Raw genomic sequence first — 115,343 nt, forward strand, 5'->3', positions numbered from 1 at the left:
ACAATTAAACAACAAACCAATATTTCAATAGAGATTATTGATGGTGAAGATGAAGCTAGTATTATTGCTGCAACTGACTTACACGCACTCATTGAAGAAGATAAAAATTATTTGTATGTTGATGTTGGTGGCGGAAGTACAGAGTTTACTTTATATATACAAGGGAAAACAAAAGCTTCAAAATCTTTTAAAATTGGTACAGTAAGGCTTTTAAATAATGGTGTTTCAGATGAGCTTTGGCAAGAAGCTGAACAATGGGTTAAATATAACACTAAAGGAATTAGTCGCTTGCAAATGATTGGTTCTGGCGGTAATATTAATAACATTTTTAAATCTAGTGGCAAAAAACCTGGTAAAACCTTGTCTTATTTTTATTTAAGTTCGTACTATCAATTACTAAAATCCTTAACTTACGAAGAGCGAATTTCACAACTCAATTTAAACCAAGATCGTGCAGACGTCATTATTCCAGCTGCCGAAATTTATTTGTCAGCTATGAATTGGAGTAGAGCTAGAGCAGTGCACGTTCCTAAAATTGGCTTATCAGACGGTATTATAAAATCAATTTATAATAAAATTAAAGACTAAACTAGTTCTTTACTTGATGTTGGCTGATAAACTTTTTTAATGTGTTGAGCTATAAACTCAGCATCTGTTTTAACGCCACCCAAAGTTGCTGAGGCACGTGTATATAACCAAGGAAGTCCCATAAAATAAAGTCCTTTTATATGGCTGACTCCACGTTCATGAACTGGATAGCCATCATTGTCAAGTTCTAAACCTTCAATCCAATCAAACTTAGGTCTATAACCAGTCGCCCAAACAATATTTTTAACATCAGTTAATGTTTGCTGTTTTGTTTCAATGGTATTTCCTTCAGCGTTTAATGTGTGACCAACAGGAATAACGTTTTTCCGGTTTAAAATACCTTTTACATCAGTTCCTATGACTGGTTGTTTAGATTCGCTTATTTTTTTTCCTAACCACGAATCTTTAGAGATGCTGAGGTAGCCTGTTTTTGTAAACCACCACCATAATGTTTTTCCTAAAATTTCTTGTGGTAAACTTTTAACGCTAGTATCACCTGAAAAATAAACAGTATCGTTTCTTGAGTTGGAAATTTCGTTTAAAATTTGGTAACCTGAATCTCCAGCGCCTACAACTAAAACCTTACCAGGGTTAAGTTGTGAAGGATTTTTATAGTAATTACTGTGTATTTGAAATATTGAGGCATCAATATATTTATGAAATCTTGGCGTATGCGGAATGTGAAATGGTCCAGTAGCAACAACTACGTTTTTAGCTCTTGTAATTCCGCTATTATGTGCAACTTCAAAGTGTGTAGATTTTTTACTAATTCCTTCAACTAATGTGTTGAGTTGTACGGGGAAATTGAAGTGTTTTACATAAGTTTTAAAATAGTTGGCAACTTCGTATTTGTTAGGATATTGGCCATTTTCAGCAGGAAAATCAAGACCTTTAAGATGGTTAAATTCAGTCGGTGTAAATAGTTTTAGTGAATCCCAACGGTTAAGCCAAGAAGCGCCAATTTGTTCTTCTTTGTCTAGAATTACAAAGTTGTATTGAAGCTTTTGGAGTTCATAAGCCATTGCTAATCCAGCTTGAGCAGCACCAATAATTAAAAAATCTAACATCATAAAATTTATGGTTAGCCTGCAATATACTAAATTTTAATGCAACCGTTTTTGATAGCTTTTGTATATGAGTAAAATAAGCACACCAAAACTGACCGCCACCACAATTAAAATAGCATTTAAGATACCACTGGCTGAAAATGATAGTTTAATCAATATTGTAGAAATTATAAATCCAGAATTTCTAATAACGCGACTAAATTCATCTGTTTGTAGAAATGAAAATAATAGCAATAGCACATCTACAATAATCAAAATCGTAAAAAACTCATCAAAAAAGACGTTATTAACCGATTTTATACTTTGTGAAATTTTATCGGGCTGTAAGTTGAGAGTGCTAAACCAATTAGTAAATGAGTAAATGGCAATTATAGCGATAATTGGTACAAGTACACTTGCTAGTATTTTTTTGACTTTTATATAAGTTTTTGTTTTATGGTTAATTTCTTTTTCTGAAGTTTTAAGTTGTTTATTGATGTTGTAAAACCCTAAAATCAATGCAAACAATACTAAAGTTGCAATAATATCTATGGTAAATTCTAAGTCACCAGAAATTGAAAACCAATTTGATGAAAATTCAAGTTTCGACAAATCGTAAAAAAGCTTACGAATTAAAATTAACGTAATAATTTCATATTGCTTACCAATGTAGTTGGTAATTGACTTAGGAATGTAAAATACTAGTAAATAGACTTCATAAATTAATATGATTGAAAATGGCGTGTAGATTGCTGATAATGGACTGATGAAAAGTTCTTTAAATGCGCCAGAGTCAATTAAGCCAAAATCAACAAGTCCTATGAAAATTAGATGAACCAAAAATGATGCTATGGCAACATAAACAACAATTTTTTCTAAGTTAGACTTAAAACTATTATTTAAAAAGAAATGATTAGGTAAATTTAAATTCATGTTCCAAATTACAAACTATAAATTAAAGCAGATTTAGATTAACTAATTTTTAGTTTAATTTTTAATATGTTCCATAATCATTGCAGCATGAACCCGTGAATTTTCAATAAACCACTTGTGAGTTTCCATACCGCCACAAATAACTCCAGCCAAGTAAATGTTATCAACATTGGTTTTCATGGTTTGTGGGTCATAAATAGGAATATAATTATTTTCAGCTTCAACTTTTACGCCTAATTTTTCTAAAAATTTAAAATTAGGCTTGTAGCCTGTTAAAGCTAAAACAAAGTCGTTTGTAATGCTAGTTTCTTTTCCTTTATTATTTCTGAAAACAACCTCACTTTGGGTAATTTCTGTTATTTCAGAATTAAAGTAGGCTTTTATGCTGCCTTCTTCAATACGGTTAATAATATCTGGCCTTACCCAATATTTTACACGTTGTCCTATTTCACTACCTCGAATAATCATGCTTACATGAGCACCTTTCCGGTAGGTTTCAAGAGCTGCGTCAACAGCCGAATTACTAGCACCAACAACAACTACATTTTGCATGGCATAATAATGTGGGTCTTTGTAATAATGCTTTACTTTATCAAGGTCTTCACCTTTAACACCTAATTTGTTAGGGATGTCGTAAAACCCAGTGGCAACTACGATATTATGAGTTGCATAACTCGTTTTATTGGTGTTAACTTCAATAAATTGGTCATGATGTTTTACACTTTCAACTTCTTCAAACAACCGAATGTTAATTTGGTTTGATGTGGCCACACGCCTGTAATATTCTAAAGCTTCTTGTTTGGTTGGTTTTGGGTTTTTGCTTATAAATGGGATATGGTCAAGCTCGAGTTTTTCAGAAGTTGAAAAAAACGTCATGGTTTCAGGATAATGATATAGTGAGTTGACTAAAGCTCCTTTTTCGATGATGATGTAAGACAAATTCTTTTTTTTCGCCTCTAATGCGCAAGCAATTCCTATTGGTCCGCCGCCGATAATCAATACATCGTATGTCATAAAATTTTAATTTATCAGTGTTTTTAAATCTGCAATCGTTTCTGTTGGATTTTCAGATTTAAATACAAAGCTACCAGCTACAAGCACATCAGCACCACACATTATTAATTCTTTAGCATTTTTACTGGTAACGCCACCGTCAATTTCAATTTTAGTATCGGCCTTTTTTTCGCTGATTAAAGCTTTAAGTTGTTTAACTTTATCATAAGTATTTTCAATAAAACTTTGACCGCCAAAACCTGGATTTACACTCATTACACAAACCATATCTATATCCTGAATGGTATCGCGTAAAAGCTCAACATTAGTATGTGGATTAACGGCAACGCCGGCTTGCATGCCTTGCGCTTTAATAGCTTGTAAACTTCTATGTAAATGCGTGCAAGCTTCATAATGAACGGTTAGCATATTGGCACCAAGTTCAGCAAAGGTAGTGATGTAGCGGTCAGGATCAACAATCATCAGATGCACATCAATAAACTTATCAGCATGCTGTTGAATCGCTTTTAAAACAGGCATTCCAAACGATATATTTGGCACAAAAACGCCATCCATAATATCAATATGAAACCAATCAGCTTGACTTTGATTCACAAGCTCAACATCGCGTTGTAAATTACCAAAATCTGCTGCTAAAATTGAAGGTGCAATTAACTTTGTATCCATAAATTTGTGATTTAAATTGCAAAAATACACAATGCATACATGGTAAACCATATTAATTAGAAAACTTCTATAATGCTTCAACCCATAATTCATTACAGTTTGCATTTTGTATTCATTGCTTGGTTTGCTCATCAATTTAAACGTCAAGAATTTGGTTGGTTTAAAGTTTACTTAATACTATTGAGTAGCATGCTTATTGATATTGATCACTTATGGGCAACACCAATATTTGATCCTAACCGATGTAGTGTCGGTTTTCACACATTTCATTCTGAAATTTCAATAGCTTTATATATCTTAGTTTTTTTATTTTCAAAGGAATATTGGTTGAAATTACTCACGTTTGGATTAATATTTCATATCATTACCGATGAAATAGATTGTTTAATGAGCACTTATTTTTAGTTCTAGTTGAAGTTATTGCACCAAATAGTACTGTTAGTTTTCAGTTTAGTTTTTAACTTAGTTGAAGCTCAAGATAACACCCGAAATTTAAAACTCATTAATAAATCAACGGTTAATTACGATCGCTTTTTAGGTTTTGATCAATTTGGATATCTTTATTATATCAACAACAATGTTCTTTTTAAGGAACATAAAGACAAAAAAACCTTATTTCAATATCAAGAATTTGCTTTAGGAAACATTACAGCAGTTGATTTAACCAACCCATTAAAAATTGTTCTCTATTATAACCAATCTAACCTTAGCATAATACTGGATAATAGGTTAAACGAGTTATTTCGTATTGACTTCAATCAAGTCGAAAATACATTAATTACAGCCATGGTTTCAACTTCTCGGCAAGACCAATTGTGGGTTTTCGACCTTAATGCACAAGTTTTACATCAATACAATTACAGAAATTCTCGCGTCGTTAATTCTTCCTTACCTTTAAAAGCGCCTTTTAATCACTTTGCTAGTGGCTACAATTATTTTTTCTATTCAAACGATAGCTTTTTGTATGGATTTAATGTTTACAGCAACTTAGTATTAAATAAAAAGCAAGATATACCTATAAGTAAGTTACAGTTTACTTATCCTTATTTATTAATGATACAAGGAAAAAACTTAACCGTTTATAATGTAGAGACTCAGCAAAGCAAAGTTTTTGATTTAACAAATATTCCTTATCAAGATGTGTTTTTGAACGATGAAAACTTATATATTTACGACGGAAAAACATTAAAAACATATCAGGTTTCTGATTAAAAATACGATTTATGCATGTAGCAATTGCTGGAAACATTGGCGCAGGAAAAACCACACTAACACAGTTATTAGCAAATCATTTTGGCTGGGAACCTGAGTTTGAAGACGTACTAGAAAACCCTTTTTTAGAGGATTTTTATAACGACATGAAACGCTGGTCATTTAATCTTCAAATTTATTTTTTAAATTCAAGATTTAGGCAAATCCTTGATATTAGAGAAAGCGGAAAAGATGTAATTCAAGACCGAACTATTTATGAAGACGCATTTATATTCGCACCAAACTTGCATGCCATGGGATTAATGTCTAACCGAGATTACGATAATTACAGCTCTTTATTTGATCTTATGGAATCGGTTACAAAATCACCAGATTTACTTATTTATTTACGTAGTAGTGTCCCTAATTTAGTAAAACAAATACAAAAACGCGGTCGCGATTACGAAAACTCCATTTCGATAGACTACCTTAATAGACTCAATGAGCGATATGAAGCTTGGATTGAAGGTTATAATAAAGGCAAATTACTCATTATTGATGTTGACGATCTTGACTTTGTTGGAAATCCAGAAGACTTAGGAGATATCATTAACCGCATTGATGGTGAAATTAATGGTTTATTTTAGGCCAGCTATTTAATCTTGTTCATTAAAAAATTGCTTTAAATTGGGTTTAAAATAATTAGAACCTTTCAAGACTTTACCATCTTCTCGGTAAATTGGTTTTCCATTTTCATCAAGCTTACTCATGTTAGAACGCTGAATTTCATCAAAAACAGCTTCAATTTTGTCTTGCATTCCGTGTGAAATCATGGTGCCACATAAGATATAAAGCATGTCTCCAAGTGCATCAGCGACTTCTACTAAATCATTGTTTTGAGCAGCTTCAAGGTATTCCTCATTTTCTTCACGCATTAACTTGTAGCGAAGTAAATTAATATCATTACCTAAACTAGCTTTTGGTGTTTCATTAATGGTTAAACCAAAAGATTTATGAAATTTTTTTACGGCATTAAGCGGTTTTTTAATCATAATTAGCTGTATTTTTGTGTAAAAATACGCTTTTATGTTTACGACAGGTCAACTAATTTTTGCTACCTTATTTTTTATTGCCTTTGTTATTGCTATTTATTTTAGTTACCAAAAAGATAAAAATTTAAGACGTAAACACTACAAAGGTTCTTATGCAGTGATTATTGCCTTTTTCATTTTCTTGATTGTTTTATTTTTAATGAAGTTTGTTTTACACTAATAAAAAATTAATCAAATCCAGCTGAACTTTTAGTTGTTGATGATTTGTAATAAATTCAACAAAATCTTTAAATTGTTATTGGTGTACTTTAATTATTTATCTATATTTGCAACCGATAAATTTTTAGTAAGAATAAATTATTTAGAGATATGAAAAGGACTTTCCAACCTTCAAAAAGAAAACGTAAAAATAAACATGGTTTTAGAGAGCGAATGGCGTCTAAGAATGGTAGAAAAGTTCTTGCTAGAAGACGATCTAAAGGAAGAAAAAAATTATCAGTTTCTTCTGAAATTAGCATGAGAAAACGATAATCAATGTATTATCATTTTTAATATAAAGGCGTTGTTTTTTTAACAACGCCTTTTTTTATACCCGATACTCAATAGTTAACTTAAAAATTATGCCTAAAAACCAAGATTTAAAAACAATACTTATTATAGGTTCAGGACCAATTGTAATTGGTCAAGCTTGCGAATTTGATTATTCTGGCTCCCAAGCTTTACGTTCTTTAAGAGAAGATGGAATAAAAACGGTTTTAATTAATAGCAACCCAGCAACAATCATGACTGATCCTTCCATGGCAGATCATGTATATTTAAAACCACTTACTACAAAGTCTATTATTGATATTTTAAAGAAACATCCTGAAATTGATGCGGTTTTACCAACAATGGGTGGTCAAACAGCTTTAAACCTTTGTATCGAGGCCGATGAAAAAGGCATTTGGAAAGATTTTGAGGTCAAACTAATAGGTGTCGATATTGATGCGATTAATATTACTGAAGATCGAGAGAAATTTAGGATGCTTATGCAAAAAATCGGCATTCCTGTTGCGCCTTCAAAAACTGTGACCTCTTACTTACAAGGTAAAGAAGTCGCCCAAGAATTTGGATTTCCTTTAGTTATTCGTGCCTCATTTACCTTAGGTGGTACTGGCGCTTCTTTTGTACATTCTGAAGATGAGTTTGATGAGTTACTTGAGCGTGGTTTAGAAGCCTCACCAATACATGAAGTTCTGATAGATAAAGCATTATTAGGTTGGAAAGAATATGAGCTTGAATTACTTCGAGATGCTAATGATAACGTCACCATAATTTGTAGTATTGAAAATATGGATCCGATGGGGATTCATACTGGCGATTCAATAACAGTAGCACCAGCAATGACTTTAAGTGATCGCACTTATCAAAAAATGCGAGACATGGCCATTAAAATGATGCGAAGCATAGGTGACTTTGCAGGTGGTTGTAACGTTCAATTTGCAGTAAGTCCAGACGAAAAGGAAGATATTATCGCTATAGAAATTAATCCGCGTGTTTCACGTTCATCTGCTTTAGCTTCAAAAGCAACCGGTTACCCAATCGCTAAAATTGCAGCAAAACTAGCCATTGGTTATCATTTAGACGAACTTGAAAACCAAATAACCAAAACAACTTCAGCTTTTTTTGAACCTACTTTAGATTATGTTATTGTAAAAATTCCGAGATGGAATTTTGATAAATTTGAAGGCTCAGACCGTACCTTAGGCCTACAAATGAAGGCTGTAGGTGAAGTCATGGGAATTGGTCGTTCGTTTCAAGAAGCACTTCATAAAGCAACTCAATCACTTGAAATAAAACGAAATGGGCTAGGAGCCGATGGTAAAAGTTATACTGATTATAACCAAATTTTAGAAAAACTAGAGTTTGCCAGTTGGGATCGCGTTTTTGTGATTTATGATGCCATCCAAATGGGCATCCCACTTAGTAGAATTCACGAGATTACTAAAATTGATATGTGGTTTTTAAAACAATATGAAGAGCTTTTTATGCTTGAGAAACATATTTCAACCAATCATACCATTGATAATCTTGACGTTGATATTTTATTAGAAGCCAAACAAAAAGGTTTTGCAGATCGTCAAATTGCTCATATGTTAGGTTGTTTAGAAAGTGAAGTTTACAACAAACGAAAGGCGCTTAATGTTAATCGAGTATACAAATTAGTAGACACTTGTGCTGCTGAATTTGAAGCCCAGACGCCATACTATTACTCAACTTTTGAAGCCAATGTGCAAACGCCTTCAGGCGATATCTTTACTGAGAATGAAAGTTCAGTGTCAGATAAAAAGAAAATTATAGTCTTAGGTTCAGGTCCCAACCGAATTGGTCAAGGGATAGAATTTGACTACTGCTGTGTACATGGTGTTTTAGCTGCAGCTGAGTGTGGCTACGAAACTATTATGATTAATTGTAATCCTGAGACTGTTTCAACCGATTTTGATACAGCTGATAAACTTTATTTTGAACCTGTGTTCTGGGAACATATTTATGATATTATTCAGCATGAAAAACCAGAAGGCGTCATTGTTCAACTTGGTGGTCAAACCGCTTTGAAACTTGCTGAAAAACTTAACCGCTATGGAATAAAAATTTTAGGAACAAGTTACGAATCACTTGATTTAGCTGAAGATCGTGGAAGTTTTTCAAACTTGTTAAGAGACAATGATATTCCATTTCCAGAATTTGGTGTCGCTGAAACTGCTGACGAAGCGCTTGCACTTGCTGATGAGTTAGATTTCCCTATTTTAGTGAGACCTTCGTATGTTCTAGGTGGTCAAGGCATGAAAATTGTCATTAATAAAAAAGACCTAGAAGCACATGTTGTTGATTTGCTCAGAAAAATTCCTAATAATAAACTACTCTTAGATCATTATTTAGATGGCGCTATTGAAGCTGAGGCAGATGCTATTTGTGATGGCGAGAATGTATATATCATAGGTATTATGGAACATATTGAGCCTTGTGGTATACATTCAGGCGACTCTAATGCAACACTTCCACCATTTAATTTAGGAGACTTGGTTCTTGAACAAATTAAAGACCATACTAGAAAGATTGCTTTAGCCTTAAATACTGTAGGTTTAATTAACATTCAATTTGCCATAAAAGATGATAAAGTCTTCATTATTGAAGCTAATCCAAGAGCGTCTAGAACTGTTCCATTTATAGCAAAGGCTTACGGTGAGCCTTATGTTAACTATGCCACTAAAATTATGTTAGGCCACAATAAAGTTACAGATTTTGATTTTAATCCAAAACTCGAAGGCTATGCGATTAAACAACCTGTATTTTCATTTGATAAGTTTCACAATGTTAACAAGCAATTGGGACCTGAAATGAAAAGTACCGGCGAAAGTATTTTATTCATTGATAGTTTAAGAGATGATGAATTTTATGATTTATACGCAAAGCGAAAAATGTACCTCAGTAAATAAAGGCATTATATTTAAAAACAAAAACGCCACTAAATTTTAGTGGCGTTTTTGTTTAAATTTTTTAAACTTTTATTTGGCATACATTTTATGACGTTGCTCTTTAATTTTAGGGTCTGACATGTACTCATCAAAGGTGCTATATTTATCGATGACACCATTCGGTGTTAACTCTATTATTCTGTTACCAACTGTTTGCGCAAATTGATGGTCATGTGTTGTTAATAAAATATTACCTTTAAAGTTAACAAGAGAGTTGTTAAATGCAGTTATTGACTCTAAATCTAAGTGATTTGTTGGTTCGTCAAGAATTAAAACATTAGCTCTCATCATCATCATCCTACTTAACATACATCTTACTTTTTCACCACCGGAAAGTACGTCTGCACCTTTTAAGGCTTCGTCACCACTAAATAACATTTTTCCTAAAAAACCTCTAATATGAACTTCTTCTCGTTCTTCATCAGTTTTAGCCCATTGCCTTAACCAATCAACAAGACTCATATTAGTTTCAAAAAACTCACTATTATCATTAGGAAGGTAAGATTGTGAAGTTGTTACGCCCCATTCAATTTTTCCTGAATCAGGTTGTTGTTTACCGTTAATAATTTCATAGAAAGCTGTTGTGGCTCTTGAATCTCTAGAGTAAAATATTACTTTATCATTTTTAGACAAATTAATATGAATATTTGAAAATAGAACTTCACCATCTAAACTTGCTGAAAGATTATCTATGTTTAAGATTTGATCTCCAACTTCTCGGTCTTTTTCAAAAATGATAGCAGGATAACGTCTACTTGATGGTTTAATGTCTTCAAAATTTAGTTTTTCAATCATTTTTTTACGTGAAGTTGCTTGTTTAGATTTTGCAACATTCGCACTAAAACGTTCTATAAATTGTTGAAGTTCTTTCTTTTTGTCTTCTGCTTTTTTATTCTGTTGAGCTCTTTGTTTTGCGGCTAATTGAGATGACTCATACCAAAAGGTGTAATTACCGCTATAGTGTGTAATCTTACCAAAGTCGATGTCTGAAATATGTGTACAAACCGCGTCAAGAAAGTGTCTATCGTGAGAAACTACAATAACAGTATTATCAAAATTGGCTAAGAAATTTTCAAGCCAAGATATGGTTTCATAATCAAGGTCGTTTGTTGGCTCATCCATAATAAGAACATCTGGATTCCCAAAAATGGCTTTAGCTAATAAAACACGCACTTTTTGTTTACCGTCTAAATCTTTAACGTTGGTGTAATGAAAATCTGTAGAAATCCCTAAGTTAGATAGGAGTGAAGCAGCATTGCTGTCTGCGTTCCAGCCATCCATTTCTTCAAATTCAACTTGTAAAACTCCAACGCGTTCACCATCTGCATCACTAAAGTCTTCTTTAGCATAAATTTCATCCATCTCTTTTTTGATATCATAGAGTGGCTTGTTTCCCATAATGACAGTTTCTAAAACAGTATAATCGTCGTAAATGCTGTGATCTTGTTCTAAGACTGACATCCGTTTTCCAGGCTCTAAATGAACATGTCCAGAGGTTGGTTCAATTTGATTTGAAATTATTTTTAAAAAAGTTGATTTACCTGCACCATTTGCACCAATAATACCGTAGCAGTTACCTTCAGTAAATGTAGTGTTAACCTCGTCAAATAATACGCGTTTGCCAAATTGAACTGACAAGTTTGAAACTGTTAGCATGAGAATTATCTTATAATTTTTTGCAAAAGTAAGGATATAAATCTAATTTGTAAAGTTTCTATTTAAGGCTTTTAACGGTCGATTAACAGCTGACTTTGATTGCTAATGATATATTTGTTTTCCTTTAATAAGTTTACTATGAGATTTTTAGTGATTTTACTAGCAATAGGTTTATTTTCATGTAAAAAAAATACGAGAGAGGATACTTATTTAGGTGGTGAAATTATAAACCCGCTTGACTCAATTATTACTGTTAACCATAATAACGCTTTTATTGATTCTATAAGAATTAATAAAGATGGCAGATTTCAAAAACGCTTAAATATTACTAACGAAGGGATTTATACTTTTAGTCATTTACCAGAATGGCAATTACTTTATTTAAACCCTAATGATAGTCTTGCCTTCAGGGTGAACACAAGAGAATTTGATGAATCACTTACCTTTTCTGGAACATCATCAGTCGAAAATAATTTTTTGATTAACATGTATTTAATGAATGAAAAGAATGATGATTTAATTTTGTCTTATTATAAAATTCATCCGAAGTCTTTTGCTCATAAAACAGACTCTCTAAAAAACCACAGAATTAATCAGCTAAACGATTTAAATGAAAAGCATGATTTTTCTGAATATTTTTTAAATGTTGCCCAAAAAAGTATTTTGTTTGAGTATTATGACATGAGAGAACGCTATGCTTTTTTAATAAGAAAATATTTTCCAAAGCGTAGCGACGATATAACAGATCAATTTTTTTCTTATCGCAACGAGGTAAATTTTAATGATGAAACTATGTTGTTTCACATTGGTTATATGCGTTTTCTGGATAATTACTTAAAAAACAAATCAATTGAACATTGTCAACTTAAAAATAAATCTTGTTTTACACTCAATAGCTTTTCAAATATTAAATATCGTTTAGCTTTAGCTGATTCAATTTTCACAAATACTTTAATTAAAAATAAATTTCATAAGCGATTATTAGAGGAAGAAATTTTGCACATCAAGAATAAAAATCAATTGGCACAAGTTGAAAAAATCATAAAGGATTGTCAATTATCTGATGTAGACAAAAAAGATTTAAAATCTTCAGCAAATCTACAATCCTATTTTTTAGAAGGTAGGTTTGTAGGTGATGAAACCTTGATTACTTCAAATCTGGATAAAATAAAAATGACTGATTTAATTGAAAATAGACCTTTAGTTATAACTACATGGTCTAATTTCTCTTCGGCATATTTAAATTTGCGTGAATCGATTTTAAGTGACTTAAAACAGAAATATCCTGAAATAAAATTTGTGGGAGTTAATATTGATTATTTAAATGAAAATCAATGGCTTGCATCTTTAAAAAAATTAGAATTGAACCCTAAGTTTGAGTTTAATTTAGAATTCTCTGAATCAGAATTACCTAATAAAAAATATTTAAAGAATCATATTAATCGTTTATTTATGATTACAAAAAAAGGATACCTTAAATTTAGTAATGTATCCTTTTCTGATAAAAATTTAGAATCAAAGTTATTACAGCTTCTTAATTAGTGTTGCCATAAATTTTTTCGTAAAGATCCATATATTTAGCTTTTATTACACGACGTTTAAGCTTCATTGTTGGTGTTAAATGTTCATCTTCAACGCTCCAGACATCTGCGGTTAATTCAAATCGTTTAATTTTTTCCCATTTACCGAAACGAGCATTGAGTGTATCAATTTCTTCCTGAATACGATCAATGAGTTTTGGGTTACGTACGATTTCTTGATTATTATTGCCTAAATTATAGTTTTTACGTTCAGACCATTCTTCAATAAATTCAAAATTAGGCTGTATTAAAGCTGCGGGCATTTTTTCACCTTCACCAATAACCATAATTTGTTCAATGAATCTAGATTGCTTCATGGTATTTTCAATAAGTTGTGGTGCAACATATTTGCCACCAGAAGTTTTAAACATTTCTTTTTTACGGTCTGTGATTTTTAAGAAACCTTCATCATCAATCTCACCAATATCACCTGTATGGAAGTATCCATTTTTGAGAACTTCATTTGTTTTTTCTTCGTCTTTATAGTAGCCCATCATGACTTGAGGTCCTTTAACCAAAATCTCTCCATCTTTAGCAATTTTGACATCGGTTTCAGGTAGAGCTTTTCCAACAGTTCCTATTTTAAAGCCACTGTCTCGCATATCATTTACAGATATAACTGGAGAAGTCTCTGTTAAACCATAACCTTCCATAACACCCATTCCTGCAGCGTTAAACACTTTTGCTAATCTAGGCTGTAATGCGGCACTTCCAGAGGCGATAACTTTTAAATTGCCACCTAAAGCCTCTTGCCATTTACTAAAAATAAGTTTTTTAGCTAAACCAAGTTTTTTCTCATACCACCAACCGTTTTGTTGGTAAGGCTGGTAATCTAAGCCAACATCAACCGCCCAGAAAAATAAGGCTTTTTTAATACCAGTTAAATCTGCACCTTTAGCAATAATTTTGTCGTAAACTTTTTCAAGTAAACGTGGCACAGCTGACATAACCTCTGGTTTTACCTCTTTTAAATTATCACTAATTGTTTCAATAGATTCAGCAAAATAAATACTTACACCATTATATTGATATAGGTATTGCAGCATTCTCTCATAGATGTGGCAAACCGGTAAGAAACTAAGTGCTTTAGCTTGACCTGGTTCTAAAGGAAGTCTTGTAGAACTATTTAAAGCATTACTTACAATGTTTTTATGTGATAGCATTACGCCTTTAGGTTTCCCCGTTGTTCCTGAGGTATAAATTAAAGTTGCCAGGTCGTTTTCAGTAACTTTACTCATTAGTTCTTCAACTTGGTTTTGATTTGATTGATCTTCTCCAAGTTTTAAAACTTCTTCCCAACTTTTAGCGCCTTCTATTTTATTGAATGTATAAACTTCTTTTAAACTAGGGACTTCATTTTTTATAGCCATAACTTTATCATAGACTTCTTGGTCTGAAACAAAGCAAATTTTTGATTCACTATGGTTAAGTACATAAGCATAGTCTTCTTCAGAAATAGTTGGATAAATAGGAACATCTTGAGCACCAAGTTGCATGATTCCAATATCCATAATATTCCACTCAGTACGGTTATTAGTTGAAATAATAGCTACTTTATCGTTTGAGGAAATACCTAATTTTAATAGACCACGACTAATTTTGTTAGCTTTTTCAATATATTCTTTAGATGAAGTTGATATCCATTTACCATTATATTTTGTAACTAAAGCGTCATCTAAGTTATATTTTTCAGCTTGATAATAGGGGAAATCAAATAAGCGTTTTATTGTTGACATGAGATTATGGATTTTAATAGGGAAAAATAAAGAATATTTCTATTAAATTCTACTAAAAAGCCTATTTAAGCTTTTAAAATTTATAGGAAAAATAATTTAAAATTATAAATAACTGAAAATCAATAATATAATTTATGCTAATTATTTATTAAAACTAATCTTTAACAATAAACAAAGGTATTTTTAGATCTCTATTAAATAAATCTTCTGTAATACTACCTAAAGTTAAATTTGAAATTGTGTTTGCCCCTTTGTCTGCAACAATTAACAAGTCAACATTATTTTTATAAGCTTCTTTTTTAAGTTTACTTGCGATATTAGCTTCACGACCTAAGATTTTTATTTGATTAATTTCACCACTAAATTTTATTTTTTTTAGAAAATTATCAAACTTTTTATCAACATAATCTTTCATCTTAGGTTCAATCTTAGAGTTGTTGACATATGGTGAAAAATGGATTGGCAGATTATATACATGAACTGCTTCAAAAACAAAATTATGTTTAGAATTGAGAAAGTCAGCATATGCAAAGCATTTCTTTGAAGTGTTTGAGAAATCTGTACCAACCCATACTTTATCCATACTATTATTTGTATTTTTTGGTATCCATAAGAATTGGCATCTAGTGGTTCTAAGAAGCTTAAAAGCTAAAAGGCCAGATCCATCTTCATTATTTTTATTTCCCATCATTAATAAATCAATGCTATATTTATTTACGATGTAGCTAATAAGTGATTCTGTGTAAGGATCGTCAGAAATAAGGACTTCCCATTCAACATCAGATTTAAAATTATCTTCAACATTTTCATTAATTTCTTCTGTAATTAATTCTTCCAAGTCGATATCTTGAAGTTCTTTTTCAAGCATTTCAGATATTTCGTAGCGTTTTATATTATGAACAAAATACACTTTCTCGACATCAAATAATTTTGTAATAAAAGATGTATAGGAAATGAGTTGTTTGTCCATTTCAGATAAGTCTAGGCCGACTAATATTTTTTTAATTGGCTTCATAACGGCTATTTTTTATTTCGTTTTTTGATAATGTTGCTAATTACATTTTCATAATTCTTTTCTTCTTCAATTTTTTTGTTGCGGTTGTCTTTTCTTACTTCTTCTTTTAAGCCTCTGTATAAAGAATAGCACATGATGAGTAAAATTAAAGCAAAGGGAAGCCCTGAAGTGATAGAAGCGGTCTGAAGCGCTTTCAGTCCACCGCCGATCAATAATACGGCTGCAACCAAGCCTTCAGTTATGGCCCAAAATATTCTTTGTCCAACAGGTGCTTCAATTTTTCCTCCAGATGTTAAACTGTCTATAACTAAAGAGCCAGAATCTGACGATGTAACAAAAAAACCTATAATGAGAACGACTCCAACAATACTAAGAACAGACGAAAATGGAAAACTTTCGAAAAAAACAAATAGGGCAGTTGCAATATCGTCACCAACTGCTTGAACTAAGATAGAATTTCCACCTATAACTTCTTCAAGAGCTGTACTACCAAAAGCAGTCATCCAAAAGAAAGTTAATAAAGTTGGTACTATTAATACACCAAGTACAAATTCTTTGATTGTTCTTCCTTTTGAGACTCTTGCTATAAACATGCCTACAAATGGGGACCAAGCAATCCACCAGCCCCAATAAGCAACCGTCCAGTCATTTTGCCAAGTTGTACCTGTGTAGCTTTCATTCCATAAAGATATTTCAAATAAATTACCTATGTAGCTACCAGTATTTTCTAAAAAGCTTTCAAAAATAAAAAGCGTTGAGCCTAAAGTTACAACCAGAATTAGAAGTATAACGGCTACTCTCATATTCCATTCACTTAATACTCTAACACCTTTATCAACGCCTAAAACAACTGAAAGGGTTGCTACACCTGTAATTCCAGCAATGAGTAAAACTTGTGTCGTAATTCCGCTACTAACGCCAAAAACATGGGCTAATCCTGCCGCAACCTGTTGAACCCCAAAACCTAAAGAGGTTGCTAAGCCGAATAGAGTTGCTAAAACAGCAAAAATATCGATAAGGTCACCAATTATGCCATAAATTTTATCACCTAAAAAAGGATAAAAAACACTTCTAATGGTTAGTGGTAAGCCTCTTGAGTAGGTGAAAAAGGCTAAAGACAATCCTACTAATGCATAAATTGCCCAAGCGTGAAGTCCCCAATGTAAAAAAGTGAAATTCATAGCTTCTTTGGCAGCTTCTATAGTTTGGCTATCAGCAGTTGGAGGCGAATTAAAGTGTGTAACAGGTTCTGCAACACTAAAAAATAATAAACCAATTCCCATACCGGCACTAAAAAGCATAGCAAACCAAGATAAGGTTTTAAATTCTGGTTCAGCATTTTCTCCTCCCAACCTGAGTTTACCAAATTTGCTAAATGCTACATACACCATAAATATTAAAAAAATATTTACGCATAATATGTAAAACCAACCGCCAAATTCTGATACTGAATCTTGTATTTTGGCAAAATAGTCTTCGGCAGTATCTTTAAATATCAATGTTAACGTAATTCCAATGATTATTAAGATAGAAGATGTGAAAAAAACAGGTCCATTAACTTCTAACCCAAAGATGGACTTTTTTTCATCACTTCTTACAATTTTATTTGGCATATAATTATTTTTTTAAGTAATGCTAATGTTATTTGTTATTATATTCAACTAAATTAAATATTTAATCAACTTATCAATCTTATGTATTTGTAAATTATAAAATAATTTTATTGAAAATTTAAATGTTAGGTGAAATATGAAGATAAAAATAAAAATCCCCTTTTATTTCAAAGGGGATTTTAAGGTTTTACAACTCTAGTGCCGTTATTCCATTAAATACATTTTGGCATTTTGACTGTTGCTTCCTCCGATTCTAGATATAGCCTCGTCATAATTTTCAGAATTTAAACTCTGTTCATTACCAGGATATAAAAAGCGAATCGGCATTTTATCATCATTAAGATTTTCGCATGGTATTTCTAAAAATGGTACTTCACTAGGTAAAAAGTCACTACCATCATTATTGGCTTCGTAAACCATTCTTCTCACGTCTATAAGTGGTTCCATGCCGTGGAAGAAGGTCGCAATCCATTTTTGTTCCCAAATTTTAGTTAATGTGTTATCGAAAGCAACACCAGAATTATTATAGAAGTCTGAATAACTACTCCAGCCGAAAACTTCTAAATTAACATTGTAATAATCCATTGATGCTATAATACCATCAAGGTAATGTGCTTCTGAATCTCCTGAAATAATACCTTTAAATGTTGCTTCTGCAAGAATAAGTTCTTGTTCTGCGTAAGTTGATATGATTCCATTTGCTTGTGTATCACCTTGTGGGTGGCTTGGATAATCATAATAACGAGCACCTAAACGAGAGCCGCCTTTGTCGCATCCACCAACTTCACTACCATTATCTGCACCAGAATAAACTGCTGAGCTATTATTAAATTCCTCTAAAGTTAAAATGTTGTCTGGTCTTGCAAATACGCCAAGTCGAGGATCAGAATAATTCTGCAATAAGTTTACAGAAGGTTTTGCCATAACAACAGCGTCAAAATCACCTTGTTTAAGTGGGAAAATAGGGAAGTTATTAGGAAACGAACCTAAGTAATTTAGTATTGCATTATCTTCATTGCTTTGAAAAATGTCGCCATCATTAACTATAGCTTGCATATCAGAAGAAACATCACGTTTGTTGCTCAAGTGTAATAAAACTCTTAACTGAATAACATTAGCTAGTTTTCTCCATTTTGCTGGGTCTCCACCATAAATGATGTCACCTTCTACAGTTTGATTATTAGAAATTGCTGCTCCTAATAATTCTTCAGCTTCCTTTAGTCTATCTAAGACACCACCATCTCCATCTAAAATAGCCTGTTGTTCATCATAAGCAGGAGTAAAATTATCATTAGATGTACCTTTAATAGCTTCGGTATATGGTATATCACCGTAAGTCATTGTTAAAGTAGAGAAAACCCAAGATTGCATAATTATTGAAGCTGCCTGAGTGGCATTATCTCCTTCTTCTGCAGCAATATTTTCTGCATCAACAAAGTCAGCCAAGGCTTCATATTGGTTTAACCAAAGCGTTGTAAAAGCATTCCACTCATATCGGTCTACTTCGCTTCTTAATGTTTTTGCTGTTAATTGTGCCGCATTATTAGCTAGAAGAAATGACTCTTCAACCATAGAGTTCACAGAGCTTCTCGTGGCGCCTGTAAACAACACACCAGGAGAAACTATTTCAGGTTCGTTAGGGTTAGAGTTTGTAGATTCAAAATTTGAATCACAACTTGTAATTAAAAGAGCTACAAGAATAAAACTCCAAGTTATATTTATATATTTCATTGGTATTAAATTTTAAAGTTTAATGTTTAAAGCTAGTCCAAAGCTACTTGTTGATGGTAGCGGGTTACTTCCAAAACCATTTACAAAAACACCATTTCTAATAGAGTAAGTTTCTGGATCTATTGTTGGAACATCTGTAATTAAAAGTAAGTTTCTACCTACAGCAGAAAGTCTTACAGAGTCTATGCCATAATTTTCATATAAGCTTTTAGGTACATCATATGAAATTCTTACTTCTCTAAGCTTAAACCATGTAGCATCGTAGGTTGCGGCTTCTATATTATCTCTATTAAAACCGTTTCCATAATATGCGTAGAAATAGTCACGTGTTGGTATTGCTGTTTCATTAGGTGTTCCATCAGGATTTACGCCAGGACCTACGACACCTATTCCAGTTCCTGCAACTGGTGCATAAACTGGTTCTCCAGCACCGTTATATGAGATATTGTATTCTTGTCTACCTTGTAACGTTGAAACATTTAAGTTTGGATCATCATTATTTGTAATCGTACCACCTGTAGCAAATAGGGCATGACCACGAGAATAAATATTACCACCTAATTGACCATCAAATAAAAAACCAAAAGTCCAATTTTTGTATTCAAAGGTGTTTTGCCAACCAATTCTTGCATCTGGTTGATAAGATCCAATTGTTACTTTTTCCTCTGTTAATTGAGGAACACCGTCAACATGTATAATATTACCATTTTCATCTCTTTGGAAACCAAGACCTCTTAATTGTCCTAGTTTTTCACCTTCTATGGCTACAAGTTCTAAATCTTGACCACCTTCATCTCCTGGGAAAACATCAGCAACAATTGGGTAGCTGCCTTCAACACCATCAGGTAGTGATTCTACAATAGCCTCATTAATCCCGATATTAAAGTTTGAATTCCATGTAAAATCATCAGTTTCAATTGGTCTTACGTTCAATTGAATTTCAAATCCTGTACTTTTTATCTCACCAGCATTAACTAGTTGAGATTCTTTACCACTTGATGTCGGTACTGGTAAAAATATGATTTGATCTTTGCTTAAATTTTCATAATAAGTAAAATCAAGCCCAAGTCTGTTATTAAAAAATCTTACATCAGTACCAAACTCATATGAAATTGTTCGTTCTGGCTTTAAATTAGGGTTAGTTGCAAACGAATTATTGGTAAATGCTGGATTATTTCCAAATAGTGCTTGTGGCTGATATGTATTTGTAAGCAAGTAAGGATCTGTATCTGAACCTACCTCAGCGTATGCTGCTCTTACCTTTAAGAAACTTAAAGGAGAATCATTGGGGATGTCTAGTTTGTCTGATAATACAGCACTTGTAGAAAATGATGGATAAAAATATGAATTGTTACTGCTTGGTAGTGTACTTGACCAGTCATTTCTACCTGTAATGTCTAAAAACAACCATCTATCCCAGCTTAAGCTTGCAAATCCGAAAATTGAATTAATACGCTTTTCAGCTCTAGGATTTTCAACTTGAACTTCAGATCTATTATTTGTTAATGTATATTGAGATGGATTTAGTAACTGAGTATTGTTAGCGATTAAGATATTACTCTTTTGGCGCATCATATTACCACCTAGTTTAAACTCGTAGTTGAATTTGTCATCAATATTATTTTTTGAATATGAAATGACTGCCTCAGCATTGATTTCTTGAAAAGAAAGTTCATCTTCTCTGTAGCTACCAAATTGACCTGGTAGTGCTTTTGTTGAAGTTGCTCTTCTAAATTGTCTCTGTTCATCTTTAAAATCAACTCCATAACGACCTCTTACACTCAATCTATCGGTTAAACTATAATTAAGTGTTGCATTACCAATGATTCTATTTTCTTGAAAACTATTGGTGTTTTCTTCAGTTAATAGCCAAGGGTTATTTACCCATAATTCTTCAACATAGCGCTGTTGTTCACCTACTTGGCCATTTCTCCAGTAAGGTCTTAATTCATCAATACCAACTTGTCTAGGATACCATAACCAACCGTACATAATAGAGTTGCTTTCATCATAGCCACCATTAGGAATATTGTCTGAGGTAGATCTAATATTGAATAGATTTACTCTCACGTCTAACTTGTCATCAAAAAGTTTTTTACCTGCACTAGCATATATTGTATTTCTACTTAGATTAGCGCCTGGCACTATATTTTGATCATCTAAGTAGGTGTATGAAATTCTATAGTCACCATCTTCAGTATTTTGACTTAAAGCAACATTGTGCATGTTCAAAGTTCCTGTTCTAAAAAAGTCCTTAAAATTATCTTCAGCTGGTGTAAAAGGAACAGCTTCGCCATTAGAGTTAAACTGTTTGATAAGCTGACCGTTCATCCTTGGTCCCCAATTTTCTCCAAAAGCATCGTAATAATCAATTCCTCCTTGCGAAGTATAAATATCACCGCTTTTGTAACTATACTTACCATAACCACCAAAGCCGTATGTATTTTGAAAGTCTGGTTGTCTTAATATTGATCTTCCGACAGTTTGAAGATTGAGTTCAACATTTACATCTTCATCAACATCCGCACCATTTTTAGTTGTAATTAAAATTACACCATTGGCCGCTCTAGAACCATACAACGCAGCTGCGGCTGGCCCTTTTAATACAGATATGTTTTGAATATCGTCTGGATTCACTACTTGTGAAGAGTTACCGAAATCTATTGTAGTGGAACCATTTAGTCCATCCCCAGGCGAAAACAAACCATTAGTTATTGGTATACCATTAACAACAAAAAGGGCTTGGCTACTTCCTGTTAAAGATGTTTGACCACGAATGGTTACATTAGATGATGCTGTTGGTCCATTACCAGAAGAATTTACAAATACACCAGCCACTTTACCTTGTAATTTGTTAGATACATTACCAACTTTTACATCAGAAATTTCTTCAGCTCCAACACTTTGAACAGCATAACCTAAAGATTTTTCTTCACGTTTAATGTTCAATGCGGTAATGACAACTTCATCGAGTTGATTACTGGATTTAAGCGTAATTTCAAACTGATCTTTATTAAGTATTGACACAGTTTTGGTTTTGAAACCTAAATAACTAACCTTTATGGCTTTGTCTTTGGCCTTAACATCCAATGTAAACTTACCATCAAAGTCTGTGGTTGTACCACGCTTAGGATTTGAGTTTTTAACAATAACATTTGCACCTAGTAGCGGCACACCTTGGTCATCTACGATTAAACCCGTAATTGTTCTGTCACTTTGTGCAATTGCTCCTACTGTAAATAAGAGCAAAAAGCCCATAATTTTAATGTAGTTTTTTGACATATGAATTATTTTAAATTGTTATTTGAGTGCGCTAATGTAGTTAACTTAATATTAATATAGTAACCAACTTTACTGTACTGCATTTTTTTGTTAATAAAAAGTTAACAAATCTAGCTATTTTAATTCGTTATAAATTATATTTAACTGATAATGAATATATTAGATTATTATATTAACAAACAATTAACTATTTACTATAATTTAATTATATACTGATATAAGATAATTCTATTCTATAAAACTGAAAATTTACTCTTTGTTAAGGTTTTTTTAAGATTAATTGAAGTATTTCTATTTAAAATTGTAACGAATTTGATTTAACTATAAGTTATCGCTAAATGATATGGGATATTTTTTTAATGTCGTTTGCCTTTCCAAGTTCCACCATATCGATAACCTAAATTGGTTGCTTTTTGTTTTTCAACGCAAGACTTACAAGCAAATATCCATGATTTCCCTTTTTTAATTTGAATTCTATAAAGGACTTCAAATTCTTCTTGACAAATGGCGCAAGTTTTTGTTTTCAATTATAAACTTATCGAGTTAACCTTGATATTAAAGCTTGATGTTTTGGGAATTTTTGCTGGAGTTCTTTTCTTTTGGCTAATTCAAAGTCTTCAAAATCAAAACCTGGCGCAACAGTACATCCTACAAGAGCAAAACTTTCAGGTTGAATAACTTCGGCTGCAAACCAATATTGAGCAGGAACAACAAATTGTGGTATTTCACCATTTGAAAAGTCTGTTCCAATTTTAATTTTAGAATATTCGCCATCAGGAGAAATCATATGAAGTAAAATACGACTACCTAAGTAAAAATGCCAAATTTCATCTTGGTTTACTTTGTGAAATGCAGAAAACTCATCTGAAGTGAGCATAAAATATATGCAAGTACTTACACTTCTAACAGAACCAAACTCAGATGGTAAACTTTCTTTTTTAAGAGTTACCTTACTTCGGTATGTTTCTTTATAGTAACCACCTTCTGGGTGTTTTTCTAAATGGAGTTGTTCAATTAAATCTTGTTTTGTGAGCATTATTGAGTCTTTTCTAGCCAATTTTTAGCATTTATAAAAGCTTCTAACCAAGGTGTAACTTCATCTGTTCTTTCATTAGGATAATAAGGCCAATTCCACTGAAATGTTGAACGTTCAAGATGAGGCATCATCACTAAATGTCGACCTGTTTCATCACATAACATAGCTGAATTATACTGAGATCCATTTGGGTTGGCAGGATAGGTTTTTGCATGATATTTAGCAGGAATTTGATAGTGTTGTTCTTCATGCGGAAACTGAAACTTGCCTTCGCCGTGTGCCGCCCAAATTCCTAAAGTGCTACCTTCTAAGCTTTTAAGCATAATTGAAGCTGACTCTTGAATTGTTACGGCCGTAAATTGGCATTCAAATTTATGGGAATCATTGTGTAATAATTGTGGTTTCTCTTGGTCACCTTGGTTTAACAAACCTAACTCTACAAACAACTGGCATCCATTGCAAACACCAAGTGACATGGTATCTTCACGATTAAAAAAGTTGCGTAGAGCTAGGTTTGCATGTTCATTATACTTAAATGCGCCAGCCCAACCTTTAGCACTCCCTAAAACATCTGAATTAGAAAATCCGCCAACCGCTGCAATGAATTGAACATCTTCTAAATTTTCAGCACCAGACATGAGGTCTGTCATATGAATATCTTTTACTTCAAACCCAGCTAAATACATGGCACGAGCCATTTCTCGCTCTGAGTTTGAACCTTTTTCACGTAAAATTGCAGCCTTGATTTTTTGTTGAGGTAGATTTGGTTTTCTGCCTGTAAAATGTGATGGAAACTTAAATTTTAGTGGTGCTTTTTCAAGATTTTCAAAGCGTTCTTGAGCTTTGATTTTTCCACTTTGCTCACAATCAAACTCGAATGAACGTTGAAACCAAATATTCCTGTAATCTGAAATATTAAATTGAAGTTTTTCTAGCTGGTGTTTTATTGAAAGTATTCCAGTTGAATTAGCTTTACCAATCGGAATAGCGTTTAAATTTAGTTCTTTAATTTCAGCTGAAATATCTTGCTTAGACTGAAAAACCAGTCCGCTGTTTTCAGCAAATAACAATTTCAATAAATTATCTTCCTTAATTTCAGATAAGTCTAATTCAGCACCTAAGTCAAGATTTCCGAAGCAAAGTTCAAGCAAACATGTAATTAATCCACCTGATGAAATATCATGACCAGCTGTAATTTTCTTAGCTTTAATTAATTGTTGTATGGCGTTAAATTGAAATTTAAAATAGGCATCATCTTTAATACTTGGTGCATCGTGGCCAACTTTGTTCAGACTTTGCGCTAATGCTGAGCCACCTAATTTATAGCTGTCTCTTGATAAATCTAAATAATAAATCTGTCCTGCATTTGGGTTTAATAAAGGTTCAATTATATTAGTAATTTCGTGACAGTTGGCTGCAGCTGATATAATTACGGTTCCTGGTGAAAGTACTTCTTTGTCGTTGTACTTTTGTTTCATTGACAACGAGTCTTTACCAGTAGGAATATTGATCCCTAAGTTAATGGCAAAATTTGAAACAGCTTCAACCGCATCATAAAGTCGAGCATCTTCACCAGGATTGTTACATGGCCACATCCAGTTTGCTGATAAAGAAACTGAGCTTAAATTATGTTCTAAAGGTGCCCAAATAATATTGGTTAATGCTTCTGCAATTGAGTTTTTAGCTCCAGCGATAGGATTGATTAATCCTGAAATAGGAGAGTGGCCAATGGAAGTTGCAATGCCATGTTTACCATTATAGTCTAAAGCCATTACACCAACATTATTTAGCGGAATTTGTAATTCACCTAGTGTTTGTTGTTTAGCAACTCGACCAGTTACACAGCGGTCAACTTTATTGGTTAACCAATCTTTACAGGCCACAGATTCTAACTGAAGTATATTTTTAGTGAAAGAATAAATTAATTCTGGTTGTAATTTTTCAAGTTCGCTAAATTTCTGAGCCTGATGCTGATCTTTCATGATTGTTTTTGGTGAACTTCCAAACATATCACTAAGCATTAAATCCATTGGTGTTTCACCACTCATAGAATTACTAAAGGTAAAGCGGTGGTCTTTAGTGACTTTACCTACAAAGTACATTGGTGAACGTTCTCTATTAGCCACTTTTTTTAAGAATTTTGCTTCTTCAGGTGGCATTACTAATCCCATACGTTCTTGAGATTCATTGCCAATAATCTCTTTAGCTGATAAGGTTTTATCGCCTACAGGCAGTTTGCTAATATCAATTTTACCGCCAGTGTCTTCAACTAATTCACTAAGACAGTTAAGGTGGCCGCCAGCACCGTGATCATGAATTGAATTAATAGGATTTTTGTCAAGCTCTACCATTGCACGAATTGCGTTGGCTGCACGCTTTTGCATTTCTGGGTTCGATCTTTGAATAGCATTAAGTTCAAGACCGCTTTCAAATTCACCTGTATCTGCTGAAGAAACTGCTGCGCCGCCCATACCAATTCTATAATTATCACCGCCTAAAATTATGATATCATCATTTTGTTGAGGTGTATCTTTTAAGGCTTGGCTTGCTTTTCCGTAACCAATACCACCAGCTAACATAATCACTTTGTCATAGGCCAAAACATGCTCATGTTCTTCATGTTCAAAAGTAAACAGCGACCCAGAAATAAGAGGTTGCCCAAATTTATTACCAAAGTCTGATGCGCCATTAGAGGCTTTTATTAGAATATCTAAGGGCGTTTGGTATAACCATTCACGTTCTTTAATCTTATTTTCCCAAGAACGATTTTTCCCTGTCCTTGAATAAGGCGTCATGTAAACCGCTGTTCCAGCTAATGGAATTGATCCCTTGCCACCAGCAAGTCGATCTCTAATTTCGCCACCACTACCAGTTGCTGCGCCATTAAAAGGCTCTACAGTTGTTGGGAAGTTATGCGTTTCTGCCTTTAAGGAAATGACCGAATCAAAATCTTTTGTTTCGTAAATTGAGGCTTGATCTGGGCGTTGTGGTGCAAATTGCTCAATTTTTGGACCACTCAAAAAAGCGACATTGTCTTTATAGGCTGAAACGATGCCGTTAGGATTTTTCTCAGAGGTTTGCTTAATTAGCTTAAATAATGAGTGCTTTTTTTCTTCTCCATCAATAATAAAAGTGCCATTAAAAATTTTATGGCGACAATGTTCTGAGTTGACTTGTGAAAAGCCAAAAACTTCTGCATCAGTTAATGGTCTTTCAATTCTTTTACTGACTGAATTTAAATAAGCAACTTCTTCTGGACTAAGTGCTAAACCTTCAGATTTATTGTAGGCTTCAATATCTGTAATCGATTTTACAGCTTCAGGTTTAGTGTTAATTTCAAAAATACTTTGGGTTAAATTATGGTATTTTTGAAATAACATGGCATCGTACTCAGTTGAATTATCTTCAAATTCATGAAATTCTTCAATACGAGAAATACCATCGATTCCCATATTTTGGGTAATTTCAACAGCATTGGTGCTCCACGGTGTAATCATGACCTGTCGCGGACCAATAAACTTTCCTTCAACTTCTTTTTTATCGACAAACAAAGCATCGCCAAACAGCCATTTTAGCTTTTTGATGGTTTCGTAGTCTGGGCGTTTGTTAATTTTTACGGCGAAAAAATGCGTCTTTTGAGTTTTGAAAAAAACTACCATAGTGGTGAATTTAATGTTGTGTTATGACGCCCTCAAAAATACAATAAAAATATGAAGAATAACCTAAAATGTGTAAGTTTGAAAAATTAGATAGAAATTAATTTTGAATCGTTATAACTTATCGAAATCAACAAAAACGGCTTTATTTTTTTTAAGCCTTTTGCCACTTCAATGGGGTTTGATGTGGTGGTTTAATTTGCATCCTGATGATTTAGAGCTTTATTATAGTCCTTTTTTTGAAGCTATATCAACCTTACAACTGTATAGTTTAGCTTGGTTACCTTTTTCAATTGGAGATGTGTTTTACCTATTTTTGGTTATTTGGTTAGCGGTATTGATTTATCGATTTATTAAATTTAAGAGAAATCGGTTAAATCGCTTTATTAGCTTTTTAGGCTTTTGTGCATTGTTTTATACCTTATTTAATGTTTTCTGGGGTTTTAATTATTACAGGCGACCTTTAAACCAGCAGCTTCAATTATCATCAGATTATTCAACTGAAGCGCTTGTTGAATTTACATGTGAACTTATTGAAGTGGCAAACGCAAGTCACTTAAGTATTGTTGAGAATGATACATCGGCTGTTAACTTCAACTTTTCTAAGTCTGAAATGCAAAATTTAGTATTTGAAGCTTATCAAGAACCGTCTAATTTTCCGAATAAACTTAACTATCCAACCGAAAATATCAAGTCATCATTATTGTCTTTACCTTTGAGTTATGCTGGTTTTAGTGGCTATCTAAATCCATTTACTAAAGAAGCACAGTTTAATAGTTTAATGCCGCAGTACAAGTGGCCAACAACAATGGCTCATGAGGTGAGTCACCAATTGGGTTTTGCAAAAGAAAATGAAGCTAATTTTATCGCTGCTTTAGTTTGTATTAATTCAAAACATAAATATTTAAGATACGCAGGTTTAACCTTTGCTTTAAAATATAGTCTAAACGACATCTATAAACGCGACCCTGAATTATTTAAAGTAATGTTAGCTGATGTTAATGAAGGGATTATTAAAAATTACAAAACTTCTCGACAATTTTGGGAGAAGTATCGAGGTCCTAGTGAAGTGATTATGAAGCAGATTTATGGCAACTTTTTAAAGGCAAACAACCAGCCTAAAGGCATTGAAACTTATAGTTATGTAACCGCACTTTTAGTTAATTATCATAACACCTATCAATTATTTTAATTTAAATTTTAATTTATGAAACATTACTTATTTATGTTGGTTTGTTGTTTAGGGCTTAGCAGCTTTGCACAGGATTATTTTCCTGATAGTAAAGGCGTGAAAGCAAAAACATCAAATTATGTGGCAATTACAAATGCTATCATACACGTGAGCCCATCTAAAACTCTTGAAAACTCAAGTTTATTGTTTAAAGATGGTAAAGTAGTTAGTCTTGGCGATAGCAAGTTTCCTGAAAATACGGTCATTATTTCTGCTAAAGGAAAGCATATTTATCCTTCATTTATAGAGCTATATTCAGGTTTTGGTATTAAAGATCTTCCTAAAGCGCCTAGAACATCTCAACCGCAATATAATCCTAATAGGAGCGGTTATTATTGGAATGACCATGTACGTCCAGACCAAAGCGCAACAGCACACTTTAAATTCGACAAGAAAAAAGCTGAAGCCATGCGAAAAGCTGGCTTTGGTACTGTAAATACACACGTTACAGATGCTTTTGTTCGAGGTACAAGTGCTTTATATACGCTAAAAAATGGAGAAAATGTTAATGAAAACTTGCTGAAATCAAATTCAGCCCAATATTTCGCTTTCGATAAAAGCCAGCAATCTCGCCAAGCTTATCCAAGTTCAATTATGGGGTTCACGGCTTTATTACGCCAATTTTACCATGATACCGAAGCTTATAAAAATGGCTTGATTTCAGAAAAAGATCTGGCCATTGAAGCTTTTATAAAAAATGAAAACTTACCACAGATTTTTGAAGTTTCTGATTATTTAAACGCCTTAAGAGCCGATAAAATTGGCGATCAATTTGGCGTTCAATATACTATTATTGGTAGTGGCGATGAATATAAACGCGTTCAAACTATAAAAGAAACTAAGGCTAGATTTGTATTACCAGTTGATTACCCAAATGCTTATGATGTTGAAGATTCTTATCTGCGTGATTATTTGAGTTTAAGCGATATGAAGCATTGGCAACAAGCACCACATAACGCTATGATGCTAGCTGATAATGGTGTTGAAATTGCTTTTACCACTAAAGACTTAAAATCGCCAAGCACACTACACAAAAACTTAGCAAAATCAGTTAAATTAGGTCTAGATAAAGCCACGGCTTTAGCAGCTCTAACCACAGTGCCTGCGCAAATTCTTCAAGTTTCTAATCAGCTTGGTACGCTTGACGAAGGTAAAATAGCTAACTTCATTATTACATCAAATGAATTGTTTGCCAAAGACACCAGAATCTTAGAAAATTGGGTACAAGGCCATAGATTTTCATATGGCGACATCAGCCAAATTGATATTTCAGGTGATTATCTGTTAACTTTTGATAATACAGAGTATGACTTGTCTATTTCACCAAAAGGAACCTCATTTAAGGCTTCACTGAAAAATTCGACTAATACATTCAAAACCAAACTAAGTTTTGAAAATAATTGGCTTAACTTAATTATACCAGTTGAAGCTCAAGATGAAGCTCAATTTCATGTGCTTTCAGCTAAAATAGACAAACAAACAAATCAAATAAACGGTAAAGCAGTTTTGGCAAACGGTACTGAATCCAGATTTACGGCTACTAAAAAAACATCAGCCGAGTCAGATTCTTCAAAAGATAAGAATGATTCTAAAAAAGATAACCAAGAAAACAGCCATGATATTTTACCGGTGACTTACCCTAATATGGCTTATGGTTTATCTACTCCAAACCCAGAGTCAAAACGAATTTTATTTAAAAATGCAACTATTATTACTGGTAGTCAACAAGGAAAACTAGAAGGTTATGACTTGCTTGTTCAAGACGGTAAAATTGAAAAAATCGGAAAAGATTTAAAAAGTCGTCGTGCTGAAGTGATTGATGCGACAGGAAAATTTTTAACCGCAGGAATTATCGATGAGCATTCTCATATTGCTGCAAGTTCAGTTAACGAAGGCGGCCATAATTCCTCAGCTGAAGTAAAAATGGAAGATGCTGTAAATCCAGATGATATTAGCATTTATAGATCATTAGCTGGTGGCGTTACTACAATTCAGTTATTACACGGTTCAGCTAACCCAATTGGTGGTCGTTCAGCTATACTGAAATTAAAATGGGGTAAACCAGCCGAAGAAATGATTTACGATAACTCTCCAAAATTCATCAAGTTTGCTTTAGGTGAAAATGTAAAACAATCAAATTGGGGTGGCAATTCTAGATTTCCACAAAGTAGAATGGGCGTAGAGCAAGTTTTTATTGATTATTTTACTAGAGCCAAAGAATACGGCGAATTAAAAGCTTCAGGTGATACTTATCGTGTTGATGAAGAGTTAGAAACGCTACTTGAAATTATCAATAGTGAGCGTTTTATCAGTTGTCATTCTTATGTGCAAAGCGAAATCAATATGCTGATGAAGGTTGCAGATCAATTTGATTTTAATGTGAATACATTTACTCATATTTTAGAAGGTTATAAAGTTGCCGATAAAATGAAGGCTCACGGCGCAGGTGGTTCAACTTTTAGCGATTGGTGGGCTTATAAATATGAAGTTAATGACGCCATTCCTTTTAATGCCGCTATTATGCATGAACAAGGCGTAACTGTAGCCATTAATTCAGACGATGGAGAAATGATAAGAAGGCTCAACCAAGAAGCTGCAAAAAGCATGAAGTATGGCGATGTTTCAGCAGAAGATGCTTGGAAGTTTGTTACTGCCAACCCTGCAAAATTACTTCATATTGAAGATCGCGTTGGAACGGTTGAAGAAGGTAAAGATGCCGACTTGGTTTTATGGAATGCTCATCCACTAAGTATTTATGCAAAACCTGAAAAAACAATGATTGAAGGTGTGGTTTATTTCGACTTAGAAAAAGATTTAGCCATGCGAAAGCAAATTAAAAAAGAGCGAAATATCTTGATTAATCAAATGATGCAAGCCAAAAACAAAGGCTTGAAAACTCAGCCTATTAAAAAGAAAGAAAAAGAATTTTTACACTGTGATAGTTTAGATCACTTAAACCATAAACACAACTAGTATGAAAATAATCTATAAATTATTAATGCTGCTGGTTTTTAGCTGTACCTCACTAACGTTTTCACAGCAAACGCCTGCAACAGAACAAACTGAAAGTATAAGTATTATTAATGCAACTGCGCATATAGGTAATGGTGAGCTTGTTAACAATGCAGTTATTGTTTTTGAAGACGGTATCATTACTTATGTAGGTACCGATCAATCAAAAGCAAGTGGAACAACAATCGAGGCAACAGGAAAACACGTTTATCCGGGTTTTATTGCGCCTAACTCAACTTTAGGTTTAGTTGAAATCGATGCGGTAGCAGCTACAGGTGATGAAGACGAACTTGGTAAAATGCTACCACACGTGCGGAGTATCATCGCTTATAACACTGAAAGCAAAGTAGTTGAAAGCATGCGCCCAAATGGTGTTTTGATGGGGCAAATTACTCCTCAAGGTGGTCGTATTTCAGGTACATCATCTATTGTTCAGTTTGATGCTTGGAACTGGGAAGATGCTATTATAAAAGAAGATGATGCTTTACACCTTAATTGGCCATATGGTTTTAGACGAAGTGGCAATTGGTATGATCCAAATCGTCGATACGAACAAAATAAAAATTATCAACCTGAAGTTGAGGATATATATACCTATTTTAAATCAGCTAAAGTTTATACAGAAGAAAATAACCGCGATCTAGAAAAAGAAGCCATGCAAGGCGTTTTTAATGGGACAAAGCGTTTGTTTGTTCATGTTAATGGCGAGAAAGAAATTCGTGATGTTATTAGTTTTAAAGAAAAAATGAATCTTCCGAATTTAACTATAGTTGGTGCTTATCATGCTTATAAAGTTGCTGAAGAACTAAAAGCTGCCGATATTTCAGTTTTAGTTCAGCGTGTGCACCAAGTGCCAAATTTTGAAGATGACGATTATGATTTGCCTTATAAATTACCAAAGTTACTGCATGATGCAGGTTTATTAGTTGCCTTAGAAGGTAGCGGGCAAATGGAACGCATGAACTCTAGAAATCTACCATTTTATGCTGGTACAGCTGCAGCATTTGGTCTAGATAAAGAATTGGCTCTACAAATGATTACTTTAAATACGGCTAAAATACTTGGTGTTGACGATCAAATTGGTTCTTTAGAAGTTGGTAAAGATGCCACTCTTTTTATTAGTGAAGGTGATGCGCTTGACATGAAAGGCAATAAATTAACTCGCGCATTTATTCAAGGTCGTGACATTAGTTTAGAATCTCATCAAACCGAATTATATAAACGTTATTCTAATAAATATAAAGATTAATTATTGTACTTAATCTTCTTTTAAATAAAAAAACCTCGAATTAATTTCGAGGTTTTTTATTACAAAATCTTTAATCTTAATTGTTTTATTAAAATAAATTAATCGTCTGTGAAGCTCTTTATGGCAAGTTCATAACTTTTTAAACCAAAGCCAAGAATACAGCCTAAAGCCACAGGTGTAATAAAAGAATGTTTTCTGAAATCTTCTCGTTGGTGCGTATTTGAAATATGTACTTCAATCACTGGTGTTGAAATTGTTTTAATAGCATCAGCAATGCCAATTGAATTATGTGTATACGCAGCTGCATTTAAAATAACACCATCTACATCATCACATTCTTGAAGTTCAGAAATGAGTTCTCCTTCAATGTTTGATTGAAAATAGGATAATTCAATATTTTTATATTTAAATTGAAGTTCTGTAAAATAATCTTTAAAATTGGTATAACCATAAATCTCTGGCTCTCGTTTACCAAGAACGTTTAAATTTGGTCCATTAATTATATGTATCTTCATGTGATTAAATTATTAAGCTAAGTTACAAAAATATATCATGCCTCATGAATTGGTCTGCTGCAATTAAAGACTTTGCTAACTACTTGAAAATCGAACGCGGTTTACAACACAATACTGTGGTTAATTATCAATTAGATGTTGAGAAACTTCAACAGTATCTGGATGATTTCAAAATAGAGGTAAGCCCTCTGAAAATTTCAGTCGAAGCTATTAGAGAATTCATTTATGATTTTTCAAAATCCGCTAATGCAAGAAGTCAAGCCCGATTAATTTCAGGCTTAAAAAGTTTTTTTGATTACTTGGTTTTTGAAGATTTACGTGAAGATAATCCGATGGTTTTAATTGAAGCACCAAAAATTGGCCGAAAGTTGCCAGATACTTTAAGTTTAAAAGAAATTGACCAACTTTTAGATGCTATTGATTTATCTTCTGGGCAGGGTCAGCGAAATAAAGCAATTATTGAGTTGTTATATGGTTGTGGTTTACGGGTTAGCGAGTTAGTAAACCTACGTATTTCAGATTTATATTTTGAAGAATCTTTTATAAATGTTGTGGGCAAAGGCGATAAACAGCGTTTTGTACCGATTAGTGATTATACTATTAAATATATTGAATTATACCAGAAACATATCAGAAACCATCAGCAAATAGCAGCTGGTCATGAAGATATTTTATTTTTAAATAGACGAGGCAAACAGTTATCTAGGGCTATGATTTTCACTGTGATTAGAACTTTAGCAAATAAAGCGAATATCAAGAAAAAAATAAGTCCGCACACTTTTAGACATTCATTTGCGACACATTTGTTGGAAAATGGTGCAGATTTACGTGCTATACAACAAATGCTAGGTCATGAAAGTATTACCACGACTGAAGTCTACATGCATTTAAATCAGTCTCATTTGCGTGAAACTATAGAGAAATTTCATCCTAGAACATAAATTTTAAAAGTTTATAGTAATCATAACTTGTTTGTTTGATTACTGCTTATTTTTGCAACATGGAAATACCATTATTAAAAGAGATTGTTGTTGTTTTAGGCATTTCAATAGTTATTATTTTAGCATTTCAAAAGCTGAAATTACCATCTATCTTAGGTTTTTTGTCAGCTGGAATTATTGTTGGTCCGAATGCCTTTAATTTATTAAGCTCACAACACGAAGTAGAATTACTCTCAGAAATTGGTATTATATTTTTATTATTTGTGATTGGTATTGAGCTTTCGTTTAGTGGACTCATGAAAATCAAACGAACGGTTTTTTTAGGTGGAGGCGCTCAAGTAACGCTAACCATTGCAACTGTGGCTTTAATTGCTTCTATTTATGGTTTAAGCGTGAATACTTCAATTTTTGTTGGGTTTTTAATTGCTTTAAGTAGTACCGCAATAGTTTTAAAACTTTTACAAGAACGTGGAGAAATACAATCTCCACAAGGACGCTTGTCGCTTGGTGTTTTAATTTTTCAAGATATCATTGTTGTACCAATGATGTTGGTTACACCAATTTTAGCAGGTAAGACGCCAGATGTTTGGAATACAGTTTTAATGCTCATACTTAAAATTATTGGTCTTGCAGTTGTTGTTTTTATTTTACAAAAATATATTGTACCGAAGGTGTTTAGAGCTGTTGTGAAAACTAAAAGCAAAGAGTTATTTATCTTAACTACCGTAGTTTTTTGTTTTGCCATAGCTTGGCTAACAAGTGCTGTTGGTTTATCATTAGCATTAGGTGCTTTTTTTGCTGGTTTAATTATTTCTGAGTCAGAATATAGTCATCAAGCCACAGCAAATGTTCTACCATTTCGTGAAATATTTATCAGTTTCTTTTTTATTTCAGTGGGTTCTTTGCTTGATATTCAGTTTTTTGGTCGTCATTTTCATTACATAATACTTATAGTTTTAGTGGTATTAATTGTTAAAGTGTTGGTTGTATTGTTAACGTCACGACTTTTAAAATTAACCCCAAAAGTAGCTTTTATCGGTGCATTCTCATTGCTACAAGTTGGTGAATTTTCACTTTTATTATCAACTGTTGGCTTACAGAATGAGTTGCTTACAGCAGACTTATACCAATATTTTTTAGCCGTTTCTATTGTTACAATGGCATTAACACCTATGTTTATTAATAAGGCCGAAAAGTTTAGCCGCTTCTTACTAACAGTTCCTATTCCTAAACGGGTGAAAAAGCGTCTAAATGCACAGAAAATAGACATGAGTTCTCATGAAGATGATCATTTTCATGATTGGGAAGACCATGTTATAATTGTTGGTTATGGTATTAACGGTAAAAATATTTCGCGTGTCACACAACAAATAGGTATTCCTTATGTGATTGTTGAAATGGATTTTGAAGAGTTTGAAGCAGCTAAGGCTAACAATCAACCCATCGTTTTCGGTGATGCAGGACAAACTGAAATACTTCAGCATGTTAACGTGCAAAAGGCTAGAGTTGTGGTGATTGCCATTTCAGATCCAGTAGCTACAAAACAAATTATCTCTTCAATTCGTTTATTTTCACAAACAGTTTATATTATTGTTAGAACACGCTTTGTTAAAGAAATTGAAGAAAACATGAAAATTGGTGCCGATGAAGTTATTCCAGAAGAGTTTGAAACTTCTATCGAAATATTTACTAGAGTTTTAAAACAGTACATGGTAACTCAAGACGAAATTTCTAATATTGTGACTGAAATTAGATCGGCAGATTATGAGGTGTTAACTAGCTTAAAACCAGTTTCTAAAAAAGCCGTTTTTAAGCAATTAAACATTCCGAATAAAGAAGTGGCTACATTGCATGTTCAACATCGCGATAACCCGATAGTAGGCCGAACAATTGAAGCTTCTGGCATTGGTAAAAACTATAATTTAACCGTTTTAGCGATTAAACGCGGCCGTAAATATATTGATGAAATAAAACCAGACACAAAAATTTGTGTTGATGATATCATCTATATTTTTGGAACACCTACAAAGATTAATGAATTGAATAAAATTGTAAAACTTTAGTGTAACAATTTTTAATAATCTTGACGTATAAAGCGCTTATTATACTTAATTAAAAAATATAAATTCAAATTTTAAATCAACTACATGAAAAAAATTAGTCTCTTAGTTTTATCAAGCTTAATTTTAGTGGCTTGTAATATTAAACCCAAACAAGAAAAATCTGGTGTTAGCATTAGTTTAGATTTAGTAAACATAGATAATGACCAGGTTAAAGTGGTTCACGATCCAAGTGTTATTTCAACTGAAACAACCACTTTTTATATTCCAAAAACAATTCCAGGAACCTATGCCATCAATAATTACGGTCAGTTTGTTGAAGACTTTTCAGCTATCTCTTATGATGGTGAATCATTGCCAGTAAAGCAACTTAACCAGAATTCTTGGGAAATTAGTAATGCTAAGGAATTAGATAAAGTTCAATACTTAGTTAATGATACTTATGATATTGAAGGTGAAGGCGATGTGTTTTCTCCTGCTGGAACAAACATTGTAGCTGATGAACATTTCATGCTTAATTTGCATGGTTTTGTTGGCTATTTTGAAGGTATGCAAGAAGAAGTGCATCAATTAGAAGTCAAGCGTCCTAATGATTTGGTAGCTTCAACATCGCTTCCAGTTGCCAGTCAATTGAATGAAGTTAATTATACTACTGATGAATTCGTGACAAATCGTTACTTCGGTATTATTGACAACCCAATTATGTATGCAAAGCCTGATACAACAAGTTTTGATATTCAAGGCATGCAAGTTGAATTAAGTATTTATTCGCCTAATAAAACTTATTCTACAAATGACTTAAAACCTGCTTTAGAAGAAATGATTCAGGCTCAAAAAGCCTTCTTGGGCGATATTGATAATACGCCAGTTTACTCTATCTTACTGTATTTGTCTGATATGGAAGCCACCGATGCTCGTGGTTTTGGTGCTTTAGAACACCATACGTCAACGACTGTGGTTTTACCTGAAACCATGCCTTTAGAGCAACTTAAGCAAACGATGACTGATGTTGTTTCTCATGAATTCTTTCATATTATTACTCCTTTAAATATACATTCTAATGAAGTGCATTATTTTGGATACAACGACCCTAAAATGTCTAAACATTTATGGATGTATGAAGGCGTAACGGAGTATTTTGCTAACTTGTTTCAAGTTAATCAAGGCTTAATTTCTGAGCAAGAGTTTTATAACCGAATCAATGATAAAATTAGTACAGCTGCTTCATTTGATCGCACAATGCCATTTACAGAAATGAGTGAAAATATTCTTGAAAAAGAGTATAAAGACAGTTACTATAATGTTTACCAAAAAGGCGCCTTAATTGGTATGACTTTAGACATTAAACTTAGAGAATTAAGTAATGGAGAAATGGGTATTTTAGACCTTATGAAGAAATTGATTTCTAAATACGGTAAAGAACAACCATTTAATGATGATGAGTTATTTGATGATATTGTTGCTATGACTTATCCAGAAATTGAAGATTACTTTGACACTTACATCTCAGGAACAACGCCGCTAGATTTTGAATTATTTTTTGATAAAGTTGGTCTAGAGCAAACAACTGATATGGCTAATACTGGCTATTTTTTAAATGGACAAACGCCTTTTATTAACGTTAATCAAAGTACAAAAGAGGTGTTTTTTAGAACATCTTATCCTATGAATACTTTTTTTAATGACCTTGGTGTTGAACCTGGCGATATTATTAAAAGTATCAACGGTACGACATATAACTTAGATAACATTAGAAATTTAATCATGAATTCTATGGGTTGGAAGGAAGGAGATGACTTTAAAATGACAGTAATCCGTGATGGAGAAGAACTGACTTTTGAATCAAAATTAGAACAACCTAAAATTGAAAAATCAACCTTAAAGGCAAAAGACTTAGAGTTATCGAGTAATGCTTACCAATTAAGACAGTCTTGGTTGAAGTCTTAGGCTACTTTTACAATATTTAAAAAGTCCAAATTTATTTTTGGACTTTTTTTGATGCATTAATTATGCTTAGCTTTGTTTTAGGACGAATATTATGAAAAAACCGATCAGGCAGTTTTTTATTTCTCGAAAAATTAAGTCTAATTTTTCAAAAATTAGAACGCAGACTTTCAGTGATAATCGTGCTTTAATTTTGTTTCATACAGATTGCACGGACTTCAAGCAGCTAAAACAGTCATTTGAAAATTACTTTGTAGAATCTAAAAATTATGAATTACAGTTAATTGGTTTTGGAAGTGAAAAAAGTCTAGCTAACTTGAGAGATCAATCAACTGAAAACTTAAAGTTGATTTCGCCTAAAGACTTCAACCTGATGGCAAATATAAAAACCGAGTCACTTCAAAAATGTTTAGATCAATCTTATCATTTTTGTTTTAACTTTTATGCTTCAAATAGGTCTTATCTTCAACTCATCAATTCAATGATTTCAGCTCTTTTTAATATAGGAATTACAGATGAGTTTCCGAATAAATTTTCAGTTTCAGTATCAGAATCACAACCAGAACAGTTTTTTAAAGAAGTTTCAAATTATATAAGTAAAATTACATATGCATAATTCAAAGTTTACAGGTACAGGTGTTGCATTAATCACGCCGTTTAAATCAGATTTATCAGTTGATTATAAAGCTTTAGAGCGATTGGTTAACTTTCAAATAGACAATGACATCGATTATATAGTTGTGTTAGGAACTACCGCCGAAAGTGCAACTTTAAGTGATGAAGAAAAAGAACGCGTCAAACAAACAATTGTTGAGGTTAATCAAAATCGGGTTCCTTTAGTGCTAGGTTTAGGGTCTAATAATACCCAACAACTATTAGCCGATATAAAATCAACAAAGTTTGATGGTTTTGATGCAATACTTTCTGTTTCACCTTTTTACAATAAACCAACACAAGAAGGCATATATCAGCATTTTGCAAGTTTGGCAAAAGTATGTGACTTACCAATTATTCTGTATAATGTTCCAGGTCGTACAGGCTCTAACATACAACCTGCAACAGTTGTGCGTTTAGCAAATGAGTTTAACCAAATTATTGGAATTAAAGAAGCTGCAGGCGATTTAGAGCAAGCAATGACTTTAATTCGGGATACACCTGAAGATTTTCTAGTGATTTCTGGTGATGATATGATTACATTACCAATGGTTTTAGCTGGTGGTGCTGGTGTAATTTCAGTGATGGCTGAAGCTTTTCCAAAAGAATTTTCAGCTATGGTTAATTACGGCTTAAATAGAGATGTTAATAAAGCATTCGAATTGCATTATCAATTTATGCATGGCATTCAATTAATATTTAAAGAAGGAAATCCCGCTGGTATTAAAGCAGCTTTTAAGCATTTAGACCTTGCTGAAGCTACTGTAAGGTTACCATTAGTAGAAGCTTCAAAACAGTTAAAAGCTGAAATAAAAACCTTTATGGCTGGTTTGTAAAATAAGCCTTGAAATATTGCGTTTTCATAATTAGATTATAATCAGTAATTTTGCAAAATATTTAATTTAGATGAAGTATATAGTTAGCTTACTTTTAGCAACTCTGTTTTTAACGAGTTGTAGCGAGTATCAAAAGGTTTTAAAGAATGAAGAACCTGCGCCAAAATTTGATTTAGCAAAAACCCTTTACGAAAAAGGCGTTGAAACAGGTCGATCAAAATACTTCACAAGATCTATACGATTGTTTGAGCAAATTTTGCCTCAATATAGAGGTAAGCCTCAAGGTCAAATTTTATCTTACATGAATGCTAATGCTTATTATTTGAATGGTGATTATTATACATCTGCTTATTTGTTTGAACGTTTTGCGCAATCTTACCCTACAAGTGAAAAAACTGAAGAAGCTATCTTTAAATCAGCTAAAAGCTACTATAAAGTTTCACCTGTTTATAGTAAAGACCAATCGCAAACTCAAAAGGCTTTAGATAAGTTACAAACCTATATTAATGTTTACCCAGAAGGTACATATTTTGTTGAAGCCAATGATATTGTTTTAGAATTAAGAACCAAGCTAGACAAAAAATATTACGAAATTGCTAAACAATATCATCATACTGAACGCTATAAAGCTGCAATTGAAGCTTTAGATAATTATATTTTAGATTATCCAGGCACACCTTTTAAAGAAAAGGCCTACTTTTATAAATTTGAATCAGCCTATATTTTAGCCATTAACAGCTTACGTTCTTTAACAGAAGAACGTTTAGAAGCTGCTAAAATTTATGCAGAAGATTATCTACGCTACTATTCAGATGGTGAATTTTCTGAATTAGCAACTAACTATTTAAACGATATTAACGAGAGATTAAACAAAAAAGCTTATGAAAACTAATATTAAAGATTCTAACGCACCTATTTCAACAACAACAATTAATAAAAATGCTGTTGATGCACCTACCAATAATATTTACGAAGCAATTTCAATTGTGTCTAAGCGGTCAAGCCAAATTAATACAGAGATGAAACGTGAATTGTTGGAAAAACTAGACGAGTTTGCAACTTATAATGATAGTTTAGAAGAAATTTTTGAAAATAAAGAACAAATTGAAGTTTCTAAGTTTTACGAGCGTTTACCTAAACCACATGCACTAGCTTTAGAAGAATGGTTAGAAGAAAAAATTTACTACCGTCATACTAAAGAAAGCGAAGAGATTTAATGCATTTGTTAAGCGGCAAAAAAATATTACTTGGTATTACAGGTGGGATTGCCGCTTATAAATCTATTTTTTTACTTAGACTACTTAAAAAATCTGGTGCTCAAGTTAAGGTAATTACAACGCCAAAAGCACTTGATTTTGTTACTCCACTAACTTTAGCTACGCTTTCAGATTTCCCAGTTGAACATCAACTACAAGACGAAGATGGTAATTGGACCAACCATGTTGACCTTGGTTTGTGGGCAGATATGATGATTATAGCGCCAGTAACAGCTAACACCTTGTCCAAAATGGCTCATGGTAATGCTGACAATCTATTGCTTACAACTTATCTCTCGGCTAAATGCCCAGTGTATTTTGCCCCAGCGATGGATTTAGACATGTATAAGCACCCAAGTACACGAGCCAGCCTAGAAAAACTCTCTAGTTTTGGAAATGTTTTTATAAAACCAGGCGTTGGCGAATTGGCGAGTGGCTTATCTGGCGAAGGCCGAATGGCTGAACCTGAAGATATTGTAAAATTTATAACAAACCACCTTCAAAGTCAGTTAAGTTTTTACGGAAAAAAAATATTAATTACAGCGGGACCAACTTACGAAGCCATTGACCCTGTTAGATTTATAGGTAATCGGTCTAGCGGTAAAATGGGCTATGCACTTGCTGAAGCAGCCTTAAACTTAGGTGCTGAAGTCTGTTTAATTTCAGGGCCAACTGCCTTACAATTGTCACATCCTAACTTACAAATTATTCAAGTTGAATCAACTCAAAACATGTTTGATGCCGTAAAAGCTAATTTTGATAAACAAGATTTGGCTATTGCAGCCGCAGCTGTTTCAGATTATACACCAGTTGAAGTTAACACGCATAAAATTAAAAAGTCTGACCAATTGCTGAATATTAGTTTTAAAAAAACACCTGACATTTTAAGTTATATGGGTGAAACTAAAAATCATCAAGTACTAATTGGTTTTGCGCTCGAAACACAAAATGCTTTAGACTATGCTCGAGATAAAATGAAACGTAAAAAAGCAGATGCTATATTAGTTAATACTTTAAGTGAAAATAATCTTGTTTTTGGTTCAGATCAAAATACCTTGCAATTTTTATCAAACAAAGAGCAAATAGATTTAGGTCAACATTCTAAACAAAAACTAGCGCTTAAAGTACTTCAATTAATTTCAGAAAAGTTTTTTTCTTAAATTAAGTTGTAAAACCAAATCATTTATAACCAATTTAATATTAATTTATGCTTAATACAGTTAAATTTAGTTTTATTCTTATAGCCTTGATTTGCTTTTCAACAGTCAATGCTCAAGAGTTTAATGCTGAGGTTGTTGTCGATGCCCAACAGACGGGTAAAAATCAACTTACGGTTTTTAAAACTTTAGAGCAGCAATTAACCGAATTTATTAATAGAAATTCTTGGTCATCTTACCAATTAGAAAATCATCAAAAAATAAATTGCAGCTTTTTTATTATTGTAAAGTCCTTTAATAATAACCAATTTCAAGCCTCTTTACAAGTTCAAGCATCACGACCAATTTATGGCAGTGACAAGTTCTCACCAATACTTAATTTTAAAGATAACGAGCTTAGTTTTACCTATAAAGAATTTCAAGTTTTCAATTATTCGCCAAATTCATTCGAAAATAATTTAATTTCAGTTATTTCATTTTATTTAAAAACAATTTTAGGTTTAGATGCTGATAGTTTTGAAGAGCTTAGTGGAAATTCATTTTTTGAAGAAGCTAACCAAATCGTAAATTATTCACAACAACGCGGTTCGGGATGGTTAATTTCAGGAAATGCTAACAGTAGAGCAGCGCTTAATCGTGATTTATTATCTAATAATTTTCAAGAGTTTAGGCAAGCTTTTTATGAGTACCACCGTTTAGGCTTAGATCAATTTTACTCTGATCCAGACCTGGCAAAAGCCAAAATTGTTTCGGCCTTAAATAAAGTTCAAGCAGTTAATAATCGTCGGCCAAATTCTATTTTAGTTCGTACATTTTTTGATGCCAAGGCCAACGAAATTCTTGAAATATTTAGTGGTGGAAATCCAGAAAATCATGAAGCTGTTAAAAATATGCTACAAAAAGTTGCTCCGATTCATAGTCGGTCTTGGCGGCAAATCAAATCTTAAGCTTTTAAGTGTAAAATTGGTGCTTGTTTTGTAAATTTACACTCAAAATTTAAAAGCTTGTTACAAAAGTTAAGCATAAAAAATTACGCCTTAATTGAAGACGTTCAATTGAATCTAAACACGGGTTTTACCACAATAACCGGCGAAACCGGTGCTGGAAAATCAATTTTACTAGGTGCTATTGGTTTGTTGTTAGGTAAACGAGCCGACTTATCTGCGGTTAAAAATGAGTCCAATAAATGCATTATTGAAGGTGAGTTTTTTATTGAGACTTATAATTTAAATACTTTATTTAATCAACTTCAGCTTGACTATGATGCCCATACAATTATTAGACGTGAAATTTTACCATCTGGCAAGTCAAGACTATTTATTAATGACACGCCAGCAAAATTATCTCAAGCCCAAGAATTAGGTCAGCATCTCATAGATATTCACTCACAACATGATACCTTAAGCATTACTCAGCAAGATTATCAATACGAAGTCTTAGACGCCATTGCTAGAAGTAAAGAAGAACGCCAAGATTATCAAAGTGCCTACCAAAATTTAAAACAACTCAAACAAAAGTTAGAAGACTTAAAGGCTAGCCAATTAGAGGCGCAGAAAAACTACGACTATAATTTGTTTTTACTTGAAGAGCTCGACGCCTTAAAGTTAGAAACGATTAATCAAACCGAACTCGAGCAGCAAAAACATAAATTAGACAATGTAGAAGTTTTGCAAGAAAAACTATCTGCTGCTTACCAACTAATGTCTAATGAAGATATTGGTCTTACCAACCAGTTACGGCAACTTCAATTAGACCTCAAGTCCGCCTCCCAAATAGATATGAGTTTATCGGCTATTTTTGAACGTGTTAATAGTAGTTTAATCGAACTTGAAGATATTCAGCAAGAAGTAGAAAACCATCTTGAAACAGTTGAAAATGATCCAGAATTAAAAACGACTTTAGAGTCAACCTTGAATAACTTATACAGATTACAATCCAAGCATCAGGTTGAAGATGTAACAGAATTAATCAAGATTAGAAACCACTTGCAAGAACAAGTTGAAGCTTCTCAAAACGCCAATCTCGACTTAGATGAAGTTAATGAAGAGATTGCAGCAGCTCAACTCCAATTAAAACAAGCGGCAAAAAAATTATTTGAAAAAAGAAAATCAGTTACAAAATTAGTTTCAACTTCAATTCAAAACACTTTGTCTATATTAGGAATGCCTGAAGCTAGGTTTTCAATTTCAGCAAAATTTACAGGACAATTTAGTTCACAAGGTGCAGATCAGTTTGATTGGTTATTTACAGCCAATACAGGTCATGATATGCAAGCGGTTTCAAAAGTTGCTTCGGGTGGAGAACTCTCTAGAATTACATTAGCTTTAAAAGCTTTGTTATCACAAAAGCAGCATCTACCAAGTTTGATTTTTGATGAAATTGATACAGGCGTTTCTGGCGAAATAGCAACAAAAATGGCTGATGTTATGCTGGAAATGGGACAACGCATGCAAGTTATTGCAATTACGCATTTACCACAAATTGCCTCAAAAGGTAATGAACATTTTAAAGTGTTTAAATCTCAAATTAATCAAGTTACAAACTCACAAATCAGAAATCTTACAAGTGATGAACGCATTGAAGAGTTGGCCGAAATGCTTGGAGGTAAAACTTCAACTTCAGCAGTTTCGCACGCAAAATCTTTATTGCGTCAATAAAAATTTTACTTTTACAAATTAAAATTTCAATTTTTAACTATGGCTTATAATTTATTAAAGGGTAAACGCGGAATTATTTTTGGTGCACTAGATGAAAACTCTATTGCATGGAAAACCGCCGAACGCGTTCACGAAGAAGGCGGAACATTTGTGCTCACTAATGCACCAATTGCCATGAGAATGGGCTCTATTAAGCAACTTGCCGAAAAAACAAATGCGCAAATAATTCCAGCTGATGCCACTAATCTTGAAGATTTAGAAAAATTAGTTGAAGAATCAATGGAAATACTAGGTGGTAAAATAGATTTTGTGTTGCATTCTATCGGCATGTCTATTAACGTAAGAAAAGGTAGAGCATATACAGACCAAAATTATGATTGGACGCATAAAGGTTTAGATGTTTCTGCCATGTCGTTTCACCGCGTTATGCAAACTTTACATAAAAAGGATGCGATGAATGAATGGGGAAGTATCGTAGCTTTAACTTATATGGCAGCGCAACGTGTTTTTCCTGATTATAATGATATGGCCGATAATAAAGCTTATTTAGAGTCAGTTGCAAGAAGTTTTGGTTATTTCTTTGGCAAAGACCGTAAGGTTCGTGTTAACACGATATCTCAGTCGCCAACACCTACAACTGCTGGTAAAGGTGTTAAGGGTTTTGATGCGTTTATTAATTATGCAGAGAAAATGTCGCCATTAGGCAATGCCACTGCATTAGAATGTGCTGATTATACGGTGACTCTATTTTCAGACTTAACCAAGAAAGTGACTCTACAAAATTTATTTCACGATGGTGGATTTTCGAATGTTGGTGTTAGCCAAGAAGTCATTGAAAAATTTGAATAGGTATTAACGTGATAGATTTTATGTTAAAAAACTCCTTTTGTGGAGTTTTTTTTTGTTTTAAAGTTTAACGAATAGTTAATTTTTATATATTCGTTAACTAATAAATATTTAAAATTTAACAATTATGAAAAGAATTACATTTTTGTTTGCTTTTTTGCTTGCTATTTCATGGCAAGGACAAGGGCAAATTCTAGTTTCTGAAAACTTCGATTCAGGAACGCCAACTGATTGGTCTGGTTCTTATGGAAATACAGTTACTGCTTCTTGTGCTGGGAACTCCGAACGCGATAATATTTATAGTTTTAGCGACACTGGAAATCTAACATCACCTAATTACGTTGGCGGTTCTAATGGGACAGATTTAGTGATTAGTTTTGACTACAAAATTGTTGAATACGATTTCTCAAATCCAACCACACCTCAAGGAGCTGGCTGGGGTACTGCAGAATTACAGTATTCAACTGATGATGGCACCAATTGGGTGACCATCTTAACAATTGATGATAGTAATCATACAGTCTCTGCAGATTGTGCTAATGTTACTGCAACTATTGATGCAGCTGATTTGCCAGCAGGAACAGATGTAAAATTACAAATAGCTAACACTTGGGCTGCTGGTGATTACTACTTTTATGTAGATAATTTTGCAGCAAACCAACAAGTTAACTGTGTATTGCCTGAAGCAACAGCTACTGTTGTTGAAGATTGTGCTAACGGTGAATTTTCAATTGATGTTGATGTAACTGATTTAGGTGATTCAGCAACTTTAAGTCTTACTAATGATGCAGGTGTTGCGAGTACTGATGTTACCGCAACAGGCGTAGTCACGGTTGGACCATTTCCAGCTGGTACACCAGTTAATTTAACTTTAGAGCATGAGTCTGACACCGATTGTAATGTTGATTTGGGATCGTTTGCAGACGCTTGTCCAGCAGTAAACGATGCTTGTACAGGAGCCATTGCTTTAACAATTACAACTGATGATACTCAGTTAACAAGTTTTATATCTGCTAATGCCACAGAAGAACCAATTGAGTTGGTCGATTGTGATGCTTTTGGTAATTATGGTGTATGGTATTCTTTTGTAGCGCCATCGTCAACATTAAAGTTTATCTCAGGTGCAAATGATCCTGGAATAACTATTTTTGAGGGACCTGATTGTGCTAACTTAACTGAATTGACTACAAATTGTTTAAACAATTTCGATGGTGATATTACAGGTTTAACAACAGGAAATACTTATTATGCCATGGTTTGGGATGATTCTCAAGAATCTACGCCTACAGATTTTGCTTTATATTATGAAACTTGTCCTGCGCCAACAGCTTTAGATGCAATTAATATTACAGATGAAGCAGCAGACTTAACTTGGACAGCTGGTAATGCTGAAACAGAATGGGAAGTTGTTTGGGGACCTGCAGGTTTTGATCCAGCAACTGAAGGAACGACAGTTTCAGATAACGATGGCACACTAGGTGTGAGTTTATCAGGTTTAGATGATGAAACATCATATGAATTTTACGTAACCGCTGTTTGTGGTGCTAATGATGAGAGTACGCAAACTGGTCCGTTTGAATTCACAACTGCATGTTCTGCTCTTACAGCGCCTTATGATACAGGTTTTGAAAGCTTCACGGTTTCTAGTTCTGCTTTTTCTAATGAAAATTGCTGGACAGCAACAAGTACAGCATATCTTTGGGAAGTTGCTGATGATACAGACACATCATCAGGTGGAACCGGACCAGCAGCTGGAGTGAGTGATGGTAATTATTTTTTTACTGAGGCTACATCTGGTAATGAAGGTGATGTGATTGATTTGGTTTCGCCATCAATTGATTTATCAACACTTAATACACCAGCACTTTATTTTGATTATCACATGTTTGGTGGTGATATGGGAACTTTAGAAGTGGTTGTAGATAACGGTACATCAACTTCAACAATATTTACATTGACCGGTCAGCAGCAAACTACTGAAGATGACCCATTTATTTCTCAAACAGTTGCTCTTGACGCTTATGCAGGAGAGACGGTTCAAATCATCTTTAGAGCCACTAGAGGTTCAGGTTTTGAAAGTGACATGGCTATCGATAATGTTGATGTAAACGAGGCACCTTCTTGTTTTCCAGCAACTGATTTAGCAATCAATACCATCACTGGAGATAGTGCAGAGCTTACTTTTACTGGAAATAATGGTGGTACTTCAGCGCATATTTGGGCGGTTTATGCTCAAGGTGCAGATGCCCAAAGTGAAGCGCCTTTATTTAATGGTCAAGCCTTAGCTGGAGAAACTTCAGCATCCATTACAGGTTTAGACCCTACCACAGCTTATGATGTTTATGTTTTAGCGAATTGTGGTGCAAGTCAAAGTTCTTTAGCCGGTCCAGTAACTTTTACAACAACTGCTGCTTGTGCTGCGCCAACTGAACTTACTATAAGCCAAGTTACGGCTTCTACAGCCGAGATTTCTTGGACAGCTTCAAATACAGAAGATTCTGGTTACGAGTGGGTTGTTATGGCTGATGGAGAAGATCCATTAGATGCCGCAAACACGCCAGCTGCTTCAGGAACTACCGCTGCTGGTGAAACTATGGCTTCTGTTACTGGTCTTTCAGATAATATGGCTTATGATGTTTATGTCCGTTCAGTTTGTAGTCCTGAACCAGACCCAAGTGAATATTTAGGTCCTGAGTCTTTTGTGACTGATTGTGTTGCATTTACACCAGATTACACAGAATCTTTCGACACATTTACACCAGATTGCTGGGAAGAAGCAGGAAGTGGTGACCCAACAACTGGTCCATCTGACTTAGGTTCTGGTTTATGGTCTGCTGACGGCTTTTTAAATAATGGTACTACAGGCGCTGCTCGTATTAATCTATGGACAGATAACAGAGAAGATTGGTTAATTTCACCAAGCTTTGATTTATCGGCTGGTGGTTATGAACTTGCTTACAGTGTAGGATTAACAGATTATAATAACTCAAATGCTCCAGAAGGCGCTGGTATGGGTTCTGATGATGAAGTTCAAGTTTTAATTACTGAAGATAATGGTGCTACTTGGACTGCACTTAGAACTTATAATCAGTCTGATTACCCTAGTGAAACAGGAGAGATTGAAATTTTTGATCTTTCAGCTTACACAGGAACGGTTAAGTTCGCGTTTTGGGCAACTGATGGTAGCGTAAATGATACTGAAGATTATGACTTCTTTATCGATGAGTTTAAAGTAAGAACACCATTAACATGTTCTGAAGTTACAGGTTTATCAGTTTCTAACATTACAAGTAATTCTGCTGAAATTAACTGGGATGACAATACAGATGCCACTGCTGGTTACAACTGGTATGTTTACGAATCTGGTGCTGATGTAACTACAGCTACAGAAATTGATTCAGGGTCAACAGCTGCTGGTGTAGCAACAGCTACGACAAGTTTATTAGAGCCTCTTACAAATTATGATGTTTATGTTGAAGGAAATTGTGATGCTAATGGCTTAAGTCCACTTGCTGGACCTGTAAGTATATTTACTCAAGGTCCTGGAAATTGTTCTTCAGTTGGCTCATATTCTTATGATAACAATGAATCTTCAGCTGATGCCTTAGGCTTTATTGCTGACACACCAGGTGACTATATTAGCTTAACATTTACGGCTGGTTCTACTGAATCTTGTTGTGATGACTGGTTTATTACTGATGCCGCTGATGGTACAGGTAATATAATTGCTACTGGAGCTGGTTCTATTGTAGGTACTTATGAGTCTCCTACTGGAGAGATTTCTTTCTATGTTGTATCGGATGGTTCAGTTACTGGAACAACTTTTGAATATGAAGTTGATTGTTATCCTGCACCTACGTGTGTTGCTCCAACTGATGTAGCGGTTGCAAATGTAACAACTACAACAGCTGATTTTTCATGGACAGATAATGTAGATGCAACTAATGGTTATATCTGGTATATTTTTGATGAAGGTGCAGATCCTGATACAGCAACACCGGTAGATACGGATGTATTGGCCGCTGGTACAGAATCTTTACCTTTAACTGGTTTAGATCCTAATATGCCATATGATTTCTATATCCAGTCTGACTGTGATACTGACGGACAAAGCGCATTAGAAGGACCTTTAAACTTTACAACTTTAGCGGTTCCTCCAGCTAATGATAATGTTTGCGATGCAATCGCTTTAACAGTTGGTGATGAAGGTGTTGCCGATGAATACACGAATGTTGGTGCAACAGTTGAAACTGACGAACCAGCTGGTGGTTGTTATGTTGGTGGTGCACAAAAAACCGTTTGGTTTACATTTGAAGCGCCAACTTCAGGTGATGTTACCATCTCCACAGATATTGGCGGTACTTTAACTGATACTGAAATAGCATTATATGCTGCACCAACAGATTGTGCTGACGCATCGACATTTGGTGCTCCAATAGATTGTGATCAAGATGGTGGTGATATTGTTGGTAATGGTTGGACATCAGTCATTTCTAACGACCAACTTACAGATGGAGAAACCTATTATGTTCAGGTAAGTGGTTATTCTAATGCTGATGGTACATTTGGCATTGAAGTGACTGATAATGCCACAACATCTAATACAGATTTCTTTAGCAGTGCTAACTTTAGCTACTATCCAAACCCAGTAGAAAACAACTTTACTATTGAGTCTAGAACTCAAGTTGATGAAGTTGTGGTTTATAACATGTTAGGTCAAGAAGTGAAGTCGCTTTCACCAAAATCTAATACGGTTGATATGAACTTCAATAATGTTCAAGCTGGTGTTTACTTAGTTAAAGCAACTATTGAAGGTCAAACACAAACATTTAGAATTATTAAGAAATAAAATTTTTATAAGTGTTTTTTATATAACCCGAGCCAATAGGCTCGGGTTTTTTTATGCTTAAAAGTGTAGTACCTTTGTAGCATGAGTAGAACTTATACGTTTGTAATACCTGTTTATAATCGGCCACAAGAGATTAGAGAACTATTAATGAGTTTTTTAGAACTTGAAGGCGTGTTTGATTTTGAAATTTTAATCATTGAAGATGGTTCAACCTTAACTTCAAAGTCGGTTGTTGAAGCGTTTATTACTCGGTTAAAAATTAGTTATCATTTTAAACCTAATTCTGGTCCAGGTGATTCTAGAAATTACGGTATGTCTATTTCAAAAGCTGACTACTTTATTATTCTTGATAGCGATGTAATTTTGCCTCCACACTATTTATTAGCTGTTGATGATGCTCTAAACACTCATCATTTTGATTGTTATGGAGGCCCAGATCAATCCCATAAGGACTTTTCAACGACACAAAAAGCAATTGATTTTTCAATGACTTCATTTTTAACAACAGGCGGCATTAGAGGTAACAAGCATAGCCAAACCTCATCTTATGAACCACGAAGTTTTAACATGGGAATATCTCGTAAGGCTTTTATAGCTTCAGGCGGTTTTGGTAAAATTCATCCTGGAGAAGATCCTGATTTATCAATTCGATTAAAAAATCTAGGCTTTAATTTAGGCTTTATTCCTGAGGCCTATGTTTATCATAAACGCCGTATTGATTTGAATAAGTTTTACAGCCAAGTTTCTAAATTTGGTCGGGTTAGGCCTATTTTAATGAAATGGCATCCCGAATGTTACAAAATTACTTTTCTTTTTCCTAGTTTATTCTGTTTAGGCTTATTGATTAGTTTTATGCTCATACCACTAAGTTTAAGTTTATTAGTCTTATATGGTATTTACTTTTTGCTTGTTTTTTTATCATCTTTGTTTAAATACCGCTCTTTTAATGTTGCCCTGTTGACTATATTTGCTGTTTTAGTTCAGTTTTTTGGTTATGGAATTGCCTTTGCAAAAAGTTATTTTAAAATTTTAATTCTAAAGCAAAACCCACAAAAGGTTTATCCAAATTTGTTTTTTAAATGAAACCGCCGATACTTAAACGTTTAACTCCCAAATTAGATCATAATAAAGCCTTTGTGTTTATATTGATTTCTACTGCAGCTATTTGGTTTGTTCTACAACTTTCAAAGACTTATACAACTCAACTTCAATTAAATTACAGCATAATTAATTTACCAAAAGAATATAAAATCGAGAAGGAACAAAAACTTTCAATTTACATTACTTCAAATGGACTAAATTTATTGTATTTAAATCTTTTCAATCCTGAAATTAATATTGACTATAGTGAGTTTACTAAATCTTATGATTTTATAAGTATAGATGAATCAGGTCTCAATAATTTAATTTCAACCCAACTAGAGCTTGATAAAAATCAAATAGAAGCGCATAACCTTCTTAAACTTGATTATTATAAATTGTTTTCAAAGCAAATAGAAGTTTTCCCAAATTTAGACTTAACATTTCAGCCCGGATTTGATACTATTCAAGATATACAGTACTCGCCGTCTCAAATTACAATTTACGGCAGAGAAGATGCTTTAAGTTCCATAGATTCAGTTTTCACTAATCCGATTACCCATAGAAATATAAAAGACAGTATTTCTTCGCAAATTGATCTCAATTTAGTTGAATTAGACTATGATGAAGTCAACACCAATGTTATTAATTATACTATTTTAGTTGATCGGTTTACTGAAAAAACAATTACATTACCAGTTGAAGTTATCAATCTACCTAGTGACACTAACATTAGTATTTATCCAAAACAACTTGAAGTTAGTTTTGAACTCCCATTATCTAAATATAATCAGGTTTCGGCTAAAAACTTTAAATTGATATGCGATTATAGTAGAGCAAAAATTAGTGATAATTATTTAATTCCTAAATTAGTGAAGTCGCCTAAGTTTATTAAATATGAGCGTTTACGAACCAAGCAAATTAGTTATTTGATAAAAGAATGAAAATAGTAGGATTAACTGGTGGAATTGGTAGTGGAAAAACCACTGTTGCTCATTTATTTAGTGAATTAGAAGTTCCTGTTTTTATAGCAGATAAAGTTGCTAAATCACTTTATAATCAAAAAGAAGTCATTAACCTTATCAAGCAGACTTTTGGAGAACATCTTTTTAAAGAAAACAAACTTGATAGACAGGCTTTGGCATCAATTGTTTTTAACGATTCGGTAAAACTTAAACAACTTAATGAAATTATTCATCCTCGTGTACATCATGAGTTTGAAAGTTGGCTTAAGCTGCAATCTTCAAGTTACGTTATTTACGAAGCTGCTATCATTTTTGAACATAATAGGCAAGATTTTTTCGATAAGACTATTTTAGTTACCGCACCAAAACAAATTAAAATTAACAGAGTGATGGCTCGCGATGGTGTAACCGAATCACAAGTCTTACAGCGTATGAGTAAACAATGGCCTGATGATAAAAAATCTCATTTAGCCGATTTTATCATAACTAACATAGATTTAGAAAAAACAATTTCACGTGTTCAAGAAATTGATAAAATTTTAAAAGATTTATAAATTTAGCCGTTAAATTAGCTTGTTAACATTTGGTTAAACGCAAAGATGCACAAATGTTAAAATCCTAATTTTGTTGCATGAATACACGGCTTTTTAAGTTTCTAATTGTTTTAATGAGCTTATCCCTTATCGGGATTATTTTTGTTCAAGGCTATTGGATTAAAAACACAGTTCAAAGTAATGAAGAACAATTTTCAATTGCAGCAAAGCAAATGCTTATTAATGTTGTAAAAGATTTAGAGTCTAATGAAATTGACAAGTATTATTTTGAATTAGCGAGTGTAGCCGATTCTACAAAACCTTTTAGAAAACAACTCAGTGAATTATTTCAAGTTAAAAAAGAAGACTACTCAAGTGAATATTTTGTTTATTCAAATAGCTTAGTTGAAGAAGAATATAAAATATCTTCTCAATTCTTATCAGACCAAAACGATTCCATTTTTTTTAAAAAAATAACTTCAAAAAAGCTTGCCACAAAAATTTCACGAGAAGATAATTTAGATCCGAATAGCTTAGGTCTTTCAGCTGAAGAGCGTTACCAACGTATTAACAGAATTGTTGATGCTGAAAAATATTTATTAATTGATGTAGTTAAAGAAATGGCCGCCGAATTGCCAATCCATAAACGTGTTGATACGACAGAAATTAGAACATTAATTGATGAGAATATTTCTAAATGGGACATTAAATCTGATTATGAATTTGGGATTTTTAGCAACGGTTTAAATACAAAAGTACGCTCAGCTGATTTCAAACTTAATTCTCCTTCAACCTACGGTATACCAGTGTTTGGTTATAAAGATAAAGCTTCTGATTATCAATTATTTGTAAATTTTGAAGATAAAAACCAGCAGATTCTATCTTCAATCGCCTTAATGGGAATACTTTCTATTCTATTTACTTTAGTGATTGTTTTAGCATTCTCTACAGCTATAAGTCAATTATTTAAGCAACGTCAGATTTCTCAAATTAAATCTGATTTCATCAATAATATGACGCACGAATTTAAAACGCCAATTGCAACCATCAATTTAGCTTTAGATTCGGTCAAAAACCCAAAAATTGCAGAGAATCCAGATGCTATTTCAAGGTATATGAATATGATTCGTGAAGAGAATAAGCGCATGCATGCCCAGGTTGAAAATGTATTGCGTATTTCTAAACTTGAAAAAAATGAGTTAGACATTAAAAAAGAAAAGCAATCTCTACACGAATTAATTCATAAAGCAATCAACCATGTCGATTTAATTGTTGAAAATAGAGAAGGTTATATTAAATCACATTTAGAAGCTAGTCAATATACAATCTTAGCAAACGAAACACACCTAACTAATGTTATTGTAAACATGTTAGATAATGCTATAAAATACTCACCAAAATCACCAAAAATTGATATTTATACCGAAGTGGTTAAACATTTTGTTGTTTTAAGTATCAAAGATCAGGGTTCAGGTATGAGTAAATCAACCCAGAAAAAAATCTTCCAAAAGTTCTATCGCGAACATACAGGAGATATTCACAATGTAAAAGGTCACGGACTTGGTTTAGCTTATGTTAAACAAATTGTTGAAGACCATCAAGGTGAAATATCTGTATACAGCGAAAAGGGGCAAGGAAGCACATTTACAATTAAATTACCTTTAATATCTTAAAATTATGGAAACTGAAAACAAAAAAATTCTATTAGTAGAAGATGATCCAAACTTTGGAATTGTCTTAAAAGATTATTTAACCATGAACGAATACGAAGTCACTCATGCTAAAAACGGTATGGAAGGCTTTGAAAAATTCAAAAAAGGAAACTTTGATTTATGCATTTTAGATGTTATGATGCCTTACAAAGATGGCTTTACTTTAGCTAAAGAAATCAGAAGTAAAAATGAAGATGTACCTATTATTTTCTTAACGGCCAAAGCCATGAAAGATGATGTTTTAAAAGGTTACAAAGTTGGTGCTGATGATTATTTAAATAAACCATTTGATAGCGAGGTTCTATTGATGAAAATTAAGGCAATCATGCAACGTAAAGCAACAGATAGTATTGCTGATAGTAAACAATTTGAATTTAAAATAGGAAACTTTCACTTAAATTCAAAGCTTAGGTTTTTAACTTATAAAGAAGAAGAGCCTATTAAACTGTCACCTAAAGAAAACGAACTTTTACGTTTGTTAGCTTTACATGAAAATGATTTAATGCCGAGAGAATTAGCATTGACCAAAATTTGGAGAGATGACAATTACTTCACGTCTAGAAGTATGGATGTTTACATTGCCAAATTAAGAAAATATATGAAAAAAGATGACACGGTAGAAATTTTAAATATTCACGGTGAAGGCTTTAGATTAGTGGTTAAAGGTGAAGATGGTAAGAACGCTTAATTAACTAATTTTCAGTTTCTGGGTTCTAAAATTCAAGGTGATTTTTATTCACCTTGAATTTTATCTTCAATAAAACTCAAAACTGTAGCTTTATTACATTGATAATCAAACCATTTAACGCGATTATCTTTTCTATACCATGTTAACTGGCGTTTTGCAAATCGTCTTGTGTTTCGTTTAATTAATCTAATGGCTTCATCTAAGTCAATCTTTTCTTCAAAATATTCAAACAATTCTTTGTAAGCAACTGTATTCAGGCTATTAAAATTTTTGTATTGATAAACAGACTTTGCCTCGGTTAGCAATCCATTTTCAATCATTTGGTCAACGCGTAAATTTATCCGGTTATAAATAATTTCTCGGCTTGCCGTCAAGCCAATTAAAATTGAATTAAATTCACGTTTATTTGTATTTTTGGCTAAATAATTAGAAAAAGCTTGACCAGAAGAACGAATCACACTCAAAGCCCTGACAACACGCTGCGTATTTTGAATATCTACTTGAGTATAATAATCAGGGTCTTTAGTCTTCAGTTCTAGTTGAAGTCTCTCAAGCCCATATTCATTCAGTTCATGTTCTAGATTTGATTTTATATTTGCTTCAACTTCAGGAAATTTATCTAAACCTTCATTTACAACTTTTTCGAATAGTCCGCTGCCACCAACCATAACAACCACATCATTTGTTTTAAATAACTCATTTAAAACTTCAATAGCATCTTTTTCAAAATCACCAACGCTATAAGCTGTTTTAACTGATATATGTTGAATAAAATGATGCTTAACTTCTTCTAATTCTTCTGCTGAAGGAACAGCAGTCCCAATCTTTAATTCTTTATAAAATTGGCGTGAATCTGAAGAAATGATCTCAGTTTTATAGGCCTTTGCAATTTCAATAGCCAGTTTAGTTTTGCCTATTCCTGTTGGGCCAACAATAGAAATAAGATATTTCGACTTTGACATTAATCCGTTGGTGTTTTGTTTAACGAATATCCGCAAGTTTGACAGAATTTTGCAGAGTCTTTATGTTCTTTTTCTCCACAGTTATAACAAGACTGTGTATTTTTTGATTGTTGCTTACTCTGAGTAGCATATTCAGAACTAACAATTCCTGTAGGAACTGCAATGACGCCATAACCTAAAATCATAATTAAAGTTGCAATAAATTGCCCAAGTGGTGTTACAGGATGTATATCACCAAAACCAACGGTGGTTAAGGTTACAATTGTCCAGTAAATACTTACAGGAATAGAAGTAAAGCCATGTTCAGGACCTTCAATTAAATACATTAATGTTCCTGTAATAAACGATATAATAATAACAGCATAGATAAAAATCATAATTTTAGGAAGACTCCTTTTAAGTGCAGTTGCCAAGTTATTGCTAGCACCTATGTATCTTGTTATCTTCAGAATTCTAAAAATTCTCAATAGCCGTAGAGCTCTTAATGTCATTAAAGCATAACTCGTCGAAAAAAAGAAAGTTAAGTATAAAGGTAATGTGGATAGTAAATCAACAATACCATAAAAACTAAAAATATATCTAAAAGGTTTTTTGATGCTAATAATCCTTAAAATATATTCTATTGAAAATATAATGGTAATTACCCATTCAGCGATGTAGAAGAAGTAATGATATTCATCGTAAATAGCCTGAACACTGTCTAACATTACAAATAAAATACTCAGACTTATTACAATGAGTAAGATTACGTCAAAAGCCTTACCTTTTGGCGTGTCTGCTTCATAAATTATTTCGTGTAACTTCTCTCTCCAATGCATTTCTTTACTATTCTAAAGGTTCTATTTTTACATGCTTACTTTTTTTTCGTAAATAAACTTGTAAAATATGCTTGGCATCTCGATCGCTTTTTAAAGGTGTAAGTAGTTCTTTTAGTATTTTAAATGATTTTTGGTAGTTAAGTTGAGTGAATGCATAACCCATTAATTCCCCTTTTTTAATAACAATTATTGATTTTTCATTGGGATTTTTACCACGATCAATGATGATAAAATTTTCTTTGCCTAAACTAAATTTCTTAATAAAATCTATAGCATTTCTGTTATAATCTTTAGGTGAAATCTTTTCGATGCAAGCACCTTCGCATGTTTTAATACCATAATTAAAACATGCACCATTTGTTTGTTCAAGTCCAGATAATTTAGGGCATAATTGAAACTTTTCAATTTGGCTAGCCATAAAATTCTTAGCTTGTCTAAGGTTTACAAAAGTGGTGATTAAGTCTTTTTGTTTAGTTGACTTATGTATACTAAAATTAATGTAGGCTTTGTGATCGATAAATTGATAAAGCCCGTAATTGAAAATATCTTTTTTTAGTGCTTTATTGTATTTTGGTTTAAGACTTTTTATGTTGTGATTTTCTTTAAGTAACGCAACGAGTTCATTACCTGTTAAGTCAAATGAGATTGAAGTGACTTCCTGCTGAATTTTACGAGATTTAGGACTTTGGTTTGTAAAGTGTTGTTGAACTCTTTTTTTTATGTTTTTACTTTTACCAATATAAATAATTTCTCCTTCATCATTATAAAAATAATAAACACCTGTTTTGTTGGGTAAGTTTTCGCTAAGCTTAATTAGTTTTTTAGATTTTTGTGTTTTTTTATGCGTATTTATTAAAGATGAAACTATTGTTTTGTTTTGGTCTTTTTCTAGTAAGAGTTCAAAAAGTTTTACAGTAGCCAAAGCATCACCACTTGCACGATGTCTATTAGTAATTGGTATGCCTAAGGTTTTGACTAATTTTCCTAAACTATAAGATTTTAAATTGGGCAAAAGTAACTCAGCAAGTTGTATAGTGCACAAAGTTTTACGATCAAATTGATAGCCTAGCCGATCAAACTCTAGCTGAAGCATTCTAAAATCAAATTTAGCATTATGCGCTACGATAACGCAATCTTCAGTTATTTCAATAATACGTTTGGCAATCTCGTAGAATTTAGGCGCATTTCGTAACATTTCATTATTAATGCCAGTGAGGCCAACCACAAAGGATTGAATTTTACGTTCAGGATTAACAAGGCTTATAAATTGATCGACAATTTCATGTCCATCATGTTTGTAGATAGCAATTTCAGTAATACCTTCTTCGTTGTATTTACCACCAGTAGATTCTATGTCTAAAATTGCGTACAAATTCTAATTATAATTACGTTCACCAAAAATTGAACTTCCGACTCTCACCATATTTGTACCGTGTTTAAGCGCAATTTGATAGTCGCCACTCATTCCCATTGATAAAATGTCAAAACTGTGAACAGGCTTTAGCTCATCATAAAGGGCTTTTAAAAATTTAAATTCACGATTAATTTGAGCTTCGTCATCAGTAAATGTAGCCATTCCCATGAGCCCTTTTACATTTACATTAGCCATATTTTTATAAGTGTCACTTTCAAGCAATTCAATGGCTTGATCTTTAGACATGCCGTACTTTGTATCTTCTTCGGCTATTTTAATTTGTAATAAACAGTCAATAACACGATCGTGTTCTTTAGCACGTTTATTCAATTCTTTTAATAGTTTGAGTTTATGAACCGCATGAACTAAGTCTACATAGCTTGCCATGTATTTTACCTTATTAGTTTGTACATGACCTATCATGTGCCATTTAATATCTTTTGGAAGCGACTCTTGTTTTTGGGTCATTTCCTGAATTTTATTTTCGCCAAATACACGTTGTCCAGCATTGTATGCTTCTAATAAATCACTTTCTGGTTTCGTTTTAGAAACGGCAACAAGGCAAACTTCTGTGCCAAGTTCATCTTGAAAGGATTTGATGTTTTGTTGAATTGAAGCCATAACTTATTTTTTTAAAATTCGTAAATACAAATACCACTTCTTAATTTTGGATCGATATAAGTTGTTTTTGGTGGCATAACCAAACCTTCATCTGCAATGGTTTTAATTTCGCTAACTGAAGTTGGGTACATACCAAACCCAACTGCATAGTCGCCTTGGTCAACTGCGCCCTTAACATAAGCCATATCTTTTTGGCCTTGTACGTAAGCAATACGCTTATCATTTCTTAAGTCTTTTATACCTAAAATTGGACTCAATATTGTTTTATATAAAACCTGTGCATCCAATTCGGAAAGCGCATCTGTAAATTCATACGCCTTTTTTCTAAGAATTAAAGAATAGAATTCACCTTCAAGATACATGCTAAATTCATGTTTAGTTGAAGGTTTAAAATAATCTTGCCCGCGATTTTCAATTTTATAATATTCATCTAAAGCAATTAAAAAACTTTCGGGGTCAAGATTATTTAGTGATGAAACTAAACGGTTAAATTCAAATATTTTAAGTTGATCTTCAGGAATTAAATAGCTCATAAAGTAATTATAAGCTTCGTTTCCTGTATGTTTTGAGTTGGCCTTTTCAAGATCTTGCTTTAACGCAATTGAAGAACTGCTTCTGTGGTGCCCATCGGCAATATAAAAGCAATCGGTTTGTTGACAAGCTTTCTGAATTGAATTGATATCATCCTCATTTGAAATTAACCATAAATAATGCGTTTCTCTTGAAGTTGTTGTAAATTCATATTCCGCTCGTTGTTCCATTAATTTCTGTGAAATTTGCTCAATGACCTCATTTTTTTGATAAGTCAGTAAAACAGGGTCAGCATTGAAGCGTACAGTTTTAAGGTAATCTTTAAAAACATTTACCTTTTCTGAAATAGTATCTTCGTGTTTTTTAATAACGCCTTGTTCATAATCTTCAACTGAAGCTGCGCCAACAATACCAATAAATTCGGTTTGATGCCTATAAACAATTTTATGTAAGTAAAAAAGCGGTTTTTTATCTTTTATAAAATTTCCGTCTTCTTTAAATTCTTCATATCTATTTTTTACCAAATTAAAGCGTTGTGGCCCTGAAATCTCTTTGTGATATTTATAGCCAGGGTTTACGATGTGTAAGAACGAGAAAGGATTATGGTCTAATCTTGCCTCACGTTCGGCTTTAGAATAGGTTTCATACGTACGTGAGGCAATTAAACCAACTTTATCTCGCGTTGGTCTTGAAGCTTTAAAAGGTTTAAAAACAGGCATTTAATTAAATTGACTAGATACAACTTCAGCTTTTTTAGATGTGCTATAATCATAAAAGCCTTCGCCAGATTTTACGCCTAGTTTTCCAGCTCTCACCATGTTAATGAGTAATGGGCAAGGTGCGTATTTTGGATTTTTAAAGCCATCATACATGACCTCTAATATTGAAAGACAAACATCAAGTCCAATAAAATCAGCTAATTGAAGTGGTCCCATTGGGTGTGCCATACCGAGTTTCATTACGGTGTCAATTTCTTTTACACCTGCAACATTGTTATATAAAGTTTCAACGGCTTCATTTAGCATTGGCATTAAAATGCGGTTGGCAACAAAACCTGGATAATCGTTAACTTCAGTTGGAACTTTTTTAAGTTTTTTTGCTATTTCAACTATGGTTTGATTAGTTTCATCACTGGTATTATAACCACGAATAATTTCAACTAATTTCATAATTGGTACTGGATTCATAAAATGCATTCCAATGACTTGTTTTGGTCTTTTTGTAACTGCAGCAATTTTTGTAATCGGAATTGAACTTGTATTGGTAGCTAAAATGGTATCATCTGGGCAAATTTCATCTAGTTGCTTAAATAAATCAAGTTTGATTGATTCGTTTTCAGTGGCAGCTTCAACTACTAATCCGGCATATTCTGCACCTTTGGCAAGATCTGTATAAAGCGTAATGTTGGCTAATGTTTCATTTTTATCACTTTCGCTGATTTTCTCTTTTGAAAGCATTCGGTCTAAATTTTTTGTAATGGTTGCAAGACCTTTATCTAGATTTTCTTGAGAAACATCTATTAAACTAACTTTATATCCAAATTGTGCAAATGTGTGTGCAATGCCGTTTCCCATAGAACCGGCGCCAATAACAGCTATGTTTTTCATATGTATTGTGTTTTAAGATTAATTATCAAATGCGTTTATAATTTGTTTAGCTACTCTTAGCGCTTCAGTGCCTTGTTCAAGACTAACAATAGGTGTTGTATTGTTATTAATAGCATCTGCAAAGGTTTCAAGTTCATCTAGAATAGCATTATTTTCATCGATTTCTGGGTTTTCAAAATAGATTTGTTTTTTTACACCTTCGGCATTTTGCAAAATCATATCGAAATCTCCAGGTTGCTTTGGTGCATCTTTCATGCGAACAACTTCTGTCTTTTTCTCTAAAAAATCTACCGAGACATAAGCATCCTTTTGAAAGAAGCGTGATTTGCGCATATTTTTAAGTGAAATGCGACTGGCTGTTAAGTTTGCAACGCAGCCGTTTTCAAATTGAATTCTGGCGTTTGCAATGTCTGGTGTATCAGAAATTACCGAAACTCCGCTGGCATTAATATGCTTAACAGGTGATTTAACAACGCTTAAAATGGCATCAATATCGTGTATCATTAAATCTAAAACAACAGGTACATCAGTTCCTCTTGGATTAAACTCAGCTAAACGGTGTGTTTCAATGAACATAGGATTATTAAAGCTTGGTAGAGCAGCTCTAAAAGCCGGATTAAAGCGTTCTACATGGCCAACTTGACCTTTAACTTGATGTTTTTTCGCTAAATCGATGAGTTGTTCAGCTTCAGCTACTGTATTTGTGATTGGTTTCTCGATAAAAATATGTTTACCAGCTTCAATACATTGTTTAGCCACATCAAAATGAGCTAAAGTTGGTGTCACAATATCAATTACATCAACTTCATGAATTAAGTTATTAAATGATTTAAAATTTTTATATCCAAATTCTTTAGATACGTTTTCAGCAGTTTCTTTATCAGGATCAAAAAAACCAACCAATTTATATTTTTTTGAAGCCTTTAATAATCGTAAATGAATTTTTCCTAAATGCCCAGAACCGAGCACACCAACCTTTAACATAAACTAAGTTTTATGACAAAAATAGCATTTCTTTTGAGATTTCTTGTTCTTATGAACACCGAATAGCGCATTTTAAGAAGGCTTTAATTAAAATCATGTTAGACCTTCATTAATCATCTTTATAAATCATTTTTGTAAATGTTTTTAAACCTTAGGAATGCCTTAAATTAATTTTATGATTGCAGATTCTTTTCTATTTTTACCAAACACTTAATACAATCTAGTGAAAGATAATTTTAGGCAACAAGGAAAGCGAAAACAGCTCGTAAAGCTATTAGAAGAAAAAGGAATAACCAATAAAAATGTACTTGAAGCCATAAATGTGATCCCACGACATTTGTTTATGGATAGTAGTTTTGAAGACCATGCTTATCAAGACAAAGCTTTCCCAATTGCTGCTGGACAAACCATTTCGCAGCCCTATACTGTTGCGTTTCAGTCAGAATTATTAAATATTAAACCAAATCAAAAAGTTTTAGAAATTGGCACAGGAAGTGGTTATCAAACAGCTGTTTTGTGCGAATTGGGTGCTAAAGTTTATACCATCGAGCGTCAACAAGAGTTATACAAAAAAACAAGTAAATTTTTAGCACAGTTAGGTTACCGACCTAAGTATATTAGTTTTGGCGATGGTTATAAGGGTTTACCAAATTATGCACCCTTTGATCAAATAATTGTAACAGCTGGTGCGCCTTTTATTCCAAAACCTTTACTAGCCCAGCTAAAAGTAGGCGGTAGGCTTGTGATTCCTGTTGGTGAAGATCCTCAAATTATGAACCGATTAACCAGAACTTCAGCAACGGCATTTGAAAAAGAAACTTTTGGTGAATTTAGATTTGTACCTTTACTAGAAAATAAAAGCTAATGCGTTTTCTTGTTTTAACATTATTATTAGTAATTAGTTTAGGCTGTTTTTCTCAAAGTTATGAGTCTTATCGTACTGGAAATCCTGAAAGTTTAGATGTAACACCAACTTTTGGCGTTTGCCTAATGGGTGGTGGTGCTGAAAATGATAATGCCATGCAATGGTTTCTAAACTTGGCTAATGGAGGTGATGTTTTAGTTTTACGCACAAGTGGTAGTGATGCTTATAATCCTTATTTTTATAATCAGTTAGGTGTCACTTTAAATTCAGTTGAGACTTTGGTAATTACAAGCAGTCAAGCCTCGCAAGAAGATTATGTTATTAATAGAATTAACCAAGCTGAAGCCATTTGGTTTGCTGGTGGCGATCAGTCTGATTACATTAATTTTTTTAAATCTAATGCCATCAACGTAGCACTTAATCATCATATAAATATTAAACAAGCTGCTATAGGTGGTACAAGTGCAGGAATGGCAATTTTAAGTGATTATTATTTCTCTGCAACTAATGGTACAGTTACATCTTTTGAGGCATTATTTAACCCATTTCATCCTAACATTAGCTTAGGTGAAAGTGATTTTTTAAATGTACCCCTATTAGAGGAAACAATTACAGATACGCATTTTGATAATCCTGACCGTAAAGGTCGCTTATCGGTCTTTATAGCTCGCTTATTAATGACTAATCCTAATACATCAGTTAAAGGAATTGCCGCTGAAGAGTTTACGGCCATTTGTATAGATCAAAATGCTATGGCTAAGGTTTACGGTGATTATCCTGAATTTGAAGATTACGCTTATTTTGTACAAACCAATTGTGAACTATCGCCAGCTGAAACTATTGAACAAAATGAGCCTATCACTTGGAGTATTAATCAGTCTGCGATAGATGTTATTAAAATTCCAGCAACACCTACAGGAACTTATCAATTTGACCTAAATGATTGGCAAACCTCTAATTGGTCAACTTGGGAGCATTGGTACATTAATAATGGAAACTTCAACTCTTCTGCATCATTGCCAAGAGATTGTACTCAACTTTTGGTTGATACTTCTACGGTAAATCAAGTTAAAGCTTATCCTAATCCTTTTTCAGAATTTGTACACGTTAATTTGCCAGTAAGACACAAAATTAAATCTGTTTATAATGCTTATGGACAAGCTGTTGATTTCATTTTTAAAAGTAAACAATTACGCCTGAAATCACAATCAAAAGGAGTTTACTACGTTTGTGTTGAATCTAACTCTGGTGAAATTAGCTATCTTAGTCTTATAAAACACTAACTTTTGAAGAAGCTTCAGTCGTTTTTTAATCGTTCAGAATTACTTAAAGTTGGTTCAGCTAACTCGGCTTCACTAATATTAAAGTTAATTTCAGCCTTTATCACCTCTAAATTAACCGCTATTGTTTTTGGTTCAACAGGGATTAGCTTATTAGGAAATTGGCGAAATGCAACCGAGCTAATTCAAAAAATAAGCACAGGTAGTATTCATAATGGCGTTATTAAGTACGCTGCCGATTCACAAAATTCATCAGAAGAAACAAGCGCATTTCAGTCAACTTTATTTTATGTAAGTTGTATAATTTGCTTACTCATAATGCTAGTATGCTTTGTTTTTGCTAGTAATATTAACAATCTAATATTTATCCAACAAGACCATAGCGACTTAATTAGAATTTTAGCTTTTGTTTTGCCACTTTACGTGCTTAATATTCACTTACAATCTATTCTAAAAGCTTATCAAAAATTCAATAAAGTTGTTCAAATCAACATTTTCGGGCATGTGTTTAATTTGCTGTTTTTTGTCATTTGTATTTATTTATATGGTCTCAAAGGTGCTTTATTGAGTGTTGCAATTGTTCCTTGTTTACTTGGAGTTTACAGTTTTTATGTGGTTTACAAATCAAATCTCGTTTTTCATAAATTTCAATTTTCAAAGATTAAAAAGCTTTATGTATTAGGATTTAGAGATTATGCCTTGATGACCATAATTTCAACCTTAATTTTCCCATTAACCTATCTAAGTATTAGAAATCTACTTAGTGAAGAGTTAAGTTTAAAATCTTCTGGTTATTGGGAAGCCATGTTCAGAATTTCTACACTTTACATCACATTTGCCATTTCACTTATTAATTTAATAATTTTACCAAAACTGGCTAATTCTAAAACAGCTAGTGATTTTAGACAAATTGTATTTCAGTTTTATAAACAATTTATGCCATTTTTTATTGGTGGATTAATTCTTGTTTTCTTTTTAAAAAATTATATTGTGAAAATTGTTCTTACCAATGAATTTTTGCCGACAACTCAACTGTTTTTATGGCAAGAAGTAGGTGATTTATTTCGGGTTTTGGCTTTGGTATTAGTCGCTCAGTTTCATGCTAAAAAAATGATATGGCATTACATCATCACCGATATTTTACTGGCATTTGGTTTATATTTTTCAACTTACATCTTAATAAATCGTTTTGGTTTAAAATCGGCTGTTATTGGTCACGCCATCACTTACGCGGTTTATTTTTTAATAATTCTAGCTATATTTAAAAATGCTTTAATCGCTAACAAGTCGACATGAATTTAATTAAACCACTTATTTTTTGGACGCTTCCAGCACTATTAATTAATTCAATAGAGTTGGTTTATTATGAATTTGATGCGTACTTGATTCAAAATCTAGTAGAAAATTTCAGCATTGGTGTTTTGTTGTTTTTAATCGTTGAGGTATTTAAGAACAGGTTGAAGTCATTCTGGTTAATAGCAATTTATGTTTTACATTTAAGCTTTATAGTTTTAGAAAGCCTTTTTTATGCCGGTTTTCATACCTTTTTTAGTGCTTCTGCAATTTATATTTTCTTAGAAACCAACCAAGCTGAAGCGCAAGAGTTTATCAACACCTATGTAAGCTATAACTTATTAATTGTTGTTGTTTTAATTGCAGCCTTAAGTTTTTTATATAAAAAATTCGGTATTTTAAAAAAAGCTTCATTCTTTTCAAATCATAAATGGCTTAGTTTATTGTTTTCTCTAGTGATTCTATTAATACTGAAGTTTACTGGATACATCGTGCCAAATTTCACCTACATCACAACCAGAAGTGTTGCTAAATATTATGTTGAAAGTCAAAAATTTCAGGATTTACAAATTAGTCAATCTAAATCGCCAGATTACCAAGTTAGCTCAAGAATAGATAATAAGGCACAAACTTATGTTTTAGTTATTGGTGAATCAACTACACGATCGGCCTTAGGTATTTATGGTAACAGTAGAAATACGACACCAAAATTAAGTCAAATTTCAGCTGAATTAAATATCTATGACAATGTTATTAGTTCACAAACTCATACTATTGAAGCTTTAAGAGAAAGCTTAACCTTAAATCATTTAAAAGCATCACAAGATATTTCTATATTACAGCTTATGAATCAAGCTGGTTTTAAAACCTTTTGGTTATCTAACCAGCGTCCAGTTGGTTTACACGAAACTTTACTGACAAAAATTTCTTTAGCAGCTGATGAAGTTGTTTACACCAATACCGCAAAATGGGGAAGTAAAACACCGCTAGATGAAGTTTTATTACCTTATTTTGAAAAAGCCTTAAACGACGCTGCTGAAAAAAAATTTATTGTTATAAACTTGTTAGCCACACATAACGAATATAAAAAGCGTTACCCACCAAATTTTGAAATTTTCACCAATCAGCCTGAAACTAAATTTCCATCAACCGAAGCTTTTCAGAAAATAAATGCCTATCATAACTCGGTGGTTTATGTCGATTATTTATTGAATGAGATTATAACAAAAGTTAAAGCTAAAGATGCTATGAGTTATGTATTATATTTTTCAGACCATGGCGACGAAGTTTACAAAGACGAAAATTTTATAGGTCATAATGATGGCTATAAAGCCACGGCTTCAATGTTTGAAATTCCTTTCTTTTTATGGCAATCTAGCCAATATAAGCAATTAAGTAAACTAGATTTAATGCCTCACCGACCTTATGTCACGCGCGACTTTATTCATTCTTTTGTTGATTTATCACATTTAAAATTTGATGCTTATAATGCTAAAAAGAGTTTGTTTTCTAAATCATTTCAACCAGATGATGGGCGTGTTGTTGGCAAATCAATTCATTATGACAAAGCATTTAAAAATTGAATTATACGGCAAATGACATATCGTTTTTAATTTCAACCATGAACAGGTCTAAATTAGATTTTTTAGACTCAATGTTTCCTCACCATGACTGGCGAGACTTAAACTTGGTGATTATTAATCAAAGTAAAACTCAAGAGTTAAAGTCGCCTTGCTCTAAACATTGTATTATAAATTCAACTGAATTTGGTTTAAGTAAAAGCAGAAACCTCGCTTTAGAAAATTGTAAGACAAACTTTGCTGTTATTGCTGATGATGATGTGATTTATGAACCAGATTGTTTAATAAATTATGTTGAAACGATTAACACTTACCAAAATGTCGCTTTATTTTCGTTTCAAATGCTAAATTTTGAAAATCAACTTGCTAAAAAATATCCTAAGACTTCGTGTTTGTTTCGTAGAGCACCAAAAAAAATTAAAGCCTCATCAGTTGAAATGCTATTAAATACCAATCTAATTAAGTCAAACCAATTAAAATTTGATCAGCAATTTGGCTTGGGTGCTGTTTTTGAAAGTGGAGAAGATGAAGTTTTTTTAAATGAAATTTTATCAGAAAAACTGCGTTGGTATTTTATTAATAAAATAATCTTGAAACATCCAGAACAAAGTACCGGACAAAAACAACATGAATTAAATTACATCACCACTAAAACCGTTTTAAAGTATAGAATATATGGTAATTTTGTATTTCTATGGCTTTTTAAGTTTTTGCTTTATTTGGTAAGGAATGAGTATATTCAACCTCTTGAGATTCCACAAACATTCAAGGCTTGTTATAGAGCTGTTACACTTTATAAATCTTTAGAACGTAAAGAAATGTAATGCTGTAATTTCATTAAATCTAAAGCTATTAGCTTAGGCTTTGAAGATTTTAAATTTCGCTCTAAAATGGGTTTGATAATATCAATTATTGTATTAAAAAACTTAGCTAACTTATAATCGGTTAAAGTTTTATAGGCTTTTTGTAGCCTAGTATGTGTCATTGAAATTTCTGCTTTACGCTCAAATTCAACTAAATTGGTCACCGCTTGAAGACTTTTATCTAAAAATGCTTGATTATGATTTAAGCCTAAATGCAATACTGGATTATCAATCTGTAATACTTTGATCTTTTGCTGCTTTAATTTAAAACTAAATACTAAGTCGTACCCATATTTGTTAGTTTGGTTAGTGTTTAAACTAAAGAAAACTGATTTTTTAATAATAAAGTTTTGCGATGTGAAATTCAAGTAAGGATTTTTTAAGCGTTCTTCAAGTTTTCTCACTTCTCGATGCTTTCCAAATTTATAATGAAGTCTTTTAGAATTATCAATTAATTTATATTGATAAGAATTTCCGCCGTAAATCAATCCAAAATCTTCGCTAAGCTTGTCTAGATATTTCTGAAGGAATTGAGGTTGAACAGGTAAAACATCAGCATCTAAAAAAAGTAAATTATCAAATTGAGCTGCTTCTGCTAAAGTTTGTCGTGACTTAGTTCGTCCTAGATTGGTTTTGTTTTGTAAGTAGGTGAGTTGTTCATCATCACTCAGTTTTTTATTTACTGTGTTGTAAGAGTGCTTTCCATCATCCAGAACAATAATTTCAACTTGATCATTAAGTGTTTCTAGTTGCTTTAAAAGTTCTTCAACTAAAGCTGTAACATCATAATTATAACAAGGAATTAAAATACTTAACATATCAAAAAAATAAGCTGATGTTTTAACATCAGCTTGGCTTCAATTTTTAATTAGAATCTGGCATAGGGAAACCACGATCACGCATCAGTGCATCAATCTTTGCATCACGACCTCTAAATTTCTTAAAGGCTTCAACTGGGTCTATGGCATTGCGTGGTTCAAATAAATATTTGACTAGTTTTTCTGAAAGCGCAGTATCATAAAATCCGCCATCGGCTTCAGCAAAAGCTTCAGCAGCATCTGAGGTTAAGACATCTGCCCACAAGTAGCCATAATAACCTGTGGCATAGCCTTCACCTGAAAATACATGCCCAAAATGTGGCGTTCGATGGCGCATGACAATTTCATCGGGCATGCCAATAGCTTTAAGTGTTTCTTTTTCAAATTCGCGTGGGTTGATGCTTTTAGGATCGGTAGTATGGTATTTCATATCCATAATTGCAGACGCTAAAAACTCTGTTGAGGCAAAACCTTGGTTAAAGGTTGAGGCTTTTTTAATTTTAGCAACTAAGTCTTTCGGCATTGGTTTGCCAGTTTTGTAGTGTTTTAAAAATTGATTAATCACTTCATCTGTAGATAACCAACGTTCAAGAAGTTGAGATTGGAATTCTGTGTAATCACGAACACCACCATTTAAGGTTGGGTATTTGACGTTTGAACTTAAAAAGTGTAAGGCATGACCAAATTCATGGAAAAAAGTTTCAGCATCATCCCAAGACACTAAAATCGGCTCACCTTCTTTGGCTTCAACAAAATTTGAATTATTTGAAGCTAATACATTAGTTTGGCCATCAAATGAGGTGTAGGAGCGATAAGTTGTTGCCCATGCACCTGAGCGTTTACCCTTTCTAGCATAAGGATCTAGATAAAATAAACCAACATGACTACCATCTGATGATTTGGTAACTTCATAAACTGTAACATCTTCATGAAATATTGGTACGCTGCCATCTGTAATTTCTTCAAATTTAAAATCGAATAAACGACCGGCTACATAAAATATAGCATCTGTAAGGTTTTCGAGTACTAAATACTGCTTAACTTCATCAGAATCTAAATTATATTTTTTTTGACGTACTTTTTCAGCGTAAAATCGGTAATCCCAAGGCTTTATGTTAATGTTTTTACTTTCACTTTCAGCAACTTCTTGCATATCAGCAACTTCTTCTTCAACTCGGGCAATAGCAGCTGGCCAAACATCCATCAATAAACCCATTGCATTTTCAGGATTTTTTGCCATGCGGTCTTGTAAACGCCATTCAGCATAGTTTTCATACCCAAGTAGTTCAACTCTTTCATCACGCAAAAGCAGTATTTTTTTTACCAAATCATTATTGTCATATTCGTCTTTATTATCACCTCTAGAGTAATAATTTTCCCAAACTTGTTGACGTAATTTGCGATTTGTTGAATAAGTTAAAAAAGGATCCATAGATGAACGTGTGTTCGTAACGGCGTATAAATCTGGTTGATCACGTTCTTCTGCTGCTTTTTTTGCAGCACTGACAAATGATTTTGGTAGGCCGTCTAATTGAGTGCTGTCTAAATAAGTAACATAGTTTTCTTCGTCATGTAACACATTGTTAGAAAATTGCGTGTATAGTTTTGCTAATTCTTTATTGATAGCGGCATAGCGCTTTTTGTCCGCTTCATTTAGGTTAGCACCACGCATTTCAAAATTTTTATAAATCAAGTTGACCACGCGTTGCTGTTGTGGTTTTAATGGTTTTTTTTGACTACTATCGTAAACGCTTTTTATACGTTCGAACAAAGCTTTGTTTTGGTTGATTTTTGAGGAATAATCAGAGATTTTAGGTGACAGTTTTTCTTGTATTGCTCTAAATTCAGGAGTGGATTTATTACTGCTCCAAATGCCATAATAGGTATAAACACGATCTATGGCTTTACCTGAGCGCTCCATGGCTGAAATGGTATTTTCGAAGTTAGCAGGCTCGGGATTTTGTGCAATTTCTTCTATTTCATTTAGATGCATTTCTATGGCTTTGTCCATAGCTTCTTCAAGTTCTTCAACCTTCATCTGGTCGAAAGCTGGTACGCCTTGGTATGGGCCGTCCCAGGCTTGTAATAAAGTGTTAGTATTCATTTCGGTTTCATCTTTATTAGCATCATTTTTGCAAGCGGTTAAACCAATACCTAAGGCTAAAATGATAATCGTGTTTTTTGAGACTTTCATACTTAAACTTGTTTTTGTGTTTTTTGGACGACTTCAAATACTTTTTGACCGTCACATTTTAGGGTTTTGGATGGATACTTCAACAAAAGCGCGTAATCATGAGTAGCCATCAAAATGGTATTTCCGTTTTTATTAATTTGCTGTAAAACTTCCATCACTTCAATTGAAGTTTGTGGGTCAAGATTTCCGGTTGGCTCATCGGCTAAGATAAGTTCTGGATCATTTAATAAAGCTCTGGCAATAGCAACGCGTTGCTGTTCGCCACCTGAGAGTTGATAAGGAAATTTAAAGTTCTTTGTACGCATACCAACTTTTTCAAGAACTTCATCAATTTTTTGTTCCATTTCTTGTTTGTTTTTCCAACCAGTTGCTTTTAAAACAAACCATAAGTTATCTTTAATTGTACGGTCATTTAATAATTTAAAATCTTGAAAAACAACGCCTAACTTTCGTCTTAGTTGCGGGATTTGTTTTTCTTTTAGTTTTCTTAAGTCGACATTGACAATGTGTCCGCTACCATGATTTAGAGGTAAATCGCCATAAAGCGTTTTCATAAAACTGCTCTTACCAGTACCGGTTTTACCAATTAAATAAACAAATTCGCCTTTATTGATGCTAACGTTAACTTCAGATAGAATAAGGCTTTCACGCTGGTATATACTTGCATTTTTTAACTCTAAAATAGTTGAAGACATAAGTTATATTTTAAAATTTAAAGATACTATTAATTTATGGAGTCTAAAATAAAAGTATGAACTGAAAACTGTTATTCATTACATTAAAGATTAATGTTTATGGCATAATTAAGTCTGTCCAGTGACGTTATATAAACGTAGAGTTTTATCTTTGATTTTTAAATATTGGTTTATGCGATTTATAAAATATATCATTGTTTTAGTACTAATTTGGAATAACTTTAGTTTTGCTCAGCAAACTAAGCAGTATACAAGTAACTTGGCTGAATATCAACAAGCAGTAGAGTTTTATGATCAAAATTACTACAAACTTGCACTAGATAAATTTAATAGCCTTGAGACGCAAAGAAGTTCTGTCTTAGCTTCAAATATTGCATATTATAAAGCAAGTGCTTCAGTACGTTTAGGTTTACCTAATAGTGACCAGTTAATGCTTGATTTTGTAAAAAATTACCCTCAAAGCAACAAACGTAAAATTGCCTTTTTAAGTGTTGCTAACTTTTATTTTGAGTCAGGTGATTATAGGTCAGCAAAAAAATGGTTTACTCAAGTTGACCAAAGTGTCTTGAATTTTGATAATAAAGATCAGTTTTATTTTAATTACGCCTACACGCTTTTTAAAACGAAAAACTTTAAACAGGCTAAGACTTATTTTAATCGGGTCAGGAACCATAAAACTTATGGCGCTCAAGCTAAATATTACATTGGTTATATGGCCTACCAAGATAATAACTATGAAGATGCCAACACCTTATTTAATCAAGCTAAAGAAAATGGACTAAAGGGTAATAACTTATCTTACTTTCAAAGTGACATGAATTTCAAGTTAGGTAAATTTCAAAAAGCTATTGATTTAGGTCTCGAACAACTCCCAAAATCTAATGTCCTAGAAAGATCTCAACTCAATAAAATTATTGGAGAAAGTTATTTTAACCTTAAGGAATATAGTAAAGCTATTGATTATCTAAAAAATTACAAGGGAAAACGTGGTAAGTGGAATAATACCGATTATTATCAACTCGGTTTTGCTTATTATAAAGTGAAACAATATCAAAAAGCCATTAGTGAGTTTAATAAGATTATTGATGGTAAAGATTTTGTGGCTCAGAATGCCTATTACCATTTAGCACAAGCCTATTTAAAGACCGATAAAAAAACACAGGCTTTAAATGCGTTTAAAAATGCTTCTGAAATGCCTTTTAATGAAGAAATTAAAGAAGATGCCTTTTTAAATTACGCTAAGTTAAGTTACGAGATAGGTAATACTTATAAGCCAGTGCCACAAGTTTTAAGATCTTTCTTAGAAGCATATCCACAATCTGAAGCTTCAGCTGAAATAGGAGAGTTGTTGATTAATTCTTACATCACATCAAAGCAATATAAAGAAGCGATAAGCATGTTAGAAGGCAGTAATGATTTCAGTGATAAAAAAGCTTATCAAAAGGTGACCTATTTGTACGGGATTGAGTTATTTCAAGCAGGTGAATATGCAAATGCGAAAGTCTATTTTCAAAAATCCTTAGATGAAAGAATCGATTCTGAGTTAATTGCTAAAACCACCTATTGGAATGCAGAAATTGATTATTTGTTTAACAATTTTAAAGAGGCATTAGTAGGTTATAAAGCATTTAAAGGCATGCCGAATGCTTCAAAAATAAAATCTATTTACCCTAAAATTGACTATAATATTGGTTACACCTATTTTAAACTTAAAGATTATGCTCAAGCAGAAGTCGCCTTTAAAACATTCACCGACTTTAATTCAGCAACAGCTGAAGTATATGATGCTTATGTAAGACTTGGTGACGCTAACTTTGCTGAAGGCGATTATTGGCCTGCGATGGAAGCTTATAATAAAGCTATTGCGATGAACCAGTTTAAAAGTGATTATGCCTTTTTTCAAAAAGCTTACAGCTATGGTTTTGTAAATAAAAATGATCGAAAAATTGAAGAACTCAATAAATTTATCAAACAGTATCCAAAATCAATTTATGTTGACGATGCACTATACTTTTTAGCCAATACTTATGCTAACGAATCTAATTCTAAGCAAGCTATTTCAACTTATCAACAACTTATTTCAAGTTATCCAGCTAGCGCTTATCAAGCTAAAGCTCAGTCTCAGCTTGGTTTAGTTTACTATAATCAAGGTCAAAATAATAAGGCCTTAAAACAATTAAAACAATTGGTTGAAAAGTTTCCAAATTCTAAGGAAGCCTTACAAGCTGTACAAACGGTGAGGCTTATTTATATAGATTTAGGTCAAACTGAAGCTTATGCATCTTGGGTAAAGCAACTCGATTTTGTTGATGTAGCAGACGCTGATATTGATAATGCAACCTATGAATCTGCAGAAAATAAATTTTTAGAAAACAATGTAGATGCAGCCATTAAAGGATTCAAAAAATACTTGGATCAATTTCCAAAAGGGATTCATACCTTAAATGCACATTTTTATTTAGCACAATTATTATATGACCAAGAAGAAAAAGAAGACTCTAAACAACATTACCAATATGTAATCGAGTCGAGTAGTAGTGAATTTACAGAAGAGTCATTAAGAAAATTATCAACTATTTATTTATCTGAAGATAATTACACAGAAGCAATTCCACTTTTAAAACGTCTTGAGAGTGAAGCTAATTTCACTCAAAATATAGTTTTTGCTCAAACTAACTTAATGAAAGCTTCGTACCAGACAAAACAATATACCGATGCTATTAAATATGCAGATTTAATTTTAGCGCTACCAAATATCGATAAAGCCATTATCGCCGATGCTAAATTATTTACAGCAAGATCAGCTATTAAACTCGATCAATTAGAGCGTGCAAAATTAGCCTATCAAGAAGTTGAAACTATAGCTTCAGGTCAATTAAAAGCAGAAGCATTATATTATAATGCTTACTTTTTAAATCAAGACGGAAAGTATGAAGCCTCTAATAAAGTTATTCAAAATATAACTAAAAACTTTGCTCAGTTTAAGCAGTATAGTGTAAAAGCATTTTATATCATGGCAAAGAATTATTATGCTTTGGGTGATGCTTATCAAGCAACCTATATTTTAGAGAACATTATTAAGAATTTTGGTGAGCGTTTTCCGAATATAAAACAAGATGCTGAAACAACTTTAGTTGAAATTAAAGAAGAAGAAGCTAAAACTAATGCTTCTATTGAAGTTAATAAGACTTCAACTGAAAATAAAGAAGATGCAGTAGAAGAGAATATGCCATCAACTGAAGGCAATAACTAATATTGTAACTCATATATTTTAAGTTAAAATACTTTCTGCTTTAAGTTAAATAAATTTTACCAACTAATAAAATCAACAAAGCCGCTAAATTAGCGGCTTTGCCTTATCAATCATTAAAAACGAATAATTATATTACAATTATTCAGTACAAATATAGTTAACCTAAATATTTCTTTAAAATAGAACTTCTAGATGTATGGCGAAGACGTCTAACGCCTTTTTCTTTAATTTGTCTTACGCGCTCACGCGTTAAACCAAAAGTTTGCCCAATTTCCTCAAGCGTCATAGGCTGTTGATTGCCTAAGCCAAAAAATAAACGAATGACATCTGCTTCACGCTGCGTTAAAGTGTCTAAAGAACGTTCAATTTCAGTTTGTAAAGACTCTTGAATCAATTCTTGATCTGGATTTGGAGATTCACCATAATCTAAAACATGGTATAAGTTAGAGTCTTCACCATCTTTTAAAGGTGCATCCATAGAGATGTGTCTTCCTGAATTTTTTAGTGATTCTTTTACATCACTAACTGTCATTTCAAGTTCTTTAGCAATTTCCTCTGGACTTGGTGGTCTTTGATGGCGTTGCTCTAAAATAGCAAAAGTCTTATTAATTTTATTTATAGAACCAATTTTGTTAAGCGGCAATCTTACAACACGAGATTGTTCAGCTAAAGCAGATAAAATAGATTGTCTTATCCACCAAACAGCGTAAGATATGAATTTAAAACCTCTCGTTTCATCAAATCTTTTGGCGGCTTTAATTAGTCCTAAATTACCTTCGTTAATTAAATCGGGTAGGGTTAAGCCTTGATTTTGGTATTGCTTAGAAACTGATACCACAAAACGAAGGTTAGCTTTAGTTAACTTTTCTAAAGCTCTGTCGTCACCAGCTTTAATACGTTGTGCTAATTCAACTTCTTCCTCGGCGGTAATTAAGTCTACTTTACCAATTTCTTGTAAATACTTATCAAGTGAAGCTGTTTCACGATTGGTAACTTGTTTGGTGATTTTAAGTTGTCTCATTTAGAATAAAACGAAATTAATGGGTTATTGTGTTTTATATTTTACGTTGCCTTGTTTGAAAATGTTACAAAAATTTTATTTTTTAAATAAAAAAAGCGCAACTAATTTATTAGCTGCGCCTTATAACAAATAAATTTTGAAACTATTGTCTAATATGGCCGTCGCCCCAAACGTAATATTTATTAGTAACAAGTTGTTTTAATCCTAATGGACCGCGATGATGTAGTTTATCTGTAGAAATTGCTAACTCAGCACCAACGCCCATTTGTCCGCCATCAGTAAAACGAGACGATGCGTTTTGATAAACTGCAGCACTATCAATTTGTTGCATAAATGCCATTGCTTCATCGTTGTCTTCAGTCATAATAACAGATGAGTGACCTCCTGAGTATTTATTTATTATAGAAATGGCTTCATCAAGATCACTTACTTTTGCTAAAAGAATTTTCATGGCTAAAAATTCTTCAAACCAAATATTTTCATCTGTTGCAACTTCAACATCACTCAACTGATTTTTAAGGTTTTCATCAATTACTGTTTTTACTTTATGATTTTCAAGTGTTTGATGTAAATCCTTAACTTTATTATCAAAATCAGCAATATTTTCATCAATTAATACTTTATCTAAAGCATTACAACCTGAAATTTTATCAGTTTTTGCATTGATGATGACTTTCTTTGCTTTTTCCCAATCTGCTTGTTTAGAAACGTATAAAAAATTATTACCTCGACCACTAATTAGCACAGCGCATTTAGCATGAGTTTTTACAAACTCGATTAGTCTTTCACCACCTCTAGGAACGATTAAGTCAAGTTTTTCTGAAGGATTACGAAGAAATTCTTGTGTTTCTTCACGGTTCATGTGCATCAACCTTATCCAGTTTTTGTCTAGGCCATTCTCCTCAAGGGCTTCGTGCCAACAACTTTCTAAGATTTTGTTTGAGTTATTCGCTTCTTTTCCGCCTTTTAGTAAAATTTTGTTGTTAGCTTTAAATGCTAAAACTGCGGCTTCAATGGTAACATCTGGTCTAGATTCATAAATAATCATTATTGTACCAAAAGGATCTGTTTTATTGACGATTTTTAAGCCTGAATCAAGTATACGTTCAGAAATTGTATTTCCAACTGGGTCATCTTGATCTTTCACTTCTTTTATGGCTTGAATCATACCATCAACTTTAGCTTGATTAACAACTAAACGATCATATAATGCTTGGTCATCTCGGTTAAAAGCTTCAAGATCTTTTTTATTTTCTGCGATAATATCATCTCTTTTTTTATCGATGATAGTCATCATAGATTGTAAGACTTTATTCTTTAAAGTTGTGTCTAGTAGTTTCATAAGTTAATTTTAAATTGTGAATTTTGTACCGACTTCTTTACCTTCTAATATATCAAGAATAATATTTTCATTTTTACCGTTAGCGATGTATGTCGGTATATTTTTGCTAGCGGTATCTTTAGCTATTTTCAGTTTAGACTTCATTCCACCACGACCTTCACCTTCACCTTTTTCGCTGGCTTGAACATATTGTTCTACATTATCGTGAACTCTTACATGATGTAATAGTTTTGATTCTTCAGCTTCTGGGTGACCTGTGTATAAGCCATCAATGTCAGTTAGCATTAATAGCATGTCTGCATTTACTAATTCAGCAACTAGGCTTGCTAACTCATCATTATCTGTGAACATAGACATTGATAATGAAACGGCATCATCTTCATTAGCAATAGGGATAATCCCTTCATCTAATAAGCCTTCGTAACAATTAATCATGTTTTCACGATATTTACCAGGTGCGAAGTCTCTTTTGGTGGCTAGAACTTGCCCGCAACGCATACCGAAATCATGAAACATAGAATAATAGTGGCGCATCATTCTAGGTTGACCTACTGAAGAGTAAATTTGACGTCTAGTCGATTTATCTTCGGCTGAGCAGCCACCAAGAACTTCTTTACCAGCGATTGCTGAGCCTGAAGAAACTAAAATAGTGATAATATCGCGCTCATATAAATAGGCGATTTGGCGAACTAAATTTTTAAGTATAGGACCAACAATGCGGTTATTCATGTTAGTCATGACGTTTGTGCCGACTTTTACGACAATTCGTTTAGAATGCATATTTAAAAAGTATTGTTAGTTATGATTCGCCTAATTCAACCGCTTTATTAAAAGCAGCAAATGCAGCATCTTTTATTAATTGATTGACATTATTATCATCCATAGAGTCTAAAGCAGCTCTAGTTGTACCGCCTTTTGAAGCAACACGATCCATCCAAGTTTCTGGAGAAAGGTCAGACTCATTAAATAATTGTACAGCACCTTCAAATGTGTTTGAGACTAAAACTTTAGAATCATTGTCTGAAAAGCCCATTTTTTTAGCTGCTTCTAGCATAGACTGCATGAAGTAAAATATGTAAGCTGGCCCACTTCCAGAAATACCGGTCGATTTATTGATAAATTCTTCATTTTTAACATGTATAGATTCACCAGTTGTATCAAGTAAATTTCTAATCATTAGAAGTTCAACCCTAGAAACTGCTTCAGATTCGGTATAAGACGTAACGCCTTTTCCTACTTTTGCTGGTAGATTAGGCATAGTTCTAATAACTTTTGGAACACCCAAACCATCTATCATAGATTGTATGGTTACGCCAGCCATTAAGGAAACCATGATTTGATGGTTATTTAACATAGGTTTCATCTTTGAAAATAATTCATCAGCATGATAAGGTTTAACACCTATAAAAACGATATCTGCTTTTGGTAAACAATCTTCTAATTTTTCGTATACATCGAAATAAGAAATTTTTTGTAGTGTTTCAATTGTTTCTGAAGATACGTCGTGAATCATTAAATTTTTACGGTTAAGTAATGGAGACTTTGCCATTCCTTCTGAATAGGTGAGTCCCATATTACCTGCACCAATTACTAAAACTTTCATGTTTAGTTATTTTTAATTAATATTTGTTTAAAATGTGCAATTTTCGTGCGAGCTTTATTATCTATACGAATATGCTGCATATTACCGAAAATATACTAAAAAGGCTTAAAAGAGACCAATATTCGTAATAAAACTAACTTAAAGTTAATAAATTATACTGAAATAATGTCAGTTTGAGATTGATGTAATTAAAAAAAGCTCCATTTGGAGCTTTTTATTTAATTATCAGATTTTTTCTGATCTTTTTTTTCTGGTTTTGGAATCAGTGCTTTTCTAGAAACCTTTTCTTTTTTGGTTCTTGGATCAATTCCAAAATATTTGACATCTAACACATCACCAAGGTTTACAACATCGGTAACATTATTAGTGCGTTCCCAGGCTAATTCTGAAATATGTAATAAAACTTCGTTTCCTGGTGCGTCAACATATTCTACAACAGCACCAAAATCTAGGATTTTAATGACTTTAACCTCGTATACTGAGCCTTTTTCTGGTTTAAACAGCATGGCGTCAATTTTACTTAAAACCATGTCAATACCTTCTTGATTAGTTCCTAAAATTTCAACAACGCCTTTTTCATCTACTTCATTGATAACGATAGTTGTTTCAGAGGCTTTTTGTAATTCTTGTATAGTTTTTCCTCCAGGACCAATTAATGAACCGATATAGTCACCAGGAATTGTTCTAGTGATAATTTTTGGTGCATGTGCTTTTACATTTTCATTAGGAGTAGCAATTGTTTCGGTAAGTTTATTTAAGATATGTAACCTGCCTTCACGTGCTTGTTTTAAAGCTTTTATCAAAATTTCGTAAGATAAACCTTTTACTTTTATATCCATCTGGCAAGCTGTGATACCGTCTTCTGTTCCTGTAACTTTAAAGTCCATATCACCGAGATGGTCTTCATCTCCTAAAATGTCAGAAAGTACGGCATAATTTTCACCATCAGTAATAAGTCCCATAGCAATTCCTGAAACAGGTTTTTTAAGCTTAATTCCTGCATCCATTAAAGCCATAGTTCCTGAGCAAACAGTTGCCATTGAAGACGATCCATTAGATTCGAGAACTTCTGATACAACTCTAACTGTATAAGGACAATCTTCAGGGATCATTCCTTTCAATGCTCTTTGTGCTAAATTACCATGACCTATTTCACGTCTTGATGTTCCTCTTATTGGGTAAGCCTCACCAGTACAAAACGGTGGAAAGTTATAGTGTAAGTAAAAAGTTTCTTCGCCTTCATAAGTTGGCGTATCAACAATATTAGCTTCTCTTGATGTACCAAGTGTTACCGTTGCTAGTGCTTGCGTTTCACCTCGTGTAAAAATCGCAGAACCATGTGTTGATGGTAAATAATCAGTCTCGCACCAGATTGGTCTGATTTCATCAAGCTGCCTTCCATCAAGTCTCACTTTTTCATTAAGCGTAAGATCTCGAACAGCTTGTTTTTGTGCTTCACCAAAATACATTGAAATGAGCTTAGCATGTTCTTCAAGTTCTTCTTCTGTAAACATGTCTTTAACCTCATCTTTAACTTCGGAGAAATTTGTTCCGCGATCAAGTTTATTTAAAGCCTGTTTAGCTATATCATAACATTTTTGGTATGCAGCGTCAAAAATTTTAGATTTTAAATCTTCATTTTCTTCGGTTGCTTCATACTCTCGAGTTTCTTTTTTTCCGACTGCTTCAGCTAAATTACGTTGTGCTTGACATTGTTTTTTTATAGCCTCATGAGCAAACTTGATAGCTTCAGCCATTTCTTCTTCAGAAACTTCATCCATTTCGCCTTCAACCATAGATACACTATCTTCTGATGCACCAATGATCATATCTAAATCTGCCTCTTCTATTTGAGCACGACTAGGATTGACAATAAATTCGCCGTTAACACGAATAACTCGTGCTTCTGAAATTGGGTACTCGAAAGGAATATCTGATAGCTGAATGGCAGTTGAAGCTGCTAAACCGGCTAACGCATCAGGCATTACATTGTCGTCATGAGACATCAGCTGAATCATCACTTGCGTTTCATAACGATAATCTTTAGGGAAAAGTGGTCTTAAAGCGCGGTCAACTAGACGCATCACAAGGATTTCTTCGTTACTTGGTCTAGCTTCTCTCTTGAAGAATCCACCTGGATATTTACCAGATGCGGCGAATTTTTCACGATAATCTACTGTGAGTGGGAAAAAGTTCATTGTGCTCGGTGTGTGTGATGATACAACCGTACACAAAAGCATGGCATCGCCCATTCTTACAACAACAGAGCCGTGAGCTTGTTTAGCTAGTTTTCCTGTTTCTAGACTGATGGTTCTACCATCGTCTAAGGTAATAACCTCTTTAAAAGTTTTTGGAATCATAATTTAAATTTTAATGTTCGTTGTTGTGTTGTGGCGAGCTTAAAACTTAATAGAAACTATTCAAAAATGGGAAAGAGGCAATTTATAATAAAAAAAGGGGCGAAAACGCCCCTTTTTAAACTTATTTTCTTAATCCTAAATCTTTAACGATCGCTCTGTAACGCAAAATATCTTTATTTTTAAGATAATTTAAAAGATTTCTTCTTTTACCTACAAGTTTAACTAGCGAGCGTTCAGAATTAAAATCTTTTCGGTTTGTTTTTAAGTGCTTTGAAATGTGATCAATTCTTTTGGTCATCAAAGCGATTTGACCTTCAGCAGAACCTGTGTCTTGTTCGTTCTTGCCAAATTGAGCAAACATTTTGCCCTTTTCTTCTTTTGTTAAGTACATGCCAATATTGTTTCAATAATTATTATGCAATGATAGGTTTTCTATCAAAGTGCAAAAATACACTATTTTTTTATATTCCCTAATTTAAGATTGTTTTTATGCTCTTATTTTCTGATTCTGAATTAAATCTAGGTATAAATTAATTTTATTTTTTAACTCTTTACGATGCGTAATAAAATCTAGAAAACCATGTTCTTGCAAAAATTCAGCCGACTGAAAACCTTCTGGTAAGTCTTTTCCTGTTGTATCGCGTACAACACGAGGACCAGCAAATCCGATTAAAGCACCAGGTTCTGAAATATTAATGTCGCCTAACATAGCAAAAGAAGCTGTTGTGCCACCAGTTGTTGGGTCTGTACAGAGCGAAATGTAAGGAAGTTTTGCTTTAGCTAATTGTGCTAATTTAACTGATGTTTTGGCTAATTGCATTAATGAAAGCGCAGCTTCCATCATTCTAGCACCACCAGACTTTGAAATAATTACTAATGGTGTTTTATGTTTTAAGGCGTAGTCTACACCTCTAGCGATTTTTTCACCAACAACAGAACCCATTGAGCCGCCGATGAATTTAAAATCCATCGCACAAATTACAATGCTTTTTCCTTTAGATTTTCCCACAGCTATTCTTATGGCATCTTTAAGTTGTGTTTTATCTTCAACTTCTTTTAAGCGGTTTTTGTAAGTCTTAGTGTCCTCAAACTTTAAAGGATCTTTTGATGAAATATTTGCATCAAGTTCATTAAACTTATTGTCATCAAAAAGTATTTCAAAGTATTCTTTACTTCCAATTCTAACATGATAACCATCTTCTGGACTCACATAAAAATTATTGGCTAATTGTTCAGAATCTACAATTTTGCCAGTAGGTGATTTATACCACAAACCTTTTGGGACATCTTTTTTGTCTTCAGTGGCAGTTCTAATTCCTTTCTTCTTTCGCTTAAACCAAGCCATACTCCAAGTTTATAAAGTATTAATATTATTTAAATCTTCAAATGCTTTTTTAAGGCGTTCTACAAAAGTTTTTTCGCCTTCACGTAACCATTTTCTTGGGTCGTAATATTTTTTGTTAGGAACATCATCACCTTCAGGATTACCGATTTGTGTTGCCAAATAATCGGCTTTAGACTTCATATAACCTCTAATGCCAACTGTAAATGCGTACTGTAAATCAGTATCAATATTCATTTTGATGACACCATAACCAATTGATTCTTGTATTTCAGCTTCTGTTGAGCCGCTTCCACCGTGGAATACAAAGTCAATATGATTGTGCTCTACATTGTATTTTTTTGAAATATAGTCTTGTGAGTCACGTAGTATTGTTGGTGTCAGTTTTACGTTTCCTGGTTTATAAACACCATGAACATTTCCAAATGCCGCTGCAATAGTAAATTGATCAGAGATTTTACTTAACTCTTCATAAGCATAGGCAACTTCTTCAGGTTGAGTGTATAATTTTGAGACATCTACATCTGAATTATCAACACCATCTTCTTCACCACCAGTGACGCCTAATTCAATTTCGAGCGTCATTTCCATTTCTTTCATTCGACCTAAGTAGCGCTTACAAATGTCTATATTTTCTTCTAAAGGTTCCTCTGAAAGATCAATCATATGGGAGCTAAACAAAGGTTTACCATGTAATTTATAAAATTTTTCACCTTCATCAAGCAAGCCATCTATCCATGGCAATAATTTTTTTGCACAATGGTCTGTATGTAAAATTACTGTTGCACCATAAGCTTCAGCCAGATCATGAACATGTTTTGCACCAGTAGCTGCGCCTAGAATAGCCGCTTTTTGGTCATCGTTTGATAAGCCTTTACCGGCGTTAAATTGTGCACCACCATTAGAAAATTGAATAATTACAGGTGAGTTTAAACTAGCTGCAGTTTCTAATACAGCATTAATTGTATTTGATCCTACAACATTAACCGCAGGTATTGCGTAATTGTTTTCTTTTGCGTGGTTAAAGATTTCTTGAACCTGATAACCAGTTGCAACTCCTGGTTTGATATGATGTGCCATAAATTATAAGTTTTAAATTGTAAAATTAAGAAATTATAATGGTCTAAAATGGATAATTGATTCCAAAATTATAAATCACATTACTGAAGTTATAGTTTTTAAACCATTTCTGGTTGACGTTTCCAGGGTTATAAGTTTTAAATCCTAAGTCAACACGAAGTACAAAAAAGCTTAAATCGTATCGTAAACCAAATCCTGATGCAATAGATAAATCTTTTAAATCTTCTAAGCCGTCAAAACGAGCATCTGGATCATTAACATTGTCAAGCGCATTCCAAATATTACCTGCGTCTACAAAAAATGCAGAATTTAAACTCCCAAATAAATTAAAGCGAAACTCAGCATTAAAGGCAAGTTTAAAGTTTGCTTCATTAAATTCGTTGATACCATTAGTTTTTCCAGGGCCTAAATCGTATGGTCTCCAACCGCGATTGTCATTAGGACCACCAGCAAAAAAACTTTTTGCAAAGGGAATTGAGTTACTGTTTCCTAAAGGTATGGCAATCCCTGCAAAAGCTCTGGTGGCTAAAATTTTACCATCATCAAAATCCCAATGTTTAATGAAACTAAGTTCAGGTTTTATATATTGAGAAAATTGAACATTAAAAAGATCATAATTACCGTTTTGATTTTCATTTAAGTTCAGTGGTTGCGCTAGTAATGACAATAAATTACCAGATAATTCAATTCTTGCCCTAAATTGTGAAAAATCATTATCATAAATACTTTTCTTAGAACTGAAGTTATAGGTGTAGTTTGATGCTACAATTAAGTTGTTTTCAGTTAATCGTTCCTGCCGTTCTATAATTGCATTCGCATCTGTTAATTCTTCAGTAGTTAAAGCAACTTGATTAGATTCTATTAACGAAATAAACTGTTTAGTACCTGAAGGAATTAATAAATCACCAGAATCGCTGAATAATTCATTTGAAACTTGAGCAGAATTAGTTTGTGCAATTGAATTGAGTTGTTGAAATGAGTTATTAAAGACGTTAAAGTAATTTTGGATATTTAAATGATTTACAAACTGAACATTAATAAGGTCTATGTTATTAGTTATGTTCTTTTTTGGTTTCCAGTTAATACTATAAGTTAGGTTGAAGTTCCTCCGGTCGAGACCAATGTTTTTTTGAGAGCTGAAACCAAGACTGTAACTTGTAAAAGGAGACATGTCACTTTTTATAAATCGATCTGTATTGAATGGAAATATAATTCTCGGAAAACTTAATCTCAAATCAAAACCATACTCAAAAATATCAAAAAACTGATCGTCTTGAGAGGCATCTTTAGACGATCCAAAATTTCCACGACCGGATAATTCAAGTGTTTCTGCATTTCTAAATAAATTCCTTGCGAGTAAGGATCCGTTAAAACCAATACCAAATTCTTGAATGTTACTTTGTGAAGCATTAGTTTGCAAGTTAAGAGAGAAACGTTTTTTAGGGGTTAAAAATATATTAGATATTAGTTTAGTTGAATCTTCAGGATCTACAACGTACTGAATATTTGGATATTTAAAAATTCTTGTATTGTAAATACGGTTGTAGGTTTTGCTATTTTTATTATCACTGTATAGTTGGTTTTTTTCAATAAAAATTAGATCTGATAAAACTTCAGGCCTTACATTTACTTTTTTTCCAAAACTATAAAAGTTATAATTTTTAAAACTTGTGCTATCTTGAACTCTTTTGGTATTAATATCATTTTTTAAATCTGTAATAACATTTACTTCAGCGATTTTATAAGCAGTAAAATCAATTTTAACAGTGGTATCGGTTAATCGTTTATTTCGATTATCAATAACCAGTTCAAGGTTAATTTTATGGTCTGTGTTTATGGTATCGGCATAATAACTTATATAATCTTGTTCAAAATTATAATAGCCATGATTTCTTAAGTAGTTAGTAATTCGGTTACGTTCCTTTTCAAAATTTTCAGTGATAAAAGGTTTATTTAATTTTATAAAAGACGTTTGTTTAGTCTTATCAATTATAGAGTCTATACTTGGTGTGGCAATACGTTGCGATATTGAATCTATAATAGTGACTTGACCGGGATTAATACTATAACTAATTTGGGCCGTTTGATTGATGCTGTCTCGTTTTATGTCATGGCTAACTTTTGCCTCAAAAAATCCGTGATTCCAATACCAAGCCTTGAGTTTATCTTCAGATTCTAAAACTAAGTCTTGTTCGAGTTTAACAGGTGGTTCACCAGACTTTTGAATACCTTTATTTAGATTGATATAAGATTCTCGAAGCTTGTCTAATTGTTTTTGTGAGAGCCATTTTACCAAGCGTTTTTTTCGCTTAGGTTTGTTGTTTAACCAGCGATTAAAATCTTCTTCAGGTTTTTGTTTTGCTAAATTATAAATATGAAGTTTTAATGGAATACCAAAAACTTTTGAGTTGGGCTTTGTTAAAGTGTATTTGTTTAATTGAGATTTAAACTCAGCAGTTGTGTCTAATTCAATAATAGACGACTTTATTAAAAACTCATCTTTTTCGAGATGTTTAATTGAATTACAGGCTGAAAAAAAAATCAATATGAATAGAATTGATATTTTTGTCATCGTATTCACAGTAAATGATTTTATTTTATGCTTAGTAAAAGTCAAATTAAATTAGTTAATAGTTTAAAACACAAAAAATTTAGGCAAAAACACCAATTATTTATTGTTGAAGGCGTAAAAGTAATCAAAGAAATTTTAAAAAGTAACTTAGAAGTTGAAGCTTTATTTGCAACAGTTGACTTATTCTCGTTTAATTCAGAAAACTTTTATTTAATATCAGAAACTGACTTAGCCAAAATCAGTGCTTTGTCAACGCCTCAAATTGCCTTAGCTTTAGTTAAAATTCCTAATAATAAGATAAATGTTCATCAACAAAACAGCTTAACTGTTGCTTTAGATGGTGTTCGTGACCCAGGTAATTTAGGAACAATAATTCGTTTGTGTGATTGGTTTGATGTTTCAACTTTAATTTGTTCTCCCGACACAGTAGATTGTTATAACCCCAAAGTTGTACAAGCAACAATGGGTTCTTTAGTTCGTGTTGATATTGTTTATGAAGACTTAAACCAAGTTTTAACACAAACTAACTTACCAATTTATGGAGCATTTATGAATGCTGAACCTATCTATTCAACCTATTTAGAACGCAATGGAATATTAGTCATGGGAAATGAGGCTAATGGCATTTCAACTGAAATAGAAAACTTAATTACGCATAAAATTAGTATTCCAAAGTTTGGTTCTGCTGAGGTTGAAAGCTTAAATGTTGCCACAGCTACTTCAATTATGTTAAGTGAGTTTAAACGAAATCAATTTACTGAAAAGTGAAGTTAATAAATATACCTCTTGACTTCATCTGTGCAATGTTTGAAGTCCACGGACTGTTAGGGTCATTATCTCTTACCAGTTCATCTGTTAATCCAAAAATACCACGAATAGATGGTGAAAATTTAAAGTATTCTAGATAAAAGTCAATACCAAAACCAACTTCTAAATTTACAACATTCGTCTTCATTCTAAATTCTCCAGCACTATTGTCGTCAGGATTGTCCTCATTGCTGGATAAATTATGAGAAATTGAAGCGCCACCAACTAAAAAGGGTTTAAAATTATTAATTCGTTTTGAAGAAAATTTTACAAGTAGCGGTATGTGAACATAAGATGATTTAACTTCTCTAATCGCCTCAAATTCTTCATTAAATCCTGGAAATTCTAGAGTTCTATTAGCAAAAGCAACGCCAGGTTCAAGTCTTAAATCTATGTAATCATTAATTCTTAAATTTCCAACCAAACCCACATTAAATCCCATATTTCTAGTCACTAGAACTTCAGCATTAATGTCTTTGTAGCGGGTATTAAATCCATAATTATTAAAACCAAGATAATAGCCCCAAGACCAACGCTTCTTATCTATATTTTCCCGATTTAAAACACGTTCTTTTGAAAATAACTGTGCTTGTGATTGGTATGTAAAACATACTATAAGTACAAATAATAACTTCTTCATGAAAATTATTTTGATGCTGTGTATATTGTTGCTGCCCCGAAAGTTTGAGGCTTAAACTCTACATTTGTAAACCCATTTTTTTCTAAAATATTGCATAATTTTTTACCATACGGAAATTTAGATGCACTTTCACTTAAATACTGATATGCACTTTTATCTTTAGAAAATAACCGACCAATCATTGGTAAAATAAATTTTGTGTAAACGGCATAGCCTTGTTTAAATGGAAACTTGCTAGGGACAGAAGTTTCTAGAATTACAAAAACCCCATTTTTTCTCAGTACACGCTGTATTTCAGATAAACCTTTGTCTAAATTTTCAAAGTTTCTAACGCCAAAAGCAACTGTTATTGCATCAAAACTATTGTCGCTATATGGAAGTTTTTCAGAGTCGGCTTGTACCATTTCAATCCGATTTTGTAACTTTTTCTGGTTTATTTTTTGTTGCCCAACACTTAACATTCCAGCTGAAATATCTAATCCTACAATTTTTTCAGCTTTAGAGTCAGCTAGAGCAATTGCAAGGTCACCTGTGCCAGTAGCAATATCTAAAATGCTTTTCGGTTTAGAGTCTTTTACTATTTTGATCACTTTTTTACGCCAAGCTAAATCTGTTCCAAATGAAATTACTCTATTTAAATCGTCGTATCCAGTTGAAATATTATCAAACATTTGTTCAACCTGCTGCTTTTTCTTTAACTCAGAATTTTTATAAGGTTTTACTTCTTTTGCCATCAAGACTTTTTCTGCAAAGATAATTTTTAAATACAATCTAAATATTTTATACTTTAATTTTCTCATTCTCTTAATAATATCTGTTAAATTTGCTGTATGAAAATATTAATTGCAGGAGCAGGAGAAGTTGGTTATCATCTTGCTAAGCTTTTCTCTTACGAATCTCATGATATAACTTTAATCGATGTGGATGAAGAACGTTTAGCTTATGCGGATAAACATCTTGATATTAGAACATTAGAAGGCGATGCTACCTCACCAACCAAATTGATAGAAGCCAATGTTGAAGTTACCGATTTGGTAATCTCTGTAACTTCAAACCAATCAATAAACATTACAGTTTGTGTTTTTTCTAAACAATTAGGTTGTAAGCGAACAGTCTCTCGTGTTTCTAACGACGACTTGATTAAAAATAAAGATCGCTTAGATATCAAGAGTTTAGGTATCGATGAGGTTATTTCACCTGAAGCTTTAGCTGCTGAAGAAATGCACTTATTGTTAAACCAATCAGGATTTACAGATACCTTCGAGTTTGAAAATGGCGCTTTAAAAATGATAGGTTTAACCTTACGATCTAAAGCAGCATTTATAGGTAAAACTGTACAAGAAGCTGCTAAAGTTTATCCAGGTATTCATTTTGTGCCAATAGCCATGCAGCGTTTTGGTACTCAATATACCATCATACCACGAGGCGATACTGAGTTTAAACGTGGAGATCGTGTGTATTTTGTCACGGACGACGAAGGTCTTGAAGAGCTTTATAAACTAACAGGCGCTGAAAAAAGAGTTATAAAAAATGTTATGATTCTAGGCGGTAGCAATATTGGTCGAACACTAGCAAGCCAATTGAGCAGCAATAATTATAATGTCAAGCTAATTGAAAAAAATGATAAAAAGGCTTTACAAATTGCTGACAGCCTTCCTAATATATTAGTTATTAATGAAGATGGGAGAAACGTAGGACTACTTGAAGAAGAGAATATTGAAAAAATGGATGCTTTTATAGCAGTGACCGAAAACTCTGAAACAAACATCATGTCTTGCCTTGTGGCCAATACTAAAAACGTTAAAAAAACAATTGCCTTAGTTGAAAATATGGATTATTTTCAACTGAGCCATAACATTGGTATCAACTCTTTAGTCAATAAAAAATTGATAGCAGCCAATAATATTTTTAGATACATTCGTAAAGGAGATTTAGTGGCGATGACTAAACTCAATAACATGAATGCAGAGTTAATGGAGTTTAAAGTAAAGTCAACTTCATTAGTTTGTGGTAATAGTATTGCTGAAATTGACTTCCCAAGAACGGCGGTCGTTGGTGGTGTAATTAGAGACGGCAAAGGAGAAATTGCGCTTGGTGATTTTGTGGTCAAGGAAGGCGACCATGTTGTGGTTTGCTGCTTACCAAAATCAATTAAACGTGTTGAAAAGCTTTTTTGTTAATGAGATCTATAAATTACAAAATTGTATTTCATACCTTAGGGTTAATCTTAATCTTTAATGGCGCTTTTATGTTAATACCAACATTAACCAGTTGGTATTATGGCGAATCCGAAACTTTGGGGATTGCTTCAGCAGCAATTACAACATTATTTGTAGGCTTCTTAATTATGTTTGTGACCCGTTTTCACGATAAATCAATTCAGCAGAAAGAAGGCTATTTAATTGTAACTTTCAGTTGGATTTTCATGGTGATTAGCGGTATGTTACCTTATATTTTCACGAAATCAATTCCACAGATTACAGATGCGTTTTTTGAAACAATGTCTGGTTATACTACAACAGGATCATCTATTTTAAGTGATATAGAAGTTTTACCTAATGGTATTTTACTTTGGCGAAGCTTAACACATTGGATAGGCGGTATGGGAATAATTGTTTTAGCTGTTGCTATTTTTCCTTTATTCGGAATTGGCGGTATGCAGCTTTTTTCTGCGGAAGCACCAGGTCCAAGTGCTGATAAATTGAAACCAAGAATAGCAGATACAGCCAAACGATTGTGGTTAATTTATCTAGGTTACACCATAGTTGAAGCTATTTTACTTAACATAGCAGGCATGACCCTTTTTGATGCAGTTAATCATGCACTAAGTACCTTATCTACAGGAGGCTTTTCAACTAAAAATGAAAGTTTAGCTTATTGGAATGATCAGCCAATGATTCAATATATTATTATTCTATTCATGTTTTTAGCTGGTACTAACTTTGTAGTAAGTTATTATGGTTTTAAACTGAACTTTAGAAAAGTATTAGCTAATGAAGAGTTTAAGGTTTTTACAATTTTTGTTGTTGTTTTTACAACTTTAGCAACCCTATTAATTTACTTTCAAGCAGATGTAAGCTTTTCATCAGTAAATCACCCTGAAGTTCTTGGTGCTTTTGAAAGTGCATTTAGGCATGCTATTTTCCAGGTTTTGGCCATTATAACCACAACAGGATTTGTCTCTGCTGACTACACAATGTGGGTACCATTTTTAACAGTAATGTTTTTTGGTTTATTTTTTCTAGGTGGTTCAGCAGGCTCAACTTCAGGAGGCGTTAAAGTTGTAAGACATTTAATTATGATTAAAAATGGAATCCTTGAATTTAAGCGAATATTACATCCTAATGCCGTTTTGCCGGTAAGATACGCGAAACGTGCTGTTAATTCTCAAATTGTATATAACATTTTAGGATTTTTTATTTTGTACATGCTATCATTTATTATTGGTGCTGTTGTACTTGGTGCTTTAGGCTTAAACCTTGAAACCGCTATTGGAGGTGCTGCCTCTTCACTTGGTAATGTGGGGCCAGCTTTTGGTGAGTTAGGACCAGTAGATAATTATTCGGCCTTACCGACTGCTGCAAAATGGTGGTGTAGCTTCTTGATGCTTATTGGCAGATTAGAATTGTTTACCGTACTGATTATATTAACTCCATTTTTTTGGCGTGATCGTTAATTATAATTTCAGGTTTATTACCCTTATTTAAATGAATATTAAATTCAAAATATGAGTTTCGGCGCTGGACATACACAAGATATGATTAATCGTATAAAGCAAAACAAAGCTCAACGCGCGTCTAAGCGAAAGAAATTTAAAGAAAATAATCATGAGGGAATTTATGTTAACTATGAAAAATCGAAAGAAATAAATTCAAAAACAATCCCAAAAAAGAAACTGACTAAAATTAAGAAAGAGATTCGTAAAACGGCAAGGAAAAATCGTAAAAGAAATATCTTTATTTATATGATATTATTTTCCAGTGTTCTCGCTTTACTCATAAGTCTGTTATTGTGGTTAAATGAATCTCCAACAGTTCTTTATGATTGATTACCCAAAAAAGCAGGCATGCTCATCTTGTTTTATCACTTCTATAATTTTATCTATTCGGTTTGACTCAGGAAAAGGTTTATATAATTCCCATTTGCCACTTGAACGCATCCAGTAGAGTTTCCATAGTTGTTGGGTTTTTATGAATTGAATTTTTGCAAATTCAAATCGCTCTTTGGTCTCTGGATTTCTCCAATTTGGTCTAACTTGAAATAGCTTAAATGTCTTGTTAGTGTAGATGTAAGAAATATCAACTTCTTTCCTAATTTCAGGATCTTCAGGTCTAATAGATTCAATATAGTCTTTTACTAAAGATTCATTGATATCTATGATATCATCGTTATTTTACATTTAAATTAAATTAATAAATACTTTAATAGCCAACTTGTTCTGGCTCTCCGTATTCTCGTTGAAATAAATTATGTTCCTTAATCATTTTAGCAGTTTGTTCTGGCAGAGCATCTTCCCAACCTTCTTCATCATTAGAAATCATCTTTAATACTTGTCTAGAAAAAATGCCAAGAATCTCTTGGTCATAATTTTCAACATCAACTACGCGACCATTATTTTTGAAGAATTTATACAACTCCTTCATTCTAGGGTGAACTTTCAAGTTTTGACTTGTTGTAACTTCACCTGTATTAGGATTTTTATAAGGATATAGATAAACACGTAAATCTTTAAAGAATAATTTACCGAAAGCCTCTAAAATTCCACCACTTAAATGTCTGTAGTAACGTTCATCAAAAATATCAACAAGATTATTTACGCCCATAGCCAATGCCATGCGTTCTTTGGTATAATTTGAAAAATATTCTACCAATTTGTAGTATTCTTGAAAATTAGAGATTAAAACCGTATGTCCTAAAGAGCAAAGAAGTTTTGCGCGGTCCATAAAGTCTTCTTCATCAATTTCACCTTCAGAGCGTAGGTTAGATAAAGTAATTTCAAAAATCACTTGAATGTTATTTTCGTCTACTTTATTTTCTTTCTTGAAAATTTCAAGTGATTTCTCGTAAATATCTTCGTTTACTTTGGTGACCGGTCTAAAACTACCGCGCAGTGCAAGAACATTTTTTTTGTAAAGAACCTTAGCAGGAAGAACGTTATTACCATCTGGAGAAAACATAACAGCTTCAGTCATATTATACTTAAGCAGTTGTAGACTCATTAAACGGTTATCAACATCTTTAAATTGAGGCCCAGAAAAATTAATGGTATCAACCTCTATTTGGTCTTTATCAATATGGTCATATAAGTCTTTTAAAACCTGTTTTGCATTGTTGTGTGCATAATAAGCCGCATAAATTAAGTTTGTCCCTAAAATTCCAAGTGTGTTTTGTTGTAAACGTGCATCATTTTCTTTAAACCGAATGTGAAGCACAATTTTGTTGTAGTCACCATTAGGTTCTAGTTGATATTTTATGCCAACCCAGCCATGACCTTTATATCGCTTTGCAAAATCAATTGTAGCAACAGTGTTAGCGTAAGTGAAAAATAATTTATTTGGATGTTTATCTCTTGAAATGCGTTCTTCAATTAATCGTGTTTCATGATCGAGCATTTTATGGAGTCTACTTTCGGTTACATAGCGTCTATCAGGTTCTGTTCCATAAATCGCATCACTAAAATCTTTATCATAAGCACTCATGGTTTTAGCAATTGTTCCTGAAGAACCTCCAGCTCTAAAAAAATTCCTTACCGTTTCTTGACCAGCACCAATTTCAGCGAAGGTTCCATAAATATTTTCGTTAAGGTTAATTCGTAATGCTTTGTTTTTGACAGATGGTTTGCTTTCAAAGTCTTTATCACCAAGAATTTTTATAGGCATAGTAGGAATTTTGTGAGTTTTAAAACAATTACTTAAACTTATACAAAAGTAGGTATTTGTGGGTTCAAACAAAAAATATTCTCTAGTTTTGTGTGAAATCTTTAACTTATGCAATTAACATTTTTGGGCACAGGAACCTCTCAAGGAATACCAATTATCGGTAGTCAACATCCAGTTTGTTTAAGCAGTAATCCAAAAGATAAACGTTTAAGAGTTTCGGTTTTAATTGAATGGGATAATTACAGCTATGTTATTGATTGTGGTCCAGATTTTAGGCAGCAAATGTTAGCACAAAATGTGTCAAAAATCGATGGTATTTTGTTTACTCATGAGCACAATGACCACGTTGTTGGTTTAGACGATATTAGGCCTTTTTATTTTAGACAGGGAAATATTTCAATTTATGCGCATCAACGAGTGGTTGAGGCTTTAAAACAGCGTTTTTCTTATGTGTTTGAAGTCGAAAATAAGTATCCTGGCGCACCAACTTTAGATGTTAATTACATTACTAACTCAGATTTTAAATTAGGAAATAAAGTTGTTTCACCAGTTGAAGTTTTGCATGGAAATCTACAAGTCTTCGGTTTTAGAATAGGCGATATGGCTTATGTTACCGATGCTAAAACTATTTCTAAGACAGAATTAAACAAACTTAAAGGTTTAAAAGTACTTGTACTTAATGCCTTGAGAATTGAAGAACATCACTCGCATTTAAATCTTGATCAAGCCTTAGAAATAGTTGAGTATTTAAAACCTGAACAAACTTATTTTACGCATATTTCTCATCACTTAGGTTTTCATGATGAAATTGATGCTCAGCTACCTGATGGCGTTAATTTAGCTTATGATAATTTAAAAATATCAATTTAAATGAAACGAAATATCTACCTGTATTTATTTGTATTTAGTGCGCTAATCGCTATTTTTATTTACTTCAATTTTAAAGCAGTTGTCGACCAACAGAAGTCTCAAATTGAACAACTTCAAAATAAAGTTGAACGCCTTCAAGATGAAAATAGAAACTTGCTTAAAGAAATAGAAGAAATTTAATTATCCTTTTGAATCAACCAGCGTTTAAAACTCATAAAATTCTGAGGATTAACACCATGGCCAACAGGAAATTCTTCATAAGCGTAATCAATTCCTAATTTTTTAAAAACAGCTTCATTTTTACGTGCCCATTCTACTGGTATAACTTGATCTACGCTGCCATGAGAGTTGTATATTTGAAGTGAGCTAAAATCTTTAGTTTCAAAATCATCTGTCAGCATATTTTGGTCTACGTAGCCACTTAAGCCAACCACGTTTTTGATTAGTTTAGGATGACTTAAAGCAATGGCAAAACTTAATATTGTACCTTGACTAAAACCTAGTAAAGTTATTCTGTTAGCATCTACTTTGAAATTTTCTTTAATTTCTTCAATAAACTTAATCACTAAATCACGAGATTTTTTAGCCTGCTCGATATCGCTAAACTTTCCTTTTGAAGCATCAAAATTGATAGCGTACCAGGCATTTCCGTAAGGTTGAAGTGGATAAGGTGCTTTCGCTGAAATAATCATGTAATGTTCAGGTAATTCATTTGCGAATCCAAATAAATCATTTTCATCGCTACCATAGCCGTGTAACATGATAATTAGAGGATAATTCTCTTCTAGCGTTGATGCTTTTAAGTTATAGGTTAATGATAAGTTGGGTTGTTGCATTTTAGCCTAATTTATTAAACCATTTTTGAAAATAATCACCAATGTAAGGAATTAAATGATATTTGTACTGAACTGCGCCTAAAAAGCTGTAAAGCCATAATAATATGTAACTTAAGTAAAATGCTGAAGTTGCCATCCATGAATTCATTCCTGAAACTAAGTAGGTAAATAAAATGAAGTATAAATGTATACCTAAACTTTGTTTGTTGTAAAATGAAGCAAATTTATATTTTGGCTCCTGATTCATAAATAAAGCAATGATGCACCCAAAAATTGTTAAATGAGCAATTATAGCCGTTGTCCGGCCTTTTTTTATAGTGCTAGTTTTCATAGTATTTATTATTTACAAGACTTCCATAAACCTCACCTTGAAGTTTTTCTCCTAAGAATATTGCGTTTTTACTAGTTGATTTTATTAGATCAGTGTTAAAAATGTTCTCTTCGTCAGGATTAAATAAAGTTAACTCAGCCATTTTGTTAATACTTATTTTAGGTTGTTTTAAACCATATATTTCCCAATTTTTCAATAATTGCTTAATCGCTAAATTTGTTCCTAGGCTTTTGTTTAAAGCTGGAAAAAAACTCTCTAAACCAATAGATCCTGTTTTAGAATTTTCAAACTCTAACTGCTTCAATTCTAAATTAATAGGTTCGTGATCACAAGTTACAAAATCTATGCTTCCATCTTTTACAGCTTCAATTAATGAAGTCTTATCACTAAAACTTCTTAAAGGTGGCTTAACTTTATATTTACTGTCAAATTCAGCTAAAACACTAGTATCAAAATACAAGTTATTAATGCTTGTGCTACAGGTAAATTCGAGACCTTTTGACTTAGCTTCTCTAATTATTTCAACAGACGCAGCACATGAAATATAGGGAATATGAACTTTAGTTTCAGTATAAGCTAAAAGGTCCAAGTCTCGCCTTAACTGAATTGTTTCTGTTAAATGACTTGCTGATTTTAGACCTAACATGATGCTTTCTTCATCTTCATGAACTTGCGCTTTTCCCACTAAATCAGTTTGTTCAGGATAAGCAAATATTAGACCATTAAATCCTTTGGCGTATTGCAAAGCAACTTTAAATGCATTGGCATTTTGCACACTTTTTTTGGTATCATAAAAAGCTACAGCGCCTGCCTTTTGCATATCGAATAAGTCGGCTAAATCTTTTCCGTTATGGTTTTTTGTAATGGCACCAAGTGGATAAATTTTTAAATCGTGTTTAAAAGCTTCTTTTATATAGTTAATCGCTGATTTATGGTCACTAACTGGCTTAGCACTCGGAACTAATCCTATACCCGAAAAACCACTTTTTAAAGCCGTTAAAGCGCCATTTTCAATGGTCTCACGTTCTTCAAATCCTGGTTCTCCAAAACTAACTAATGGCTCAAACCAAGCCGGTGATACATGAAGGTTTTCTAGTTCTAGTATTGTTGCAGACGTGTGTTTAATTGATGTATCAATCTTAGTGATCAACCCGTTTTCAACTAAAATATCTTGTGGGGTTTTGCTAAATGAATTGCCATTCCAAATTTTAGCCGATTTTATAAGATATGCCATAATTTACTAATTTAAGATCCGAACAATTGCAATTTCAATCCCTAAAAAAAGCAGTGCAAAAGTAATGAACCATTTCCAAAGTTGTGCTTCGGTGGTTAATTGTTTATAATTTTCTATACTTTGAGGAATTGTTACTGTATTTATATCATGTAGTTTAAAATCTATGGGATTTAATTCACTTTCCTCTCGTGGTAAATTAAAACTTAATTGTGCAATTGTATCTTGGTTTAAAGTAACCGCATAAAGCTCCGGATTAAGGTTGAGATTATTGATTGTTAACTCGGTTTGAGTACCGTTTTTTTGTTGCTGAGGAATAAAAGTCATTTTTCCAGATTTTAATTTCAACACTTGATCACCCGAAATTTCTTGATTAACAATAATGGGTTGAGAGCGATCGGTAAAGTAAAATAGAGACGAATTACTGTTTTTATAATCGGCTGATTGAATAAATGTTGGTACAATTAAAGGTGAATTGTAAAAGTTAGACTGTTTTGATTTTATTTCAGACGCAAACACAAATAAATGTTCACTTTGGGCATAAAAAGCCGTATTACCGTAACTTAATATAGACGAAAAATCTTCTGAAATAGCATAATTTATAGCTGTGCTTGGATAATCAAAATTAGTAATTGTATTCGTGAAAACGTCTTCGTAAATAGGATGATTAAAATTAATTGAAATGATAGATTGTTTTTGATTTACAACAGATGAAAAGATTTGCTTGTTTTGAAGTTGAAGGTTTAAATAAGTTTTTTGGGCTTCGGTTGAAGTTGCCGGAATAATAATCACGTTTTTAGATTCGTCTAAGGCTTGATCTAAGTTATTAGTCAAGTTTAAGTCGATTTGCTCAAGTTGATTAACGATAATAACATCAGCCGATTTAAAATCTTCTAAGTTGAGTTCTTCGCTTGACTTAACTTGACTTTTAAAAGCTGGATTTGGTTGGTAAATATGAGTTAAATACTCGGCATTTTTGTTAGAAATAATAAGAACTTTATTAGTCTTAATTTTAGATTTTGAGGCATAAAAAAGATTGTCAAAATCAAGAAAATCGTCATTAATTTCTAATTTTAAGGCTTGTAAATCAGCTTCATTAATATTAAAATTTACGGTTTGAAGCGTATCATCTTCAAAATTGACATCAAGCTTACCCATCAATTTTTGTGCTTGGTATAACCCCAAACTTGTGCTAGCGCTGCTAACTGATGATTTTAATTTAACTTGAAGTTCATTATTAATTAGTTGGGCATCTATTAAGCTCACATTTTTAGCCTTAGGTTGGGCCACATTCACGAGTTGAAGATTAGGGAAACGTCTAGCTAATCTAGATAATTCATCTGCCGAAGAATTATAAAAATCTGAAATAAGTACAACTTGACTCTTAGGATTAACTTTATTTAGTTTTAACGCAACTTCTTTTAAACTGAAGTTTTTAGAAATAGGTAATATATCGGTAGATAATTCTTTAAAGTCTTCAACAGTGATTGAATTGTAATCTTGATTGTTGGTGATAAGATTAAAGCTTTCTTGTTGAGGTAAAACATCAACAAGTTGTTGTTTCACTTGTTTTAGTATTGAAACATTACCAGCTTTTCCTGACATGCTGAGTGAGTTGTCTAAAACAATATATAGGCTTTGATTCGTTGATGTTGTTTCACGCGGAAAAAAAGGTTCTGCAAAAGCTAAGATTAAACTTGTGAGTAAACATAATCTGGTAAATAATAGAAGCCATTTTTTGAGTTGTGAACTCCGTCGGGATTCACTAACAATTTTTTGAATAAGGCTTACATTAGTGAAATATTGCTTTTTAAACTTTTTAAGTTTAAATAAATGAACAATAATAGGGATAATTAAGGCAACTAAGGCATATAAAACTTCAGGGTGTTTAAAATGCATGAAATTTAGATTGATTTAATCATTTTTTTCGATTGTAAAATGAATGCTAGTGCCTTTATTTACTTCAGATTTAACCTGAATTGTGCCACCTAGATTATAGATTAATTTCCGTACTGTAGATAAGCCAATTCCATTACCAGAATGTCCATTTCTATCTTTTTCAGCAACTGTAGAAAATAATTCAAAAACCTTTTTTTGTTGGTCTTCGGGTATACCAATGCCATTATCTGTTACCACAAAGTGATAATGTGTAGCATCTTCTGAAAAACTAATATTAATTTTTATTTTATCCTTATCGTTATATTTAATACTGTTACCCACCAAATTCAATAAAATTTGTTCTAGTGCAATACGATTTGCATAAATATCTTTGTTAGTATCAGGGAAATTAATTTCATAATCATCTTTAGCGTCTAACATTTCCTCGATATCTTCTAAAAGTTGATGAACATCAAAGACTTGATTAGCTTCAGATTCTGAGGTAATTTTGTCACTTTCGTAATGCAATAAAATATTACTGATGTAATCACTCATTTTAAAAGCCGATTGTTTTAGATTATTGATGTAATCTAAGCCAGATTGATCTAGTTTGTCAGCATATTTAGACTTCAAGATGTCAAAAGTGATAATCATATTTGCTAAGGGCATTTTCATATCATGAGATACAACACCTGCAAAATTTTTAAGTTGGTTATTATTTTCTCTTAACTCTCGTTGTGTTTTTCGTAAACCTTCGTTAATAGCGCGAAGTTCAAATAATTTAACAACTTGATTGGCTAAACGTTTTAGGCTTGTTTTTTGAGAATCTGTCAAAATACGTGGTTCATGGCCAATCACACATAAAGTACCTAATGCATTTTCATTTTTATCAATTAAAGGTACACCTGCATAAAACACAATAGCATTTTCCCCAAAAGTGTACGGATTGTTCTTAAATCTTTCGTCTTCTCGAGCATCGTGAATTTCTAAAATTTCAGTAGGTTCTTGAATAGCAACCGAACAAAATGAATATTCACGGTCAACTTCACATAAATCAAGACCAACTTTGGCTTTAAACCATTGTCTTTTTTCATCTACTAAAGAAACTAAAGCTATTGGTGTATCACAAATAGTTGAAGCTAATTTTGCTAAATCATCATATTCTTTTTCTTGTTTTGAATCAAGAATTTGTAGTGATTTTAAAGCTTGTAAACGCTTGGTTTCATTAGTAGGTTTAGGGATAGGTTTCATACAAATTAATAAGTCTGCAAGTTACAAAATAAATTATGTATTAACTAAAATTGCTCAAAAACTCCAAGTCCAAATAGCGCAAAGTCATATTTTACAGGGTCTTGAGGATCGAGTTGTCGTAATTTAGTATCTAATTCTTTTACTGCTTTAGCATCGGTTTGTTGGCGATTTAGAAGGCCTAATTTTCTTGCAACACGACCAGAATGTACATCGAGTGGACAAGATAGTTCTTTGGGTTTTATTTGTTTCCAAATTCCAAAATCAACGCCATTTTTATCTTTTCTTACTAACCATCTTAAAAACATATTAAGTCGTTTAGCAGCTGAATTTTTTAAAGGATCACTTAAATGTTTCTCAGTTCTTTTTTCATGCGGTATACTAAAAAAATTGTGTTTAAAATGATGCAGTGTTAGTTGAAGTTGTCCTGTTTTATGATTATTAAGTAAAAAATCTTCTAAAGAGTCGTGAGATTGATATAGTTGCTGAAGCCGATTCAGAAAAAAATTTAAATCTGTTGCATTAAAGGTTCGGTGTACAAAACCATCACAGGCTTTTAAATCACTAGGCGAGTGGTTCATGATAAAATCGTATGGACTATAATCCATGATTTTAAGCATTTTTTCACCACTTTTTAAAATTGCTTTTCGGTTTCCCCAAGCTATTATGGCGATTAAAAATGCACTTATTTCAATATCTTTTGGATTTGAAAATTGATGAGGAATTGAAATCGGGTCGGTCGCTATAAAGTTACTTGAGTTATATTCTTCAACTTTAACATCTAAGAAGGCTTTAAGTTCTTCTTTGTTCATAGGCTTAAACCAGTTGTCCGTCTTTCATTTCAAGTTTTCTGTCAGCTAAATCAGCTAAGTCATTGTTGTGGGTAACAATCACAAAACTCTGTTTAAATTCTTCACGTAATTTAAAAAAAAGTTCATGTAACTGCTCAGCCGATTTTGAATCTAGATTACCAGAAGGTTCATCGGCAAAAATTACCGATGGTTCGTTAATCAAAGCTCTTGCCACAGCAACACGCTGTTGTTCGCCACCACTTAATTGATTGGGTTTGTGCTTGGCACGATTAGCCAAACCTAAGAAATCTAGTAGCTCCAAGGCTTTTTTCTCAGCTTTATGAACAGGTGTTTTTTTTATGAATGCAGGTAAGCAGACGTTCTCTAATGCTGTAAATTCAGGAAGTAACTGATGAAATTGAAAAATAAAGCCGATATTTTCATTTCTAAATTTTGATAATTGCTTTTGATTGAGTTTTGTGATGTCAATACCATTAACTTCAATTGAAGTATTTGGGTTCTGATCAGCTAATTCTAAACTGCTTAAAATTTGTAGTAAAGTTGTTTTTCCTGCACCAGAAGCACCAACAATAGAGACTATTTCAGCTGTTTTTACATTGATGTTAACACCGTTTAAAACCTTTAAATCCTTGTATTTCTTGTAGATATTTTGGGCTTGTATCATAATTCAAAAATAAGGTTTTTCAACTTAACATCAGCATAATAATTATAATTAGCGACCTGCTAATTTATCGTTAAAGCAATTTTTTTTGTTTAATAATTAAGTAGGTTTGTTCAACATTATTTAAAATTGAATTTTATGGAGATAGCAAGTTTTGCTAATGGTTGTTTTTGGTGTACAGAAGCTGTATTTCAAAGATTAAATGGCGTTAGTAATGTTGTGAGTGGTTTTACAGGCGGAAAAATTAAACATCCACCTTACAGAGAAGTTGTTATGGGTAGAACTGGTCATGCTGAAGCAATTCAGTTAGAATTTGATCCAAATATTATAGGCTATGAAATCTTGTTACAGGTATTTTTTGCAACTCATGACCCAACTTCATTAAATAAACAAGGTTATGATGTTGGAGAACAATATCGGAGTGAAATATTTTATCATAATGAATTTCAAAAAAAAACTGCTGATAGTGTTATAAATCAATTAAATACTGAAGTTTATAATAACAAAATTGTTACAAAGCTCTCACCAGCTTCACCTTTTTATGAAGCCGAAATTGAGCACCAAGATTTTTACAATCTTCATCAAGAAAATAGATACTGCGAATATATTATAGATCCAAAGTTAGAAACACTGCGTTCTAAATTTAAACCTTACTTAAAACAATAACTATGTCATTTAAACTATTTGAAGAATACAACCAAGAATTCATTACTGATGTTAAAGAATCTTACCACACCATATTAGATAGAGTAGGAGAAGACCCAAAACGGGAAGGCATTGTAAAAACACCAGAACGCGCTGCAAAAGCAATGCAGTTTCTAACCCAAGGTTATGAAATGGATCCTAAACAAATTCTTGAAGGCGCCATGTTTAAAGAAGATTACAGTGATATGGTGCTGATAAAAGATATAGAATTATACTCTTTGTGTGAACACCATATGCTGCCTTTTTTTGGTAAAGCTCATATTGCTTATATTCCGAATGGACATATAGTTGGCCTTAGTAAAATTCCTCGCGTTGTTGATGTTTTTTCAAGAAGATTACAAGTACAAGAACGCTTAACTCATGATATTTTAGAGTGTATCAATTCAACCTTGCAACCCAAAGGTGTGGCTGTAGTTATTGAAGCTAGACATATGTGTATGATGATGCGCGGCGTACAAAAACAAAATTCGGCCACGACTACTTCTGGCTTTAGAGGTGAATTTAAACATTCAGAAACTAGAAACGAATTTTTACGTCTTATAGGAAAAGATTTAGCCTAAATTTACAATTCATCTATAAAATTTAACATTTCGTCATATTGCAAAGTAATATAGCCTTTGCTTCACTATAGTTTTGGTTTATAATTTAAAAATAAACCAAGATGAGACATTTAGTGATTTTAAGTATTGTATTATTAAGTCAGTTATTATCTGCTCAAGATAATAATCTAAGTATTAAAGTTGAGGGTATCTCTCAGCTAAAAGGGAAAATTTATGTTGGCGTGTTTACTAAAGACAACTTTTTAAGAGGAAAACCTGTATATGGTGAAATTGTTGAAGTCGAAGCTGAAACCGAAATTGTTAATTTAGTAGATCTACCTTCAGGAGAATATGCCATATCTGTTTATCAAGATTTAAATAATAATGAAGTCTTCGATATGGATGAATATGGTAGACCAATAGAACCTTGGGCAATGTCAGGGACCAATCCAAAAAACCAGCAACCAGTTTGGGATTTAGCGATGTTTAAATTTGGTGAGAAGTCAAAAACAATTAAGGTAAAATTTTAATTAATAGTTTTGAAGCTAAACTAAAAAGCCAACTATAAGTTGGCTTTTTAACTTTCTAACGAATGATAAACATTTTGAACATCATCATCTTCTTCAATAAGTTCAATAAGCTTATTTACTTCTTCTGTTTGCTCTTCAGTGAGTGATTTAGTAACTTGAGGGATGCGTTCAAAGCCTGAAGATAAAATTTCAAATTCACGCGATTCTAATTCTTTTTGTAAGCTTCCGAAACTCTCAAAAGGTGCATAAATAATAATACCATCATCATCTCTAAAAACTTCTTCAGCTCCAAAATCAATAAGCTCAAGCTCCAGCTCTTCAACATCAATACCTGTGTCTTTTATGCGGAAGTTACAAGTATGGTCAAACATAAATTCTACAGAGCCAGAAGTACCTAAATTGCCGTTACATTTATTAAAATAAGACCTGATATTAGCCACAGTTCGGTTGTTGTTATCGGTAGCGGTTTCAACTAAAACAGCAATGCCATGTGGTGCATAACCTTCAAAAAGAACGGTTTTATAGTCACCTTGATCTTTATCACTAGCGCGTTTTATAGCACGCTCAATATTATCTTTTGGCATATTGGCTGCTTTACAGTTTTGTATAACAGCTCTTAGTTTTGAATTAGATTCTGGATCTGGACCGCCTTCTTTTACAGCCATAACAATGTCTTTACCAAGTCTGGTAAAAGTTTTGGCCATTGCTGACCAACGCTTCATTTTACGCGCTTTTCTAAACTCGAATGCTCTTCCCATAATTCTTATTCTGCAAAGGCCTCAAACTTTCGATTGTATTCACGAATCTCTTCCATGTTTACATCTAAATGGGCGTTTTTAATGAGGTTCAGTAAATAAATAAGGCTTTCAGCGCCAGTAATTAACTCGTTTGTATCATCAACTTCAGTTTCATCTTCTAAAGGTTCATCTTGTGGGATAGGAATCACAAAAACTTCATTTTCTTCAATATGTTCATAAGCTAATCGAAAACTTTTAGCAATAACAGGTCGTTTTTCTTCAACAGCATAAGGTCTTAAGGCTTTAAGATCGTCTACTGCCGTTTCTGTAATAAAATTTGCTTCTTCTAAATCTTTGATGAGTTTGTTAAGTAATTTAACCGCTTTTTTATTTTCCAAGGTAGTATTGATTTTAGTAATTGTCTACAAAAATAATTTTTAAGAATTGATACTAGCACATTTGAAACCTATTTTTTAAAAAATACTTATAGATATTATTTTATAGTTTTGATTTCCAGAACTTCAAACTTGATTATTTATTTAAATTATAGGTTGGGCTAATTTAATAAAGGTTAAAATATAAATTCTAAGACAGATTATTGCATAAAAGATTTCAAAATAGCTTTATTTCTGCTTATTTTTGCAAATCTTAAATTTTTAATCCAAACGATTTTATTGCTCATTATGTCAAAAAAAGTTGCTGATAAAGAACTCTACGATTACCAAGAAGCCGACCTTATTAAAATCTTTGATAAGATTGAAAACATGCCGAGCAATTATAATTTATTGTATCAGCTACCAACTGGTGGCGGTAAAACAGTTGTTTTTTCTGAAATTGTTAGACGCTACATTCGCCAAACAGGGAAAAAAGTTATAGTGTTAACTCACCGAATTGAGTTGTGTAAACAAACTTCTAAAATGCTAACAGGTTTTGGCGTAAGAAACAAAATTATTAACAGCAAGGTTAAAGAGCTGTCTGATGATAATGATTATATGTGTTTTGTAGCCATGGTTGAAACTTTAAACAACCGAATTAATGATGATAAGGTTAACATGAAAAATGTTGGCCTTGCCATTATAGATGAAGCACACTACAATTCTTTTACAAAACTTTTTAAATATCTTGATAAAGCCTTTATTCTTGGTGTTACAGCAACACCTTTAAGCTCTAATATTAAGCTACCAATGCATGGTAATTACCGCGAATTAATTGTAGGAAATTCCATTTCATCTTTAATAGAAAAAGGTTTTTTAGCAAAGGCTAATCTTTATTCTTATGACGTAGGTTTGGGAACACTACAAGTAGGTATGACAGGTGATTATACGGTGAAATCTTCTGAAGATTTATACACTAATCTTGATATGCAAGAGAAGTTGTTGCGCGCTTATGAAGAACGTTGTAAAGGTAAAAAAACACTGATTTTTAATAATGGTATTAATACATCGTGGTATGTTTACCAGACCTTTAAAGATGCTGGATACGAAATTAAGCATCTTGATAATACGCATAACAAAAAAGAACGTAACGAAATTTTAACCTGGTTTAGAGAAAAACCAGATGCTATTTTGACATCTGTAAGTATTTTAACTACAGGGTTTGACGAGCCAACTGTAGAAAATATTATTTTAAATCGAGCAACTAAGTCGTTAACACTTTACTTTCAGATGATTGGTCGCGGTTCTAGAAGATTACCTCATAAAGATGAGTTTAATGTAATTGATTTGGGTAATAATGTAGCCAGATTTGGACCGTGGGACGCGCCTGTAGATTGGCAGCTTATTTTTGAAAATCCTGATTACTTCTTAGAAAATATGATTTCTGATGATGAAATTGAAAGTAATTTCACCTATGAAATGCCAGATGAAGTTAGGGCACTTTTTAAAAATTCAGAAGACATTCAATTTGATGTTTATACCAAATATCATGAGGCAGTCAATAATGGTGAAAAATCGAAATTAGTTTTAGAAGAATCAATCTCTCAGCATGCCCAAATGTGTGCAGAGAACTCTGAAGATGTATTTGATGCAAGGATTTTAGCCCGTGAACTTAAAGATGATATTAAAGATCGAATTAAGAAATATTCGCGTTGCATTATAAACAACACAAAAAATTATCGGGATTGGTTATACGATGATTATACTAGAAAATTACGTGTAAAAATTAACGAGCATTTTATGTAAACTAAAATTGAAGATTGACCATTTTTTTGAGTTTGAACTTGAGTTAACAAAATTCTTCAATTTTATATTACATTTGTTGTATAATAAACTTTATGCGAGCATCTGTCATCATTAGTACCTATAATTCACCGTTGTGGTTAGAGCGTGTTTTGGTTGGCTATGCTTGTCAATCTGTAAGTGATTTTGAAATCATTATAGCTGATGATGGTTCAACTCAAGAAACCGCAAATCTTCTCAGTAGATTGAGAGAAGACTATAAATTGGTAATTAATCATGTTTGGCATGAAGACCAAGGTTTTCAAAAAACACGAATCTTAAATAAAGCTGTGATAGCGGCTAAAAGTGATTATTTAATATTTACTGACGGTGATTGTATTCCACGTCAAGACTTTGTTGAAACGCATTTAAGATATAGTGAGCAAGATTATTTTTTGTCAGGCGGTCATTTTCCGTTATCTAAGGAGTTATCCCACCAAATTACTTTAGATGATATAAAATCTCGGCGTTGTTTCGATTTAAACTGGTTAAAAGCTCATGGTTTAAGTTCAAATTTTAAAAATATAAAGCTTACCAAATCTTCTACTTTGGCTAATTTAATGAATCGGATTACACCAACTAAACCAACTTGGAATGGAGGAAACGCATCAGCTTGGAAAAAAGATATATTGGCTGTAAATGGTTTCGATGAACGTATGAAGTATGGAGGTGAAGACCGTGAGTTTGGAGAACGCCTAATAAATTCAGGAATTCAGCCTAAGCGCGTACGTTATTTTGCAATTATAATTCATCTTGAGCATGAACGCGGTTACGTTAACCAAGCGGCTTGGGAAAAAAATAATGCTATTCGTGAAGAAACAAAATCTCAAAAAAGGATAAAAACTGAATTCGGTCTTAATTTACATGAGTCTGAGCAAACTCAATTAATTGATGATTAAATAATTGAGGATTTAAAGCTTGGTAAAGTTTTTTATAATTCATTTTGAGCTCTTTAACTTTTTTACCCATTAATTGGTCTGGTTTAAAGTCACTAAGATGTACCGATGTATTGGGATGTGATTTCTCAAAACTATTCCAGCCTTCTTTTATAATCCAAGGTGAAAATATGGCAAAGCTTGGCACGTCAAGTGCCTTAGCTATATTAATTGCGCCGCCTTCATTCCCAAAAATTAAATTGCATTGGGAGCAAATCGCCATAAATTCACGTAGACTTTCAGGTCTTAAATTATTAATAATTCTGCTTCTAGTTAAATCATTACAGTATTCAAGTAATTGGTCGATTTTTTCTTGCTGAGATGGCATATAATTTAATATTAGATGTGCATCTGTATTTTCAGAAATTTCATTTAAGAGATGCGCCATATAATTTAAAGGATAAGTTTTAGAATCACCACTACCTAAGGCGCTGACCATAATTAAGTTTGAATTTCTTAAGCCAAGAGAATTAATTTGACTTTTAGCAGAATTAATTTCAGTTGAACTTAAGTATATTTTAGGCTTGTGGTTTAATACTTTAACATCAGGTACTAGTTGAAGCAATTGAATTCGGTTTTCTATGGCAGATCCTGCTTCAGTTTTAGCCTTGTTAGACTCCTTAAAAGTTTTTGAATACATCCAGTTGGTGTACCATTTTTTGTAGCTGTACTTAAATTGAGCTTTTGTAAAGTAGGTCATTAAATTACTTTCTAACTTTCCGTAAGCATCAAAAACATGTGTATAAGATTCAGATTTTAAATGATTTAAAAAGCTTAAAAACTTCAGTTTGTGGTTTTTATATTCATCCTCAAAAAATACAAATTTATCTATGTATTTATGATTTTTTACAACAGGATGTGTAAAACGGTTAATAAGGTAATGTACTTCAGCAGTTGGGAAATTGCGTTTTAAATTTTCACATATAAGGCTACTGATAAGTACATCACCTATCATTTTTTGTTGAATAACTAAAATTTTCAAACTAAATCACTTAAATTTTTTTACTCAAAAAAGGTTTAAACTGCAACATCATAGGTTCTAAGTGCATCATTCAATGAGGTTTTTTTATTTGTACTTTCTTTTCGTTTACCAATGATTAAAGCACATGGTACGTTAAATTTTCCTGCAGGAAATTCTTTCGTATAACTTCCTGGAATTACAACAGACCTTGCAGGTACAATTCCTTTAGTTTCAACAGGTTTATCACCGGTAACATCAATTATTTTAGTTGATGCGGTCAACACTACATTAGCGCCCAAAACGGCTTCTTTTTCAACGCGAACACCTTCAACTACAATACTCCTAGAACCTAAAAAAGCATTATCTTCGATAATTACTGGAGCTGCTTGCAAAGGCTCTAATACACCACCAATACCAACACCACCAGATAAATGTACATTTTTGCCGATTTGTGCACAACTTCCTACCGTTGCCCAAGTATCAACCATTGTTCCTTCATCGACATAAGCACCAATATTAACATAACTTGGCATCATAATAACACCACTTGAAATATAAGCGCCATGTCTCGCCACAGCATTGGGCACAACCCGAATGCCGCGCTCTTTATAACCTGTTTTAAGCGGCATTTTATCATGATATTCAAAAATACCAGCTTCCATCGTTTCCATTTTTTGGATAGGGAAATATAAAACGACTGCTTTTTTTACCCATTCATTGACTTGCCAACCATTTTGTGTCGGTTCAGCACAGCGAAGTTCACCTTGATCTATTAAGTTAATGGCTTCTCTAATCGCTTTAATAGTTTTTTCATTTTTTAATAATTCGCGATTATCCCAAGCTTCTAAAATGAGTTCTTTTAATTGATTCATATCAAAATTTTTGCCCAAATATAAGTGTTTGTAATTTCTTTTTGGTCTTAGATTTAGGGCTATATTTGTAAAAATTCATGACATGCCAAAAGCTATTGCTTTAGACTTCGGAATAAAACGAACTGGAATTGCTGCTTCAGACGATTTAAAAATGATCGCTTCTGGCTTAACTACTGTAAATACTATCGATTTGATGACTTTTTTAGAAAAGTACTTGTCTGACAATAAGGTTGATATTGTTGTTATTGGTGAACCAAAACATGTTGATGGAAATGCCATGTCACTTGAGAAGAATATAGGTTTTTTTATTGAAGATTTTCAGTTGAAATTTCCTGAGATAAGTGTTAAACGTATCGATGAACGTTTTACTTCTAAAATGGCCTTTCAAACAATGATTGATTCGGGTTTGAGTAAAAAAAAGCGTAAAAATAAAGCCCTAGTAGATGAAATTAGCGCAACAATTATTTTACAAAATTATTTGCAATAAGGGTTTTTTAAAAGAGTTTATTTAATTTTGCCGAAACTTAAAATTATGCTATTACCAATTGTGGCTTATGGTGATCCTGTTCTTAAACGTAAAGCGCAGCCGATAGATAAAGATTATCCAAAATTAGATGAGTTAATTAAAAATATGTGGGAAACCATGTATAATGCTCATGGCGTCGGTTTAGCAGCGCCACAGATTGGTTTGTCAATTCGGTTGTTTGTTATTGATGCTTCTCCTTTTGCTGAAGATGAAAGTTTAGACAAAGAAGAGCAAGCCGCTTTAAAAAATTTTAAGCGCGTCTTTATCAATCCTACAATTATTGAAGAGACAGGAACTGAGTGGGATTTTAACGAAGGGTGCTTAAGTATTCCTGATGTTCGTGAAGATGTGTTTAGAAAACCTGACATCAAGATACATTATTTTGACCAAGACTTTAATGAACATACTGAATCACTAAACAGTCTTACTGCAAGGGTCGTTCAACATGAATATGACCATATTGAAGGCGTACTATTTACAGACCGTATTTCAAACCTTAAAAAACGCTTAGTTAAAGGTAAACTTAACAATATTGCAAAAGGTAAAATTAATGTTGATTACCGCATGCGATTTCCTAAATTAAAAAAACGCCACTAAGTCTTGGTGTATTAAATCCCAAATCGCATATTTGTGCGCTAAAAATTAAAAACTATGGGCTTAGATAAGATTTTATCTATTTCAGGAAAACCTGGATTGTTTGAACTTGTTGCTAAAACTAGAAGTGGTTTCATAGCAAAATCATTATTAGATGGTAAAAAAATACCTGTTAATATTCAGAATAATGTGAGTATGCTAAGTGAAATTGCCATTTATACCTATACGGAAGAGGTGCCACTTAAAGATGTTTTTAAGTTGATGCACAGTCAAGCTGAAGGTCAACCAACAATAGACCATAAGTCATCAAAAAAAGAATTAGAAAATTACTTTAACGACATACTACCTGAATATGATGAAGATCGCGTTTACGCAAGCGATATTAAAAAAGTTGTTCAATGGTATAATATTTTAGTGACTCAAGATTTATTAGAATTCACTGAAGAAACTGATGAAGCACATTCAGAAGCTACTGACACTGAAGCTGACAAAACTGAAGATTAATTTAATCGATTAACCACTTATTTTAACCCTGAATAAATTATTCAGGGTTTTTTTATACCAAATGTTCTATGAAATGAGATAAAAAGAAATTGAATTATAATTGTCTTAATCAAGGCAAAAAAAATGAAACGTAGCTCGGCTATGTTTCATTTTTTTTAACAAAGAGAAAGGCATTTAGAAACTATTTATTTGTCTTATTTTAAGGGATATTTGGTATTATATGTAATTTTATCAAAAACTATAGATATGAATACAAGAGCAGACCAACTTAAAGCTATTGAACGCTTATTGAATATTATGGACGATTTACGTGAGAAATGCCCTTGGGATCGTAAACAAACTTTAGAAAGTTTACGCCATTTAACCATCGAAGAAGTTTATGAACTTGGCGATGCAATTTTGGACAACAATTTAGAAGAGGTTAAAAAAGAATTAGGTGATGTACTGTTACACATTGTTTTTTACAGTAAAATAGGGAGTGAAAAAAAGGTTTTTGATATTGCTGACGTCGCTAATTCTATAGGTGATAAACTAATCGATCGTCATCCACATATTTACGGAGATGTAAAGGTAAAAGATGAAGATGAGGTTAAAAAAAATTGGGAAGCTCTTAAATTAAAAGAAGGTAAAACTTCAGTTTTAGAAGGTGTACCTAAATCTTTACCAGCTATGGTTAAAGCCAGCCGAATTCAGGACAAAGTAGCAGGTGTCGGTTTTGATTGGGAACAGGATTCTCAAGTCTTAGAAAAAGTAAATGAAGAGCTTAATGAATTATCAATTGAAGTTAAAGAAAAAAATCATGATAAAATTGAAGCTGAATTTGGTGATGTGTTATTTTCTATGATTAATTATGCACGTTTCTTGGGTATAAATCCTGAAGACGCCTTAGAACGTACCAACAAAAAATTTATTAAACGTTTTAAGTTTTTAGAGCAAAACACAAAAGCTGAAGGCAAAGATTTAAACCAATTAAGTCTCGAAGAAATGGATGTTTATTGGGAAAAAGCCAAATTAAAAGAATGATTTTTACTATAATCTTAACACTTTCATTTTTCTATTAGTATTCGCATTCATTATAATTGCCAAAATTAAATAATTATTATGTTAAGAACAATTTTTTTTACACTCGCTATTTTTGTTTCTACATTTAGTTTTGCTCAAACAGAACAAAAAGTTAGTGATGAACAATTAAAACAATTTGCAAATGCTTACCAAATCGTGCAACAAGAAAGCATGAAAGTTCAACAGGAAATGATGGGCGTAATTCAAGAAGCCGGTTTGCAGCCACAACGTTTTAACGAAATGTACCAAGCAGAAAACAATCCCAACAAAACCGTTGAAGCAACGGATGAAGAAAAGAAAATGTTTGAGAAAGCAATGGGGAAAATTGAAAGTATGCAAGCTTCTATTCAAGCTAAGATGGAGGAAAAAGTGAAATCTAGTGGTATGGACATGAAAACTTACGAGTCTATCATGAATAAAATGAGAACAAGTCCAGAATTACAAAAACGCATTCAAACTTTAATGATGAGTCAAGGTCAAGGAAAGTAACTTACTATTTCTAATAAAAAAAGCCAAGTCGAAAGACCTGGCTTTTTTTTATATCAAGCTTGAAATAATTAATTGATAATTATTTTTTCAACTTGCTTAGCAGTAGTTGTATTAATTTCAAGTAAGTAAATACCTTTTGTCAAACCTTCAACTGAAATGCTATTGTTACTTGAAATTTTCAGTGTTCTGACTAATCTCCCATTTAAATCAAAAAGATGAATACTTTTAATGTCTTTAGAACTTTCAACTTGCAAACGATTACCTTCAACTGGATTAGGAAACAGTTTTATATCAAATGACGTCTGTGACGAATTAATATTCAAAACATCGCCTTCAATAATAAAATTATCTACAGTCCATCGTGTAGCACTTTCACCATCGGTTGTATCGTACTTAAAAGCTAGATAAACACCACTCCCAGAAATTGATGAGATATCAATTTGACTAAAGGTGTAGACTTCTTCTGAGCCGCTTCCGTCTGAATGAAGAGGAATATTAATATTTGGAACAGCTGTCCAAGTTGAATTTGATGGTGACATTCCTCCCGAGTAATCGGTAGAGTAAACTAATTCTAAGGCTGTATTACCATAACTCGCATCAGTATAAAAGCTAAGTAGAGCAGATGAGCTTGTATCAAAATTAATTGGTGTTGAAGTGATTAACCAATCAATACCAGATTGTGTTGACCCACCAGAAAATGCATTCATTTGGTAACTACCTGTGTTATTTTCTCCAAATTCTTCAGTACAACTCCACGTTAAATCACCTGATTCATTAACAACTTCAAATTGTACCGTATTACAGTTATTAAAATCTTCATTGATAAGATAATCTGGAGTAGCTAAAGTTGTAACTTCTAGATTATTACTTGGGTTTGAGATATTACCAGTTCCATCTATAGCATAAACTCTAAAATTGTAAAGCGTTTCTGAATCAAGGTTAGTTACTTGATAAGAAAGTTGATCTTGAGATAAGTTAGCAATAACGACATTATCTTGTTCTACCTCGTAATTAGTAACGCCAGTATCATCTGTTGAAGCATCCCAACTTAACTCTACACTAGAACTTGTAATATTATTGGCTGTAATATTAGTTGGTGCAGTTGGTGCTTGTGTATCTGGGTTGGGATCCCAAATAAGCTGAACATATTCTGGGTGATCAATTAGTGGATTTCGATTGCCTTGAAAAGCAAACCCATTATTATTGCGGTCTATTTCACGTTGACTTACAGGGTCATTTAAGTGCCAATTAATCAATAAATCTATATACCATTGTACATAAAATTGATTAGGATCATTGTCGGTTAAAACTTCATTATTATCCCAACTTGAACTGAATTCTTGTTCATAACGGATGGCAAAATAGAGTACAGATCTTGCAATGTCACCTTTAAACTCGTCTATAGGTTCAAAAACAGTTCCTGAATATCCTGGAAAAGTATTTGAGCCTTTTTTAGAACCGTTAGTAGAAGTCCATGTGGCATTATCTACTTCGCCAAAAGGATAACTACCGCGTTGCCCGTTAACATAGCCATCGGTTGGTATCACATGAAAATAATCATTCTTCATTGGTGAAGCACTATTAAAAGTCGATTGTGGAACTAAATGTTCACGATTATAGCAATCGTTTTCACTATTATAGTTACCACACTGTTGTGAATAGTGGTTGTAAAAATAACTATCTTGACCATTTGGTATTTCAGAGTATAAATCTAAAACACTGCCATCATTTTCATAATAATTATCAGTGTCGCCACTGTTAGGGTTAGCATAGGCATCATATAAAGCACCATAACCTTGGTCTTGATGGAATGGATAACCGTTATTGTCATCAATATCGTCAATAATTAAATTTAAGGCAGTTTTTAAATTGTAACCATTGAGTCCTTGAGCAGAATCATAATATCCATTTGGGGCTTGAGCTAAACTAACTTGAAAGCTCATTAAACTAAAACCTAAAAAGGCAAAAAACTTCTTCATGTAATTGGAGTTATTATTGTTTTTGTAAAGTTGCGAAATAAAAACCGTCGTAACCTGAGGTATGTGCCAGTATTTTTTCTTCATTAGTTAAACTAAATGTTTCACCTTCAACTGAATTTAAGAATTCTTGGACTTGCAGTTGATTTTCACTTGGAAAGATAGAACATGTCGCGTAAACTAGTTTACCACCAGATTTTAACATCTTACTGTATTGTTTCAATATGTTTTGCTGTTCTTTTCTAATTCTGGCTATAAATTCTGGACTTAATTTCCATTTAGCATCAGGATTACGTCTTAAAACACCTAAGCCAGTACATGGTGCATCGATTAGAACTCGATCAGCCGAATTGTAAAGTTTTTTTACGACTTTTGAATTTTCTATGTGACGTGTGTCAATATTGTGAGCACCTGCGCGTTTAGCACGGCGTTTAAGTTCTTTTAACTTATTAGCGTAGATGTCTAAGGCAATAATTTGACCTTTATTTTCCATTAAAGCAGCCAAGTGTAGGCTTTTTCCGCCAGCGCCAGCACACGCATCTATAACACGCATTCCTGGTTTTACATCTAGCGCTTCAGCAATTTTTTGAGATGAAGCATCTTGAACTTCAAATAAGCCATCTTTAAAACTTTTGGTTTTGAAAACATCTTTACGTTCATAAAGTTCAAGTGCCAATGGGTATTTTGGAATTAACTTTGTCGAAATACCTTCATCGTCTAGTTGAAATTGGGCTTTCTTTGGTGATGTTTTAAGTGTATTTACTCTTAAAACTACAGGCGCTTGACTATTCAGCGCATTAAGCTCTTTCGTCCATTTTTTCTCTCCAAGTTCTTTAACACCAAGCTCGTCAAGCCAATCTGGGACTGATTCACGGTATTTTCTAATTTTTGAAAGTTCATCAAATTTACCT

The 115,343-nt window shown here is 32.8% G+C and carries 101 protein-coding genes (2 of these 101 cut by a window edge); 50 read left to right on the plus strand and 51 right to left on the minus strand.

Annotated features, from left to right (window positions below; genetic code table 11):
* Positions 1-588, plus strand: the 3' portion of a protein-coding gene (locus BUB82_RS07455) for a Ppx/GppA phosphatase family protein (RefSeq protein WP_073192988.1). 306 nt of this gene lie to the left of the window's left edge; only the last 588 of its 894 coding nucleotides appear in the window; the start codon falls outside the window, past its left edge; the stop codon is at positions 586-588.
* On the opposite strand, the gene BUB82_RS07460 is transcribed toward BUB82_RS07455, so the two are convergent.
* The 4 genes from BUB82_RS07460 to rpe are packed head-to-tail and all read right to left on the minus strand — an operon-like array spanning position 585 to position 4,247.
* Positions 585-1,655, minus strand: a complete 1,071-nt coding sequence (locus BUB82_RS07460) for a flavin-containing monooxygenase (RefSeq protein WP_073192989.1) — start codon at positions 1,653-1,655, stop codon at positions 585-587. The genes BUB82_RS07455 and BUB82_RS07460 overlap by 4 nt on opposite strands.
* A gap of 36 nt (positions 1,656-1,691) precedes the next feature.
* Positions 1,692-2,567: a hypothetical protein gene (locus tag BUB82_RS07465; protein WP_073192990.1), complete on the minus strand. Its 876-nt coding sequence runs from the start codon at positions 2,565-2,567 to the stop codon at positions 1,692-1,694.
* Positions 2,568-2,621: 54 nt separating this feature from the next.
* A complete protein-coding gene (locus BUB82_RS07470) occupies positions 2,622-3,581 on the minus strand; it encodes a YpdA family putative bacillithiol disulfide reductase (RefSeq protein WP_073192991.1) in 960 nt (319 codons plus the stop codon).
* Positions 3,582-3,587: 6 nt separating this feature from the next.
* Positions 3,588-4,247 (minus strand): ribulose-phosphate 3-epimerase, encoded by a 660-nt coding sequence (rpe, locus tag BUB82_RS07475; RefSeq protein WP_073192992.1) that lies wholly within the window; start codon positions 4,245-4,247, stop codon positions 3,588-3,590.
* Positions 4,248-4,319: 72 nt separating this feature from the next.
* Here rpe and BUB82_RS07480 point away from each other — a divergent pair, with 72 nt between their 5' ends.
* The 3 genes from BUB82_RS07480 to BUB82_RS07490 are packed head-to-tail and all read left to right on the plus strand — an operon-like array spanning position 4,320 to position 6,085.
* Positions 4,320-4,652 carry a DUF6122 family protein gene (locus tag BUB82_RS07480; RefSeq protein WP_073192993.1) on the plus strand — a complete coding sequence of 111 codons (333 nt, stop codon included), beginning with the start codon at positions 4,320-4,322 and terminating at the stop codon, positions 4,650-4,652.
* Positions 4,653-4,667: 15 nt separating this feature from the next.
* Positions 4,668-5,459 (plus strand): hypothetical protein, encoded by a 792-nt coding sequence (locus BUB82_RS07485; RefSeq protein ID WP_073192994.1) that lies wholly within the window; start codon positions 4,668-4,670, stop codon positions 5,457-5,459.
* 11 nt (positions 5,460-5,470) lie between these two features.
* Positions 5,471-6,085 (plus strand): deoxynucleoside kinase, encoded by a 615-nt coding sequence (locus tag BUB82_RS07490; RefSeq protein WP_073192995.1) that lies wholly within the window; start codon positions 5,471-5,473, stop codon positions 6,083-6,085.
* A 9-nt stretch (positions 6,086-6,094) separates the two neighbouring features.
* Here BUB82_RS07490 and BUB82_RS07495 read toward each other — a convergent pair whose 3' ends face one another.
* A complete protein-coding gene (locus BUB82_RS07495; protein ID WP_073193118.1) occupies positions 6,095-6,487 on the minus strand; it encodes a pyrophosphohydrolase domain-containing protein in 393 nt (130 codons plus the stop codon).
* A 37-nt stretch (positions 6,488-6,524) separates the two neighbouring features.
* On the opposite strand from BUB82_RS07495, the gene BUB82_RS07500 reads away from it, so the two are divergent.
* The 3 genes from BUB82_RS07500 to carB all read left to right on the plus strand — a co-directional run bounded on the left by BUB82_RS07500 (position 6,525) and on the right by carB (position 9,966).
* Positions 6,525-6,710: a hypothetical protein gene (locus tag BUB82_RS07500; protein ID WP_073192996.1), complete on the plus strand. Its 186-nt coding sequence runs from the start codon at positions 6,525-6,527 to the stop codon at positions 6,708-6,710.
* Positions 6,711-6,859: 149 nt separating this feature from the next.
* Positions 6,860-7,021 (plus strand): 50S ribosomal protein L34, encoded by a 162-nt coding sequence (gene rpmH / locus BUB82_RS07505; RefSeq protein ID WP_073192997.1) that lies wholly within the window; start codon positions 6,860-6,862, stop codon positions 7,019-7,021.
* Between the two features lie 89 nt (positions 7,022-7,110).
* Complete coding sequence (gene carB / locus BUB82_RS07510) at positions 7,111-9,966, plus strand: carbamoyl-phosphate synthase large subunit (RefSeq protein WP_073192998.1); 2,856 nt, start codon at positions 7,111-7,113, stop codon at positions 9,964-9,966.
* A gap of 69 nt (positions 9,967-10,035) precedes the next feature.
* Here carB and BUB82_RS07515 read toward each other — a convergent pair whose 3' ends face one another.
* Complete coding sequence (locus tag BUB82_RS07515) at positions 10,036-11,661, minus strand: ABC-F family ATP-binding cassette domain-containing protein (RefSeq protein WP_073192999.1); 1,626 nt, start codon at positions 11,659-11,661, stop codon at positions 10,036-10,038.
* A 138-nt stretch (positions 11,662-11,799) separates the two neighbouring features.
* On the opposite strand from BUB82_RS07515, the gene BUB82_RS07520 reads away from it, so the two are divergent.
* A complete protein-coding gene (locus BUB82_RS07520; protein ID WP_073193000.1) occupies positions 11,800-13,203 on the plus strand; it encodes a hypothetical protein in 1,404 nt (467 codons plus the stop codon).
* Here the strand turns inward: BUB82_RS07520 and BUB82_RS07525 are convergent.
* From BUB82_RS07525 to purL, 8 genes are all read right to left on the minus strand, one after another.
* Positions 13,196-14,977 carry an AMP-dependent synthetase/ligase gene (locus BUB82_RS07525; RefSeq protein ID WP_073193001.1) on the minus strand — a complete coding sequence of 594 codons (1,782 nt, stop codon included), beginning with the start codon at positions 14,975-14,977 and terminating at the stop codon, positions 13,196-13,198. The genes BUB82_RS07520 and BUB82_RS07525 overlap by 8 nt on opposite strands.
* 154 nt (positions 14,978-15,131) lie before the next feature.
* The gene (locus BUB82_RS07530) at positions 15,132-15,992 is read right to left on the minus strand and encodes a universal stress protein (RefSeq protein ID WP_073193002.1); all 861 of its coding nucleotides are present in this window, start codon (positions 15,990-15,992) and stop codon (positions 15,132-15,134) included.
* Between the two features lie 5 nt (positions 15,993-15,997).
* Entirely contained in the window at positions 15,998-17,605 is a 1,608-nt protein-coding gene (locus BUB82_RS07535) for a BCCT family transporter (RefSeq protein ID WP_073193003.1), read from the minus strand.
* 204 nt (positions 17,606-17,809) lie between these two features.
* A complete protein-coding gene (locus BUB82_RS07540; protein ID WP_073193004.1) occupies positions 17,810-19,336 on the minus strand; it encodes a SusD/RagB family nutrient-binding outer membrane lipoprotein in 1,527 nt (508 codons plus the stop codon).
* A gap of 12 nt (positions 19,337-19,348) precedes the next feature.
* Positions 19,349-22,618 carry a SusC/RagA family TonB-linked outer membrane protein gene (locus BUB82_RS07545; protein WP_073193005.1) on the minus strand — a complete coding sequence of 1,090 codons (3,270 nt, stop codon included), beginning with the start codon at positions 22,616-22,618 and terminating at the stop codon, positions 19,349-19,351.
* Between the two features lie 356 nt (positions 22,619-22,974).
* Entirely contained in the window at positions 22,975-23,145 is a 171-nt protein-coding gene (locus tag BUB82_RS11770; RefSeq protein ID WP_159432029.1) for a hypothetical protein, read from the minus strand.
* A gap of 8 nt (positions 23,146-23,153) precedes the next feature.
* A complete protein-coding gene (locus BUB82_RS07550; RefSeq protein WP_073193006.1) occupies positions 23,154-23,654 on the minus strand; it encodes a cupin domain-containing protein in 501 nt (166 codons plus the stop codon).
* Positions 23,654-27,313: a phosphoribosylformylglycinamidine synthase gene (gene purL / locus BUB82_RS07555; protein WP_073193007.1), complete on the minus strand. Its 3,660-nt coding sequence runs from the start codon at positions 27,311-27,313 to the stop codon at positions 23,654-23,656. Before purL ends, BUB82_RS07550 begins: the two co-directional genes overlap by 1 nt.
* Positions 27,314-27,494: 181 nt before the next feature.
* Between purL and BUB82_RS07560 the strand changes: the two genes are divergently transcribed.
* Genes BUB82_RS07560 through BUB82_RS07570 form a run of 3 tightly spaced genes read left to right on the plus strand, consistent with a single transcriptional unit; the run spans position 27,495 to position 32,802 of the window.
* Entirely contained in the window at positions 27,495-28,502 is a 1,008-nt protein-coding gene (locus tag BUB82_RS07560) for a DUF3810 domain-containing protein (RefSeq protein ID WP_073193119.1), read from the plus strand.
* 15 nt (positions 28,503-28,517) lie between these two features.
* Positions 28,518-31,514, plus strand: a complete 2,997-nt coding sequence (locus BUB82_RS07565; RefSeq protein WP_073193008.1) for an amidohydrolase family protein — start codon at positions 28,518-28,520, stop codon at positions 31,512-31,514.
* A gap of 1 nt (position 31,515) precedes the next feature.
* On the plus strand, positions 31,516-32,802 hold the full coding sequence (locus BUB82_RS07570) for an amidohydrolase family protein (RefSeq protein ID WP_073193009.1): 1,287 nt from the start codon (positions 31,516-31,518) through the stop codon (positions 32,800-32,802).
* A gap of 98 nt (positions 32,803-32,900) precedes the next feature.
* On the opposite strand, the gene BUB82_RS07575 is transcribed toward BUB82_RS07570, so the two are convergent.
* Complete coding sequence (locus BUB82_RS07575; RefSeq protein WP_073193010.1) at positions 32,901-33,317, minus strand: type II 3-dehydroquinate dehydratase; 417 nt, start codon at positions 33,315-33,317, stop codon at positions 32,901-32,903.
* 44 nt (positions 33,318-33,361) lie between these two features.
* Here BUB82_RS07575 and xerD point away from each other — a divergent pair, with 44 nt between their 5' ends.
* The 17 genes from xerD to BUB82_RS07660 all read left to right on the plus strand — a co-directional run bounded on the left by xerD (position 33,362) and on the right by BUB82_RS07660 (position 55,495).
* Positions 33,362-34,258 carry a site-specific tyrosine recombinase XerD gene (gene xerD, locus BUB82_RS07580; RefSeq protein WP_073193011.1) on the plus strand — a complete coding sequence of 299 codons (897 nt, stop codon included), beginning with the start codon at positions 33,362-33,364 and terminating at the stop codon, positions 34,256-34,258.
* Between the two features lie 59 nt (positions 34,259-34,317).
* Positions 34,318-36,321, plus strand: coding sequence for a monovalent cation:proton antiporter family protein (locus BUB82_RS07585; RefSeq protein ID WP_073193012.1), 2,004 nt, complete (start codon positions 34,318-34,320; stop codon positions 36,319-36,321).
* Positions 36,322-36,405: 84 nt separating this feature from the next.
* Entirely contained in the window at positions 36,406-38,265 is a 1,860-nt protein-coding gene (locus BUB82_RS07590; protein ID WP_073193013.1) for a M61 family metallopeptidase, read from the plus strand.
* Between the two features lie 91 nt (positions 38,266-38,356).
* A complete protein-coding gene (locus BUB82_RS07595) occupies positions 38,357-38,878 on the plus strand; it encodes a DUF6913 domain-containing protein (RefSeq protein WP_073193014.1) in 522 nt (173 codons plus the stop codon).
* Positions 38,871-39,752, plus strand: coding sequence for a 4-hydroxy-tetrahydrodipicolinate synthase (gene dapA / locus BUB82_RS07600; RefSeq protein WP_073193015.1), 882 nt, complete (start codon positions 38,871-38,873; stop codon positions 39,750-39,752). The genes BUB82_RS07595 and dapA overlap by 8 nt, the downstream gene beginning before the upstream one ends.
* 70 nt (positions 39,753-39,822) lie before the next feature.
* The gene (locus BUB82_RS07605; RefSeq protein WP_073193016.1) at positions 39,823-40,644 is read left to right on the plus strand and encodes an outer membrane protein assembly factor BamD; all 822 of its coding nucleotides are present in this window, start codon (positions 39,823-39,825) and stop codon (positions 40,642-40,644) included.
* A complete protein-coding gene (locus tag BUB82_RS07610) occupies positions 40,634-40,969 on the plus strand; it encodes a DNA-directed RNA polymerase subunit omega (RefSeq protein WP_073193017.1) in 336 nt (111 codons plus the stop codon). Before BUB82_RS07605 ends, BUB82_RS07610 begins: the two co-directional genes overlap by 11 nt.
* Positions 40,969-42,168 carry a bifunctional phosphopantothenoylcysteine decarboxylase/phosphopantothenate--cysteine ligase CoaBC gene (gene coaBC, locus BUB82_RS07615; protein ID WP_073193018.1) on the plus strand — a complete coding sequence of 400 codons (1,200 nt, stop codon included), beginning with the start codon at positions 40,969-40,971 and terminating at the stop codon, positions 42,166-42,168. Before BUB82_RS07610 ends, coaBC begins: the two co-directional genes overlap by 1 nt.
* A 47-nt stretch (positions 42,169-42,215) precedes the next feature.
* Positions 42,216-43,112 carry a type IX secretion system protein PorD gene (gene porD / locus BUB82_RS07620; protein ID WP_073193019.1) on the plus strand — a complete coding sequence of 299 codons (897 nt, stop codon included), beginning with the start codon at positions 42,216-42,218 and terminating at the stop codon, positions 43,110-43,112.
* Positions 43,113-43,169: 57 nt separating this feature from the next.
* Positions 43,170-44,822, plus strand: a complete 1,653-nt coding sequence (gene recN / locus BUB82_RS07625) for a DNA repair protein RecN (RefSeq protein ID WP_073193020.1) — start codon at positions 43,170-43,172, stop codon at positions 44,820-44,822.
* A 39-nt stretch (positions 44,823-44,861) separates the two neighbouring features.
* Positions 44,862-45,671, plus strand: a complete 810-nt coding sequence (locus tag BUB82_RS07630; protein ID WP_073193021.1) for an enoyl-ACP reductase FabI — start codon at positions 44,862-44,864, stop codon at positions 45,669-45,671.
* 124 nt (positions 45,672-45,795) lie between these two features.
* Positions 45,796-50,517, plus strand: coding sequence for a fibronectin type III domain-containing protein (locus tag BUB82_RS07635; RefSeq protein WP_073193022.1), 4,722 nt, complete (start codon positions 45,796-45,798; stop codon positions 50,515-50,517).
* 81 nt (positions 50,518-50,598) lie between these two features.
* The gene (locus BUB82_RS07640) at positions 50,599-51,600 is read left to right on the plus strand and encodes a glycosyltransferase family 2 protein (protein WP_073193023.1); all 1,002 of its coding nucleotides are present in this window, start codon (positions 50,599-50,601) and stop codon (positions 51,598-51,600) included.
* The gene (locus BUB82_RS07645) at positions 51,597-52,541 is read left to right on the plus strand and encodes a CdaR family protein (protein ID WP_073193024.1); all 945 of its coding nucleotides are present in this window, start codon (positions 51,597-51,599) and stop codon (positions 52,539-52,541) included. Before BUB82_RS07640 ends, BUB82_RS07645 begins: the two co-directional genes overlap by 4 nt.
* Positions 52,538-53,116: a dephospho-CoA kinase gene (coaE, locus tag BUB82_RS07650; protein ID WP_073193025.1), complete on the plus strand. Its 579-nt coding sequence runs from the start codon at positions 52,538-52,540 to the stop codon at positions 53,114-53,116. Before BUB82_RS07645 ends, coaE begins: the two co-directional genes overlap by 4 nt.
* Positions 53,117-53,193: 77 nt before the next feature.
* Positions 53,194-54,768, plus strand: coding sequence for a sensor histidine kinase (locus BUB82_RS07655; RefSeq protein WP_073193026.1), 1,575 nt, complete (start codon positions 53,194-53,196; stop codon positions 54,766-54,768).
* A gap of 4 nt (positions 54,769-54,772) precedes the next feature.
* Entirely contained in the window at positions 54,773-55,495 is a 723-nt protein-coding gene (locus BUB82_RS07660; RefSeq protein WP_073193027.1) for a response regulator transcription factor, read from the plus strand.
* A 44-nt stretch (positions 55,496-55,539) separates the two neighbouring features.
* Here BUB82_RS07660 and miaA read toward each other — a convergent pair whose 3' ends face one another.
* From miaA to BUB82_RS07695, 7 genes are read right to left on the minus strand one after another with little or no spacing between them, the layout of a single operon-like run.
* Entirely contained in the window at positions 55,540-56,457 is a 918-nt protein-coding gene (gene miaA / locus BUB82_RS07665) for a tRNA (adenosine(37)-N6)-dimethylallyltransferase MiaA (RefSeq protein WP_073193028.1), read from the minus strand.
* Entirely contained in the window at positions 56,457-57,275 is an 819-nt protein-coding gene (locus BUB82_RS07670) for an ion transporter (RefSeq protein ID WP_073193029.1), read from the minus strand. The genes miaA and BUB82_RS07670 overlap by 1 nt, the downstream gene beginning before the upstream one ends.
* A 7-nt stretch (positions 57,276-57,282) precedes the next feature.
* On the minus strand, positions 57,283-58,647 hold the full coding sequence (locus BUB82_RS07675; RefSeq protein ID WP_073193030.1) for an exonuclease domain-containing protein: 1,365 nt from the start codon (positions 58,645-58,647) through the stop codon (positions 57,283-57,285).
* Between the two features lie 3 nt (positions 58,648-58,650).
* The gene (locus tag BUB82_RS07680; protein ID WP_073193031.1) at positions 58,651-59,310 is read right to left on the minus strand and encodes a YggS family pyridoxal phosphate-dependent enzyme; all 660 of its coding nucleotides are present in this window, start codon (positions 59,308-59,310) and stop codon (positions 58,651-58,653) included.
* 11 nt (positions 59,311-59,321) lie between these two features.
* Complete coding sequence (locus BUB82_RS07685; RefSeq protein WP_073193032.1) at positions 59,322-60,560, minus strand: DUF1015 domain-containing protein; 1,239 nt, start codon at positions 60,558-60,560, stop codon at positions 59,322-59,324.
* Positions 60,561-61,448 carry a 3-hydroxybutyryl-CoA dehydrogenase gene (locus tag BUB82_RS07690; RefSeq protein WP_073193033.1) on the minus strand — a complete coding sequence of 296 codons (888 nt, stop codon included), beginning with the start codon at positions 61,446-61,448 and terminating at the stop codon, positions 60,561-60,563.
* Between the two features lie 18 nt (positions 61,449-61,466).
* On the minus strand, positions 61,467-62,432 hold the full coding sequence (locus BUB82_RS07695) for a Gfo/Idh/MocA family protein (RefSeq protein ID WP_073193034.1): 966 nt from the start codon (positions 62,430-62,432) through the stop codon (positions 61,467-61,469).
* Between the two features lie 223 nt (positions 62,433-62,655).
* Here BUB82_RS07695 and BUB82_RS07700 point away from each other — a divergent pair, with 223 nt between their 5' ends.
* The 5 genes from BUB82_RS07700 to BUB82_RS07720 are packed head-to-tail and all read left to right on the plus strand — an operon-like array spanning position 62,656 to position 68,274.
* Complete coding sequence (locus BUB82_RS07700) at positions 62,656-63,297, plus strand: protein-L-isoaspartate(D-aspartate) O-methyltransferase (protein ID WP_073193035.1); 642 nt, start codon at positions 62,656-62,658, stop codon at positions 63,295-63,297.
* Positions 63,297-64,580: a T9SS type A sorting domain-containing protein gene (locus BUB82_RS07705; protein ID WP_073193036.1), complete on the plus strand. Its 1,284-nt coding sequence runs from the start codon at positions 63,297-63,299 to the stop codon at positions 64,578-64,580. Before BUB82_RS07700 ends, BUB82_RS07705 begins: the two co-directional genes overlap by 1 nt.
* Positions 64,581-64,583: 3 nt before the next feature.
* A complete protein-coding gene (locus BUB82_RS07710) occupies positions 64,584-65,873 on the plus strand; it encodes an O-antigen translocase (protein WP_073193037.1) in 1,290 nt (429 codons plus the stop codon).
* On the plus strand, positions 65,870-67,453 hold the full coding sequence (locus BUB82_RS07715) for a sulfatase-like hydrolase/transferase (RefSeq protein WP_073193038.1): 1,584 nt from the start codon (positions 65,870-65,872) through the stop codon (positions 67,451-67,453). Before BUB82_RS07710 ends, BUB82_RS07715 begins: the two co-directional genes overlap by 4 nt.
* Before the next feature lie 38 nt (positions 67,454-67,491).
* Positions 67,492-68,274, plus strand: coding sequence for a glycosyltransferase family A protein (locus tag BUB82_RS07720; RefSeq protein WP_143185664.1), 783 nt, complete (start codon positions 67,492-67,494; stop codon positions 68,272-68,274).
* Here the strand turns inward: BUB82_RS07720 and BUB82_RS07725 are convergent.
* Genes BUB82_RS07725 through BUB82_RS07735 form a run of 3 tightly spaced genes read right to left on the minus strand, consistent with a single transcriptional unit; the run spans position 68,244 to position 72,020 of the window.
* Positions 68,244-69,131, minus strand: a complete 888-nt coding sequence (locus BUB82_RS07725) for a glycosyltransferase family 2 protein (RefSeq protein WP_073193040.1) — start codon at positions 69,129-69,131, stop codon at positions 68,244-68,246. The genes BUB82_RS07720 and BUB82_RS07725 overlap by 31 nt on opposite strands.
* A 46-nt stretch (positions 69,132-69,177) precedes the next feature.
* A complete protein-coding gene (locus BUB82_RS07730; RefSeq protein ID WP_073193041.1) occupies positions 69,178-71,325 on the minus strand; it encodes a M3 family metallopeptidase in 2,148 nt (715 codons plus the stop codon).
* A gap of 2 nt (positions 71,326-71,327) precedes the next feature.
* The gene (locus BUB82_RS07735) at positions 71,328-72,020 is read right to left on the minus strand and encodes a cell division ATP-binding protein FtsE (RefSeq protein WP_073193042.1); all 693 of its coding nucleotides are present in this window, start codon (positions 72,018-72,020) and stop codon (positions 71,328-71,330) included.
* Between the two features lie 172 nt (positions 72,021-72,192).
* On the opposite strand from BUB82_RS07735, the gene BUB82_RS07740 reads away from it, so the two are divergent.
* Positions 72,193-75,273 (plus strand): tetratricopeptide repeat protein, encoded by a 3,081-nt coding sequence (locus tag BUB82_RS07740; protein WP_073193043.1) that lies wholly within the window; start codon positions 72,193-72,195, stop codon positions 75,271-75,273.
* A 157-nt stretch (positions 75,274-75,430) separates the two neighbouring features.
* Here BUB82_RS07740 and BUB82_RS07745 read toward each other — a convergent pair whose 3' ends face one another.
* The 9 genes from BUB82_RS07745 to tamL all read right to left on the minus strand — a co-directional run bounded on the left by BUB82_RS07745 (position 75,431) and on the right by tamL (position 86,593).
* On the minus strand, positions 75,431-76,294 hold the full coding sequence (locus tag BUB82_RS07745) for a sigma-70 family RNA polymerase sigma factor (RefSeq protein WP_073193044.1): 864 nt from the start codon (positions 76,292-76,294) through the stop codon (positions 75,431-75,433).
* A 142-nt stretch (positions 76,295-76,436) separates the two neighbouring features.
* Positions 76,437-77,636, minus strand: a complete 1,200-nt coding sequence (locus BUB82_RS07750; RefSeq protein WP_073193045.1) for a glutamate-5-semialdehyde dehydrogenase — start codon at positions 77,634-77,636, stop codon at positions 76,437-76,439.
* A 9-nt stretch (positions 77,637-77,645) separates the two neighbouring features.
* Entirely contained in the window at positions 77,646-78,416 is a 771-nt protein-coding gene (gene proB / locus BUB82_RS07755) for a glutamate 5-kinase (RefSeq protein WP_073193046.1), read from the minus strand.
* Between the two features lie 19 nt (positions 78,417-78,435).
* Positions 78,436-79,239 carry a pyrroline-5-carboxylate reductase gene (gene proC / locus BUB82_RS07760; protein ID WP_073193047.1) on the minus strand — a complete coding sequence of 268 codons (804 nt, stop codon included), beginning with the start codon at positions 79,237-79,239 and terminating at the stop codon, positions 78,436-78,438.
* Positions 79,240-79,457: 218 nt separating this feature from the next.
* Positions 79,458-81,599 (minus strand): polyribonucleotide nucleotidyltransferase, encoded by a 2,142-nt coding sequence (locus tag BUB82_RS07765; RefSeq protein ID WP_073193048.1) that lies wholly within the window; start codon positions 81,597-81,599, stop codon positions 79,458-79,460.
* Between the two features lie 121 nt (positions 81,600-81,720).
* Positions 81,721-81,990 carry a 30S ribosomal protein S15 gene (gene rpsO / locus BUB82_RS07770; protein ID WP_073193049.1) on the minus strand — a complete coding sequence of 90 codons (270 nt, stop codon included), beginning with the start codon at positions 81,988-81,990 and terminating at the stop codon, positions 81,721-81,723.
* Between the two features lie 96 nt (positions 81,991-82,086).
* Positions 82,087-82,944 carry an acetyl-CoA carboxylase, carboxyltransferase subunit beta gene (accD, locus tag BUB82_RS07775; RefSeq protein WP_073193050.1) on the minus strand — a complete coding sequence of 286 codons (858 nt, stop codon included), beginning with the start codon at positions 82,942-82,944 and terminating at the stop codon, positions 82,087-82,089.
* Positions 82,945-82,953: 9 nt separating this feature from the next.
* Positions 82,954-84,021, minus strand: a complete 1,068-nt coding sequence (gene fbaA / locus BUB82_RS07780; RefSeq protein WP_073193051.1) for a class II fructose-bisphosphate aldolase — start codon at positions 84,019-84,021, stop codon at positions 82,954-82,956.
* 43 nt (positions 84,022-84,064) lie between these two features.
* Positions 84,065-86,593 carry a translocation and assembly module lipoprotein TamL gene (gene tamL / locus BUB82_RS07785; RefSeq protein WP_234949773.1) on the minus strand — a complete coding sequence of 843 codons (2,529 nt, stop codon included), beginning with the start codon at positions 86,591-86,593 and terminating at the stop codon, positions 84,065-84,067.
* 27 nt (positions 86,594-86,620) lie between these two features.
* Between tamL and BUB82_RS07790 the strand changes: the two genes are divergently transcribed.
* Complete coding sequence (locus tag BUB82_RS07790) at positions 86,621-87,361, plus strand: TrmH family RNA methyltransferase (RefSeq protein WP_073193053.1); 741 nt, start codon at positions 86,621-86,623, stop codon at positions 87,359-87,361.
* On the opposite strand, the gene porT is transcribed toward BUB82_RS07790, so the two are convergent.
* Positions 87,348-88,040: a type IX secretion/gliding motility protein PorT/SprT gene (gene porT, locus BUB82_RS07795; protein ID WP_073193054.1), complete on the minus strand. Its 693-nt coding sequence runs from the start codon at positions 88,038-88,040 to the stop codon at positions 87,348-87,350. The two genes, BUB82_RS07790 and porT, sit on opposite strands and share 14 nt — an antisense overlap.
* A gap of 5 nt (positions 88,041-88,045) precedes the next feature.
* A complete protein-coding gene (gene ubiE, locus BUB82_RS07800) occupies positions 88,046-88,774 on the minus strand; it encodes a bifunctional demethylmenaquinone methyltransferase/2-methoxy-6-polyprenyl-1,4-benzoquinol methylase UbiE (RefSeq protein ID WP_073193055.1) in 729 nt (242 codons plus the stop codon).
* 96 nt (positions 88,775-88,870) lie between these two features.
* On the opposite strand from ubiE, the gene trkA reads away from it, so the two are divergent.
* Genes trkA through BUB82_RS07815 form a run of 3 tightly spaced genes read left to right on the plus strand, consistent with a single transcriptional unit; the run spans position 88,871 to position 92,088 of the window.
* Positions 88,871-90,220 (plus strand): Trk system potassium transporter TrkA, encoded by a 1,350-nt coding sequence (gene trkA, locus BUB82_RS07805; RefSeq protein WP_073193056.1) that lies wholly within the window; start codon positions 88,871-88,873, stop codon positions 90,218-90,220.
* Complete coding sequence (locus BUB82_RS07810) at positions 90,220-91,716, plus strand: TrkH family potassium uptake protein (RefSeq protein ID WP_073193057.1); 1,497 nt, start codon at positions 90,220-90,222, stop codon at positions 91,714-91,716. Before trkA ends, BUB82_RS07810 begins: the two co-directional genes overlap by 1 nt.
* Before the next feature lie 51 nt (positions 91,717-91,767).
* Positions 91,768-92,088, plus strand: coding sequence for a hypothetical protein (locus tag BUB82_RS07815; protein ID WP_073193058.1), 321 nt, complete (start codon positions 91,768-91,770; stop codon positions 92,086-92,088).
* Here the strand turns inward: BUB82_RS07815 and BUB82_RS11915 are convergent, their stop codons facing one another.
* Both BUB82_RS11915 and BUB82_RS07825 read right to left on the minus strand, forming a co-directional pair.
* Positions 92,089-92,421, minus strand: coding sequence for a DUF3024 domain-containing protein (locus BUB82_RS11915; RefSeq protein ID WP_073193059.1), 333 nt, complete (start codon positions 92,419-92,421; stop codon positions 92,089-92,091).
* Between the two features lie 40 nt (positions 92,422-92,461).
* A complete protein-coding gene (locus BUB82_RS07825; RefSeq protein WP_073193060.1) occupies positions 92,462-93,919 on the minus strand; it encodes a nicotinate-nucleotide adenylyltransferase in 1,458 nt (485 codons plus the stop codon).
* A 108-nt stretch (positions 93,920-94,027) separates the two neighbouring features.
* On the opposite strand from BUB82_RS07825, the gene BUB82_RS07830 reads away from it, so the two are divergent.
* Complete coding sequence (locus tag BUB82_RS07830) at positions 94,028-94,789, plus strand: MBL fold metallo-hydrolase (RefSeq protein WP_073193061.1); 762 nt, start codon at positions 94,028-94,030, stop codon at positions 94,787-94,789.
* Positions 94,790-94,969 carry a hypothetical protein gene (locus BUB82_RS07835; protein ID WP_073193062.1) on the plus strand — a complete coding sequence of 60 codons (180 nt, stop codon included), beginning with the start codon at positions 94,790-94,792 and terminating at the stop codon, positions 94,967-94,969. It begins immediately after the preceding gene.
* Here the strand turns inward: BUB82_RS07835 and BUB82_RS07840 are convergent.
* Genes BUB82_RS07840 through BUB82_RS07870 form a run of 7 tightly spaced genes read right to left on the minus strand, consistent with a single transcriptional unit; the run spans position 94,966 to position 101,789 of the window.
* Positions 94,966-95,625 (minus strand): alpha/beta hydrolase, encoded by a 660-nt coding sequence (locus BUB82_RS07840; protein ID WP_073193063.1) that lies wholly within the window; start codon positions 95,623-95,625, stop codon positions 94,966-94,968. The two genes, BUB82_RS07835 and BUB82_RS07840, sit on opposite strands and share 4 nt — an antisense overlap.
* A 1-nt stretch (position 95,626) precedes the next feature.
* Positions 95,627-95,956, minus strand: coding sequence for a hypothetical protein (locus BUB82_RS07845; protein ID WP_073193064.1), 330 nt, complete (start codon positions 95,954-95,956; stop codon positions 95,627-95,629).
* A complete protein-coding gene (locus BUB82_RS07850) occupies positions 95,946-97,190 on the minus strand; it encodes a dihydroorotase (protein WP_073193065.1) in 1,245 nt (414 codons plus the stop codon). Before BUB82_RS07850 ends, BUB82_RS07845 begins: the two co-directional genes overlap by 11 nt.
* Before the next feature lie 6 nt (positions 97,191-97,196).
* Positions 97,197-99,086 (minus strand): BatA domain-containing protein, encoded by a 1,890-nt coding sequence (locus tag BUB82_RS07855; RefSeq protein ID WP_073193066.1) that lies wholly within the window; start codon positions 99,084-99,086, stop codon positions 97,197-97,199.
* 15 nt (positions 99,087-99,101) lie between these two features.
* Entirely contained in the window at positions 99,102-100,316 is a 1,215-nt protein-coding gene (locus BUB82_RS07860) for a sensor histidine kinase (RefSeq protein ID WP_073193067.1), read from the minus strand.
* 44 nt (positions 100,317-100,360) lie between these two features.
* Positions 100,361-101,125, minus strand: a complete 765-nt coding sequence (locus BUB82_RS07865) for a TIGR02757 family protein (RefSeq protein ID WP_073193068.1) — start codon at positions 101,123-101,125, stop codon at positions 100,361-100,363.
* 4 nt (positions 101,126-101,129) lie between these two features.
* On the minus strand, positions 101,130-101,789 hold the full coding sequence (locus BUB82_RS07870) for an ABC transporter ATP-binding protein (protein WP_073193069.1): 660 nt from the start codon (positions 101,787-101,789) through the stop codon (positions 101,130-101,132).
* Positions 101,790-101,924: 135 nt separating this feature from the next.
* Between BUB82_RS07870 and msrA the strand changes: the two genes are divergently transcribed.
* From msrA to BUB82_RS07885, 3 genes are all read left to right on the plus strand, one after another.
* Entirely contained in the window at positions 101,925-102,452 is a 528-nt protein-coding gene (gene msrA / locus BUB82_RS07875) for a peptide-methionine (S)-S-oxide reductase MsrA (RefSeq protein ID WP_073193070.1), read from the plus strand.
* A gap of 2 nt (positions 102,453-102,454) precedes the next feature.
* The gene (gene folE, locus BUB82_RS07880) at positions 102,455-103,051 is read left to right on the plus strand and encodes a GTP cyclohydrolase I FolE (RefSeq protein ID WP_073193071.1); all 597 of its coding nucleotides are present in this window, start codon (positions 102,455-102,457) and stop codon (positions 103,049-103,051) included.
* Positions 103,052-103,152: 101 nt separating this feature from the next.
* Positions 103,153-103,560: a DUF2141 domain-containing protein gene (locus BUB82_RS07885; protein WP_073193072.1), complete on the plus strand. Its 408-nt coding sequence runs from the start codon at positions 103,153-103,155 to the stop codon at positions 103,558-103,560.
* Positions 103,561-103,607: 47 nt separating this feature from the next.
* Here the strand turns inward: BUB82_RS07885 and BUB82_RS07890 are convergent, their stop codons facing one another.
* Positions 103,608-104,318 carry a YebC/PmpR family DNA-binding transcriptional regulator gene (locus BUB82_RS07890; protein WP_073193073.1) on the minus strand — a complete coding sequence of 237 codons (711 nt, stop codon included), beginning with the start codon at positions 104,316-104,318 and terminating at the stop codon, positions 103,608-103,610.
* Positions 104,319-104,323: 5 nt separating this feature from the next.
* Entirely contained in the window at positions 104,324-104,695 is a 372-nt protein-coding gene (locus BUB82_RS07895) for a hypothetical protein (protein ID WP_073193074.1), read from the minus strand.
* A 285-nt stretch (positions 104,696-104,980) separates the two neighbouring features.
* Between BUB82_RS07895 and BUB82_RS07900 the strand changes: the two genes are divergently transcribed.
* On the plus strand, positions 104,981-106,477 hold the full coding sequence (locus tag BUB82_RS07900; RefSeq protein WP_073193120.1) for a DEAD/DEAH box helicase: 1,497 nt from the start codon (positions 104,981-104,983) through the stop codon (positions 106,475-106,477).
* Positions 106,478-106,569: 92 nt separating this feature from the next.
* On the plus strand, positions 106,570-107,412 hold the full coding sequence (locus BUB82_RS07905; protein ID WP_073193075.1) for a glycosyltransferase family 2 protein: 843 nt from the start codon (positions 106,570-106,572) through the stop codon (positions 107,410-107,412).
* On the opposite strand, the gene BUB82_RS07910 is transcribed toward BUB82_RS07905, so the two are convergent.
* Both BUB82_RS07910 and BUB82_RS07915 read right to left on the minus strand, forming a co-directional pair.
* Positions 107,369-108,430: a glycosyltransferase family 9 protein gene (locus BUB82_RS07910; protein WP_073193076.1), complete on the minus strand. Its 1,062-nt coding sequence runs from the start codon at positions 108,428-108,430 to the stop codon at positions 107,369-107,371. The two genes, BUB82_RS07905 and BUB82_RS07910, sit on opposite strands and share 44 nt — an antisense overlap.
* A gap of 35 nt (positions 108,431-108,465) precedes the next feature.
* Positions 108,466-109,281, minus strand: a complete 816-nt coding sequence (locus BUB82_RS07915) for a 2,3,4,5-tetrahydropyridine-2,6-dicarboxylate N-succinyltransferase (protein WP_073193077.1) — start codon at positions 109,279-109,281, stop codon at positions 108,466-108,468.
* A gap of 82 nt (positions 109,282-109,363) precedes the next feature.
* On the opposite strand from BUB82_RS07915, the gene ruvX reads away from it, so the two are divergent.
* The 5 genes from ruvX (at position 109,364) to BUB82_RS07940 (ending at position 112,456) form a co-directional block, all read left to right on the plus strand.
* Complete coding sequence (gene ruvX, locus BUB82_RS07920) at positions 109,364-109,768, plus strand: Holliday junction resolvase RuvX (RefSeq protein WP_073193078.1); 405 nt, start codon at positions 109,364-109,366, stop codon at positions 109,766-109,768.
* 45 nt (positions 109,769-109,813) lie between these two features.
* Positions 109,814-110,404 (plus strand): peptide deformylase, encoded by a 591-nt coding sequence (gene def, locus BUB82_RS07925; protein WP_073193079.1) that lies wholly within the window; start codon positions 109,814-109,816, stop codon positions 110,402-110,404.
* Between the two features lie 54 nt (positions 110,405-110,458).
* Positions 110,459-110,905, plus strand: coding sequence for a DUF5606 family protein (locus tag BUB82_RS07930; protein ID WP_073193080.1), 447 nt, complete (start codon positions 110,459-110,461; stop codon positions 110,903-110,905).
* A gap of 246 nt (positions 110,906-111,151) precedes the next feature.
* On the plus strand, positions 111,152-111,928 hold the full coding sequence (mazG, locus tag BUB82_RS07935) for a nucleoside triphosphate pyrophosphohydrolase (RefSeq protein ID WP_073193121.1): 777 nt from the start codon (positions 111,152-111,154) through the stop codon (positions 111,926-111,928).
* Positions 111,929-112,006: 78 nt separating this feature from the next.
* Complete coding sequence (locus BUB82_RS07940; protein WP_073193081.1) at positions 112,007-112,456, plus strand: DUF4168 domain-containing protein; 450 nt, start codon at positions 112,007-112,009, stop codon at positions 112,454-112,456.
* Positions 112,457-112,524: 68 nt separating this feature from the next.
* On the opposite strand, the gene BUB82_RS07945 is transcribed toward BUB82_RS07940, so the two are convergent.
* Both BUB82_RS07945 and BUB82_RS07950 read right to left on the minus strand, forming a co-directional pair.
* Positions 112,525-114,435 carry an endonuclease gene (locus tag BUB82_RS07945; protein ID WP_073193082.1) on the minus strand — a complete coding sequence of 637 codons (1,911 nt, stop codon included), beginning with the start codon at positions 114,433-114,435 and terminating at the stop codon, positions 112,525-112,527.
* A 13-nt stretch (positions 114,436-114,448) separates the two neighbouring features.
* On the minus strand, positions 114,449-115,343 hold the 3' portion of the coding sequence (locus BUB82_RS07950; RefSeq protein ID WP_073193083.1) for an RsmB/NOP family class I SAM-dependent RNA methyltransferase. Its footprint extends 317 nt past the window's final position; 895 of the gene's 1,212 nt are visible here — the last part of the coding sequence; its start codon lies beyond the right edge, outside the window; its stop codon occupies positions 114,449-114,451.

The sequence above is a fragment of the Psychroflexus salarius genome, from assembly GCF_900129035.1.
GTDB classification, from domain to species: Bacteria; Bacteroidota; Bacteroidia; order Flavobacteriales; family Flavobacteriaceae; genus Psychroflexus; species Psychroflexus salarius.

Coding starts and splice junctions, on each gene's coding strand:
- BUB82_RS07850 (WP_073193065.1), bottom strand. CDS start 97,190: ATGGCATATCTTATAAAATCGGCTAAAATTTGGAATGGCAATTCATTT.
- BUB82_RS07740 (WP_073193043.1), top strand. CDS start 72,193: ATGCGATTTATAAAATATATCATTGTTTTAGTACTAATTTGGAATAAC.
- BUB82_RS07590 (WP_073193013.1), top strand. CDS start 36,406: ATGAAAAAAATTAGTCTCTTAGTTTTATCAAGCTTAATTTTAGTGGCT.
- BUB82_RS07940 (WP_073193081.1), top strand. CDS start 112,007: ATGTTAAGAACAATTTTTTTTACACTCGCTATTTTTGTTTCTACATTT.
- BUB82_RS07890 (WP_073193073.1), bottom strand. CDS start 104,318: ATGGGAAGAGCATTCGAGTTTAGAAAAGCGCGTAAAATGAAGCGTTGG.
- BUB82_RS07855 (WP_073193066.1), bottom strand. CDS start 99,086: ATGCATTTTAAACACCCTGAAGTTTTATATGCCTTAGTTGCCTTAATT.
- BUB82_RS07500 (WP_073192996.1), top strand. CDS start 6,525: ATGTTTACGACAGGTCAACTAATTTTTGCTACCTTATTTTTTATTGCC.
- BUB82_RS07645 (WP_073193024.1), top strand. CDS start 51,597: ATGAAACCGCCGATACTTAAACGTTTAACTCCCAAATTAGATCATAAT.
- BUB82_RS07630 (WP_073193021.1), top strand. CDS start 44,862: ATGGCTTATAATTTATTAAAGGGTAAACGCGGAATTATTTTTGGTGCA.
- BUB82_RS07655 (WP_073193026.1), top strand. CDS start 53,194: ATGAATACACGGCTTTTTAAGTTTCTAATTGTTTTAATGAGCTTATCC.
- BUB82_RS07610 (WP_073193017.1), top strand. CDS start 40,634: ATGAAAACTAATATTAAAGATTCTAACGCACCTATTTCAACAACAACA.
- BUB82_RS07720 (WP_143185664.1), top strand. CDS start 67,492: ATGAACAGGTCTAAATTAGATTTTTTAGACTCAATGTTTCCTCACCAT.
- BUB82_RS07520 (WP_073193000.1), top strand. CDS start 11,800: ATGAGATTTTTAGTGATTTTACTAGCAATAGGTTTATTTTCATGTAAA.
- BUB82_RS07685 (WP_073193032.1), bottom strand. CDS start 60,560: ATGCCTGTTTTTAAACCTTTTAAAGCTTCAAGACCAACGCGAGATAAA.
- BUB82_RS07490 (WP_073192995.1), top strand. CDS start 5,471: ATGCATGTAGCAATTGCTGGAAACATTGGCGCAGGAAAAACCACACTA.
- ruvX (WP_073193078.1), top strand. CDS start 109,364: ATGCCAAAAGCTATTGCTTTAGACTTCGGAATAAAACGAACTGGAATT.
- BUB82_RS07545 (WP_073193005.1), bottom strand. CDS start 22,618: ATGTCAAAAAACTACATTAAAATTATGGGCTTTTTGCTCTTATTTACA.
- BUB82_RS07560 (WP_073193119.1), top strand. CDS start 27,495: ATGTGGTGGTTTAATTTGCATCCTGATGATTTAGAGCTTTATTATAGT.
- porD (WP_073193019.1), top strand. CDS start 42,216: ATGCTTAATACAGTTAAATTTAGTTTTATTCTTATAGCCTTGATTTGC.
- BUB82_RS07535 (WP_073193003.1), bottom strand. CDS start 17,605: ATGCCAAATAAAATTGTAAGAAGTGATGAAAAAAAGTCCATCTTTGGG.
- BUB82_RS07860 (WP_073193067.1), bottom strand. CDS start 100,316: ATGAAACCTATCCCTAAACCTACTAATGAAACCAAGCGTTTACAAGCT.
- BUB82_RS07815 (WP_073193058.1), top strand. CDS start 91,768: ATGAGTTTCGGCGCTGGACATACACAAGATATGATTAATCGTATAAAG.
- BUB82_RS07915 (WP_073193077.1), bottom strand. CDS start 109,281: ATGAATCAATTAAAAGAACTCATTTTAGAAGCTTGGGATAATCGCGAA.
- mazG (WP_073193121.1), top strand. CDS start 111,152: ATGAATACAAGAGCAGACCAACTTAAAGCTATTGAACGCTTATTGAAT.
- BUB82_RS07790 (WP_073193053.1), top strand. CDS start 86,621: ATGCTTAGTAAAAGTCAAATTAAATTAGTTAATAGTTTAAAACACAAA.
- BUB82_RS07465 (WP_073192990.1), bottom strand. CDS start 2,567: ATGAATTTAAATTTACCTAATCATTTCTTTTTAAATAATAGTTTTAAG.
- BUB82_RS07705 (WP_073193036.1), top strand. CDS start 63,297: ATGCGTTTTCTTGTTTTAACATTATTATTAGTAATTAGTTTAGGCTGT.
- BUB82_RS07550 (WP_073193006.1), bottom strand. CDS start 23,654: ATGCTCACAAAACAAGATTTAATTGAACAACTCCATTTAGAAAAACAC.
- BUB82_RS07870 (WP_073193069.1), bottom strand. CDS start 101,789: ATGATACAAGCCCAAAATATCTACAAGAAATACAAGGATTTAAAGGTT.
- BUB82_RS07865 (WP_073193068.1), bottom strand. CDS start 101,125: ATGAACAAAGAAGAACTTAAAGCCTTCTTAGATGTTAAAGTTGAAGAA.
- proB (WP_073193046.1), bottom strand. CDS start 78,416: ATGCATTCTAAACGAATTGTCGTAAAAGTCGGCACAAACGTCATGACT.
- BUB82_RS07460 (WP_073192989.1), bottom strand. CDS start 1,655: ATGTTAGATTTTTTAATTATTGGTGCTGCTCAAGCTGGATTAGCAATG.
- BUB82_RS07680 (WP_073193031.1), bottom strand. CDS start 59,310: ATGGCTTCAATTCAACAAAACATCAAATCCTTTCAAGATGAACTTGGC.
- rpsO (WP_073193049.1), bottom strand. CDS start 81,990: ATGTACTTAACAAAAGAAGAAAAGGGCAAAATGTTTGCTCAATTTGGC.
- rpmH (WP_073192997.1), top strand. CDS start 6,860: ATGAAAAGGACTTTCCAACCTTCAAAAAGAAAACGTAAAAATAAACAT.
- def (WP_073193079.1), top strand. CDS start 109,814: ATGCTATTACCAATTGTGGCTTATGGTGATCCTGTTCTTAAACGTAAA.
- BUB82_RS07585 (WP_073193012.1), top strand. CDS start 34,318: ATGGAAATACCATTATTAAAAGAGATTGTTGTTGTTTTAGGCATTTCA.
- BUB82_RS07845 (WP_073193064.1), bottom strand. CDS start 95,956: ATGAAAACTAGCACTATAAAAAAAGGCCGGACAACGGCTATAATTGCT.
- BUB82_RS07635 (WP_073193022.1), top strand. CDS start 45,796: ATGAAAAGAATTACATTTTTGTTTGCTTTTTTGCTTGCTATTTCATGG.
- BUB82_RS07810 (WP_073193057.1), top strand. CDS start 90,220: ATGAGATCTATAAATTACAAAATTGTATTTCATACCTTAGGGTTAATC.
- msrA (WP_073193070.1), top strand. CDS start 101,925: ATGGAGATAGCAAGTTTTGCTAATGGTTGTTTTTGGTGTACAGAAGCT.
- BUB82_RS07640 (WP_073193023.1), top strand. CDS start 50,599: ATGAGTAGAACTTATACGTTTGTAATACCTGTTTATAATCGGCCACAA.
- porT (WP_073193054.1), bottom strand. CDS start 88,040: ATGAAGAAGTTATTATTTGTACTTATAGTATGTTTTACATACCAATCA.
- BUB82_RS07695 (WP_073193034.1), bottom strand. CDS start 62,432: ATGTTAAAGGTTGGTGTGCTCGGTTCTGGGCATTTAGGAAAAATTCAT.
- BUB82_RS07470 (WP_073192991.1), bottom strand. CDS start 3,581: ATGACATACGATGTATTGATTATCGGCGGCGGACCAATAGGAATTGCT.
- BUB82_RS07715 (WP_073193038.1), top strand. CDS start 65,870: ATGAATTTAATTAAACCACTTATTTTTTGGACGCTTCCAGCACTATTA.
- BUB82_RS07565 (WP_073193008.1), top strand. CDS start 28,518: ATGAAACATTACTTATTTATGTTGGTTTGTTGTTTAGGGCTTAGCAGC.
- BUB82_RS07540 (WP_073193004.1), bottom strand. CDS start 19,336: ATGAAATATATAAATATAACTTGGAGTTTTATTCTTGTAGCTCTTTTA.
- BUB82_RS07905 (WP_073193075.1), top strand. CDS start 106,570: ATGCGAGCATCTGTCATCATTAGTACCTATAATTCACCGTTGTGGTTA.
- BUB82_RS07735 (WP_073193042.1), bottom strand. CDS start 72,020: ATGTCTTCAACTATTTTAGAGTTAAAAAATGCAAGTATATACCAGCGT.
- BUB82_RS07745 (WP_073193044.1), bottom strand. CDS start 76,294: ATGAGACAACTTAAAATCACCAAACAAGTTACCAATCGTGAAACAGCT.
- accD (WP_073193050.1), bottom strand. CDS start 82,944: ATGGCTTGGTTTAAGCGAAAGAAGAAAGGAATTAGAACTGCCACTGAA.
- BUB82_RS07885 (WP_073193072.1), top strand. CDS start 103,153: ATGAGACATTTAGTGATTTTAAGTATTGTATTATTAAGTCAGTTATTA.
- BUB82_RS07570 (WP_073193009.1), top strand. CDS start 31,516: ATGAAAATAATCTATAAATTATTAATGCTGCTGGTTTTTAGCTGTACC.
- folE (WP_073193071.1), top strand. CDS start 102,455: ATGTCATTTAAACTATTTGAAGAATACAACCAAGAATTCATTACTGAT.
- BUB82_RS07575 (WP_073193010.1), bottom strand. CDS start 33,317: ATGAAGATACATATAATTAATGGACCAAATTTAAACGTTCTTGGTAAA.
- BUB82_RS07930 (WP_073193080.1), top strand. CDS start 110,459: ATGGGCTTAGATAAGATTTTATCTATTTCAGGAAAACCTGGATTGTTT.
- BUB82_RS07670 (WP_073193029.1), bottom strand. CDS start 57,275: ATGCATTGGAGAGAGAAGTTACACGAAATAATTTATGAAGCAGACACG.
- trkA (WP_073193056.1), top strand. CDS start 88,871: ATGAAAATATTAATTGCAGGAGCAGGAGAAGTTGGTTATCATCTTGCT.
- BUB82_RS07840 (WP_073193063.1), bottom strand. CDS start 95,625: ATGCAACAACCCAACTTATCATTAACCTATAACTTAAAAGCATCAACG.
- BUB82_RS07900 (WP_073193120.1), top strand. CDS start 104,981: ATGTCAAAAAAAGTTGCTGATAAAGAACTCTACGATTACCAAGAAGCC.
- BUB82_RS07765 (WP_073193048.1), bottom strand. CDS start 81,599: ATGATTCCAAAAACTTTTAAAGAGGTTATTACCTTAGACGATGGTAGA.
- coaBC (WP_073193018.1), top strand. CDS start 40,969: ATGCATTTGTTAAGCGGCAAAAAAATATTACTTGGTATTACAGGTGGG.
- BUB82_RS07730 (WP_073193041.1), bottom strand. CDS start 71,325: ATGAAAGTCTCAAAAAACACGATTATCATTTTAGCCTTAGGTATTGGT.
- BUB82_RS07835 (WP_073193062.1), top strand. CDS start 94,790: ATGAAACGAAATATCTACCTGTATTTATTTGTATTTAGTGCGCTAATC.
- BUB82_RS07750 (WP_073193045.1), bottom strand. CDS start 77,636: ATGAAACTACTAGACACAACTTTAAAGAATAAAGTCTTACAATCTATG.
- BUB82_RS07605 (WP_073193016.1), top strand. CDS start 39,823: ATGAAGTATATAGTTAGCTTACTTTTAGCAACTCTGTTTTTAACGAGT.
- tamL (WP_234949773.1), bottom strand. CDS start 86,593: ATGACAAAAATATCAATTCTATTCATATTGATTTTTTTTTCAGCCTGT.
- BUB82_RS07690 (WP_073193033.1), bottom strand. CDS start 61,448: ATGAAAAACATAGCTGTTATTGGCGCCGGTTCTATGGGAAACGGCATT.
- rpe (WP_073192992.1), bottom strand. CDS start 4,247: ATGGATACAAAGTTAATTGCACCTTCAATTTTAGCAGCAGATTTTGGT.
- BUB82_RS07480 (WP_073192993.1), top strand. CDS start 4,320: ATGCTTCAACCCATAATTCATTACAGTTTGCATTTTGTATTCATTGCT.
- coaE (WP_073193025.1), top strand. CDS start 52,538: ATGAAAATAGTAGGATTAACTGGTGGAATTGGTAGTGGAAAAACCACT.
- xerD (WP_073193011.1), top strand. CDS start 33,362: ATGAATTGGTCTGCTGCAATTAAAGACTTTGCTAACTACTTGAAAATC.
- BUB82_RS07530 (WP_073193002.1), bottom strand. CDS start 15,992: ATGAAGCCAATTAAAAAAATATTAGTCGGCCTAGACTTATCTGAAATG.
- BUB82_RS07825 (WP_073193060.1), bottom strand. CDS start 93,919: ATGCCTATAAAAATTCTTGGTGATAAAGACTTTGAAAGCAAACCATCT.
- BUB82_RS07830 (WP_073193061.1), top strand. CDS start 94,028: ATGCAATTAACATTTTTGGGCACAGGAACCTCTCAAGGAATACCAATT.
- fbaA (WP_073193051.1), bottom strand. CDS start 84,021: ATGGCACATCATATCAAACCAGGAGTTGCAACTGGTTATCAGGTTCAA.
- BUB82_RS07595 (WP_073193014.1), top strand. CDS start 38,357: ATGAAAAAACCGATCAGGCAGTTTTTTATTTCTCGAAAAATTAAGTCT.
- carB (WP_073192998.1), top strand. CDS start 7,111: ATGCCTAAAAACCAAGATTTAAAAACAATACTTATTATAGGTTCAGGA.
- miaA (WP_073193028.1), bottom strand. CDS start 56,457: ATGTCAAAGTCGAAATATCTTATTTCTATTGTTGGCCCAACAGGAATA.
- purL (WP_073193007.1), bottom strand. CDS start 27,313: ATGGTAGTTTTTTTCAAAACTCAAAAGACGCATTTTTTCGCCGTAAAA.
- ubiE (WP_073193055.1), bottom strand. CDS start 88,774: ATGGCAAAAGAAGTAAAACCTTATAAAAATTCTGAGTTAAAGAAAAAG.
- BUB82_RS07525 (WP_073193001.1), bottom strand. CDS start 14,977: ATGTCAACAATAAAACGCTTATTTGATTTCCCCTATTATCAAGCTGAA.
- proC (WP_073193047.1), bottom strand. CDS start 79,239: ATGAAAGTTTTAGTAATTGGTGCAGGTAATATGGGACTCACCTATTCA.
- BUB82_RS07515 (WP_073192999.1), bottom strand. CDS start 11,661: ATGCTAACAGTTTCAAACTTGTCAGTTCAATTTGGCAAACGCGTATTA.
- BUB82_RS07945 (WP_073193082.1), bottom strand. CDS start 114,435: ATGAAGAAGTTTTTTGCCTTTTTAGGTTTTAGTTTAATGAGCTTTCAA.
- dapA (WP_073193015.1), top strand. CDS start 38,871: ATGCATAATTCAAAGTTTACAGGTACAGGTGTTGCATTAATCACGCCG.
- BUB82_RS07725 (WP_073193040.1), bottom strand. CDS start 69,131: ATGTTAAGTATTTTAATTCCTTGTTATAATTATGATGTTACAGCTTTA.
- BUB82_RS07660 (WP_073193027.1), top strand. CDS start 54,773: ATGGAAACTGAAAACAAAAAAATTCTATTAGTAGAAGATGATCCAAAC.